This window comes from Dactylosporangium cerinum (genome assembly GCF_042653625.1).
Lineage (GTDB): Bacteria > Actinomycetota > Actinomycetes > Mycobacteriales > Micromonosporaceae > Dactylosporangium > Dactylosporangium cerinum.
Genome location: NZ_JBHSIU010000019.1, coordinates 1 through 114,931 on the forward strand (window position 1 = coordinate 1; position 114,931 = coordinate 114,931).

Annotated in this window: 106 protein-coding genes, 1 pseudogene and 1 riboswitch (1 of these 108 cut by a window edge); of the genes and pseudogenes, 18 read left to right on the forward strand and 89 right to left on the reverse strand. The window is 71.9% G+C overall.

Annotation, left to right across the window (positions count from 1 at the left end; translation table 11 throughout):
* The 12 genes and pseudogenes from ACFPIJ_RS17720 to ACFPIJ_RS17775 all read right to left on the reverse strand — a co-directional run.
* Positions 1-428, reverse strand: a pseudogene (locus ACFPIJ_RS17720) (nucleotide sugar dehydrogenase); the annotation flags it as partial.
* 335 nt (positions 429-763) lie between these two features.
* A complete protein-coding gene (pheT, locus tag ACFPIJ_RS17725; protein WP_380116207.1) occupies positions 764-3,277 on the reverse strand; it encodes a phenylalanine--tRNA ligase subunit beta in 2,514 nt (837 codons plus the stop codon).
* A 1-nt stretch (position 3,278) separates the two neighbouring features.
* Positions 3,279-4,364, reverse strand: a complete 1,086-nt coding sequence (pheS, locus tag ACFPIJ_RS17730; RefSeq protein ID WP_380116209.1) for a phenylalanine--tRNA ligase subunit alpha — start codon at positions 4,362-4,364, stop codon at positions 3,279-3,281.
* A 129-nt stretch (positions 4,365-4,493) separates the two neighbouring features.
* Positions 4,494-5,357, reverse strand: coding sequence for a TrmH family RNA methyltransferase (locus ACFPIJ_RS17735; RefSeq protein ID WP_380116211.1), 864 nt, complete (start codon positions 5,355-5,357; stop codon positions 4,494-4,496).
* Position 5,358: 1 nt separating this feature from the next.
* On the reverse strand, positions 5,359-5,721 hold the full coding sequence (gene rplT, locus ACFPIJ_RS17740) for a 50S ribosomal protein L20 (RefSeq protein WP_033356865.1): 363 nt from the start codon (positions 5,719-5,721) through the stop codon (positions 5,359-5,361).
* 87 nt (positions 5,722-5,808) lie between these two features.
* Complete coding sequence (rpmI, locus tag ACFPIJ_RS17745) at positions 5,809-6,003, reverse strand: 50S ribosomal protein L35 (protein WP_327009555.1); 195 nt, start codon at positions 6,001-6,003, stop codon at positions 5,809-5,811.
* A gap of 168 nt (positions 6,004-6,171) precedes the next feature.
* The gene (gene infC, locus ACFPIJ_RS17750; RefSeq protein WP_380116213.1) at positions 6,172-6,894 is read right to left on the reverse strand and encodes a translation initiation factor IF-3; all 723 of its coding nucleotides are present in this window, start codon (positions 6,892-6,894) and stop codon (positions 6,172-6,174) included.
* A 127-nt stretch (positions 6,895-7,021) separates the two neighbouring features.
* A complete protein-coding gene (locus ACFPIJ_RS17755) occupies positions 7,022-7,483 on the reverse strand; it encodes a PH domain-containing protein (RefSeq protein WP_380116810.1) in 462 nt (153 codons plus the stop codon).
* A 4-nt stretch (positions 7,484-7,487) separates the two neighbouring features.
* Positions 7,488-8,342, reverse strand: a complete 855-nt coding sequence (gene hisG / locus ACFPIJ_RS17760; protein WP_380116215.1) for an ATP phosphoribosyltransferase — start codon at positions 8,340-8,342, stop codon at positions 7,488-7,490.
* A 49-nt stretch (positions 8,343-8,391) separates the two neighbouring features.
* Positions 8,392-8,655 carry a phosphoribosyl-ATP diphosphatase gene (locus ACFPIJ_RS17765; RefSeq protein WP_203850014.1) on the reverse strand — a complete coding sequence of 88 codons (264 nt, stop codon included), beginning with the start codon at positions 8,653-8,655 and terminating at the stop codon, positions 8,392-8,394.
* A gap of 87 nt (positions 8,656-8,742) precedes the next feature.
* On the reverse strand, positions 8,743-9,777 hold the full coding sequence (locus ACFPIJ_RS17770) for a GerMN domain-containing protein (RefSeq protein ID WP_380116217.1): 1,035 nt from the start codon (positions 9,775-9,777) through the stop codon (positions 8,743-8,745).
* Positions 9,774-10,325 (reverse strand): SigE family RNA polymerase sigma factor, encoded by a 552-nt coding sequence (locus ACFPIJ_RS17775; RefSeq protein WP_380116219.1) that lies wholly within the window; start codon positions 10,323-10,325, stop codon positions 9,774-9,776. The genes ACFPIJ_RS17770 and ACFPIJ_RS17775 overlap by 4 nt, the downstream gene beginning before the upstream one ends.
* A gap of 126 nt (positions 10,326-10,451) precedes the next feature.
* Between ACFPIJ_RS17775 and ACFPIJ_RS17780 the strand changes: the two genes are divergently transcribed.
* Positions 10,452-10,952 carry a hypothetical protein gene (locus tag ACFPIJ_RS17780; RefSeq protein WP_380116220.1) on the forward strand — a complete coding sequence of 167 codons (501 nt, stop codon included), beginning with the start codon at positions 10,452-10,454 and terminating at the stop codon, positions 10,950-10,952.
* 71 nt (positions 10,953-11,023) lie between these two features.
* On the opposite strand, the gene ribH is transcribed toward ACFPIJ_RS17780, so the two are convergent.
* The 6 genes from ribH to rpe form a co-directional block, all read right to left on the reverse strand.
* A complete protein-coding gene (gene ribH, locus ACFPIJ_RS17785; protein WP_203850010.1) occupies positions 11,024-11,500 on the reverse strand; it encodes a 6,7-dimethyl-8-ribityllumazine synthase in 477 nt (158 codons plus the stop codon).
* Complete coding sequence (locus ACFPIJ_RS17790) at positions 11,500-12,744, reverse strand: bifunctional 3,4-dihydroxy-2-butanone-4-phosphate synthase/GTP cyclohydrolase II (protein WP_380116222.1); 1,245 nt, start codon at positions 12,742-12,744, stop codon at positions 11,500-11,502. The genes ribH and ACFPIJ_RS17790 overlap by 1 nt, the downstream gene beginning before the upstream one ends.
* Complete coding sequence (locus ACFPIJ_RS17795; RefSeq protein ID WP_203850038.1) at positions 12,741-13,334, reverse strand: riboflavin synthase; 594 nt, start codon at positions 13,332-13,334, stop codon at positions 12,741-12,743. Before ACFPIJ_RS17795 ends, ACFPIJ_RS17790 begins: the two co-directional genes overlap by 4 nt.
* Positions 13,335-13,338: 4 nt before the next feature.
* Entirely contained in the window at positions 13,339-14,373 is a 1,035-nt protein-coding gene (gene ribD, locus ACFPIJ_RS17800) for a bifunctional diaminohydroxyphosphoribosylaminopyrimidine deaminase/5-amino-6-(5-phosphoribosylamino)uracil reductase RibD (RefSeq protein WP_380116224.1), read from the reverse strand.
* A gap of 121 nt (positions 14,374-14,494) precedes the next feature.
* Positions 14,495-14,637, reverse strand: a riboswitch (FMN riboswitch).
* Between the two features lie 150 nt (positions 14,638-14,787).
* Positions 14,788-15,738 (reverse strand): GGDEF domain-containing response regulator, encoded by a 951-nt coding sequence (locus ACFPIJ_RS17805; protein WP_380116226.1) that lies wholly within the window; start codon positions 15,736-15,738, stop codon positions 14,788-14,790.
* A gap of 96 nt (positions 15,739-15,834) precedes the next feature.
* On the reverse strand, positions 15,835-16,494 hold the full coding sequence (rpe, locus tag ACFPIJ_RS17810) for a ribulose-phosphate 3-epimerase (RefSeq protein ID WP_380116228.1): 660 nt from the start codon (positions 16,492-16,494) through the stop codon (positions 15,835-15,837).
* 55 nt (positions 16,495-16,549) lie between these two features.
* Here rpe and ACFPIJ_RS17815 point away from each other — a divergent pair, with 55 nt between their 5' ends.
* The gene (locus ACFPIJ_RS17815) at positions 16,550-17,041 is read left to right on the forward strand and encodes a hemerythrin domain-containing protein (RefSeq protein WP_380116230.1); all 492 of its coding nucleotides are present in this window, start codon (positions 16,550-16,552) and stop codon (positions 17,039-17,041) included.
* A gap of 505 nt (positions 17,042-17,546) precedes the next feature.
* Here ACFPIJ_RS17815 and ACFPIJ_RS17820 read toward each other — a convergent pair.
* Genes ACFPIJ_RS17820 through def form a run of 3 tightly spaced genes read right to left on the reverse strand, consistent with a single transcriptional unit; the run spans position 17,547 to position 20,514 of the window.
* Complete coding sequence (locus ACFPIJ_RS17820) at positions 17,547-19,073, reverse strand: RsmB/NOP family class I SAM-dependent RNA methyltransferase (protein ID WP_380116811.1); 1,527 nt, start codon at positions 19,071-19,073, stop codon at positions 17,547-17,549.
* Positions 18,998-19,972 carry a methionyl-tRNA formyltransferase gene (gene fmt / locus ACFPIJ_RS17825; protein ID WP_380116231.1) on the reverse strand — a complete coding sequence of 325 codons (975 nt, stop codon included), beginning with the start codon at positions 19,970-19,972 and terminating at the stop codon, positions 18,998-19,000. The genes ACFPIJ_RS17820 and fmt overlap by 76 nt, the downstream gene beginning before the upstream one ends.
* On the reverse strand, positions 19,969-20,514 hold the full coding sequence (def, locus tag ACFPIJ_RS17830) for a peptide deformylase (protein WP_380116232.1): 546 nt from the start codon (positions 20,512-20,514) through the stop codon (positions 19,969-19,971). Before def ends, fmt begins: the two co-directional genes overlap by 4 nt.
* Before the next feature lie 49 nt (positions 20,515-20,563).
* Between def and ACFPIJ_RS17835 the strand changes: the two genes are divergently transcribed.
* From ACFPIJ_RS17835 to ACFPIJ_RS17845, 3 genes are all read left to right on the forward strand, one after another.
* The gene (locus tag ACFPIJ_RS17835) at positions 20,564-21,619 is read left to right on the forward strand and encodes an amidohydrolase family protein (protein WP_380116233.1); all 1,056 of its coding nucleotides are present in this window, start codon (positions 20,564-20,566) and stop codon (positions 21,617-21,619) included.
* 10 nt (positions 21,620-21,629) lie between these two features.
* The gene (locus ACFPIJ_RS17840; protein ID WP_380116234.1) at positions 21,630-23,360 is read left to right on the forward strand and encodes an ABC transporter ATP-binding protein; all 1,731 of its coding nucleotides are present in this window, start codon (positions 21,630-21,632) and stop codon (positions 23,358-23,360) included.
* Between the two features lie 114 nt (positions 23,361-23,474).
* Complete coding sequence (locus tag ACFPIJ_RS17845; RefSeq protein WP_380116236.1) at positions 23,475-24,020, forward strand: P-loop nucleotide/nucleoside kinase family protein; 546 nt, start codon at positions 23,475-23,477, stop codon at positions 24,018-24,020.
* Positions 24,021-24,341: 321 nt separating this feature from the next.
* On the opposite strand, the gene ACFPIJ_RS17850 is transcribed toward ACFPIJ_RS17845, so the two are convergent.
* The 13 genes from ACFPIJ_RS17850 to pyrR all read right to left on the reverse strand — a co-directional run bounded on the left by ACFPIJ_RS17850 (position 24,342) and on the right by pyrR (position 39,932).
* The gene (locus tag ACFPIJ_RS17850) at positions 24,342-25,106 is read right to left on the reverse strand and encodes an aminoglycoside adenylyltransferase domain-containing protein (protein WP_380116237.1); all 765 of its coding nucleotides are present in this window, start codon (positions 25,104-25,106) and stop codon (positions 24,342-24,344) included.
* Entirely contained in the window at positions 25,103-27,256 is a 2,154-nt protein-coding gene (locus tag ACFPIJ_RS17855; RefSeq protein WP_417323602.1) for a primosomal protein N' family DNA-binding protein, read from the reverse strand. Before ACFPIJ_RS17855 ends, ACFPIJ_RS17850 begins: the two co-directional genes overlap by 4 nt.
* A gap of 290 nt (positions 27,257-27,546) precedes the next feature.
* Entirely contained in the window at positions 27,547-28,740 is a 1,194-nt protein-coding gene (gene metK, locus ACFPIJ_RS17860) for a methionine adenosyltransferase (RefSeq protein ID WP_380116238.1), read from the reverse strand.
* 122 nt (positions 28,741-28,862) lie between these two features.
* Positions 28,863-30,092 (reverse strand): bifunctional phosphopantothenoylcysteine decarboxylase/phosphopantothenate--cysteine ligase CoaBC, encoded by a 1,230-nt coding sequence (gene coaBC / locus ACFPIJ_RS17865; RefSeq protein ID WP_380116239.1) that lies wholly within the window; start codon positions 30,090-30,092, stop codon positions 28,863-28,865.
* Positions 30,093-30,098: 6 nt separating this feature from the next.
* Positions 30,099-30,365: a DNA-directed RNA polymerase subunit omega gene (rpoZ, locus tag ACFPIJ_RS17870; protein WP_033356843.1), complete on the reverse strand. Its 267-nt coding sequence runs from the start codon at positions 30,363-30,365 to the stop codon at positions 30,099-30,101.
* 202 nt (positions 30,366-30,567) lie between these two features.
* Positions 30,568-30,888 carry an integration host factor, actinobacterial type gene (gene mihF / locus ACFPIJ_RS17875; RefSeq protein WP_033356842.1) on the reverse strand — a complete coding sequence of 107 codons (321 nt, stop codon included), beginning with the start codon at positions 30,886-30,888 and terminating at the stop codon, positions 30,568-30,570.
* A 120-nt stretch (positions 30,889-31,008) separates the two neighbouring features.
* The gene (gene pyrF / locus ACFPIJ_RS17880) at positions 31,009-31,857 is read right to left on the reverse strand and encodes an orotidine-5'-phosphate decarboxylase (RefSeq protein ID WP_380116240.1); all 849 of its coding nucleotides are present in this window, start codon (positions 31,855-31,857) and stop codon (positions 31,009-31,011) included.
* On the reverse strand, positions 31,854-32,837 hold the full coding sequence (locus tag ACFPIJ_RS17885; RefSeq protein ID WP_380116241.1) for a quinone-dependent dihydroorotate dehydrogenase: 984 nt from the start codon (positions 32,835-32,837) through the stop codon (positions 31,854-31,856). Before ACFPIJ_RS17885 ends, pyrF begins: the two co-directional genes overlap by 4 nt.
* Positions 32,834-36,136, reverse strand: a complete 3,303-nt coding sequence (gene carB / locus ACFPIJ_RS17890) for a carbamoyl-phosphate synthase large subunit (protein WP_380116242.1) — start codon at positions 36,134-36,136, stop codon at positions 32,834-32,836. The genes ACFPIJ_RS17885 and carB overlap by 4 nt, the downstream gene beginning before the upstream one ends.
* Entirely contained in the window at positions 36,129-37,241 is a 1,113-nt protein-coding gene (gene carA / locus ACFPIJ_RS17895) for a glutamine-hydrolyzing carbamoyl-phosphate synthase small subunit (RefSeq protein ID WP_380116243.1), read from the reverse strand. Before carA ends, carB begins: the two co-directional genes overlap by 8 nt.
* Entirely contained in the window at positions 37,238-38,434 is a 1,197-nt protein-coding gene (locus ACFPIJ_RS17900; RefSeq protein ID WP_380116813.1) for a dihydroorotase, read from the reverse strand. Before ACFPIJ_RS17900 ends, carA begins: the two co-directional genes overlap by 4 nt.
* Before the next feature lie 17 nt (positions 38,435-38,451).
* On the reverse strand, positions 38,452-39,366 hold the full coding sequence (locus tag ACFPIJ_RS17905) for an aspartate carbamoyltransferase catalytic subunit (protein WP_380116244.1): 915 nt from the start codon (positions 39,364-39,366) through the stop codon (positions 38,452-38,454).
* Positions 39,363-39,932 carry a bifunctional pyr operon transcriptional regulator/uracil phosphoribosyltransferase PyrR gene (pyrR, locus tag ACFPIJ_RS17910; RefSeq protein WP_380116814.1) on the reverse strand — a complete coding sequence of 190 codons (570 nt, stop codon included), beginning with the start codon at positions 39,930-39,932 and terminating at the stop codon, positions 39,363-39,365. The genes ACFPIJ_RS17905 and pyrR overlap by 4 nt, the downstream gene beginning before the upstream one ends.
* A gap of 190 nt (positions 39,933-40,122) precedes the next feature.
* Between pyrR and bldD the strand changes: the two genes are divergently transcribed.
* Entirely contained in the window at positions 40,123-40,611 is a 489-nt protein-coding gene (gene bldD / locus ACFPIJ_RS17915) for a transcriptional regulator BldD (RefSeq protein WP_033356835.1), read from the forward strand.
* Between the two features lie 96 nt (positions 40,612-40,707).
* On the opposite strand, the gene ACFPIJ_RS17920 is transcribed toward bldD, so the two are convergent.
* Genes ACFPIJ_RS17920 through efp form a run of 3 tightly spaced genes read right to left on the reverse strand, consistent with a single transcriptional unit; the run spans position 40,708 to position 42,671 of the window.
* On the reverse strand, positions 40,708-41,652 hold the full coding sequence (locus tag ACFPIJ_RS17920) for a hypothetical protein (protein ID WP_380116245.1): 945 nt from the start codon (positions 41,650-41,652) through the stop codon (positions 40,708-40,710).
* A gap of 9 nt (positions 41,653-41,661) precedes the next feature.
* Positions 41,662-42,069, reverse strand: a complete 408-nt coding sequence (gene nusB, locus ACFPIJ_RS17925; RefSeq protein WP_380116246.1) for a transcription antitermination factor NusB — start codon at positions 42,067-42,069, stop codon at positions 41,662-41,664.
* Between the two features lie 44 nt (positions 42,070-42,113).
* The gene (gene efp, locus ACFPIJ_RS17930; protein ID WP_327009531.1) at positions 42,114-42,671 is read right to left on the reverse strand and encodes an elongation factor P; all 558 of its coding nucleotides are present in this window, start codon (positions 42,669-42,671) and stop codon (positions 42,114-42,116) included.
* Between efp and mptB the strand changes: the two genes are divergently transcribed.
* A complete protein-coding gene (mptB, locus tag ACFPIJ_RS17935; protein WP_380116247.1) occupies positions 42,670-44,136 on the forward strand; it encodes a polyprenol phosphomannose-dependent alpha 1,6 mannosyltransferase MptB in 1,467 nt (488 codons plus the stop codon). The two genes, efp and mptB, sit on opposite strands and share 2 nt — an antisense overlap.
* A gap of 721 nt (positions 44,137-44,857) precedes the next feature.
* On the opposite strand, the gene aroB is transcribed toward mptB, so the two are convergent.
* From aroB to ACFPIJ_RS18010, 15 genes are all read right to left on the reverse strand, one after another.
* On the reverse strand, positions 44,858-45,970 hold the full coding sequence (gene aroB / locus ACFPIJ_RS17940; RefSeq protein WP_380116248.1) for a 3-dehydroquinate synthase: 1,113 nt from the start codon (positions 45,968-45,970) through the stop codon (positions 44,858-44,860).
* On the reverse strand, positions 45,967-46,464 hold the full coding sequence (locus ACFPIJ_RS17945; protein ID WP_380116249.1) for a shikimate kinase: 498 nt from the start codon (positions 46,462-46,464) through the stop codon (positions 45,967-45,969). Before ACFPIJ_RS17945 ends, aroB begins: the two co-directional genes overlap by 4 nt.
* A complete protein-coding gene (gene aroC, locus ACFPIJ_RS17950) occupies positions 46,461-47,639 on the reverse strand; it encodes a chorismate synthase (protein WP_380116250.1) in 1,179 nt (392 codons plus the stop codon). The genes ACFPIJ_RS17945 and aroC overlap by 4 nt, the downstream gene beginning before the upstream one ends.
* A 57-nt stretch (positions 47,640-47,696) precedes the next feature.
* Positions 47,697-48,491 (reverse strand): shikimate dehydrogenase, encoded by a 795-nt coding sequence (locus tag ACFPIJ_RS17955; protein WP_380116251.1) that lies wholly within the window; start codon positions 48,489-48,491, stop codon positions 47,697-47,699.
* Positions 48,492-49,679, reverse strand: coding sequence for an endolytic transglycosylase MltG (gene mltG, locus ACFPIJ_RS17960; RefSeq protein ID WP_380116252.1), 1,188 nt, complete (start codon positions 49,677-49,679; stop codon positions 48,492-48,494). It lies immediately after the preceding gene.
* A gap of 21 nt (positions 49,680-49,700) precedes the next feature.
* Complete coding sequence (gene ruvX / locus ACFPIJ_RS17965; RefSeq protein WP_380116253.1) at positions 49,701-50,168, reverse strand: Holliday junction resolvase RuvX; 468 nt, start codon at positions 50,166-50,168, stop codon at positions 49,701-49,703.
* An 88-nt stretch (positions 50,169-50,256) separates the two neighbouring features.
* The gene (gene alaS, locus ACFPIJ_RS17970; protein ID WP_380116254.1) at positions 50,257-52,917 is read right to left on the reverse strand and encodes an alanine--tRNA ligase; all 2,661 of its coding nucleotides are present in this window, start codon (positions 52,915-52,917) and stop codon (positions 50,257-50,259) included.
* Positions 52,914-53,180 (reverse strand): hypothetical protein, encoded by a 267-nt coding sequence (locus ACFPIJ_RS17975; protein WP_380116255.1) that lies wholly within the window; start codon positions 53,178-53,180, stop codon positions 52,914-52,916. The genes alaS and ACFPIJ_RS17975 overlap by 4 nt, the downstream gene beginning before the upstream one ends.
* Positions 53,181-53,234: 54 nt before the next feature.
* Complete coding sequence (locus ACFPIJ_RS17980; protein ID WP_203849994.1) at positions 53,235-53,684, reverse strand: DUF948 domain-containing protein; 450 nt, start codon at positions 53,682-53,684, stop codon at positions 53,235-53,237.
* 101 nt (positions 53,685-53,785) lie between these two features.
* Positions 53,786-56,815 (reverse strand): hypothetical protein, encoded by a 3,030-nt coding sequence (locus ACFPIJ_RS17985; RefSeq protein ID WP_380116256.1) that lies wholly within the window; start codon positions 56,813-56,815, stop codon positions 53,786-53,788.
* Positions 56,812-58,230, reverse strand: a complete 1,419-nt coding sequence (locus ACFPIJ_RS17990) for a replication-associated recombination protein A (protein ID WP_380116257.1) — start codon at positions 58,228-58,230, stop codon at positions 56,812-56,814. The genes ACFPIJ_RS17985 and ACFPIJ_RS17990 overlap by 4 nt, the downstream gene beginning before the upstream one ends.
* 40 nt (positions 58,231-58,270) lie before the next feature.
* Entirely contained in the window at positions 58,271-59,047 is a 777-nt protein-coding gene (locus tag ACFPIJ_RS17995; RefSeq protein ID WP_380116815.1) for a sugar nucleotide-binding protein, read from the reverse strand.
* A gap of 2 nt (positions 59,048-59,049) precedes the next feature.
* The gene (gene aspS, locus ACFPIJ_RS18000) at positions 59,050-60,855 is read right to left on the reverse strand and encodes an aspartate--tRNA ligase (protein ID WP_380116258.1); all 1,806 of its coding nucleotides are present in this window, start codon (positions 60,853-60,855) and stop codon (positions 59,050-59,052) included.
* Between the two features lie 57 nt (positions 60,856-60,912).
* Positions 60,913-62,226, reverse strand: coding sequence for a histidine--tRNA ligase (gene hisS, locus ACFPIJ_RS18005; RefSeq protein ID WP_380116259.1), 1,314 nt, complete (start codon positions 62,224-62,226; stop codon positions 60,913-60,915).
* Positions 62,227-62,232: 6 nt separating this feature from the next.
* On the reverse strand, positions 62,233-62,907 hold the full coding sequence (locus ACFPIJ_RS18010; RefSeq protein ID WP_380116260.1) for an MBL fold metallo-hydrolase: 675 nt from the start codon (positions 62,905-62,907) through the stop codon (positions 62,233-62,235).
* A gap of 178 nt (positions 62,908-63,085) precedes the next feature.
* Here ACFPIJ_RS18010 and ACFPIJ_RS18015 point away from each other — a divergent pair, with 178 nt between their 5' ends.
* Positions 63,086-64,009 carry a peptidylprolyl isomerase gene (locus ACFPIJ_RS18015; RefSeq protein ID WP_380116261.1) on the forward strand — a complete coding sequence of 308 codons (924 nt, stop codon included), beginning with the start codon at positions 63,086-63,088 and terminating at the stop codon, positions 64,007-64,009.
* A 38-nt stretch (positions 64,010-64,047) separates the two neighbouring features.
* Positions 64,048-64,914 carry a peptidylprolyl isomerase gene (locus ACFPIJ_RS18020; RefSeq protein ID WP_380116262.1) on the forward strand — a complete coding sequence of 289 codons (867 nt, stop codon included), beginning with the start codon at positions 64,048-64,050 and terminating at the stop codon, positions 64,912-64,914.
* A gap of 768 nt (positions 64,915-65,682) precedes the next feature.
* On the opposite strand, the gene ACFPIJ_RS18025 is transcribed toward ACFPIJ_RS18020, so the two are convergent.
* The 8 genes from ACFPIJ_RS18025 to ruvC form a co-directional block, all read right to left on the reverse strand.
* Complete coding sequence (locus tag ACFPIJ_RS18025; protein ID WP_380116263.1) at positions 65,683-68,244, reverse strand: RelA/SpoT family protein; 2,562 nt, start codon at positions 68,242-68,244, stop codon at positions 65,683-65,685.
* A 133-nt stretch (positions 68,245-68,377) separates the two neighbouring features.
* A complete protein-coding gene (locus tag ACFPIJ_RS18030) occupies positions 68,378-68,905 on the reverse strand; it encodes an adenine phosphoribosyltransferase (RefSeq protein ID WP_380116264.1) in 528 nt (175 codons plus the stop codon).
* An 83-nt stretch (positions 68,906-68,988) separates the two neighbouring features.
* Complete coding sequence (gene secF / locus ACFPIJ_RS18035; protein WP_380116265.1) at positions 68,989-70,140, reverse strand: protein translocase subunit SecF; 1,152 nt, start codon at positions 70,138-70,140, stop codon at positions 68,989-68,991.
* Positions 70,141-70,142: 2 nt separating this feature from the next.
* Positions 70,143-72,005 (reverse strand): protein translocase subunit SecD, encoded by a 1,863-nt coding sequence (gene secD, locus ACFPIJ_RS18040; RefSeq protein ID WP_380116266.1) that lies wholly within the window; start codon positions 72,003-72,005, stop codon positions 70,143-70,145.
* Positions 72,006-72,082: 77 nt separating this feature from the next.
* Positions 72,083-72,463: a preprotein translocase subunit YajC gene (gene yajC, locus ACFPIJ_RS18045; RefSeq protein WP_380116816.1), complete on the reverse strand. Its 381-nt coding sequence runs from the start codon at positions 72,461-72,463 to the stop codon at positions 72,083-72,085.
* Positions 72,464-72,616: 153 nt separating this feature from the next.
* Positions 72,617-73,684: a Holliday junction branch migration DNA helicase RuvB gene (ruvB, locus tag ACFPIJ_RS18050; protein WP_380116267.1), complete on the reverse strand. Its 1,068-nt coding sequence runs from the start codon at positions 73,682-73,684 to the stop codon at positions 72,617-72,619.
* Positions 73,681-74,289, reverse strand: coding sequence for a Holliday junction branch migration protein RuvA (gene ruvA, locus ACFPIJ_RS18055; RefSeq protein ID WP_380116268.1), 609 nt, complete (start codon positions 74,287-74,289; stop codon positions 73,681-73,683). The genes ruvB and ruvA overlap by 4 nt, the downstream gene beginning before the upstream one ends.
* A complete protein-coding gene (gene ruvC / locus ACFPIJ_RS18060) occupies positions 74,286-74,798 on the reverse strand; it encodes a crossover junction endodeoxyribonuclease RuvC (RefSeq protein ID WP_380116270.1) in 513 nt (170 codons plus the stop codon). The genes ruvA and ruvC overlap by 4 nt, the downstream gene beginning before the upstream one ends.
* A gap of 140 nt (positions 74,799-74,938) precedes the next feature.
* Between ruvC and ACFPIJ_RS18065 the strand changes: the two genes are divergently transcribed.
* The gene (locus tag ACFPIJ_RS18065; protein ID WP_380116272.1) at positions 74,939-75,733 is read left to right on the forward strand and encodes a 3-hydroxybutyrate dehydrogenase; all 795 of its coding nucleotides are present in this window, start codon (positions 74,939-74,941) and stop codon (positions 75,731-75,733) included.
* Between the two features lie 42 nt (positions 75,734-75,775).
* Entirely contained in the window at positions 75,776-77,665 is a 1,890-nt protein-coding gene (locus tag ACFPIJ_RS18070; RefSeq protein ID WP_380116817.1) for a helix-turn-helix domain-containing protein, read from the forward strand.
* A gap of 144 nt (positions 77,666-77,809) precedes the next feature.
* Here ACFPIJ_RS18070 and ACFPIJ_RS18075 read toward each other — a convergent pair whose 3' ends face one another.
* The 20 genes from ACFPIJ_RS18075 to ACFPIJ_RS18170 all read right to left on the reverse strand — a co-directional run bounded on the left by ACFPIJ_RS18075 (position 77,810) and on the right by ACFPIJ_RS18170 (position 98,596).
* Positions 77,810-78,424, reverse strand: coding sequence for a TetR/AcrR family transcriptional regulator (locus ACFPIJ_RS18075; RefSeq protein WP_380116274.1), 615 nt, complete (start codon positions 78,422-78,424; stop codon positions 77,810-77,812).
* 58 nt (positions 78,425-78,482) lie between these two features.
* Positions 78,483-80,078, reverse strand: coding sequence for an MFS transporter (locus tag ACFPIJ_RS18080; protein ID WP_380116275.1), 1,596 nt, complete (start codon positions 80,076-80,078; stop codon positions 78,483-78,485).
* Positions 80,079-80,194: 116 nt separating this feature from the next.
* Complete coding sequence (locus ACFPIJ_RS18085) at positions 80,195-81,157, reverse strand: branched-chain amino acid ABC transporter permease (protein ID WP_380116276.1); 963 nt, start codon at positions 81,155-81,157, stop codon at positions 80,195-80,197.
* The gene (locus ACFPIJ_RS18090; protein ID WP_380116278.1) at positions 81,154-82,026 is read right to left on the reverse strand and encodes a branched-chain amino acid ABC transporter permease; all 873 of its coding nucleotides are present in this window, start codon (positions 82,024-82,026) and stop codon (positions 81,154-81,156) included. The genes ACFPIJ_RS18085 and ACFPIJ_RS18090 overlap by 4 nt, the downstream gene beginning before the upstream one ends.
* 4 nt (positions 82,027-82,030) lie before the next feature.
* A complete protein-coding gene (locus tag ACFPIJ_RS18095; RefSeq protein WP_380116279.1) occupies positions 82,031-83,272 on the reverse strand; it encodes an ABC transporter substrate-binding protein in 1,242 nt (413 codons plus the stop codon).
* A gap of 10 nt (positions 83,273-83,282) precedes the next feature.
* Entirely contained in the window at positions 83,283-83,975 is a 693-nt protein-coding gene (locus ACFPIJ_RS18100; protein WP_380116280.1) for an ABC transporter ATP-binding protein, read from the reverse strand.
* Positions 83,962-84,723: an ABC transporter ATP-binding protein gene (locus tag ACFPIJ_RS18105; protein ID WP_380116818.1), complete on the reverse strand. Its 762-nt coding sequence runs from the start codon at positions 84,721-84,723 to the stop codon at positions 83,962-83,964. Before ACFPIJ_RS18105 ends, ACFPIJ_RS18100 begins: the two co-directional genes overlap by 14 nt.
* A 231-nt stretch (positions 84,724-84,954) precedes the next feature.
* Entirely contained in the window at positions 84,955-86,049 is a 1,095-nt protein-coding gene (locus tag ACFPIJ_RS18110; protein ID WP_380116282.1) for a branched-chain amino acid ABC transporter permease, read from the reverse strand.
* Positions 86,046-86,933 (reverse strand): branched-chain amino acid ABC transporter permease, encoded by an 888-nt coding sequence (locus ACFPIJ_RS18115; RefSeq protein ID WP_380116283.1) that lies wholly within the window; start codon positions 86,931-86,933, stop codon positions 86,046-86,048. Before ACFPIJ_RS18115 ends, ACFPIJ_RS18110 begins: the two co-directional genes overlap by 4 nt.
* Positions 86,933-87,652, reverse strand: a complete 720-nt coding sequence (locus ACFPIJ_RS18120; protein ID WP_380116284.1) for an ABC transporter ATP-binding protein — start codon at positions 87,650-87,652, stop codon at positions 86,933-86,935. The genes ACFPIJ_RS18115 and ACFPIJ_RS18120 overlap by 1 nt, the downstream gene beginning before the upstream one ends.
* Positions 87,649-88,392 carry an ABC transporter ATP-binding protein gene (locus tag ACFPIJ_RS18125; protein WP_380116819.1) on the reverse strand — a complete coding sequence of 248 codons (744 nt, stop codon included), beginning with the start codon at positions 88,390-88,392 and terminating at the stop codon, positions 87,649-87,651. The genes ACFPIJ_RS18120 and ACFPIJ_RS18125 overlap by 4 nt, the downstream gene beginning before the upstream one ends.
* A gap of 60 nt (positions 88,393-88,452) precedes the next feature.
* Positions 88,453-89,667, reverse strand: coding sequence for a substrate-binding domain-containing protein (locus ACFPIJ_RS18130; RefSeq protein WP_380116820.1), 1,215 nt, complete (start codon positions 89,665-89,667; stop codon positions 88,453-88,455).
* Between the two features lie 127 nt (positions 89,668-89,794).
* A complete protein-coding gene (locus ACFPIJ_RS18135; RefSeq protein ID WP_380116285.1) occupies positions 89,795-90,703 on the reverse strand; it encodes an alpha/beta hydrolase family protein in 909 nt (302 codons plus the stop codon).
* A 53-nt stretch (positions 90,704-90,756) separates the two neighbouring features.
* Positions 90,757-91,956, reverse strand: a complete 1,200-nt coding sequence (locus ACFPIJ_RS18140; RefSeq protein ID WP_380116286.1) for a glycoside hydrolase family 5 protein — start codon at positions 91,954-91,956, stop codon at positions 90,757-90,759.
* 90 nt (positions 91,957-92,046) lie between these two features.
* The gene (locus ACFPIJ_RS18145) at positions 92,047-92,706 is read right to left on the reverse strand and encodes a response regulator (RefSeq protein WP_380116288.1); all 660 of its coding nucleotides are present in this window, start codon (positions 92,704-92,706) and stop codon (positions 92,047-92,049) included.
* Positions 92,706-93,770, reverse strand: a complete 1,065-nt coding sequence (locus ACFPIJ_RS18150) for a PAS domain-containing sensor histidine kinase (protein WP_380116289.1) — start codon at positions 93,768-93,770, stop codon at positions 92,706-92,708. The genes ACFPIJ_RS18145 and ACFPIJ_RS18150 overlap by 1 nt, the downstream gene beginning before the upstream one ends.
* Before the next feature lie 5 nt (positions 93,771-93,775).
* The gene (locus ACFPIJ_RS18155) at positions 93,776-95,293 is read right to left on the reverse strand and encodes a hypothetical protein (RefSeq protein ID WP_380116291.1); all 1,518 of its coding nucleotides are present in this window, start codon (positions 95,291-95,293) and stop codon (positions 93,776-93,778) included.
* A 16-nt stretch (positions 95,294-95,309) separates the two neighbouring features.
* Positions 95,310-96,917, reverse strand: coding sequence for an ArnT family glycosyltransferase (locus ACFPIJ_RS18160; protein ID WP_380116292.1), 1,608 nt, complete (start codon positions 96,915-96,917; stop codon positions 95,310-95,312).
* Positions 96,907-98,079, reverse strand: coding sequence for a glycosyltransferase (locus ACFPIJ_RS18165; protein WP_380116294.1), 1,173 nt, complete (start codon positions 98,077-98,079; stop codon positions 96,907-96,909). Before ACFPIJ_RS18165 ends, ACFPIJ_RS18160 begins: the two co-directional genes overlap by 11 nt.
* Positions 97,973-98,596, reverse strand: a complete 624-nt coding sequence (locus ACFPIJ_RS18170; protein WP_380116296.1) for a GtrA family protein — start codon at positions 98,594-98,596, stop codon at positions 97,973-97,975. The genes ACFPIJ_RS18165 and ACFPIJ_RS18170 overlap by 107 nt, the downstream gene beginning before the upstream one ends.
* A gap of 146 nt (positions 98,597-98,742) precedes the next feature.
* Here ACFPIJ_RS18170 and ACFPIJ_RS18175 point away from each other — a divergent pair, with 146 nt between their 5' ends.
* From ACFPIJ_RS18175 to ACFPIJ_RS18190, 4 genes are read left to right on the forward strand one after another with little or no spacing between them, the layout of a single operon-like run.
* Positions 98,743-99,390 (forward strand): response regulator, encoded by a 648-nt coding sequence (locus ACFPIJ_RS18175; RefSeq protein WP_380116297.1) that lies wholly within the window; start codon positions 98,743-98,745, stop codon positions 99,388-99,390.
* Positions 99,387-100,457, forward strand: coding sequence for a sensor histidine kinase (locus tag ACFPIJ_RS18180; RefSeq protein WP_380116298.1), 1,071 nt, complete (start codon positions 99,387-99,389; stop codon positions 100,455-100,457). Before ACFPIJ_RS18175 ends, ACFPIJ_RS18180 begins: the two co-directional genes overlap by 4 nt.
* Before the next feature lie 34 nt (positions 100,458-100,491).
* On the forward strand, positions 100,492-102,150 hold the full coding sequence (locus ACFPIJ_RS18185; protein WP_380116300.1) for an FAD-dependent oxidoreductase: 1,659 nt from the start codon (positions 100,492-100,494) through the stop codon (positions 102,148-102,150).
* Entirely contained in the window at positions 102,147-103,313 is a 1,167-nt protein-coding gene (locus ACFPIJ_RS18190) for a cytochrome P450 (RefSeq protein WP_380116301.1), read from the forward strand. The genes ACFPIJ_RS18185 and ACFPIJ_RS18190 overlap by 4 nt, the downstream gene beginning before the upstream one ends.
* 16 nt (positions 103,314-103,329) lie before the next feature.
* Here ACFPIJ_RS18190 and ACFPIJ_RS18195 read toward each other — a convergent pair whose 3' ends face one another.
* The gene (locus ACFPIJ_RS18195) at positions 103,330-104,586 is read right to left on the reverse strand and encodes a hypothetical protein (RefSeq protein WP_380116303.1); all 1,257 of its coding nucleotides are present in this window, start codon (positions 104,584-104,586) and stop codon (positions 103,330-103,332) included.
* Positions 104,587-104,748: 162 nt separating this feature from the next.
* Here ACFPIJ_RS18195 and ACFPIJ_RS18200 point away from each other — a divergent pair, with 162 nt between their 5' ends.
* Both ACFPIJ_RS18200 and ACFPIJ_RS18205 read left to right on the forward strand, forming a co-directional pair.
* Positions 104,749-105,879 (forward strand): sensor histidine kinase, encoded by a 1,131-nt coding sequence (locus ACFPIJ_RS18200; RefSeq protein WP_380116821.1) that lies wholly within the window; start codon positions 104,749-104,751, stop codon positions 105,877-105,879.
* Entirely contained in the window at positions 105,876-106,574 is a 699-nt protein-coding gene (locus tag ACFPIJ_RS18205) for a response regulator (protein WP_380116305.1), read from the forward strand. The genes ACFPIJ_RS18200 and ACFPIJ_RS18205 overlap by 4 nt, the downstream gene beginning before the upstream one ends.
* Here the strand turns inward: ACFPIJ_RS18205 and ACFPIJ_RS18210 are convergent.
* The 8 genes from ACFPIJ_RS18210 to pgsA all read right to left on the reverse strand — a co-directional run bounded on the left by ACFPIJ_RS18210 (position 106,548) and on the right by pgsA (position 112,935).
* Positions 106,548-107,120, reverse strand: coding sequence for a hypothetical protein (locus ACFPIJ_RS18210; protein WP_380116306.1), 573 nt, complete (start codon positions 107,118-107,120; stop codon positions 106,548-106,550). The genes ACFPIJ_RS18205 and ACFPIJ_RS18210 overlap by 27 nt on opposite strands.
* 66 nt (positions 107,121-107,186) lie before the next feature.
* Positions 107,187-107,942: a YebC/PmpR family DNA-binding transcriptional regulator gene (locus tag ACFPIJ_RS18215; protein WP_380116308.1), complete on the reverse strand. Its 756-nt coding sequence runs from the start codon at positions 107,940-107,942 to the stop codon at positions 107,187-107,189.
* Positions 107,943-107,945: 3 nt separating this feature from the next.
* The gene (gene pdxT, locus ACFPIJ_RS18220) at positions 107,946-108,557 is read right to left on the reverse strand and encodes a pyridoxal 5'-phosphate synthase glutaminase subunit PdxT (protein ID WP_380116310.1); all 612 of its coding nucleotides are present in this window, start codon (positions 108,555-108,557) and stop codon (positions 107,946-107,948) included.
* Positions 108,558-108,565: 8 nt separating this feature from the next.
* A complete protein-coding gene (pdxS, locus tag ACFPIJ_RS18225; protein WP_380116312.1) occupies positions 108,566-109,474 on the reverse strand; it encodes a pyridoxal 5'-phosphate synthase lyase subunit PdxS in 909 nt (302 codons plus the stop codon).
* Positions 109,475-109,664: 190 nt separating this feature from the next.
* Complete coding sequence (locus ACFPIJ_RS18230) at positions 109,665-110,141, reverse strand: hypothetical protein (protein WP_380116314.1); 477 nt, start codon at positions 110,139-110,141, stop codon at positions 109,665-109,667.
* 66 nt (positions 110,142-110,207) lie between these two features.
* Complete coding sequence (locus ACFPIJ_RS18235; protein ID WP_380116316.1) at positions 110,208-111,347, reverse strand: glycosyltransferase family 4 protein; 1,140 nt, start codon at positions 111,345-111,347, stop codon at positions 110,208-110,210.
* Between the two features lie 8 nt (positions 111,348-111,355).
* Entirely contained in the window at positions 111,356-112,276 is a 921-nt protein-coding gene (locus ACFPIJ_RS18240; RefSeq protein ID WP_380116318.1) for a phosphatidylinositol mannoside acyltransferase, read from the reverse strand.
* A complete protein-coding gene (gene pgsA, locus ACFPIJ_RS18245; protein WP_380116319.1) occupies positions 112,273-112,935 on the reverse strand; it encodes a phosphatidylinositol phosphate synthase in 663 nt (220 codons plus the stop codon). The genes ACFPIJ_RS18240 and pgsA overlap by 4 nt, the downstream gene beginning before the upstream one ends.
* Positions 112,936-113,123: 188 nt before the next feature.
* Here pgsA and ACFPIJ_RS18250 point away from each other — a divergent pair, with 188 nt between their 5' ends.
* Positions 113,124-114,931, forward strand: partial view of an elongation factor G-like protein EF-G2 gene (locus ACFPIJ_RS18250; protein WP_380116321.1) — the 5' portion only. Its footprint extends 355 nt past the window's final position; the window shows 1,808 of its 2,163 coding nt (coding positions 1-1,808); its start codon is at positions 113,124-113,126; the stop codon falls past the right edge of the window.

The following is a 114,931-nucleotide window of genomic DNA, read 5'->3' on the forward strand; positions in this document are numbered from 1 at the left end:
TTCTCCGTCAACGCCGTGACACCCGGATGCACCGTGCTGCGCAACACGATCAACTGCCCGTCACGCAGGTACTCCGCGCACCGCTCGATCGCCGCCGGCACCGCACCGATGTTCGGGTTCAGGTGCTCATCGACGGGCGTACCCACGATCACGACAAGATGCTCAGCCGACGCGACACTCGCCGGGTCGGTGCTGGCAACGAGCCTGCCGTCCTTGACCGCGGTCGCGAGGGGCTCGGCCGCGCCGTCCTCGTCGAACGGCAGACGACCTTCGTTCACTACCGCGACCGCAGCCGCGTTGATGTCGTACAGGGTCACCTGCAGACCGCGGGAGGCCATGGCGATGCCGAGCGGTAGTCCGACCCGGCCGCACCCCCCGATCACCACGACGTCGGTCGTGAAGCCTGCCGATGCACTATCGTCTGACACGCGCTGCCCCTCCAGGAGAGCCGAGATCGAAGCCGGCGCTTGGCGCGGGCCGAGCCCTCGGGATGACCTCACGCCACATGACCCTGCGGAGGATGGCTCGGCGCCGTGACGGTACCACCCCTGCGGGTCTGGTTTCGGACCCACTGAGGGTGAAGCGTCCCCTCCCACACGATCTCGGCCTGCGGAAACGGCACTCGGTCCGATATCTGACGGTGATGGCAACAGCGGGCACCGGGGACGTGACTGTCCGTTCGGGCGGCCGCCGTTGTCCGATGCGGCCGCCCTGATTCGGCTGACCGGTCACGCGCCGCCGGGCGCGTGACCGGTGCACGGGCCTACGCGCCGCGCAGGGTCGCGCCGAACCGGTCGGCGGCGACGGCGACCGCGGCGTCACGGGCGGCGAGGGCCTCCTCGCCGGTGAGCGTCCGGTCGGCGGCGCGGAACGTCAGCTTGTAGGCCAGGGACTTGCGTCCCGCGCCGAGCTGCGCGCCCTCGTAGACGTCGAAGAGCCGCACCGACTCCAGCAGCGCACCCGCGCCCTCGGTGAGCGCCGAGGCGACGTCGCCGGCCGGGGTGGCCGCGTCGACGACGAGCGCCACGTCGAGCAGCGCCGTCGGGAAGCCCGACAGCCGCGGCGCGGTCGAGACGCCGGGGATCGGCACCGCGTCGAGGTCGAACTCCATCGCCACGGTGCGGCGGGGCAGGTCGAGGTCGGCGCAGACGGCCGGGTGCAGCTCGCCGGCGTAGCCGACGACGGTGTCGCCGACGAGCAGCGCCGCGCAGCGGCCCGGGTGCCACGGCGCGACCGCTTCGGCGACGCCTGGGACGTCGGTGGCGGCGCGGACGGTGAGCGTCACCCCGGCCGCCTCGACGGCGACCCGGGCGGCGTCGACCGCGTCGGCCCAGTCGGCCGGGCGGCCAGCGCCCCACCAGCCGGCCGGGTCGGCGTCGCCGGCGATGACGGCGGCGACGTGCCACGGCTGGTGCGGCAGCAGCGCCTCCGCGGCCCGCAGCTCCTCGGCCGGCGGCGGCCCGTCGACGCCGGCGGTCGGCGCGACCCGGACCGGCCCGCCGGGCAGGAAGACCGTGCCGAGCTCGAACAGCGCCAGGTCCCGCAGGCCACGGCCGAGGTTGCGGCGCAGCGCGCCGAGCAGCGGCGGCAGCAGCGTCGTGCGCATCCCGGGTTCCTCGTCGGACAGCGGGTTGCGCAGCAGCACCATGTCGCGGCGCGGGTCGCCGGCCGGGATCCGCAGCGCGTCGAGGGTGGCCACGCCGACGAACGGGTAGCAGAGCGTCTCGGTGAACCCGGCGTCGGCGAGGGCCCGGCCCACGGTCCGCCGGCGGCGCTGGGTGACGGACAGCCCGGCTCCGGGCGGCGCGATCGGCAGGACGCTGGGGATCCGGTCGTACCCGTCGAGGCGCAGCACCTCCTCGACCAGGTCGGCCGGGTCGGTGAGGTCGGGCCGCCAGCTCGGCGGGGTCACCACGGCGCGGCCACCGTCGACCTCGACCGAGGCGCCGATCATCGTCAGCACCTCGACGACCCGCTCCTGGGTGTAGTCGATGCCGGCCAGCTCCGACGGCCGGGTGACGGCCATGGTGACCGGCGCGGGCGGCACGACCGCGTAGACGTCGGTGACCCGCCGGTCGACGGTGCCGCCGCCGTACTCGGCGAGCAGCGCCGCGGCCCGCGCGGCGGCGGCCGCGGTGATCTGCGGGTCGACGCCACGCTCGTAGCGCTTGCCGGCCTCGCTGGGCAGCTTGTGCCGGCGGATCGTGCGGGCCACCGACAGCGGCTCCCAGTGCGCGGCCTCGAGGAGCACGTCGACGGTGCTCGCCGACACCTCGGTGGTGCTGCCGCCCATGACGGCGGCCAGGGACACCACGCCGGTGTCGTCGGCGATGACGATGTCCTGCGGGTCGAGGGCCCGCTTGACCCCGTCGAGCGTGGTCAGCTTCTCCCCCGCCGTGGCACGGCGCACGACGAGGGGGCCGGTGAGCCGCTCCAGGTCCCAGGCGTGCATCGGCTGGCCGGTCTCGATCATCAGGTAGTTGGTGATGTCGACCGGCAGGGAGATCGAGCGGATCCCGGCGACGGCGAGGCGCGCCTTCATCCACTGCGGGGTCAGTGCGGCCGGGTCGACGCCGCGGACCGCGACGGCGGTGAACCGGTCGCAGGCGACGCTGTCGCGCACGTCGATGCGGTACGCGTCGGTGCCGTCACCCTCGATCGGCACGACCGCCGCGACCGGGTCGCGGTACGCGCCGCCGAGCGAGTGCGACAGCTCCCGGGCGATGCCCCGCACCGAGAAGCAGTAGCCCCGGTCCGGGGTGACGTTGACCTCGACCACGATGTCGTCGAGCCCGACGACCGGCCGCGCCTCGGCGCCGGGCTCAGCTGCGTCACTTCCATCGGGCCCAGGCGCCAGGACGATGATGCCGTCGTGCTCGTCGGAGACGCCCAGCTCCCGCGCGGAGCAGATCATGCCGTTGGAGATGTGCCCGTAGGTCTTGCGGGCGGCGATCGCGAACCCGCCCGGCAGGACCGCGCCGGGCAGCGCGACCACGACGAGGTCACCCTCGGCGAAGTTGCGGGCGCCGCAGATGATGCCCTGCGGTTCGGCGTTGCCGACGTCGACGAGGCAGTAGCGGATGGGCTTCTTCAGCCCCTGCAGCTCCTCGATCGACTCGACCCGCCCGACGACGAGGGGACCTTCGACGGTCGCGCCGGCGTCGGTCATCTCCTCGACCTCGAGGCCGACCTTCACGAGGGCCTTCTCCAGGCCGTCGGCGGTCAGGTCCGGCGGCAGGTCGACGTGCTCACGCAGCCATGACAGCGGTACCCGCATCTCAGGCCTCCCATCCGAACGCCCGCGCGTAGCGCACGTCACCCTCAACCATGTCCCGCATGTCCCCGGCCGCGTTGCGGAACATCAGCGCCCGCTCGATGCCCATGCCGAACGCGAACCCGGAGTACTCGTCCGGGTCGATCCCGCAGGCGCGCAGCACCCGCGGGTTGACCATGCCGCAGCCGCCCCATTCGACCCATCGGGCCCCGTCGCGGTGGTGCGGGAACCACATGTCGATCTCGGCGCCGGGCTCGACGAACGGGAAGTACGACGGCCGCAGCCGGGTCTCCGTGCCGGGGCCGAACAGGCCTTTGACGAAGTGGTCGAGGGTGCCCTTGAGGTGCGCCATCGTGATGCCCTTGTCGATCACGAGGCCTTCGACCTGGTGGAACACCGGGGTGTGGGTCGCGTCGAGCTCGTCGGTGCGGTACACCCGGCCGGGGCAGACGATGTAGATCGGCGGCCGGCGGGTGAGCATCGTGCGGGCCTGCACCGGCGAGGTGTGGGTCCGCAGCACGATCCGCGAGTCGGTGTCCCTGTCCGCGCCGGAGGCGGCGACGAAGAACGTGTCCATCATCGAGCGCGCCGGGTGGTCCGGGTGCATGTTGAGGGCGTCGAAGTTGTACCACTCCCACTCGGCCTCGGGGCCTTCGGCGACCTCGTAGCCCATGCCGACGAACAGGTCGCCGACCCGCTCCATGATCGTGGTCAGCGGGTGCTGGGCGCCGCGCGGCCGGCGGCCGGTGGGGAGGGTGACGTCGACCGTCTCCTCGACCAGGACCCGCTCCTCGCGTTCCGCGGTCAGCGCCGCGAGCCGCGCGTCGAAGGCGGCCTGCACGGCGACGCGGGCCTCGTTGACGCGCTTGCCGGCGTCGGACTTCGCGGCCGGCGGCAGCGAGCCGATCTCGCGCCGGGCGAGGGAGATGGGGGCGCGGTCGCCGAGGTGCTGCGACTTCAGCGCCGCGAGGGCGTCGAGGTCGCTCGCCCCGGCGAACGCCTTGTCAGCGCCGGCGACGGCGTCGTCCAGGGCGTCCTGGGCCAGCAGCATGGCCTGCTTCGGGTCGTACGGATCATTGCGGTAGGTCATTGGACTCTTCCCACGCGGAATCGGGCCTCGGACAGTGTAGAGAGGGGCGCCCGCCGGCCGTGGGAAGGTGTCAGGAGGTGGTGCGTCCTGTCCGCCCACCGCTACCGGCGGGCCGCATAAACAGTGCGCTCACATCGACTCCTTCAACGCATTCTTCGCTTGCATAGCTTTCGCAGAAGCGTACAAGCACACGGCGGCGGCCGCAGCCAGGTTCAGGCTCTCCGCGCCGCCGAGGATCGGCACCCGCACCCGGGCGTCGGCGGCGTGCTTCAGGTCGTCCGGCAGGCCGTGCGCCTCGGATCCGAACAGCCATGCGGTCGGCTCGGACAGGTCGGAGCGTTCGAACAGATCCGATTCGCCGTATCCGTCCGCGGCGAGCACCCGGAGGCCGGCGTCCTGCAGCGCGGCGACCGCGGCGGTGCTGGACCGGGACCTGACCACGTCGACGTGGAACAGGCTGCCGGCGGACGCGCGGACGGCCTTGCCGTTGTACGGGTCGACGCTGTCGCCGGCGAAGATCACCGCGGTGGCGCCCGCGGCGTCGGCGGTGCGCAGGACCGTGCCGGCGTTACCGGGGTCGCGGATGTCGGCGCAGACGGCGATCAATTGCGGCGCCTTGCGCAGCGCGTCGGCGAGGGGGACGTCCCGCTGGGTGCAGACCGCCACCAGGCCCTGCGGCTGGACGGTCTCGGTGAGCGCGGCGAGGGCCTCGTCGTCGACCTCGCTGACCCTTGCCGTCGGGCGGCTTGCCGTGGCACCGCTTGCCGTGGCGCCGCCTGTCGTGGCGCTGAACAGCGCCGCGTGGCGGGTGAGGGCGTCGGCGGTGCCGAACACCTCGACGACCACGCCGGCGGCGAGCGCCTCGCGGACGGCCTGGGGGCCTTCGGCGAGGAAGCGGCCGGTCTCGTCCCGGTCCCGGCGACGCTGGAGGCGCCGGGCAGCGACAACCCGGGGGGTCCGCGTGGTGAAGACCGCCCCGGGTTGCGCAAACACGTCAGGCTGCGGCAACGGCCGTCTTCGCCACCTGGACCAGGCCGCTGAACGCCTTCGCGTCGCTGACCGCCAGCTCGGCGAGGATCTTGCGGTCGACCTCGACACCGGCCAGGCGCAGGCCCTGGATCAGCCGGTTGTAGGTCAGGCCGTTCGCGCGGGCGGCGGCGTTGATGCGGGTGATCCACAGCTGGCGGAAGTCACCCTTGCGGTCGCGCCGGTCGCGGTAGGCGTACTGCATCGAGTGCAGCACCTGCTCCTTGGCCTTGCGGTACAGCCGCGAGCGCTGCCCGCGGTAGCCGCTGGCGGTCTCCAGGACGGTGCGGCGCTTCTTCTGGGCATTCACTGCCCGCTTCACGCGTGCCACGGTTCGTTACTCCTCATGCGAGACCGGCCCAAAGCCAATGGGGCCGGTCGGAAAAGTCCAGGAAAGGGGGGCTTGTGACGCCGCGTGTTACAGGCCGAGCATCTTCTTGACGCGCCTGGTCTCGGTCTTGGCGAGCTCAACAGTGCCGCTGAGCCGGCGGGTCCGCTTGCTGGGCTTGACCTCGAGCAGGTGGCGCTTGCCGGCCGGCTCGGCGAGGATCTTGCCGCGACCGGTGATCTTGACGCGCTTCTTCATCCCCGAGTGCGGTTTGAACTTCGGCATGGCTGATGTTGCCCTTCCATGTGCGGCACGCCAGAGCCGGCACCCTCCCCGACGGATCGGCTGGAGGGTGCCGTGGCGCACCGGCGCACAGGCCAGGACGCCGCTGTGCGGGTCCCGCCCGCACGACGCGGTCGTTGTGGTTGGTGCCGGTTGGTGCAGGTGGTGCGGTTATCCCTGGTCGGCGGTGACGACCTCGGGCAGGACGGCGACTGTTTCGCCCTCCGGCGCGGTGGTGTCCTCGGCGCCCTCGGTGCGCCCCTCGCGGGACGCGGTGGCCGCGGCCTTCACGTTGCGGTGCGGCGCGAGAACCATGATCATGTTGCGGCCGTCCTGCTTCGCGGAGGCCTCGACGAAGCCCAGCTCCGAGATCTCCTCCGAGAGCTTGCGCAGCAGCCTGAACCCCAGCTCCGGGCGGCTCTGCTCGCGGCCTCGGAACATGATCGTTACCTTGACCTTGTCGCCCGCCTTCAGGAACCGCATGACGTGACCCTTTTTGGTCTCGTAGTCGTGCGGATCGATCTTCGGACGGAGCTTCATCTCCTTGATGACGGTCTGCTGCTGGTTACGCCGGGCTTCCCTTGCCTTGAGCGCGCTCTCGTACTTGAACTTGCCGAAGTCCATGAGCTTGCAGACGGGCGGGCGTGCCATGGGCGCAACTTCGACCAGGTCCAGGTCCACGTCGGCGGCCAGCTGGAGTGCGCGCTCGAGCGGGACGATGCCCACCTGCTCACCCTCCGGGCCGACCAGCCGGACCTCACGTGCCCGGATCTGTTCGTTGACGCGTGGCTCGACGCTGATGTGGCCTCCTCGATCGGTGCTGTCTGTTGTGCCGACCGAAGCGGAAAAGCCCCCGGATGCGCAGCGCGCATGCGAGGGCCCACTTGACCACATCGTCCCTGGCGAGGAACCGTGCGGCCAGACCGGACCCGGCTGCCCTGAGCTGCACGGGTGGGAGTGCTGAACTCCGCTTCGAACACGAAACGATCCTGTTGGGGACGCGACGTGCGGTCGACTCCGGCTACTCTACCACGCTGCTCGTCAACGACGCGGCGTGCAGGGCCCGCAGCCGGCGCGCGGCCTTGACGGCGTGGTCCTTGTCCGTCATCTGCACCGCCATCACCGCGACCCGCTCGTCGTCGTGCAGGTCCAGGGTGAGCCACGGGCTGCCGCGGCCGAACGTGACGGCGCGCACCACGTCCCACGGCAGGTCGTAGGACCCGATGATGTTCTGGACCCGCACGCCGGTCTCGTCGGCCTCGACCTTGGGCCGGGCCATCAGCAGGATGGCGAGCGCGGCGCAGATGCCCAGCCCGATCATCGCGGCCTGGTCACCGCGCTGGAAGTAGCCGGGGCCGTCGCCGGTCTTGCCGTGCAGCCCCAGCGCGATGAGCGTGAAAACCACCACGACCACGGCGGCGAGGACGAATGCGATGATCCTGGCACGCCGCGGACGGGCGACAACGGTGCTGCTCACGCTCAGGAGCCTACAGGCGGCAGGCGTGGATGCCGGTCACCAGGATGGCCCGGGCGCCCACCTCGTACAGCTCGTCCATGATCCGGTGCACCTCGTCCCGCAGCACCATCGCCTGGACGGCCACCCAACCCTCCCGGTGCAGCGGCGACACCGTCGGCGACTCGATGCCCGGGGTCAGCGCCACCGCCGCGTCGAGCGCGTCGGCCCGCACGTCGTAGGCGAGCATCACGTAGCGGCGGGCCACCAGGACACCCTGCAGGCGGCGCAGCAGCTGCGTCGCCGCGGGCGCCAGGTCGCCGGTGCCGCTGCGGCGGACCAGCACCGACGACGACTTGAGAATCGGCTCACCGAAGATCGACAGGCCGGCCTGGCGCAGGGTCGCGCCGGTCTCCACGACGTCGGCGATGACGTCGGCGACGCCGAGCCGGATCGCGTTCTCCACGGCGCCGTCGAGCCGGATCACCTCGGCGTCCACCGCGTGCTCGGCGAAGTAGCGCTGCATGACCCCCGGGTAGGCGGTCGCGACCCGCAGCCCGGCCAGGTCGGCGGGCTGGTCACCCTTGGTCGAGCCGGGCACCGCAGCGAACCGGAACGTGGCCCGGCCGAACCCCAGATCGAGGAGTTCCTCGGCGCCGCTGTCGGCGTCGATGAGCAGGTCCCGGCCGGTGATGCCGAGGTCCAGGTCGCCGGAGCCGACGTAGGTGGCGATGTCACGGGGTCGCAGGTAGAAGAACTCGACGTCGTTGGCCTCGTCGCGGCAGAGCAGGTCCTTGGGGTCGGACCGCTGCCGGTAACCGGCCTCCTGCAGCATCTGGGCGGCGGGGCCGGACAGGGTGCCCTTGTTGGGCACGGCGATTCTGAGCATGGGAAGGAGGACCTTTCAGCGGGTGGCGGGAACGGACGCGGGCACCGGCCTACAGATGTCGGTACACGTCCTCCAGCGACAGCCCTGTCGCCAGCATCAGGCACTGCACCTGGTACAGCAGCTGCGAGAGCTCCTCGGCGGTGCGCTCCCGCCCCTCGTGCTCGGCGGCCATCCAGCTCTCGGCGGCCTCCTCGACGACCTTCTTGCCGATGAAGTGGACGCCCTTCTCCAGCGCGGCGACCGTGCCGGAGCCCGGGGTGCCCGCGGCGGCCTTGGCGGTCAGCTCGGCGAACAACTCGTCAAAGGTCTTCACGGGCACGAATTCTCGCAGGCCCGGATGCGAAAGGGGAATCGAGATCACGACAGGCGTGTCCTGCCTCACCGTCATCTCGTCCGGTGTTCACCCGACGATGAACTCGTGGTCGTCGACCCCCTGGACGCTGCTGTCGGCCTGGGAGATGTAGTACGCCTCCACGAGGTACCGGCCGGGCGGCAGCGTCACCGGCACCCGCGCCTCACCGACCGCCGGCGCCCCCACGGACAGCTGCACGACCTGCTCCACGACGACCTCGCCGCCGGCCCCCCGCACCCTGAGGTTCACGGTGCCCTCCCACACGATCCCGGCCAGGTGCACGGTGAACGACCGGCCGACCGACTGCCCCTGCTGCGGGTCGATGACCCACACCGGCGCGTAGATCTCCGACGGGTGCAGCTGCTTGACCGGCTTGCTGGTGTCGACCGTGTTCCAGAGCTTCGCGACGGGGGCGCCGTCGATCGTGATCCGCACCCCGTCGATCCGCTTGACCGAGGTGTACGAGGCCGCGGCCGCGACCGTGGACACCAGCTGCTGCACGGCGAGGGCGGGGGTGCCGGCGCGCGGCACGGTGCCGACGTCGGAGAGGTCGACGACGACCACCTTGCCCTGGACGGTGACGCCCCGCACGGTCACCGAGTCCGGCCACAGCGTCTCGTAGTCCGGGTCGGCGGCGCTGCCGGCCCGCAACGCCTCCGTGACCGAGGCCTCGATGCGGTGCGCGTCGTCGTCGACCGGCAGCGGCAGCTCGTGGAACTCGCGGACGAGGCGGTCGTTGCGGGCGTAGTACACCGGCAGCTGCATCTTCACGGGCTCCCCCGGGACCACCGGCCCGGCCGTGGTCGCCGGCGCCGACGGCTCGACCGGCTCCTGCGTCACCGACGTGACCGGCGGCCGATCCGTCACCCCGTGCGGCGGCACCCGGTCCGGCACGAACACCACGACGGCCAGGGCGATGACGGCCGCGACCGCCGCGCCGGCGGCGATGACCGCCCACCCGCCGCCGCGGCGCCGCTCCTGGATGCGTCCCCGGATCCGCGGCAGCGCGTCGGGCGTCACCTCGACCTCGTCGACCTGGGCGCGCAGCGCCGCCCGCAGCCGGTCCTCCGGCGACATCCTCATGGCGCCAGCTCCAGACTCTCCCGCAGGGCGGCCATGCCCCGCGAGGCGTGACTCTTGACGGAGCCCTTGCTGACCCCCATCGCGTCGGCGATCTCGGCCTCGGACAGCTCCCCGTAATACCGCAGCACGATCGCCTCCCGCTGCCGGGCCGGCAGGCGGCGGACCGCCTCGAGGACCTCCCGGTGCCGCAGCAACGCCAGCGCGCCGCTCTCCGCGCTGGCCACCGTCGGCTCGTCCACGACCCGCCGGGCCGCGACGTACCGGTCGGCGACCCCCCGGTGCCGCAGCGCCGACCTGGCGCCGTTGACGACGCTGATCCGCAGGTACGCCAGTGCCTTGTCCGCGTCCCGCAGCCGCCACCAGCGCCGGTGCAGCGCCACGTAGGCGTCCTGCACCACGTCCTCGGCGGCCGTCTCGTCGTGCAGCAGCAGCACCGCGAGCCTGACCAGGCCCCGGTAGTGCGCCGAGAACAGCGCCGTGACCGCGTCGTCGGCGCTCCAGGATCTGCTCAGGGCGCGCGCGTCGTCACGGGCGGGCTCGGCTGACACCGTCCTACCGTCCCATGGCGTGGTCCCCACGTCGGCCGTCACACACCTACGACGCGCCAAGTGGCTGTCCGGTTTACCGCTGTCACCCGAAAGGCGAAGTCCACCCGGTCTGGATATCGTGGGCCGGTGGAAACCGTGCCGAAGTACACCGACGAAGAGTGGGGGCTCCTCGTGGGCCTGCCGCAGTCCGTGCTGATCGCCGCCTCCCAGGCCGAGCAGGACGGCAGCCGCCGCACCCGCGACGAGTGGACGGCCGGCATGACCGCCATCGCCGACGGCCGCGACTCCGCCAGCGACCTGGTCCGCACGATCGCCACCGACGTGGTCGCGCGGCAGGGCGACATCGAGGAGGGCCTCGTGAGCGGCCAGGAGCCGCCGATCATCGAGTTCCCGGACCGCGAGGCGGGCATCGCCGACGTCATCGACCGCGCGCGGGCCGCCCACGAGCTCCTCGCCGCGAAGGCCACCGACGCCGACGCCGAGTCCTACCGCTTCTGGCTCATCACCCTCGCCGACCAGGTCGTGAGCGCCGCGAAGTCCGGCAGCGTCCTCGGCTTCGGCGGCGAACTGGTCACCCCCGCCGAACGCGCCTTCCGGGACGAACTGGCAGCCGTCCTCGAGGTCTGAGCGGTTCCCGTGATCCGGAAGACTTCGGGTACCCAGGGGTGCACAGGGTCTTCCGGATCACGGACATTGCACTACGACTTGGCTACCTGGCGGAGGGCGTGGGCGGCGTCGAGCGCGGCCAGGGTGGCCGAGTAGCCCTTGTCCTCCGGGGAGCCGGGCAGGCCGGCCCGGGCCCGGGCCTGGTCGAGGTTGTCGACCGTGAGGACGCCGTGCGCGACCGGGGTCGACTCGTCCAGGGCGACCCGGGTCAGCCCGTCGGTCACGGACTGGCAGACGTACTCGAAGTGGGCCGTGTCGCCGCGGACCACGACCCCGAGGGCGACCACGGCGTCGAAGCGGTGCGCCAGGGCCTGCGCGAGGACCGGCAGCTCCACGGCGCCGTCGACGCGGGCGACGGTGATGTGGTCGACGTTCGACGCCTCGCCGGCCTCGATCGCCCGGTTGAGCATGTGGTCGACGAGCTCGGCGTGCCACCGGGTGGCGACGATGCCGAGGGTCAACCCGGTGCCGTCCACGCGCTGCAGGACGGGCGCCCCACTACCAGCCATTACGCAAGTCCTTCCGCGACCTCGTCGAGTTCGTCCAGCAGATGCCCCATGCGGTCCCGCTTGGTGCGCAGGTAGCGCACGTTCTCGGGGTGCGGCCGGGTCGGCAGGGAAACCCGAGCGAGCACGGACAGACCGTACCCCTCCAGGCCCGCCCGTTTGGCCGGGTTGTTCGTCAACAGTCGCATCGTCTTGATGCCGAGGTCGACGAGGATCTGCGCGCCGGTGCCGTAGTCGCGGGCGTCGGCGGGCAGGCCGAGGTCGAGGTTGGCGTCGACGGTGTCCCGGCCGAGGTCCTGCAGCTGATACGCCTGCAGCTTGTGGATCAGCCCGATGCCGCGGCCCTCGTGCCCGCGCATGTAGAGCACGACGCCACGCCCCTCGGCGGCGACCATCTTCATGGACGCGTGCAGCTGGGGGCCGCAGTCGCAGCGGACCGAGGCGAACACGTCGCCGGTGAGGCACTCCGAGTGGACCCGGACCAGGACGTCCTCGCCGTCGCCGAGGTCGCCGTAGACGAGGGCGATGTGCTCACCGTCGTCGAACTCGGTGGTGTAGCCGACGGCCCGGAACACGCCGTGTTCGGTCGGCAGCCGGGTCTCGGCGACCCGCTCGACCTGCTTCTCGGTGTGCCGCCGATACGCGATGAGGTCCGCGATGCTGATCAGCGCCAGGTCGTGCTGCTCGGCGAAGGCACGCAGGTCGGGCAGGCGCATCATGGTGCCGTCGTCGTTGACCATCTCGCACAGCACACCGGCGGGGCTCAGCCCGGCCATGGTGGCGAGGTCGACGGCGGCCTCGGTGTGCCCGGCGCGGCGCAGGACCCCGCCGTCCTTGGCCCGCAGCGGCACGATGTGCCCGGGGCGCGACAGGTCGGTCGGCTTGGTCTCCGCCGACGACAGCAGCTTGATCGTGCGGGCCCGGTCGGCGGCGGAGATGCCCGTCGTCCCGCCGAACCTGGCGTCGACGGTCACCGTGTAGGCGGTGCCCCGGCGGTCCTGGTTCGTGCGGTACATGGGCGGCAGGTCGAGCCGGTCGGCCTCGGCCTCGGTGATCGGCACGCAGATGTAGCCCGACGTGTAGCGGACCATGAAGGCGACGAGCTCGGGCGTGGCGTGCTCCGCCGCGAAGATCAGGTCACCCTCGTTCTCGCGGTCCTCGTCGTCCACGACGATGACGGCCTTGCCGGCGGCGATGTCCTTGACGGCCCGCTCGATCGGGTCGAGGTCCGTGATGGGCGCGCTCATGCCTTCGCGCCAAGGAGCTTCTCGACGTACTTGGCCATGATGTCGACCTCCAGGTTGACCTGCTCGCCGACGCCCTTGGCGCCGAGCGTCGTGAGTTTGAGCGTGGTCGGGATGAGCCCGACCGAGAACGTGTCGTCGGTGATCGCCATGACGGTCAGCGAGATCCCGTCGACGGTGATGGATCCCTTCTCCACGACGTAGCGGGCGAGCTGCGGCGGGAGGCTGAACGTGACGGTCTCCCACTGGTCGCCGGCCTCCCGGGACAGCACCGCGCCGACCCCGTCGACGTGGCCCTGCACGATGTGGCCGCCGAGGCGGGTGGCCATGGTCGCGGCGCGTTCGAGGTTGACCGCGGAACCGGCGGCGAGCGAGCCGAGGGTGGAGCGGTCCAGGGACTCGCCCATCACGTCGGCGGTGAAGACGCCGTCGGCGTTGTCCACGACGGTCAGACAGACGCCGTTGACGCTGATGGAGTCGCCGTGCGCGGCGTCGGAGGTGACGGTCGCACCGCGGATCGTCAGCCGTGCCGAGTCGCCGAGCGGGTCGATCGCGACGACCGTCCCGAGCTCTTCGATGATGCCGGTGAACACTGGGTCACGCACCTTTCACTGTTGCCGTCAGGCGCACATCGGGCCCGATCGTGGCAAGGTCGACAACGTCGAGCGTCAAGGCTTCGGAGATGGTGGAAATTCCCGCGGCGGCGAGCGCGGCCGGGCCGGCGCCGAGCAGCTTCGGGGCCAGGTAGGCCACGACCCGGTCGACGAGCCCCTCGGCGAGGAACGCACCGGCGAGGGTCGGCCCGCCCTCGAGCAGCGCCGTGCGGACGCCCCGGTCGTACAACTCGCGCAACATGCCACGCAGGTCGACCTTGCCGCCGCCGGGTGCGGTGACGATCCAGGTCGCGGCAGCACCGTCGCGCACCTTCGCGGTGGGAGGTGTCCGGCCGGCGCTGTCGACGACGACCCGCAACGGCTGACGGGCGGCGGGGCCGGTGGCGGTGCGGACGGTGAGCTGGGGGTCGTCGGCCAGGACGGTGCCGACGCCGGCGATGATCGCGTCGACGCCGGCCCGGATGCGGTGCACGTCGGCCCGCGCCTCCGGCGACGTGATCCATTTGCTGGTGCCGTCGGCGGCGGCGGAACGCCCGTCGAGGGTCGCGGCGAACTTCCAGATCACGTACGGCGTGCCCCGCCCGACCGCGGTCAACCAGCCGATCATGGCGTCCCGGGCGGCGTCGTCCTCGACGAGATCGACCCGGATCCCGGCGGCTCTCAGGGTCTCGGCGCCGCCGGCAGCGAGGGGGTTCGGGTCGCGGACGGCTATGACGACGCGGGCCACGCCGGCCGCGATCAGCGCAGCAGTGCAGGGGCCGGTGCGACCCGTGTGGTCGCACGGTTCGAGGGTGACGTAAGCGGTGGCCCCCCGGGCCGCCGAACCCGCCGCGGCAAGGGCGTTGACCTCGGCGTGCGGCCCGCCGGCGGGTGCGGTGCGCCCCTCGCCGACGACCGTGCCGGCCGGGCTCACGAGGACACAGCCGACGTTGGGGTTGGGGCTGGTCCCGCCCAGGCTGAGCAGGGACAGCTCGACGGCACGCCGCAGGTGCGTCTCGTCGGTGGCGTCTGCGTCCATGGCCCTCTCCGCGTGGTCTGCTCACACGCGGAGGGCTGACGGGACGGCGGCGGGCGGTGCCGGTCCTTCGCATACGCGCAGGCCAGCCCCGAGGCGACCGCCGAAACGGACACCGGATCCCGCGCGCTGAACTCCCATCCGGACTGTGACCGTCGGCCCTGGACTCACACCAGATCCACCGGTCGACGGCTTCGACCGGGTCGCGGGCTCGCGGCTTCGCCGCTTACCGCCGGTTCGGAATTTCACCGAGCCCCGCCAGCGCGTGGTGGGTACGTAACCCGAGTCTTGCACATTTCTGCGGCGAGCGGCCCGGTCCTTACCGAGGGACATACGTCACAGCGGCCGTCACCGGCCTTTTTGGGCTGTACAAGTGCTTTCACAGCTGCAGTGCGCTGCTGTTTTTAGCTGCTGCTTTTACAGGTGCAGTGCGCTGCGGCGATCGACCGCCACGTAGTTGCCGTTGTGCTTCTTGGCCACGGACTTCATGTCGGTGGCGATCGCGATGACCTCACGCGGGTCGGTCAGTTGCCCGTTGGCGATCTGCCCGATCGCGACCCCGATCGACAGGGTGACCAGGTTCGCCTGCTGGACCTCGCCGTTGCGCTGGACGACCTCGACGTAGCCGCGTTCGGCGTCGACCGGGTCGTAGAGCGCGTCCGACGCGGTCTGGAACTCCAGGATCGCCTTGGACGCCATCGGCTTGAGCTGGTCGGGACTGCACACGACGAGGAAGTCGTCACCGCCGATGTGGCCGAGGAACGCCGGCGGCAGCCCCACCTCGACGACGGCACGGTGCAGCGCCCGGGCGAGCGCGGTGATGAACTCGTCGCCGCGGGCGAACCCGTACACGTCGTTGACGGCCTTGAACCGGTCGATGTCGACGTGCGAGACGGCGAAGTCGGCGCCGGCCCGGGCCCGGTCGGTGATCTCGCGCAGGATCCGGCTGTTGCCCGGCAGCCCGGTGAGCGGCGACACCTCCCGGTTCTCCTGGTTGCGCCGCAGCGTCGAGCGGACCCGCGCGACGAGCTCCAGGGTGTCGAACGGCTTCACCAGGTAGTCGTCGGCGCCTGCCTGCAACCCGATGACCTTGTCCGCGGTCTGCCCGCGAGCGGTCAGCAGGATCACCGGGATCGGCGCGGTCATCGGGTCGGCCCGCAACCGCCGGGTCAGCTCGATCCCGTCGAGCTGCGGCATCATCCAGTCGACCACGGCGAGGGCGGGCATGTGCTCCTCGACGAGGCGCAGCGCCGTCGCGCCGTCGTGGGCGAGCAGCACCCGGTAGCCCTCCAGGCGCAGATTGACCTCGATGAACCGGGCGATGTCGACGTCGTCGTCGACGACGAGGATGGTGTCGGGCTCGCCCATGCGATTCCTCTTGGTTTGCTTTTGGTTCACTCTTGGTTCTTTGGTGCTTTTGGTTCTTTGGTTCTTTGGTTCGCTTTTGGTTCGCTTTTGGTTCGCTCAGCCGTTCGCCAGGGCGCGGAGCCGGCGCACCGCGGCGGCCGGGTCCTCGGCGCCGAAGACGGCGGTGCCCGCCACGAACGTGTCGGCACCCGCTTCGGCGCAGGCCGCGATCGTATCCTCGGCCACCCCGCCGTCAACTTCAATGCGCAGCTCCAGATGACCGGTGTCGATGTGCCGCCGGGCCGCGCGGACCTTGTCGAGCAGCTCCGGGATGAACGCCTGCCCGCCGAACCCCGCCTTGATCGTCATGATGAGCAGCAGGTCGAAGTGCGGCAGGAGGTCCAGGTAGCCCTCGACCGGCGTGTCCCGGTCGATGGCGAGTCCCGCCCGGCTGCCCGCGGCCCGCAGGTCCTTCGCGATCGCGGCCGGGTCCGTCGCCGCCTCCGCGTGGAACGTGACGTTGTACGCCCCGGCCTCCGCGTACTGCGCCGCCCACCGGGCCGGGTCCGCGATCATCAGGTGGCAGTCGAACGGCAGCGTCGTCGCCTTGCGCAGGCTCTGCACCACCGGCAGCCCGATCGTCAGGTTGGGCACGAAGTGGTAGTCCATGACGTCCACGTGCAACCAGTCGGCGCTGCCCTCCACCGCCGCGGCGGAGTCGGCGAGCCGGGCGAAGTCCGCGGCGAGGATGGACGGGGCGATCACCGTGTTGCTCACATCAGCACTCTAGGCGACGGCGCGGGTTCGGTCCGGTATGGGGGACAATCACTGGATGGCTGATGTCGTCGATGTGATCATCACCGATCATCTCAGGTTCGAGACGCTGCTCCGGGCACTGCGGGACCGTTCCCGACCCGATCTCGCGGCACACCGGCGGCACACCCTCGGCGAGCTCGCGGACCTCCTCGTCGCGCACGCGTCCGCCGAAGAGTCCGAGGTGTACCCGAAGCTGCGCGAGCTGACCGGCGCCGACGACCACGTCGAGCACGGCGAGAACGAGCACCTGGACGGCCACCGCCGGCTCCTCGCGCTGCTGGACGTGCCGGATGTCGAGTCCGTGGCCTTCGACAAGGCACTGGGGAAGCTGGCGAACTCGCTGTACCACCACCTCGACGAGGAGGAGCGCACCCTGCTCAACGACGCGCTGCGCCTGGACCCCGCGATCCGGCAGTCCCTCGGCGACGCCTGGATCGCCGAGCGGGACCGGCTGATCGCCCTGTCGTGCGGCTCCCGCGCCGCCGTGGCCGCCCTCCTGCCCGACTGACCCGCGACCCCCCGGCCGTTGGCGTCGGTCGTCGGGCGTTGGCGATCAATCCTGTGGACTGCTTAGACTACGGTCGGTAGCCGAGCTGGAGATCAATTTGCAGCAATGGGTTAGCGTGCAGATGAAGCAGCCGGCGCGGCACCCACACACGTTCCGACCAGACCTGAGGCGTCCGATGCTCAGCTGACACCGATGCTGCGCATTCCCGTGGTCAGCCGGCGCCTGCGTGCACAGTCCCGAGGTTGGTCGTTGTCCCTGCCTGCGCAGCAGGACACAGCCGATCGGCGCGCCAGAGCCCCGGCCAATGCCCCTGCGGCGCAGCAGGGGTCCAGCCGGTGCCCCGCGGCGCCGCAGGGTCCAGCAGGTGCCCCCTGCGGCGCGGTGAAGCTCAGCCGATGCCCCTGCGGCGCAGCACGGTCCAGCCGGTGCCGCGCGGCGCAGCAGGTCCAGCAGGTGCCCCTGCGGCGCAGCACGGTCCAGCCGGTGCCGCGCGGCGCAGCAGAGCTCAGCCGGCGCGGCGGAGCAGGGCGAGGAACATCGCGTCGGTGCCGTGCCGGTGCGGCCAGAGCTGCACCGTCGGCCCCGTGCCCAGGTCGGGCAGCGACGCCGGCAGGAACGGCCGGGCGTCGAGCAGGTCCACGTCCACCGGTGAGCGGCGGGCCGCCTCCGTGACCGACACCTCGGTCTCGGCCTGGTGCGGCGAGCAGGTGACGTAGGCGACGACCCCGCCGGGCCGGACCGCCCGGAACGCCGCCTGCAGCAGCTCCCGCTGCAGCCGGGTCAGCGGTGGCAGGTCCGACGGCTGGCGTCGCCAGCGGGCCTCGGGGCGGCGGCGCAGCGCGCCCAGGCCGGTGCAGGGCGCGTCGACCAGGACCCGGTCGAAGCCGCCCTCGGGCAGGTCCGTGTCCTTGCCGACGTCGCGACCGTCGGCGTGGATCGTGTAGACCGGCAGGCCCTCGGTGGCCTTGGCGACCAGCTCCGCCCGGTGGTGGGCGACCTCGACGGCGGTGACGTGCGCGTCGCGGGTGCGGGCGAGCGCGCCCAGCAGCCCGGCCTTGCCACCGGGGCCGGCGCACAGGTCGAGCCACCGCTCGTCGCGGCCGCCACCGCTGCCGCCGTCGAGGGGTGCCGCGGCGAGGGCGGCGGCGACGAGCTGGCTGCCTTCGTCCTGCACGTGGGCGCGACCGTCGCGGATGGCGGGGATGCCGCCGGGGTCGCCGCCGCCGGTCAGCACGACCGTGAACGGCGAGTAGCGCCCGACGGTCGCGCCGCGCAGCGTCGCCGCGAACGCGGCCGGGTCGAGCAGGCCGGGCCGCGCGCACAGGTGCACGGGCGGGGCCAGGTTGTCGGCGTCGAGGGCGAGTTCGGCCTCGTCGAGGGAGCCGAGCGCGTCGGTGAACGCCCGCACGATCCACTGCGGGTGCGCGTGGTTGAGCGCGGCCCGCTCGAACGGGTCGGCGGGGGCCAGCCGGGACAGCCACTCGTTGCGGTCGGACTCGGCGACGCGGCGCAGGACGGCGTTGGCGAACCCGGCGGCGCCGGGGGCCAGGGAACGGACCAGGTCGACCGTGGTCGCGACCGCGGCGTGCGCGCCGACGCGCATGTTGAGCAGCTGATACGCCCCGATGCGCAGGGCGTCGCGGACGGGCGGGTCGATGCGCTCCACGGCCCGGTCCGCGGCGACGGCGACGATCGCGTCGAGGGTGCCGGTCTGGCGCAGCGTGCCGTAGGTCAGTTCGGTCGCGAACGCGGCGTCCCGTCCGGTGACCCCGGTGTCCCGCAGCAGTTTCGGCAGCACGAGGTTGGCGTACGCGTCGTCGCGGTGCACGGCGGCCACGGCCTCGTACGCGGCCTCGCGGGCCGGGTCGATCGCCGGGCGTCCACCGCGCGGCGGCCTGACCAGCCGGTCGTCGCGGGCGCCCGCGGGGCGCGGCCCGGGTCCACGCCGGGGCGACCTCAAGAGGTGACTCCCGGGGCGACGGATGACGTGCCGAGGACGGTGCCGGACTCGATGCGGGCGCCGCGCGCCCAGGCGTCGGCCGGCATGGCCTTCTTCCCGGGGGCGGTGACGGTGCCGAGGACGACCGGGACGGTGCCGGTGCCGACGAGGACCCGGTTGCGTTCGACGGCGACGACGCCGGGCTCGAGGGCCGTGCCGCCGCCGATGACGGACGCGGCGGTGACGGGCGTGACCGGGCCGAGTTTCAGCCGGTCGCCGTGCAGCGTCGTCCACCCGCCCGGCGCGGGGGTGCAGGCCCTGACCCGCCGGTCGACCGCGAACGCCGGGTCGTCCCAGCGGACGCGGGCGTCCTCGACGGTGAGTTTCGGGGCGGCCGAGATGCCCTCGTGCGGTTGCGGCACGGCGGTGACCGCGTGGGCCTCGATGCCGTCGAGGACCTGCACGAGCAGGCCGGCACCGGACCCGGCGAGCCGGTCGAGCACGTCGCCGGACGTGTCGCGGGCGCCGACGGGCTCGGTGAGCGTGCCGAACACGGGCCCGGTGTCCAGGCCCTCCTCGAGCAGGAACACGCTGGCACCGGTCATGTCGTCGCCGTGCAGGACGGCCTGCTGGACCGGCGCCGCGCCCCGCCACGCGGGCAGGAGCGAGAAGTGCAGGTTGATCCACCCATACCGGGGGATGTCGAGCGCGGCCCGCGGCACCAGCGCGCCGTAGGCGACGACGGGGCAGCAGTCTGGCTCGAGGGCGGCCAGCTGCTCCAGAAAGGCAGGCTCGCGCGGCCGCGCGGGGGTGAGCACAGGAATCCCGCGCGCCGCGGCCCACGCGCTGACCGGGGACGGCACCAGCTGGCGGCCACGGCCGGACGGTGCGTCGGGGCGTGACACGACGGCGACGAGCTCGTGCGAGGAGGCGGCGATCGCGTCGAGGGCGGGCAGCGCCACCGCGGGTGTGCCCGCGAAGACGAGCCTCACCGGCCGAACAGACCGTGTGGGCTGGCCTTGACGACCGGCGGTGCGTCGGGGTTGTACCACTCGGCGGCGCGGATCTCCTTCATCGCCTGCTTGCGCCGGTCGGCGTCGAGCCGGTCGACGAACAGGACCCCGTCGAGGTGGTCGGTCTCGTGCTGGGCGCAGCGCGCCATCAGCCCGGTGCCGACGATCTGGATCGGGTCGCCGTGCTCGTTGAAGCCCTTGGCGATCACGTTCTGGCGGCGTTTGGTGTCCACGTACACACCGGGGATCGACAGGCAGCCCTCGGGGCCGTCCTGCTCCTCCTCGTCGGGGAACTCGAGCACCGGGTTGACCAGGTGCCCGACGACGTCGTCGACGTCGAAGGTGAACACGCGCAGCCCGACGCCGATCTGCGGGGCGGCGAGGCCGGTGCCGTTCTGCTGGCCCATGGTGTCGAGCAGGTCCTTGACCAGCTTGCGCAGCTCACGGTCGAAGTCCACGACGCTGTCGGCGGGTGTGCGCAGCACCGGGTCGCCGAAGATGCGGACGGACTGGACGGTCAAACGAGGCACCCCAAATCTGATTCGAGTCACGCAAGTCTAGTGTGGCCCGATGAGCAGCCTGCACCTGCGTGGCACCGTGCTGCCCGACGGTGACGTCCGCGACATCTGGGTGCTCGGTGACCGGCTCACGTTCACCCGCCCGAGCCAGTTTTCCACCACGGTGCACGACGGCGGGTTCATCCTGCCGGGCCTCGTCGACGCGCACGCCCACCTGGGGCACGACCCGGCGACGATGACGTTCGACCCGGCCCTGTTCACCGCCGCCGGTCTGGGGTACGCCGGCGACGGCACCACCCTGCTGCGCGTCCCGGGTCACCGGGTGCCGATCCCGCCGGACCTGCGCGACCGCCCGGACCTGCCGCGCCTGGTCACGGCCGGCCCGTGGCTGGCGTGGGACGGCCTGCAGGAGCTCGACGACCTGCAGACGGTGCCCGCGGACCTGCCCGCCGCCGGCGTCGCGGAGGCCCTCGCCAACGACGGCTGGTGCAAGACCTACGGCGACTGGGAGTTCGACCGCCCGAAGACGCCGGAGCCTGTGCTGCGGGCGCTCTGCGACGCGGTGCACGCCGTCGGCGGGCGGGTGGCCGCGCACTGCCAGACGGCCGAGGGCACCCGCAACGCCGTCCTCGCCGGCGTCGACTCGATCGAGCACGCCTGGTTCCTCACCCCGGATCTCCTGACGGTGCTCGCCGCGCGGGGCGGCGCGGTCACCCCGACGTGGACGGGGTTCGTGCCGCACGTCGACGTGGTGCGCACGAAGCCGGAGGGGCCGCGCAAGGACTGGTTCCTCGACGGTGTCGCGAGCCTGCGCGCCGCGACCGTCGACGCGTGGGAGGCCGGGGTGACCGTCCTCGCGGGCACCGACTCCCTCGGCCACGGCGACGTCGCCGGCGAGGTCGGGCACCTGGTCGCCGCGGGGCTCCCACCGGCCGCCGCGGTCGGCGCCGCCTGCTGGGACGCCCGCCGCTACCTGGGGTTCGCCGGCATCGAGGAGGGTGCCCCGGCGGACCTGGTCGCGGTCGCCGCCGACCCGAGGGTGACGCCCGAGGTACTGCGACACCCGTCACTGATCCTTCTCAGGGGACGCTCAGTGAAACAGGGCTAGCCTCGACGGGGTGGCCACCAAGAAGGACACCGTCTCGCTGCGCTCGCTGCTGCCCTATCTGCGTGACCACCGCCCGACGCTCGCCGTCGTGGCCGTGCTGTCGCTGCTCGGGTCCGTCACGACCCTCGCCCAGCCGCTGCTGACCCGCGAGGTCCTCGACGGGCTCCAGGCGTCGCGGGCAATCGGGTGGACCGTCGCGCTGCTGGTCGCGGTCCTCGCCGCGGTGGCGCTGCTCAACGCGCTGCGCGACTACCTGCTGCAGCGCACCGCCGAGGGTCTGGTCCTGACCGCCCGGCGGCGGCTGACCCGGCACCTGCTGCGGCTGCCGATCGCCGAGTACGACCAGCGCCGCACCGGCGACCTGCTGTCCCGCGTCGGCGCGGACACGACGCTGCTGCGGGCCGTCGTCACGTCCGGGTTGTTCGAGACCGTCACCGGCGCCGTCATGGTGGTCGGCGCCGCGACCGCGATGCTGCTGCTCGACCCGATCCTGTTCCTCACCGCGGGCGGTGGCCTGGCGCTCGGCCTGTCGATCGCGGTGATCTTCTCCCGCCGGGTCCGGCCGGCGTCGCAGGAGGCGCAGGCCCGCATCGGGGACATGACCAGCGCCGTGGAGCGGGCCCTCACCGCGGCCCGCACGATCCGGGCGAGCAACGCCGAGCAGCGCGAGGCCGGCACCGTCGAGTCCGGCGCCGAGGAGGCGTACCGCGCGGGCGTGCGGATCGCGAAGCTGCAGGCGCTCGTCGGCCCGGCCAGTGTCGCCGCGATCCAGGGCGCGTTCCTGCTGCTGCTCGGCGTCGGTGGCGCCCGCGTGGCCGACGGCAGCATCTCCGTCGGTGATCTCGTCGCGTTCGTGCTGTACCTGTTCTTCCTGGTCATGCCGCTCGGTCAGGCGCTGCACGCGTACACCCAGCTGCAGACGGGGCTCGGCGCGCTGCAACGCATGCACGACATCCTCGTGGTGCCGCTCGAGGTGGACGCAGGCACGGCGGCGGTTGCCGACACCCCGGTCGCGGTCGCGTTCGACGGGGTGACGTTCGGCTACGCGGGCGCCCTGGAGCCGGTTGTCCGTGACGTGTCGTTCTCCGTCGCGTACGGCACCCGCACCGCCCTCGTCGGCCCCTCCGGCGCGGGCAAGTCGACGCTGCTGCAGCTCGTCGAACGGTTCTACGACACGACCGCCGGCGCCGTGCGGGTCGCCGGGGTCGACGTGCGGGACCTGCCGCGGCGGGTGCTGCGCGCCCAGCTCGGCTACGTCGAGCAGGAGGCCCCGGTCCTGGCCGGCACGCTGCGGGAGAACCTGCGCCTGGCCGCGCCGGAGGCGTCGGACGCGCAGATGTTCGAGGTGCTCGACGCCGTCAACCTCGCCGACATCGTGGCGCGGACCCCGCTCGGGCTCGACGCGCAGGTCGGTGAGGGCGGCGTGCTGCTGTCCGGCGGGGAGCGGCAGCGTCTCGCGATCGCCCGGACGCTCCTGGCCGCGCCGCCGATCCTGCTGCTGGACGAGCCGACGTCCAACCTCGACGCGCGCAACGAGGTGGCATTGCGCCAGGCGATCGACACCGTGGCGCACAATCGGACGATGATCGTCGTCGCGCACCGCCTGTCGACCGTCGTCGACGCGGACCAGATCGTGGTCATGGAGGGCGGCCGCATCGCCGCCGTCGGCCGGCACGCCGACCTCCTGGAGACCAGCGACCTGTACCGGGAACTCGCCACCAACCAGTTGCTGGTCACGTGAGGGGCCGGAGCGCAGCGGAGGCCGCTCACGTGACGAACGTGTCTGAGGTTGCTGCGTGAGGGGCCGGAGCGCAGCGGAGGCCGCCGCGTGAGAGAACCGGGCACGGTCTGGGTGGTGGCGGGTCCACCGGGGGCGGGCAAGTCCACCGTTGCGGACCTGTTGATCGGGCTGCTCGACCCTCCCCCGGCGCTGCTGGACAAGGACACCCTCTACGGCGGGTTCGTCGCCGCCACTCTTGCCGCCGCCGGCCGGCCGCCGGGTGAGCGTGAGGGTGTCTGGTACGACGCCAACATCAAGCTGCACGAGTACGCCGGGCTGGCCGCGACGGCCCGGGAGATCCGCGCCCGTGGCTGCCCGGTCGTGCTGTCCGCGCCGTTCACGGGCCAGATCTCGGACCCCGGCCGGTGGGCGGGGTTCGTGTCCGCGCTCGGCGGCGACCCGGTCCGCCTGGTGTGGGTGCGGTCCGACCCGGCGACGCTGCGGGCCCGGCTGCTCGCCCGCGGCTCGCACCGCGACGGGCAGAAACTCGACCGCTGGGACGACTTCCTCGCCGCGATCCCGCCGGACCGCCCGCCGGCCGTCGCGCACCTCGAGGTCGACAACCGCGACGGCGCCCCGCCGCTCCCGGCGACCCTGCAAGCGCTGATCGGCGCGGCCTGACCACACGGACCAGCCCGACCAAGTCCGCACGGACCAGCCCGCACGGACCGGCCCGGCAGGGCCGCACGGACCGGCCCGGCAGGGCCGCACGGACCGGCCCGGCAGGGCCGCACGGACCGGCCCGGCAGGGCCGCACGGACCAGCCCGACCAGGTCCACACGGACCAGCCCGCACGGACCGGCAGGGCAGGGCCGCACGGACCGGCCCGGCAGCGCCGCACGGACCAGCCCGACCAGGACCGCACGGACCAGCCCGCACGGACCGGCAGGGCAGGGCCGCACGGACCGGCCCGGCCAGGGCGCCGCGCCGCAGCGGCACGGGCTAGCCGGCGCGCTGGGCGGCCAGGAGTTCCTCCCGGACGGTGGCGACGAACGCCCTGGCGTCGCGGACCACGCCGACCAGGCCGGTGCGGGTGAACGGCGCGTGCCTGCCGTGTCGTTGGGCGGTCAGCGCCGCGCCGACGACCGGGTTCGGCCCGTGCCGGCGCAGGAACCACTCGCCGCCCTCGAGCTTCGAACCCAGCCGGCCTTCCGCCGCGAAGCGGGTGGCCCGGCAGGCGTTCAGCACGGCGTACACCGCGGCCTGCTGCAACGACGGCGACGCCAGTTCGTCGATCATCGCCGTGAGGATCCGGCCGCGGTCGACGGCGCCGAACACCTCCGCGGGCGGCGGGCCGGTGACCGCGACGCCGTGTTCCCGGCAGACCGCGCTGTGCAGGATCAGGTCGGGGTCGCCGGCGTGCCCGGCGCCGGGCACGACGGTGGGGGTGCCGGCGGTGGTGTTGACGTGCACCTCGAACGGGCAGTCGCCGAGGTCGGCGGCGGTCGCGGCGGTGACGGCGCTGAGTTCGATCCCGCTGCCGGGGCAGCCGGGGACCGCGGCGAGCCGTTCGCCGAGCGCCCGCTGGGCGGCTTCGGGGCGGGTCGCGCGGACGACGACGAGGACGTCGACGTCGCTGGTCGGCGCCCGGAACCCGCCGAGGACCGCGGACCCGTGCAGGTACACCCCGACGACGTCGTCGCGCTCCCCCACCAGAGCCCCCGCCAGGGCCGTGGCGTGGGCGAGGACGTCCGGTGGGGGTGTCACAGCAGGTCCAGGGGGTCGACCTGGACGCGGACGGGGTCGCCGGTCTTGCGGGCGGAGCGGAGCCCGGCGGCGGTGCGCAGCGCGAGGGCCAGGGCCCGGCCGCCGGCCCGGCCGGTGCGCACCAGCATCCGTTCCTGCCCTTCGTCGGCGGGGACGGGGCCGAGGACCTCGGCGCCGGGTGGGAGTTTCGCCAGGGCGAGGAGGTCGGCGACGGCGGTCGGGGTACCGGTGAGCGACGCCATCCGCACCACCGGCGGGAAGCCGAGCTCGCGCCGGTCGGCGAGTTCGCGGGCGGCGAGCCAGCCCGGGTCGAACCGGACGAGCGCCTGCACGACGGCGAGGGACGCGTCGGCGACGACGACGACCTGGCCGGTGCGGCGGGCCAGGGACGCGGCGGTCAGCCACCGGCGCAGCGCCTCCTCGGTGCCGCGCAGGTCGGCCCGGGTCAGCAGGGCCCAGCTGTCGAGGAGGAGCACGGCGCCGTACCCGCCGGCGGCGACGGGTTCCGCGCCCGGGGTCGACACGACGATCGACGCGTCGCCGGGGACGGTGGCGAGGACGCCGTCGCGGCCGGACGTGCGCACCGGGGTGTCCGGGAACGCCCGGGCGAGTTCCTCCGCGGTGCGTCGCGCGCCGACGACGGACGCGCGCAGGCGCCTGCTGCCGCATTCGGGGCACGAGTACGCCGCGGCGACCCGGCCGCACCACCGGCACGACGGCGGCGCGGTCGCCGACGGCAGCGCGAGGGGTCCGGAGCAGTTGGGGCAGCGCGACGCGGTGTAGCACTCGGCGCAGGCGACCGACGGGATGTACCCGCGCCGCGGCACCTGGATGAGCACCGGGGTGTCCCGCAGCAGGGCGTCGCGGGCGGCCCGCCAGGCGGCGCTGGGCAGCCGCGCCGACACCGCGCCCGGGTCGCGGGCCATCTGGTCGTCCTCGCCGACGGTCACCACCTGTGGCATGTGCCGCCGCACGACGGTCCGGTCGGCGGTGACGTCGATCGCCCAGCCGGCCTCGACGAGTTGCTGGGCCTCGGCGGTGCGCGCGAACCCGCCGACGATGATCCCGCAGCCGGCCTGTTCGGCGCGGGAGAGGAGGACCTGCCGGGCGTGTGGGTACGGCGCCCTGGGTTCGGCGTGCAGGTCGTCGCCGTCGTCCCAGATGGCGACGAGGCCGAGGCCGGCGACGGGGGCGAAGCAGGCGGCGCGGGTGCCGATGACGACGCGGGCTGCGCCCCGGGCGGCGGCGAGGAAGCGTCGGTACCGTTCCGCGGGGCCGAGCGCGGCGGACAGCGCGACGTGCGACCCGGCGCCGCCGAGGGCGGTGGTCATCGCGGTGTCGAGGCGGTCCAGGTCGCGGGCGTCGGCGACGACGATCAGCGCGCCCCGCCCGCCGGTGAGCGCGGTCGCGGCGGCCTCGGCGAGCCGGGCGGGCCAGTCCTCGCCGGGCAGCGCGGTCCATACGGCGTGCGGGTTGCGCCCGTCGCCGAGGGCCCGTAGCAGCGCGGCCCCGGCGGTGTACCGTCCCCAGCCGGCGCCCGGGACGGCCGGCACGACCGGCGCCTGGGCGCGGTCCGGGATCGGCGTCTGGACCGGTGCCTGGGCGCGGTCCTGGCCGCGGTCCGGGGCCGGCGTCTGGACCGGTGCGTGGGCCGGCGCATGGGCCGATGTTTGGGCCTGGCGGGCGGGTTCCGGGGTTGACGCCGGGTCAGCCGGTTCCTGGCCGGCGGGTTCCGGGGCTGCTGCCGGGTCGACCGGCTCCTGGCCGGTGGGTTCCGGGACTGCTGGATCGGCGGGTTCCCGGGCCGCTGCCGGATCGGCGGGTTCCGTGGGTGGGGCGGACTGCTCGGCGCGGGCGTGGCGGGGCGGGATCGCCAGGCGCAGGACGTCGGACATGGTGCCCGCGTAGCGGTCGGCGATCTCCCTGGCGAGGGCCGCGATCTCCGGGCGCAGCACCGGCTCCGGCGAGACGACCTTGTCCAGGAACGCGAGCCGCCCCTCGTGCCCGGACTCGGCGACCCGCTCGAGGAGGTACCCGTCGACGAGTTGGCCGGCGAAGCGCACCTTCACCCGTACCCCGGGCCGGGCGGTGGCGTCGGCGGCGGCCGGGACGAGGTAGTCGAACGGCCGGTCGAGGTGCGGCAGGGGCACGTCGACGCAGATCCGCGCGACCGGCAGGTCCGCGGCGGCCTCGCGGGGTGGGGCCGACTTCGCGGTGCGGGCCTTCCCGGTGGCCTTCGCGCGTCCCGCGACGCGTTCCGCGGCGGCCTTTCCCGCGGGCTTTGCGGCATCGTGCCCGGCGGCTTTCTTCCCGATCGGATCCAGCGATGGGAAGAGACCGTCCTGTGATACGCCGGAGGCGTCGTCACCGACCGGCCCAGAAATAGACGTTGGCCGATCACCCTGAGGATCAGACTGATCGGCCAACGTCGAAGTGTTGATCAGGCGCCGGCAGCGGACTTCAGCTCGGCGGTGCGGCTCGTCTGCTCCCACGTGAAGCCGGGCAGCTCGCGGCCGAAGTGACCGTAGGCCGCGGTCTGCTGGTAGACCGGCTTGAGCAGGTCGAGGTCGCGGATGATCGCGGCCGGGCGCAGGTCGAAGACCTCGTTGATGGCCTTCTCGATCCGGTCGACCGGCACGACCTCGGTGCCGAAGGTCTCCACGAACAGCGAGACCGGGTGCGCCTTGCCGATCGCGTAGGCGACCTGGACCTCGCAGCGCTCGGCCAGGCCGGCCGCGACGACGTTCTTGGCGACCCAGCGGGTGGCGTACGCAGCGGACCGGTCGACCTTCGACGGGTCCTTGCCGGAGAACGCGCCGCCGCCGTGGCGGGCGTAGCCGCCGTAGGTGTCGACGATGATCTTGCGACCGGTGAGGCCGGCGTCGCCCATCGGGCCGCCGATCTCGAAGCGGCCGGTCGGGTTGACCAGCAGCCGGTAGCCGTCAGTCTCCAGCCCCAGGCCCTCGAGCTCGGGGGCGATGACGTGCTCGCGCACGTCGGGGGTCAGCAGCGACTCGAGCGAGATGTCGGGCGCGTGCTGGCTGGACACGACGACCGTGTGCAGCCGGACCGGGCGCAGCCCGTCGTATTCGATGGTGACCTGGGTCTTGCCGTCGGGCCGCAGGTAGGGGATCGTGCCGTCCTTGCGGACCGCGGACAGGCGGCGGGCGAGCCGGTGCGCGAGCGCGATCGGCAGCGGCATCAGCTCCGGCGTCTCGCTGCACGCGAAGCCGAACATCATGCCCTGGTCGCCGGCGCCCTGCAGGTCGAGGTTGTCGCTGCCGGAACCCTCGCGGACCTCGATGGCCGAGTCGACGCCCTGGGCGATGTCCGGCGACTGCGCGCCGATCGACACGCTCACGCCGCACGAGGCGCCGTCGAAGCCCTTCTTGGACGAGTCGTATCCGATGCCGAGGATCGTCTCGCGGACGATCTTGGCGATGTCGGCGTAGGCCGTCGTGGTCACCTCGCCGGCGACGTGGACCTGGCCGGTGGTGATCAGCGTCTCAACGGCGACCCGACTGCGGGCGTCCTGCGTGAGGAGCGCGTCGAGAATGCCGTCGCTGATCTGATCGGCGATCTTGTCGGGGTGACCTTCGGTGACCGACTCTGACGTGAACAGGCGGCGGGCCAATGGTGCTCCTCAGGGGTACGGCGTCGGTTACTTGGTTTCGCAGCAGTGTACGACCTGGCGCTCGCCAACCGGCAAAGGCATGGTGGCCTCCCAACCATCTCACCCTCGCAGAACCGGCACGATCAGGGCAAACGGGCGAGCACAGTGTCCAAAATCCTATCGGCTAAGTCGTCTTTGGACAGTTCGGGCAGGGCGTCGCGGGTGCCGTCGGCGCCGAGGATGACCGCCTGGTTGTGCTCGGCGCCGAAGGTCTTGTCGATGCCGACCTCGTTCACCACGATGAGGTCGGCCCGCTTGCGGAGCAGCTTTTCGTGACCGTTGGCGACGGCCTGCTCGATCGCGGCGGTCTCCGCGGCGAACGCCACGAGCACCTGCCCCTCGCGCTTCGCGGCGCCGAGCTCGGCGGCGATGTCGGGGTTGGTCACGAGCTCGAGGGTCGGCGCCGAGCCGTCCACCTTCTTGATCTTGCCGGTGGCGAACACCGCGGGCCGGAAGTCGGCGGGAGCGGCCGCCATGATGACGACGTCCGCGCCGGCCGCGGCGGCGAGGGTCGCGACCCGCAGCTGCTCGGTGGTCTCGACCCTGACCAGGTCGGCGCCGGCGGGGTCGCCCAGCGCGACGTTGGCCGCGATGAGCGTGACCTTGGCGCCCCGGGCGACGGCGGCCCGGGCGATCGCGTAGCCCTGCTTGCCCGACGAGCGGTTGCCGATGAACCGGACCGGGTCGATCGGCTCCCGGGTGCCGCCGGCGGTGACGACCACGTGCCGCCCGACCAGGTCGGGCGTCAGGTCACCGCGGCGCAGCAGCCGCTGCGCGACGGCGAAGATCGCGGCCGGCGCGGGCAGCCGCCCCTTGCCGGTGTCGGCGCCGGTGAGCCGCCCGACGTCGGGCTCCAGGACCACGACCCCGCGGGCCCGCAGCAGGGCGACGTTGGCCCTGGTGGCCGGGTGCTCCCACATCTCGGTGTGCATGGCGGGCGCGAAGAGCACCGGGCACCGGGCGGTGAGCAGCGTGTTGGTGAGCAGGTCGTCGGCGAGCCCGTGGGCGGCCTTCGCGAGGAGGTCCGCGGTGGCGGGCGCGACCACGACGAGGTCGGCCTGACGCCCGAGCCGCACGTGCGGCACCTCGTGCGCGCCGGTCCACACGTCGGTGCTGACCGGCTGGCCGGACAGGGCGGCCCAGGTGGCCTCGCCGACGAACGTGAGCGCCGCCGCGGTCGGCACGACCCGCACCCGGTGACCCGACTCGGTCAGCAGCCGCAGCAGCTCACAGGCCTTGTAGGCGGCGATGCCGCCGGCGACGCCGAGAACGACCCGCGGCCGGTCGCCGGCGCCGTCGTCCTCGGCGTGCATGTCGGACTAGACCTCTTCGATGCGCTCGGCGGTCAGCAGGCCGCTGTTGATCTCGCGGAGCGCGATGGACAGCGGCTTCTCCTGCGGCGTGGTCTCCACCAAGGGGCCCACGTATTCGAGAAGACCCTCACCCAGCTGGCTGTAGTAGGCGTTGACCTGACGGGCCCGCTTCGCCGCGAAGATCACCAGCGCGTACTTCGAGGTGGTCTTCTCCAGCAGCTCGTCGATCGGCGGGTTGGTGATGCCCTGGGGGTCTGCCACGGTTCCGGCCACGAAACAACCTCACGACTTTCCAATTGACAGCGCGCGAACTGGTAAACCCTACCAGGTTGCCCCAGCCGGTTGTGCTGACTGCCGGGCTGTGCTAGCTGCGCTCGGGGGTTTCGGTCTCGACGGCAACGCGCCCGGGCCCCTGTGCGGGGTCCGGGCGCGTCGAGGTCTTCACACTGGTCCGGGGGGACCTACCTGGCGGCAGTCACTTGCCGCCGGCGAACTCCCCGAGCAGTGCCTTGCGCTGCTGGTCGCCGAGGCCGCGGAGGCGGCGGCTGTCAGCGATCTTCAGCTTCTCCATGATCTGCGTTGCGCGGATCTTGCCGATGCCGGGCATTGCCTGCAGCACGGCCGAAACCCGAAGCTTGCCGACGACGTCGTCGGACTCCGCACGATCGAGCACGGCAGCGAGGGTGGTCTTCCCCTGCTTCAGTTGCTCCTTCAGCTCAGCGCGAGCCTTACGAATCTCAGCCGCTTTTTCCAAAGCGGCCGCGCGCTGTTCCGGGCTCAGTGACGGGAGCGGCACCAGGTCTCCTCAGGTCCCTTGAAAAGAATGTTGATGGTCTAGCGCCGGGAAAACTAGCGGTCACGAGCCATTTCGGCAACGTGGGAATCCCATGATCGACGGCCGGTGGCGGCCCGATGATCAGGCGGTGACCGCCAGAGCGGCGGCGCATTCGTCACGCGCCCGCTCCGCGGCGGCACGCAGCGTGGCGATGTCGGGGCCCGCGCCGAGGACCTCCCGGGAGTACGACGGCAGCACGTCAGGGGCTTGATCACCGAACGCGGCGCGCAGCCCGTCGGCCCTTCCGCCCTGCGCGCCGAGGCCCGGCGCCAGGATCGGGCCATTGAGGTTCGTCAGGTCGTGTCCGTGCTGCCCGAGCGTGGCGCCAATCACCACGCCGACGTCGCCGAGCGGCGTCACACCCGCGTTGACCTGCGAAATCTCGTCGATGACGGTCTGCGCGACGGTCCGGCCGGAGGCGCCGACGGCCCGCTGGACCGCGGCGCCCTCGGGATTGGACGTGAGCGCGAGGACGAACGCGCCGAGCCCGTTGGCGGTCGCCTTGTCGATGATCGGGCGCAGCGACCCGACGCCGAGATAGGGGCTGACGGTGATCGCGTCGGCGCACAGCGGCGACGCCGGATCGAGGTACGCATCGGCGTACGCCGCGGCCGTGGAGCCGATGTCACCCCGCTTGACGTCGAGAACTACAAGAGTTCGGGTCCCGCTGAACTGTCGGATAGTTGACTCCAGGACCGCTATGCCCCTGGAGCCGAAACGCTCAAAAAAGGCGGACTGCGGCTTGATCACTGCGACCCGGTCGGCCAGTGCCTCCCCCACCGTCCGGCTGAACGCTTCCAGGCCCTTGACATCGTCGGAGAGCCCCCAGGCGGCCAGGAGGGAGGGGTGAGGGTCGATCCCGACGCACAACGGCCCCAGCGTGTCCATGGCGGCCCTCAGCCGGGCCCCGAAGTGCTCCTGTGCAGTCACGTCCGCTCCCTCGTCGCTTGCACGGCCCGCTTCACGAGGCGGGGACCGTGGTAGATCAGTCCGGTGTAGAGCTGCACCAGCGACGCCCCGGCGTCCAGCATCCGGGTCACGTCGTCGGGCGTGGTGATCCCGCCGACGCCGATCACCGGCAGCCCGCTCTCCTTGGCCACGAACCGCACGACCTCCAGGGCGCGCGGCGCCAGGGGCCGGCCGCTGAGCCCGCCCGCCTCGGCCGTGTCGACGCCGGGGCGGCCGATCGTGGTGTTGGTGGCGATCAGCCCGGCGACGCCGTGGCTGAGGCACACGTCGAGCAGCTCACCGAGCGCGGTGTCGGTCAGGTCGGGGGCGACCTTCACCAGCACCGGCCGGCCCGCCGGGTTCTCCGCGCGCAGCGCCCCGAGCAGCGCCGACAGGTGCGCCTTGTCCTGCAGGTCGCGCAGGCCCGGCGTGTTCGGCGAGCTGACGTTCACGGCGAAGTACGCGCCCTGGTCGTACAGCTGCCGGAAGCTGCTGACGTAGTCCTCGACGGCGCCGGTCAGCGGCGTCACCTTGGACTTGCCGAGGCTGATCCCCAGGGGCACCGGCAGCGGCCCCAGTGCCGCCAGGCGCGCCGAAAGGGCCCGGGCGCCGGCGTTGTTGAAGCCCATCCGGTTGACGATCGCCTCGTCGGCGGGGAAACGGAACAGGCGGGGCCGGTCGTTGCCGGGCTGCGGGTGCCACGTGACGGTGCCGACCTCGACGAAGCCGAACCCGAGCCGCGGCCAGGCCCGCAGCGCCCGGCCGTCCTTGTCCATGCCGGCGGCGAGCCCGACCGCGTTCGGGAAGTCGATCCCGAACACGGTCCGGCGGGCGCCGGGCGGACTCGGCGCCCGGCCCGCGGGAACCCGCGACAGCCAGCGCAGGGTCCGCTCGTGCACCGCCTCGGCGTCGCCGCCGCCGAGGCGGAACAGCACCGGACGGACCAGCTTCTCGTAGGTCATCGTTCCCCGCGCAGGGCGGCGTGCAGCTCCTGCAGCGGCCGGACCGTCATCTCGCCGCGCAGCAGCGCCTCGATGCCCATGACGGCGGCCGCCGCGCCGGGCAGCGTGGTGATGCACGGGATGTCGGCGACGACCGCGGCGCTGCGGATCTCGTAGCCGTCCTGCCGGCCGCTGGAGCCCTGCGGCGTGTTCATGATCAACGAGACCTCTCCCCCGGCGATCATCGACACCGCGTTGCGGCCGTTGCCCTCCTCGAAGTGCTTCGGCACGATCTCGCAGGCGACCCCGTACCGGCGCAGCACCTGACCGGTGCCGGCGGTGGCCACGATCGAGAAGCCGAGGTCGGCGAGGCGCTTCACCGGGAACACGATGCCGCGCTTGTCCCGGTTGGCGACGGTGACCAGGACGGTGCCGGTGGTCGGCAGCGAGCCGTACGCGGCGGCCTGGGACTTCGCGAACGCGTGGCCGAAGGACGTGTCGATGCCCATGACCTCACCCGTCGACTTCATCTCCGGGCCGAGCAGGTTGTCCACGCCCTTGCCCTCGACGGTGCGGAACCGCTTGAACGGCAGCACCGCCTCCTTGACCGCGATCGGTGCGTGATCGGGCGGCGTACCGCCGTCGCCGGTGTCGGGCAGCAGCCCTTCGGCGCGCAGCTCGGCGATCGTGGCGCCGAGCGCGATGCGGGCCGCGGCCTTCGCCAGGGGCACCGCGGTCGCCTTCGACACGAACGGCACGGTGCGCGACGCGCGCGGGTTGGCCTCCAGGACGTACAGGACGTCGTCCTTCAGCGCGTACTGGACGTTGAGCAGCCCCTGCACGCCGATGCCGCGGGCGAGGGCGACCGTGTAGCGGCGGACCTCGTCCAGGTGCATCCCGGCGAGGGTGATCGGCGGCAGGACGCAGGACGAGTCGCCGGAGTGGATGCCGGCCTCCTCGATGTGCTCCATGATCCCGCCGACGTAGACCTCGCCGTCCTTGTCGCACAGCGCGTCGACGTCGATCTCGATCGCGTCGTCGAGGAACCGGTCGACCAGCACCGGGTGCGCCGGGGAGATCTCCGTCGCGCGGCCGATGTAGCCGCGCAGGGTCTCCTCGTCGTAGACGATCTCCATGCCGCGGCCGCCCAGCACGTACGACGGCCGCACCAGCACCGGGTAGCCGATCTCGTCGGCGATGAGCTTCGCCTCGGCGAAGCTGGTCGCGGTGCCGTGCGCCGGGGTGGTCAGGCCGGCCTCGGCGAGCAGCTTGCCGAACGCGCCGCGGTGCTCGGCCAGGTCGATCGCCTCGGGTGACGTGCCGACGATCGGCACGCCCGCGTCGGCGAGCTGCTGGGCGAGGCCGAGCGGGGTCTGCCCGCCGAGCTGCACGACGACGCCGATGACGCCGGGGCCGCCGGCGGCGCGGCCGGACTCGTCCTCGGCGTGCACGACCTCCAGGACGTCCTCGAACGTGAGCGGCTCGAAGTACAGCCGGTCGGCGGTGTCGTAGTCGGTGGAGACCGTCTCCGGGTTGCAGTTGACCATGACGGTCTCGTAGCCCTTGGCCCGCAGTGCCATGACGGCGTGCACGCACGAGTAGTCGAACTCGATGCCCTGGCCGATGCGGTTCGGGCCGGAGCCGAGGATCAGCACCTTCGGCCGGTCCGACGGGGCGACCTCGGTCTCCTCCTCGTAGGTGCTGTAGTGGTACGGCGTCGTCGCACCGAACTCCGCGGCGCACGTGTCCACGGTCTTGTACACGGGCCGCAGGCCGAGGCGCTGGCGCAGGCTGCGCACCCCGTCCTCGCCGGCGAACTCGGGGCGCAGTGCGGCGATCTGCCGGTCGGACAGGCCGGCCCGCTTGGCGGTGCGCAGCAGCGGCTCGTCCAGCACCGCGGCGCTGAGGATCTCGGCGCGCAGGTCGACGAGCGCCGCGATCTGGTCGACGAACCACGGGTCGAAGCCACTCGCTTCGGAGACCGCCTGCACGCTGTGTCCTTCGCGGATGGCGCGTTCGGCGGTGTACAGGCGGCCGTCGTGCGGCGTGCGCAGCGCTTCGAGCGCGTCGACCCCGGACTTGTCCGGAGACGTCCAGAAACCGGCGGCCTTGGTCTCCATCGACCGCATCGCCTTGCCGAGGGCCTCCTGGAACGTGCGCCCCATCGACATGGCCTCGCCGACCGACTTCATCGTGGTCGTCAGCTCCGCGTCGGCCCCGGGGAACTTCTCGAACGCGAACCGCGGGATCTTCACCACGACGTAGTCGAGGGACGGCTCGAACGCCGCCGGGGTCTTCAGGGTGATGTCGTTGGGGATCTCGTCCAGGGTGTACCCGATGGCGAGCTTCGCGGCGATCTTCGCGATCGGGAAGCCGGTCGCCTTGCTCGCCAGGGCGCTGGAGCGCGACACCCGCGGGTTCATCTCGATGACGACGAGCCGGCCGGTCTGCGGGTGCACCGCGAACTGGATGTTGCAGCCGCCGGTGTCGACGCCGACCTCGCGCAGCACGGCGATGCCGAGGTCGCGCAGCCGCTGGTACTCCACGTCGGTGAGCGTCATCGCCGGGGCGACCGTCACCGAGTCGCCGGTGTGCACGCCCATCGCGTCGACGTTCTCGATCGAGCAGACGACGACGACGTTGTCGTGCTTGTCGCGCATCAGCTCCAGCTCGAACTCCTTCCAGCCGAGCACGCTCTCCTCGATGAGGACCTCGTGCACCGGGGAGGCGACGAGCCCGCCGCCGGCGAGCCGCTCCAGGTCGGCGTCGTTGTGCGCCATGCCGGAGCCGAGCCCGCCCATGGTGAACGACGGCCGGATGACGACCGGCAGGCCGAGGTCGGCGACGGTCTCCCGGACCTCGTCCATGGAGTGGCAGACCCGGCTGCGCGGGGTCTCCCCGCCGGCCTTGGCCACGATGTCCTTGAACAGCTGCCGGTCCTCGCCGCGGCGGATCGCGTCGATGTTGGCGCCGATCAGCTCGACGCCGTACTTGTCCAGGACGCCGGCCTCGTGCAGGGCGACGGCGGTGTTCAGCGCGGTCTGCCCGCCGAGGGTCGCCAGGAGCGCGTCGGGGCGCTCCTTGGCGATCACCTGCTCGACGAACTCGGGGGTGATCGGCTCGACGTAGGTGGCGTCGGCGAACTCGGGGTCGGTCATGATGGTCGCCGGGTTGGAGTTGACGAGGCTGACCCGCAACCCCTCCGCGCGCAGCACCCGGCACGCCTGGGTGCCGGAGTAGTCGAACTCGCACGCCTGGCCGATGACGATCGGGCCGGAGCCGATGACGAGGACGTGCCGGAGATCGGTCCGCTTAGGCATTGGTGTTCATCAACTCCGCGAATCTGTCGAACAGGTAGTCCGCGTCGTGCGGCCCCGCTGCCGCCTCCGGGTGGTACTGGACGGTGAAGGCCGGCGTGTCCAGGCAGCGCAGGCCCTCCACGACGTTGTCGTTGAGGCAGACGTGGCTGACCTCGACCTCGCCGAACTCGGTGCTGGTGCGCCCGTCGAGCGGCGCGTCGACGGCGAAGCCGTGGTTGTGGCTGGTCACCTCGACCTTGCCGGTGGTCCGGTCGAGGACGGGCTGGTTGATGCCGCGGTGCCCGTACCCGAGCTTGTAGGTGCCGAACCCGAGCGCGCGGCCCAGGATCTGGCTGCCGAAGCAGATCCCGAAGAGGGGGATTTTCGCGGCCATGACGGCTTTCGCCAGCTCGACCGGTCCGTCCGCGGTGGCCGGGTCACCCGGGCCGGGCGAGAAGAACACCGCGTCGGCGCCGAGCTCCCTGATCTCCGCGAGGGTGGTGCCGGCGGGCAGCACGTGCGTGGTCACCCCGCGGGCGGCGAGGCGGCGCGGCACGTTGCGCTTGATGCCCAGGTCGATCGCGGCGACCGTGAACCGGTGCTCGCCCTCGGCCGGCACCGTGTAGCGCTGCGGCGTGCTCACCTCCGCGGACAGGTCGGCGCCGAGCATCTGCGGCTGCTGCCGGACCCGCTGCAGCAGGCCGTCGCGGTCGTCGTCGACGCTGGACACGCCGACCCGCATCGCGCCGCGCTCCCGCAGATGCCGGGTGAGCGCCCGGGTGTCGACGCCGCTGATGCCGACGATCCCCTCGACCGCGAGACGGTCCTGGAGGCTGCCGGTGGCGCGCCAGTTCGAGTACGTCCGCGACGGGTCCCGGACCACGTAGCCGGCGACCCAGACCCGGTCGGACTCGTCGTCCTCGCCGTTGATCCCGGTGTTGCCGATCTGCGGCGCGGTCTGCACGACGACCTGCCGGTGATACGACGGGTCGGTCAGCGTCTCCTGGTAGCCGGTCATGCCGGTGTTGAACACCGCCTCGCCGAAGGTCTCCCCGATGCTGCCGAAGGCCTCGCCGTGGAAGGTGCGGCCGTCCTCCAGTACCAACAATGCTGCTCTGCGCTTCACCGAGTCGCCTTTCCGTTCAACACCGTCGGCTCGCCGCGCAGGTAGGTCGCCTCGACGCGACCACGCAGCTCCATTCCGGCGTAAGGGGTGTTGCGCGACCTGCTGGCCAGGGCGGTCGGGTCGACCGTCCACCTGACGTCCGGGTCGAAGATTGCGATGTTCGCGACCTGTCCGACTTCCAGGGCGTGGCCGTGACCGGCCAGACCGGCGATCTTCGCGGGCGCGACGGACATCCAGTCCGCGATCCTGTCCCACTGCGGCCCCATCGTCTGTACGACGATCGCGAGAGCGGTCTCCAGGCCGAGCATCCCCGGTCTGGCGTACGCCCACTCGCACTCCTTGTCCTCGACGCTGTGCGGGGCGTGGTCGGTCGCGACACAGTCGATCGTGCCGTCCTGCAGCCCCTTGCGCAGCGCGAGGACGTCGGTCTCGGTGCGCAGCGGCGGGTTCACCTTGTACACCGGGTCGTAGTCGACGGCGAGGTCCTCAGTGAGCAGCAGGTGGTGCGGCGTCACCTCGGCGGTCACCCGCCAGCCCTTCGACTTCGCCCAGCGGATCAGCTCGACGCTGCCGGCGGTCGACACGTGGCAGATGTGCAGGCGGGCGCCGACGTGCCCGGCGAGCAGCACGTCCCGGGCGATGATCGCCTCCTCGGCGACCGCGGGCCAGCCGACCAGGCCGAGCCGGGCGGCGACCTCGCCCTCGTTCATCTGCGCGCCGGTGGTCAGCCGCGGCTCCTCGGCGTGCTGGGCGATGACGCCGTCGAACGCCTTCACGTACTCCAGGGCGCGGCGCATCAGGCGCGGGTCGCTGACGCAGTGCCCGTCGTCGGAGAAGACCCGGACCCGGGCGGCGGAGTCGGCCATCGCGCCCAGCTCGGCGAGCTGCTCGCCGCCGAGGCCGACGGTGACCGCCCCGATCGGCTGCACGTCGACCAGGCCCGCCTCGCGGCCGAGCCGCCACACCTGCTCCACGACCCCGGCGGTGTCGGCGACGGGGGAGGTGTTGGCCATCGCGCAGACCGCGGTGTACCCGCCGAGCGCCGCCGCCCGTGAGCCGGACTCGACCGTCTCGGCGTCCTCGCGGCCGGGCTCGCGCAGGTGGGTGTGCAGGTCGACGAGCCCGGGAAGCGCGATCTTGGGACCTTTTTTGTCCGGATTTATGCTGACAATGATCCCGTCCTCGACGGTGATCTCTCCCAGGTTCGTGATCACGCTTTGCCTCCGAGCAGCAGGTAGAGGACGGCCATCCGCACGGAGACCCCGTTGGCGACCTGTTCGACGATCGTGGAGCGCGGCGAGTCGGCGACCTCCGGCGCGATCTCCATGCCCCGGTTCATCGGGCCGGGGTGCATGACGATCGCGTGCTCGGGCAGCCGGCGCATCCGCGGCACGTCGAAGCCGTAGCGCCGCGCGTACTCCCGCTCCGAGGGGAAGTACGCCTGGTTCATTCTTTCCCGCTGGACCCGCAACATCATGACGACGTCGGAATCCGGCACCACCGCGTCCAGGTCGTAGGAGGTCGCCGCCGGCCACGCGCCCACGCCGACCGGCAGCAGCGTCGGCGGTGCGACGAGCGTCACCTTCGCGCCGAGGGTGTGCAGCAGCTGCACGTTGGACCTGGCGACCCGTGAGTGCAGCACATCTCCGACGATGGCCACGTTCAGCCCGGCGAGCCGGTTGAGGCGGCTGCGCATGGTGTACGCGTCGAGCAGGGCCTGCGTCGGATGCTCGTGCGTGCCGTCACCGGCGTTGACGACGCTGCCCTCGACCCAGTTCGCGAGCCGGTGCGGCGCGCCGCTGGCCGGGTGCCGGATGACGACCGCGTCTGCGCCCATCGCCTGCAGCGTCAGGGCGGTGTCCTTGAGACTCTCACCCTTCGAGACGCTGGAGCCCTTGGCGGAGAAGTTGATGACGTCGGCCGAGAGCCGCTTCGCCGCCGCCTCGAACGAGATCCGCGTCCTGGTCGAGTCCTCGTAGAACAGGTTCACCACGGTGCGCCCCCGCAACGCGGGCAGCTTCTTCACCTCGCGCCCCGCGAGGCTCGCCATCTCCGCCGCGGTGTCCAGCACCAGCGTGGCGGCGGCCGCGTCCAGGTCGGCGGCGCTGAGCAGATGCTTGATCATGTCTGGGCACCCTTGTTTTTGATCACCACGGCGTCGGTGCCGTCGTGCTCGGCGATCGACACCCGGACGCTCTCCTCGATCGAGGTCGGGATGTTCTTGCCGACGTAGTCGGCGCGGATCGGCAGCTCCCGGTGCCCCCGGTCGACGAGGACCGCCAGCTGGACCGTCCGCGGCCGGCCGAGATCCTTCAGCGCGTCGAGCGCCGCGCGGACCGTGCGCCCGGAGAACAGGACGTCGTCGACGAGGATCACCCGCCGCCCGTCGAGACCGCCCGGCGGCACCTCGGTGTGACCCAGCGCACGGGTCGCCTGCAGGCGAAGATCGTCCCGATAGAGGGTGATGTCCAACACACCCACGGGGATCTCGGTGCCCTCGAACGTGGCGATCCTCGCGGCCAGCCTGCGGGCCAGGGGAACACCCCGGGTAGGTATGCCCAGCAGCACCGTTTCGGTCGCGCCGGACGTCTTTTCCAGAATCTGATGGGCAATCCGGTCCACCACCCGGGCGACATCTGCCGCCGTTAGGATGGTTTTGCCCAGCTCAGCGCCGGTTGTCGGAGACGACAAACCAGACCCCCTTCCCCGCCTCACCGGACGGGTCGTTAAAGGACGTCGAACGGCAACCACCCTAACAACCGCCCTGACCTGGGCAACGGATGGGTCTCGACCACTTGACCCCGCGACTTCTGCCAGTTACGGTCACGCTCCGTAGCGATCGCTGGGGAAACCCCTCAGGCCAGTGACTGGGAGTGTCCGTATGCCGTCTGAGTACGCCAAGTCTCTTGGTGCTCGCCTGCGCTCCATCCGACAGCAGCAGGGGCTGTCTCTGCAGGGTGTCGAGGAGAAGTCGGCAGGGCGTTGGAAGGCCGTCGTCGTCGGTTCGTATGAGCGGGGCGACCGCGCCGTCACCGTGTCCCGCCTGGCTGAGCTGGCCGAGTTCTACCGCGTCCCCGTCGCCGAGTTGCTGCCCGAGGGCAGCGGCGTGCGGCACGAGCCCACCAACAAGATCGTCCTGGACCTGGAGCGGCTCTACGACGCCGGCGCCGAGGACCTTGCCTACGTGGCCCGCTACGCGCGTGCCATCCAGCAGCAGCGCGGCGACTACAACGGTCGCGTGCTGTCCATCCGCGCGGACGACCTGCGCGCCCTGGCGATCGTCTACGACGCGTCGCCGTCGGGCCTGGTCGAGCGGCTCAACGAGCACGGCGTGCTCGTCACCGACCCGCGCAGCCTGTTCCAGTCCTAGCCCGTCGAAGGGGGCCGCTGACGCGGCCCCCTTCTTCCGGCGTCCGAGTTGACCTTGGACAATCCGACTGGTCATAGGCAGTCAGATTGTCCAAGGTCAACTCGGTCTCCACCCCGCCGCGACCAGAGCCGCGCGCAGCTGGCGGACGACCGTCGCCGGATCACGGCGGAGCTGCCAGGCGGTGAACCTGAGCAGCCGCTCGCCCGAGATCGCGATCTCATTGTGCTGGGCCATGTCGGCGGACCAGGCCCGCACCTCCATGTGCTGGGCGCCGTCGATCTCGACGTGAACCCCCCACTCCTCGAACAGCGCGTCACGGTAGCGCTTGCGCCCTCGGGAGTCCCTGCGCACCACCTGCCGGCTCGGGTCAGGCAGCCCGTTGCGCCGGCAGAGCTGCAGGAACTGCACCTCGGAGATCGAATGCGACCCGCCACGGGCGTCCTCGACGGCCTGCCGGATCAACGCCTCGCGCCGCACCCCCTGCAGCCGGGCCAGCACCGCCAGCACCTCGTCACCGACGACCAGCCGTTGCTGGAACGCGGCCGCGACCACCGCAGTCGCCTCCGCATCGTCACGGGCCCACTGCGCGGCGTCCACCAGCGACCGCGCCGCGACCATCACGGGCGGCAGACCGTCCACCAGCACATCCGTCACGGGCAGCGACGCGGTTCGCCTGATCACCGTCTCAGGTGGCGCGGGGCGCACCCTCCGGTTCGCTGTGATCAACACCTCGGTGTAAGGCTTCCCATAGCCCTTCAGGCCGAGCACCTCCAGCGCGCTGAACGCGGCAAGAGGCCCACGGCTGGCCAGCACGCCGATCCAGCGCCGCTGCGGCAGCGCGATCGGGCCGGTCATCGCCACGTACACCGACCGCATCGGCTGCTGCCAGCGACCCGAGGTCACCCTGTGCCGCAGCGCGTTGTGACTCATGACCCGCAGGGCCTGGCGGCGGGAGATGACGTGGTGCTGGCGGAACAGCAGATGGTCGAGCGGATCCGCGTCGTGCGACGGCGGATCACGCTCGACGCTCGTCCAGCCCACCGCACGGTCCTACGTGGCGTAGTCGGCGATCCGGCCGAGGATGCCGTTGAGGAACCGCGGCGAGTCGTCGGTCGACAGCGTCTCCGCCAGCTCGACCGCCTCCGTGATCGCGACCGGGTTGTCGATCTCGTCGTTGTACAGCAGCTCGTACACCGCGATCCGCGCGAGATTGCGGTCCACCACCGGCATCCGCTCCAGGGTCCAGCCCTCGGCGTAACTGGACAGCAGCTCGTCGATCCGCACCGAATGACTCTCGACACCCTCGACCAGCTGGACGGTATACGGCAGATATGCGGGTTTCGGCTCTTCGAGATTCGCCACGTATGCGCTCAGCGTCGACGCGCGCGACTCCCCTCGGAGGTCAGCCGAGTAGAGCACGTCGAGGGCCCGTTTCCGGGCCTTGCGACGCGCCGTCATCTGGGCGGTGACATCCCCGCCCAGGAACGAACCACCGGAAAATGTCACGCCCGGCCCAGGTAACGGCTGTCGCGGGTGTCGACCTTGATCTTCTCGCCGGTCGAGATGAACAGCGGCACGTTGACCGTGGCGCCCGTCTCGACCGTCGCCGGCTTGGTGCCGCCCGTGGAGCGGTCGCCCTGCAGACCCGGCTCCGTGTACGTGACCTCCAGGATCACCGACGTCGGCAGCTCGACGTACAGCGGCACACCCTCGTGCGTGGCCACCGTCACCTCGGCCTCGGGCAGCAGGAACTTGGTGCCCTCGCCGACCGTGCCCGACGGGACGGAGATCTGCTCATACGACTGGAGATCCATGAACACGTAATCTTCGCCGTCGATGTACAGGTACTGCATCGTGCGCTTGTCGACGGTGGCGGTCTCGACCTTCGTGCCCGCGTTGAACGTGCGGTCGACCACCTTGCCGGACAGCACGTTCTTCAGGGTGGTCCGCACGAACGCGCCGCCCTTGCCCGGCTTGACATGCTGGAACTCCACAACGGCCCACAGATCGCCGTCGAGGTTGAGCACCAGGCCGTTCTTCAGGTCGTTCGTGGTTGCCATGTGGATAGACGTCACTTTCGTCAGTTGGTCCGTGCGGCATGATGCCGGCGGAAAGGCCCGAAGCAGTGTACCGGCCCGTTCATGTCTGCGTCGCCACGAGGTCACGCGGCTGCGCGAGTGTGCCGGGATGGGAGTCAACCGTACCCTGGGTTTCGCGGGTTCCGTCGCCATCGCGCTCGGTGGTGTCTCCGCGGGCGCGTTGCCGCAACACGACCCGTTCGGGCACTGGCCCCTGATCCGCGAGCTGCGCACCTTCCCCCTCGCCGGCGTCGCCTGCACGTACTTCGGGCTGGCCCTGCTGTGCGGCGCGTGGCTGCGGATGCGCCCGACCGTCGACGGACAACGCCCAGCCGACCTGGTCAGAACCATGCTGTGCTGGGCCGCCCCGCTCGCGCTGACCGCCCCCATGTTCAGCCGCGACGTGTACAGCTACCTCGCCCAGGGTGAAATGGTCCGTCGCGGGCTGGACGCGTACCGATGGGGCCCTTCCTCCCTCGGCGGTCCCCTCGCCCTGAACGTGCCGGCGATCTGGCAGGACACCCCGGCGCCCTACGGCCCGGTGTTCCTGCGCTGCGCCTCGGCGATCCTCGCGGTCACCGGCGAACACACCATCGCCGGGGTGTGGGCGATGCGGCTCGTCGCCCTCACCGGGGTAGCCCTCGTCGTGGCCTGCCTCCCCGGCCTCGCCGCCCGCTTCGGCGTCCCCGCCCAGCGGGCCCTGTGGTTCGGCGCGCTCAACCCGCTGCTCCTGCTGCACCTCGTCGCCGGCGCCCACAACGACGCCCTCATGGTGGGGCTGCTCGCCGCCGGCCTCCTCGCCGCCGTCCGCGACCGGCCCCTGCTCGCCGCCGCCCTCATCGTCGCCGCCGCCCTCGTCAAGGCCCCCGCGATCCTCGCGCTCATCACGGTCGTCGCGCTGTCCCGCGGCCGTACGCTCGCGCTCATCCGCACCGCCGTCGGCGCCGCCCTCGCCTTCGTCGCCCTGCAGGCCGCGTCCGGTCTCGGCCTGGGCTGGATCGCCGCCCTGCACACCCCGACCACCGTCCGCAACGGCCTGTCCCTCAGCACCGACATCGGCATGCTGCTCGCCGAGGCGGGCCATCCGTCCGCGATGGCGGTCATCCGGCTCGCTGCGGCGGCCCTCGGCTGCGCGCTGGCCGGCTGGGCCCTGCTGCGCGCCCCGAACCCCGCCGCCGGCCTGGGCCTCGCGCTCGGCGCGATCGTCCTGTGCGGCCCGGTGGTGCATCCCTGGTACCTGCTGTGGCCGATCGTCCCGATCGCCGCCGGCATGCAGCACCCCCCGCCGGCCGCGATCCGCCTGACGGTGGGTGTCGCGATGTTCCTGCTGCCCTTCGGCGCCCCCGGCTATCCGGAGGCGGTGGTCGCGGCCATCTTCGGCACCGTCGCGGGCGTACTCTATCTACGCCTGCGTCCCCCGGTCCCGGCCCTCGTCCCCGCCACCTGACCTTCAGGTTGATATGTGGGCTGAGCAGCCTAGACTCTGGATAGTGACGATGCGGTTACGGCATCGGAGATCGATTAGATGGGGTGCTGTAGGGTGCTGTAGAAAGCGGTCGGCACCACCCACCTGGTCCCGCATCACTGCCAACGCGACGAACCCTGACACCGGCCCAGCGCTCGCCGCCCGGCCCTCCCCCGCCACGCGCGGGAGCGCAGGTCGGGGACCCGCAGGTTGGGTTCTCGTTCCCGCAGCCCATCCGGGCGCGCTGGTGAAGGCGAAGGACGGGGTCGCGCGGGCCAGGGACCTGCGCAGGTCGGGAGGCGACGGCCGCGTAAGCTCGCCGGCCGGCCCTCGACCGCCGCGCGGGTGCGTGGGTCAGAAAGCTGCGTGGGTCGAGGACTTGCGGGTGCGTGGGTCAGAGAGCTGCGCAGGTCAAAGACTTGCAGGGCAGTAGCCCTCACCGCGCAGGTGCGCCGGCCTGCGGTTCGGGGGCCTGCGGTTCGGGGATCTGCGCAAAGTCAGGGACCGGGCACGGGGTCAGGAGGCGACGGCCGCGTAGGCTCACCGCCCGGCCTCCACCGCTGCGGGGGTGCGTGAGCCAGTGTGCCCTGCAGGTCAGGGACCTGCAGGGCAGTAGCCCTCACCGCGCGCAGGTGCGCCGGCGCGCGGTTTCGGGGACCTGCGGTTCAGGGACCTGGGCAAAGTCCGGGACCCGGGCGCGGGGTCAGGAGGCGACGGCCGCGTAAGCCTGGAAGAGCAGCTCGTCCGGCGGGCCGGCCAGGGTGCCCGGGGCCGCCAGGCCGTCGAGGACGACGAAGCGCAGCGTCGCGCCTCGGGCCTTCTTGTCGACCCGCATCGCGGCGTGCAGGTCGGGCCAGGCGGCGGCCGCGTACGTGACCGGCAGGCCGAGCAGCGTCAGCACGTGCAGGTGCCGGTCGGCGACGTCGGCCGGGAGGCGGCCGGTGAGCCGGCCCAGTTCGGCGGCGTAGACCAGGCCGACGCTGACCGCGTGGCCGTGCTTCCAGCGGTACTGTTCGCGGCGTTCGATGGCGTGGCCGAGGGTGTGGCCGTAGTTGAGGATCTCGCGGAGGCCCGACTCGCGCAGGTCGGCGGTGACGACCCTGGCCTTGACGGCGACGGCCCGCTCGACCAGCTCCGGGAGCACGACGCCGCGCGGGTCGAGCGCCGCGGCCGGGTCGGCCTCGACGAGGTCGAGGATGGCGGGGTCGGCGATGAAGCCGCACTTGACCACCTCGGCCATGCCGGCGCGCAGGTCGTCGGCCGGCAGGGTGTCCAGGGTCGACAGGTCGCAGACGACGCCGACCGGCGGGTAGAACGCGCCGACGAGGTTCTTGCCGGCGGCGGTGTTGATGCCGGTCTTGCCACCGACGGCGGCGTCGACCATGCCAAGGAGGCTGGTCGGGACCTGGACGAGGCGGACGCCGCGCAGCCAGCTCGCGGCGACGAACCCGGCGAGGTCGGTGACGGCACCGCCGCCGACGCCCACGACGGCGTCGCTGCGGGTGAACGCGGCCTCGCCGAGCGCGTCCCAGCAGCCGGCGGCGACGGCGATGTCCTTGCCCGCCTCGGCGTCGGGGACTTCGAGGGGCAGGACGCCGTGGCCGGCGGTGCGCAGCGCGGCCATGACCTGCTCGGCGTGCCCGCGGACCGGGCCGGCGAACAGCACCGCGACCTGCGCGGCACCACCGACGAGCTCGGGCACCCGGTCCAGCAGCCCCCGCCCGATCAGCACCGAGTAGCCACCGACGTCAACCACGGAAACCGCAGAAACCGCAGAACCTGGAGAGCCCGAAGAACCCGAAGAACCCGCGGTCACAGCTTGCCCGCCAACTCGGCGACGATGTCCTCGGGTGTCCGGCCGTCGGTGACCACGGTGACCGTGGCGGCCTGCTCGTACAGCGGCCGGCGCTGGTCGAGCAGGAACTTCAGGGTGGCCCGGGGGTTGAGGGCCAGCAGCGGCCGGCCCGCGCCGAGCCCGACCCGGGACACCGCGTCGGACAGCTCGACCGACAGGTACACCACGGTATGCCCGGTGAGCAGGTCGCGGGTCTCCGCGGCCAGGATCGCGCCGCCGCCGAGGGCCAGGATCCCGTCGAACTCCGACAGCGCGGCGGCGACCGCGGCCCGCTCGAGGGCCCGGAAGTGGTCCTCGCCGAAGTCGATGAAGATCTCCGGGATCGGCTTCCCGGCGGTGGTCTCGATGTCGGCGTCGACGTCGCGGAACGGCACGCCCAGGGTCGCGGCGAGCAGCGTGCCGACGGTCGTCTTGCCGGCGCCCGGGGGCCCCACCAGGACGGCGCGGGGGCTCATCGGATCACCAGATGTGAGAGGTAGCCGGAGACGTTGCGCTGGATCTCGGCGACCGAGTCGCCGCCGAACTTCTCCAGGGCGGCCTCGGCGAGGACGAGGGCGACCATCGCCTCGGCGACGACGGCGGCGGCCGGGACCGCGCACACGTCGGAGCGCTGGTTGATGGCGGTGGCGGGCTCGCCGGTGGTGACGTCGATGGTCTGCAGGGCGCGGTTGAGCGACGAGATCGGTTTCATCGCGGCGCGGACGCGCAGCGGCTCGCCGGTGGTGATGCCGCCTTCGAGGCCGCCGGCCCGGTCGGTGACGCGGCGGACGCCGTCGGCGGTGGGGATGATCTCGTCGTGGGCCTGGGAGCCGCGGGAGCGGGCCTGGGTGAACGCGTCGCCGATCTCGACGCCCTTGATCGCCTGGATGGACATGAGGGCGGTGGCGAGGCGGGCGTCGAGTTTGCGGTCCCATTGGACGTGGCTGCCGAGGCCCGGTGGCACGCCGTAGGCGAGGACCTCGACGATGCCGCCGAGGGTGTCGGCGTCCTTCTTCGCGGCGTCGACCTCTTCGACCATGCGGGCGCTGGCGTCGGGGTCGAGGCAGCGCAGCGGGTCGGCGTCGATGCGGTCGAAGTCCTCGGGGCGGGGCAGCAGGCCGGGTTTGGCGGCGACGGAGCCGAGCTCGATGACGTGGGAGACGATGTCGATGCCGAGGGCCTGGCGCAGCAGGGCCTTGGCGACGGTGCCGACGGCGACCCGGGCGGCGGTCTCGCGGGCGCTGGCGCGTTCGAGGATCGGCCGGGCGTCGGTGTGCCCGTACTTCTGCATGCCGGCGAGGTCGGCGTGGCCGGGCCGGGGGCGGGTCAGCGGCGCGTTGCGGGCCTGCGCGGCGAGCAGCTCGGGGTCGACGGGGTCGGCCGCCATGACGGTCTCCCACTTCGGCCATTCGCTGTTGCCGACGCGGATCGCGACGGGGCTGCCGAGGGTGAGGCCGTGGCGCAGGCCGCCGACGAACTCGACCACGTCCTGCTCGAACGCCATCCGCGCGCCGCGGCCGTAGCCGAGACGTCGACGGGACAACTCTGCCGCCACTGACGCGCTCGTCAACTCGATGCCGGCGGGAACACCCTCCAGGATCGCGACGAGTGCCGGGCCATGCGACTCACCTGCGGTCAACCAGCGCAACACGTCGGCAAGTCTGTCACGCGCCCACGACACTTCCCACAGTGAGGTACGCCGCGACCATCAATTGGAACGCAGCGCGGCCCGCATTGCCGCGACCGGCGCCGCGGCGGATGTGAACAGCTCGAACTGGTCGACCGCCTGCCACAGCAGCAGGTCCAGCCCGGACACGATCGCGCACCCGGCTGACGAGGCCGCAGCGGCGAGGGGCGTCGGCCACGGCTCGTAGATGGCGTCGAAGACGACCGGCCGCCCGGACCAGTCGGCGAGCGCCAGGGAGTCCGCCGCGCCCTTCGGCACCGTGGAGATCACCACCGGGAACGCCGTGCATTCCGCGACCGACGACCAGTCCCCCCAGACCAGATCGACGTCCAGCGCCGAGGCGACCGGCAGCAGCTCTTCAAACGCGGCAAAGCGGCGGGTGTACAGGGTGACGTCGGCCGACAGCGACGCGGCGGCCGCGAGGGCCGCCCGGGCGGTCCCGCCGCCGCCGAGCACGGCCAGCCGTGGTGTCCGGGTCACCCCGGCCTCCAGCAGGGCACGCACCATGCCGGGGGCGTCGGTGTTGTACGCGTGCCACCCGTACGCCCGCCGCACCAGCGTGTTCGCGGCGCCGATCGCGGCGGCGAACGGGTCGACCATCGCCGCGACCGTCAGCGCCACCTCTTTGAGCGGCATGGTGAGCGACAGCCCGGCCCAGTCGGCGGTGAGCCCGGCGACGAACCCGGGCAGGTCGGCGGCGCCGCATTCGATCGCGGTGTAGGTCCAGTCGCGCAGGCCCGCGGCCGCGTAGCCGGCGTTGTGGATCGCCGGTGAGCGCGAGTGGCTCACCGGCTGGCCGAGGACTGCGGCACGCACCTACTTGACGCCGTTCTTCTTCGCCTGTTCCCACATCTTCTGGAACTCCGAGTACGTCTTCGCGTAGCCGGTGTTGCCGGCGGTGTCGATGGCGCAGAAGTAGTAGAAGTCGTGCTTCGGCGGGTTGATCGCCGCCTTCAGCGCGCTGGTGCCGGGGTTGCTGATCGGCCCGATCGGCAGGCCCGGGACGTCGTGGGCGTTGTACGGGTTGTTCTTGTTGTGCAGTTCGGAGTTGAGCAGCTCGGTCGAGGGCTTGGCGCCCTTGCCGGTGATGCGCAGGTAGTAGTTGACGGTGCTGTCGACCTGCAGGCAGTTGCACGGGAACTTGCCGGAGTAGACCCGGTTGTAGAGCACCCGCACGATGCCCTCCTGGTCCTTGTCGAGGCCTTCGACCTGGGCGATCGACGCGGCGATCAGCGCCTCGTAGGGCGAGATGTGCAGCGAGTTCTGCACGCCGTCGATGAACCCGGTCGCGTCGATCTCCTGGTTGAACCGGTTGATGATGACCTTCAGGATGCCGGTGGCGTCGACGTTCGGCGGGAAGTCGTAGGTCGCCGGGAACAGGAAGCCCTCGATGCTCCTGGCGACCTGCTTCTTGTCCTGCCGGGTGAACCACACGTCGCCGAGGCCGAGCGCCTTGGTGTCGGCGGCGGCCTTCTCGAACTCCTCGTAGGGGATCTTGGTGACCTCGGAGAGCTTCTTGAACGTTTCGACGTAGGTGAGGCCCTCGGGGAGGGTGACCTTGTTGACCAGGCGGCTCTTCGGGTCGAGCATCAGCGACAGGGCCTGCTCCGCGGCCATCTGCTTGCGCAGCTTGTAGAAGCCGGGCTGCAGCTTCTTGCTGCGCTCGTCCTTCTTCGCGGCCTCGATGAACGCCTTCGCACTCTTCACGACATCCTTTTCCGCCAGCGTGGCGGCGATGTCCGCGGCATACTGGTCTGGAAGGACCTCGACCGTCACTTCACCGGTGCCGCCGCCGTTGTAGTCGGCAGCGGTGAACATGTCCTTGATCCGGTCCACGCCGATGAAGGCCCCATATGCGAGCCCGCCGAAGACCAGCAGGCTGAGGAAGAGCGCGACGAAGGTCCTTCCGCCGCGGCCCTTGCGCTTGCCGCGCGGGGACACGGCGCGGCGCCGATGTCTGCTGGGCCGTTCCTCGTCGTCCCAGCCCAGGTCGAGCTCGCCCATCTGTCCTTCGCCTCCTGGCACTCAGCCGCGAACGGCCCGTCGCGCGTCGAGCCATCGTTGCAGGATCTCCACCGCGGCCACCTGGTCGATGACCGCGCGTTGCCGCCTGCCCCGGACGCCACGCTCCGACAGCCTACGTGTTGCCGCCGCGGTGGACATCCTCTCGTCCGTCAGCAGCACCGGCACGGGGTCCGCCAGCTCGGCCAGCCGGTCGGCGTATTGCCTGATCAGGACCGCTGCGGGCCCTTCCTTGCCGGCCAGGTTGATTGGCAGGCCGACAACGATCTCGACCGCTTCGTGCTCCGCGAGCAGTCGCAAGATTTCCGACATGTCCGAAGGAATACGATCACCCTCGGTGACCAGATCGCGCGGCAGGGTGGCGACGGGAGTCGCGAGGATCCCGTCGGGATCGCACAGCGCCACCCCGACGCGGACGCTGCCGACGTCGATGCCGAGACGTCGACCACGGACCCACGGCTGCGCTCTCACGCCCGTCACCCTATGCGGCCCGCGCATCCCGTGAACGCCCGCGGGTAGGTGAATCGATGAATTCACCTACCCGCATACGCGACAACGACTACAGCGCGCGCTCGACCGCCGCGAGCAGGTTCGCGGCCTCCGCGGCCGGCACGCCGCCGCCCTGGGCGAGGTCGGCGTTGCCGCCGCCACGGCCGGACAGGGCGCCCTTGACCAGGTCACCGGCGGACAGGCCGCGGCTCTTCGCGGCCGCGTTGAGGCCGACGACGAGCGACGCCTTGCCGCCGGCGCGGGCGGTGACGGCGACGACCGCGGGCCGGTCCGCCGGGATCCGGCCGCGGATCTCCTGCACCAGGGTCCGGACCTCGTTGGCGGAGGTGCCCTCGGGCGCCTCGGTGCCGACGTACGCGACGCCCCGGATGTCCTTGGCCGCGTCGGCGAGCCCGCCGGCGCCGGCGAGGACGAGCTGGGTGCGCAGCTTCTCCAGCTCACGCTCGGCGTCGCGCAGCTGCGCGACGGTCTGCTCGACCCGGTCCGCGACCTGGTCGCCGGGGACCCGGAACAACTCGGCCAAGCGGGACACGAGGACGTGCTCACGGGCCAGGTGACCGAAGGCGTCCAGACCGACGAGCGCCTCGACCCGGCGTACCCCGGAACCGATCGACGACTCGGACAGGATCTTCACCAGGCCCAGCTGGCTGGAGCGTTCGACGTGGGTGCCGCCGCACAGCTCGCGGGCGTAGTCGCCGACCTCGACGACGCGGACCTCGTCGCCGTACTTCTCGCCGAACAGCGCCATCGCGCCGAGCTTGCGGGCCTCCTCCTGCGAGGTGATGAACGCGTTGACCAGCAGGTCACGCAGGAGCACCTCGTTGACCTGCTGCTCGACGTCGTGCAGGACGCTCTGCGGGACGGCGCCGGGGGTGTTGAAGTCGAACCGGAGCCGGCCGGGCGCGTTGAGCGAACCCGCCTGCGTCGCGGACTCGCCGAGGAAGTTGCGCATCGTCTGGTGGATGAGGTGGGTCGCGGTGTGCGCCCGGGACACGGCCCGCCGGCGGGCGGTGTCGATCTCGGCGAACGCCGACTCGCCGGGCCGGATCTCGCCCTCGAGGACCTTGACCCGGTGCACGATCAGGCCGGGCAGCGGCGTCTGCACGTCGAGGACCTCGACCTTGCCGCCGCCGGTGGTGATGACGCCCAGGTCGGGCATCTGGCCGCCGCCCTCGGCGTAGAACGGGGTCGCGTCCAGCACCAGCGACACCTCGTCACCGACGGTCGCGGCGGCGACGCCGAGCAGCGAGCGCACCGACGACTCGCGGGCGACCTCGCGGTACCCGGTGAACTCGACCGGCCCGCCCTGCTCGAGCGCGGCGCGGAACTGCGACAGGTCGGCGTGGCCGGTCTTGCGGGCCTTGGCGTCGGCCTTGGCGCGGGTCCGCTGCTCCGCCATGAGCCGGCGGAAGCCGTCCTCGTCGACGGTGAGGCCCTGCTCGGCGGCGATCTCCAGGGTCAGGTCGATCGGGAAGCCGTACGTGTCGTGCAGCTGGAACGCCTTGTCGCCGGCGAGCACAGCGCCACCCGCGGCGCGCGTGTCCGTGACCGCCTGGTCCAGGATCGTCGTCCCCGCCCGCAGCGTGGACAGGAACGCCTCCTCCTCGCCGTACGCGTAGGAGGAGATCCGGTCGAAGTCCGCGGCCACCTCCGGATACGACGGGGCCATGCAGTCCCGCGCGATCGGCAGCAGGATCGGCAGCGCCGGCCCCTCGTGCCAGCCCAGCAGGCGGATCGAGCGGATCGCGCGGCGCAGGATGCGGCGCAGCACATACCCGCGGCCCTCGTTCGACGGCGTGACCCCGTCGGAGATCACCATCAGCGCGGTCCGGACGTGGTCGGCGATCACGCGCAACCTGACGTCGTCCGGGTGCGACTCGCCGGCGACCTTCGACGTCGCCTGCCCGTAGCGCTTCCCGGTCATCTCCGCGGCCTTGGCGAGGATCGGGTTGACCTCGTCGATCTCGTACAGGTTGTCCACACCCTGCAGGATCGACGCGATGCGCTCCAGGCCCATGCCGGTGTCGATGTTCTTGTTCGGCAGCTCACCGACGATGTCGAAGTCCTCCTTCGACCGCACGTTGGTGATCTCGTACTGCATGAAGACCAGGTTCCAGAACTCCAGGTACCGGTCCTCGTCGACCTCCGGGCCGCCCTCCTTGCCGTAGGCGGGGCCGCGGTCGTAGTACAGCTCCGAGCACGGGCCGGCCGGGCCGGGGATGCCCATCGACCAGAAGTTGTCCTTCTTGCCGCGGCGCACGATCCGCTCCGCCGGCAGGCCGGTCTTCTTCCACAGCTCGATCGCCTCGTCGTCGTCGAGGTAGACCGTCGCCCAGATCCGCTCCGGGTCCAGGCCGAAGCCGCCCTGGTCGACCGGGTTCGTCGACAGCTCCCAGGCGAGCTTGATCGCGCCTTCCTTGAAGTAGTCGCCGAAGGAGAAGTTGCCGTTCATCTGGAAGAACGTGCCGTGCCGGCTGGTCTTGCCGACCTCGTCGATGTCGGGGGTGCGGATGCACTTCTGCACCGACGCCGCCCGCGGGTAGGCCGGGGTGCGCTGGCCGAGGAAGAACGGCACGAACTGGACCATGCCGGCGTTGATGAACAACAGGTTCGGGTCGGCGATCGCCGGCAGTGGCGCGCTCGGCACGACCGTGTGCCCCGCCGCCTCGAAATGGGCGAGGAAACGACGCTTGATCTCCGCGGTCTTCATCGGTGCTGCCGGCCTTCCGGGTAAAGGTCTTCGTCGAGGGTCGAACCATCGGTGAACGCTGCGTGGATCTCGGCCTCACGCTCGGCCATGCCGTCGCGGACGTCGTCGACGAACCCGCGGATCGATCCGGCGAACCCGGCAGCCGAGTCACGCGCCTGCGCGGCGATGCCCTGCGGCGTGAACGCCTGCGCCTTCTTCGTCACCGCACGGACCACCAGCGCTCCGACGGCAAGTCCGATCCCGAGCCACAGCAACCGCCGCATGGCTCAACCTCTCTGTTCTCGTTTTGGATGGTGTACAGGCAGCGCCCGGCCGGACTAGGCCCGCTTACGCCGCGACTGCTTGATCTGTTCCCGCACCTCGGCCTCGTCGGCGGCGGCGCGGCGGTTCGCGGCGGCCTTGCGCACGCCGTAGCCGAACGCGGCGACCTTCACGAGAGGGTTCGCCGCGGCCGCGCTGACCACTGTGGACAGGTTGGCCACGTTGGCGCTCACGTGCGACACGTTCTCGGTGATCGTGTCGATGCGGGCGAGCTGCATGTTGACCCCGTCAAGCGTGGTGTGCACCTGGTTCAGGGCGACGTTGACGTTGTCGATCGTCATGTTGACCCGCTCCAGCATCGGGGTCGTCTGGTCCGCGACGTCGCGCAACGCGCCGGTGGCCGCGTCGATCGTGTGCCGGACCCGGAGGATCGGCACGGCGAGCACGAGCACGAGCACGAAAAACCCACCCGACGCCACCAGCGCCGCGATACCGCCCACGGACACGGACACGCCCGACCTCCTTCACCCGCGTGGATGCGCTCATCCAACGGAGGAACCCTACCCTCCGTGATGTAGCAGCGCTTCTCGACCGGCCGGTATCGCCGTCAGCCGCCGCCCTGCGTCCCGCCCGGGCCGTAACTGATCCGGTTGAAGACTTTGATGGTGGCCACTGCCAGTGGGCAGATCGCGGTCGGTGCCGGGCCGGGGCTGTCCAGCTCGGACGGCTGCGGACCCGGATCCTGCGTCATGGCGGTGCTCGCCGGTGAGCTGGCCGGCGCTTTCGCCGTCGGCTTCCCGGGTGATGCCGGCGGCTGGGACGGGTTCACCGTCGGCCGGGCGTTCTTCACGTCGCAGACGGCGGCACGTACCCACAGGTCGAGGACGTACTCGTCGCGCTGCCAGCACGTCTCGATCCCGTCGACGCCCTCCGCCTGGCAGTCGGGGATGTCCCACTCGACCCAGCCGGCGTCCTTGAGCTTGCCGACGAACGCCCGGTTGGTCTCCTCCGGCCCGCGCGCCGACTCCCAGGTCCGCTGCCGGGACCGGCACTCGCGGATGCACCACCGGCTGCCCAGCGCCCCGTCGGTCGGGTTGCGCGCCGCCCACTCCGGCAGGTTCAGGTTGTCCAGCTCCACGAACACCGGGTCCCTGGTGAACTCGCGGATCACGAAGAACGCCGCGGGCGCGCTGACGACCGCGAGGACCACGAAGATGATCGTCGCGAGCCGCAGCTGCCGGACCCGCTTGGCCTGCGCCAGCTGCAGCAGCCCGAACGGCGCGATCTGCGTCGTGGACTCCCAGTCGAACGCGCCCGGGGTGGTGGCCGTCCCCCGGTACGTGGTCGCCGGGTTCGGGTCGAATCGGGCCAGGTCCACGAACGGTTTCGGGGGCGCCTCGCCGGGCTGCCTGGCCACACCGTACGGCGACGGCCGCCCACCGGGACCGCCGGGACCTTGCGGCCCACCGTGGGGTCCGCGCTGCTGCGGCCCGCCGCGGGACGCGCCCTGCGGGCCGTTGCCCCGCTGGAACCCCGGCGAGCCGGGCTCCTGCGGACCGCCACCCGGATGCGACCGCCCCTGCGGCCCGGCACCCTGCGGCCCGACACCGTGCGGACCCGCGCCCTGCGGACCCGCGCCCTGCGGCCCGGCACCGCGCGAGCCCGCGCCTTGCTGGTCCGCACCGTGCGGCCCGGAACCGTGGGCTGCGGCGTTGTGCGGGCCGCCACCCTGCCCGCGGGCGCGGAGGTCACCGCTCGGACCGCGGCCGTGGGCGTCACCACTCGGACCGCGGCCGTGGGCGTCACCGCCCTGACTACGGCCGTGGGGGTCACCGTGCTGCGGGGCGGCGCCGGCGGGCGTGGCCTGGAACGGGGCGCCGGCCTGCGCGCGCCCGCCACGGCCCGGCGCCCCGGCGGGGCCCGCGTCGGCGGCGAACCGACTGGTCAGCTCGGCACCGGACCCGCCGCGACGCTGGGCCGGCGGGGCCGATTCGTTGGCAAACCGGCCGGGACCGTCGCCGGCGGCCGCCTCGAACGCGCGGCGCCCGCCGCTCTGCTCCAGGTCGGGCTCGCCCCGACGCGGCTCGGGCACGGCCCGACGACCACGGGACGGCGACTCGTCATCGACGCGCGACTCCGGCACGGCCCGACGGCCACGCGACGGCGACTCATCGTCAACGCCTGGCCCGGGCACCGCCCGACGACCACGCGACGGCGACTCATCGTCAACGCCTGGCCCGGGCACCGCCCGACGACCACGCGGCGGCGACTCGTCGTCGGCGCGCCGTTCGTCGATGGGCGCGCGGTGCCCACCGGCCGGGGCTTCCCGGGCCGGGGAGTCCCACGCCGACGGCGCACCGCCTGGCCCCGCGACCGGCCCGGTGTGCGGAACGGCACCGGATCCGGCAGCAGGCCCCGCACCGGGCAACGACGTGCGGCCGGTGCCGGACACCGGCGGACGACCGGCGGGGGCGGCACCCGCGCCTCTCGCCCCGGGGTCTCCCCCGGGCGTGGACGGGCGGCCGGTGCCGGACGCGGCTCCGGGCACGGCGGTGCGGCCCGTGGCCGGCGCGGCACCGGGAGCGGCGGCACCGGGAACGGCGGCACCGGGAACGGACGAACGACCGGTGCCCGCGCCACGGCCCATGGGCTCGCCGCCCGGGACGGACGCGCGCCCTCCGGACGGTGCGCCACCGGGGGCGGCGGCGCGCGGTGCGGACCCGGACGGCGATCCGGTGCCCGCGGCGGGACCCGGGCCGGTCGCCGGCTCGCGGCGGCCCACGGGGTCGGCCTGCGGCTGCCAGGGGCTGGTGTCGGGCGCACCGCGGCGCCCGGTCGTCGGGGGCGTCTCGGGGGCCGCGCGGCGCCCGGTGGACTGGGACGTCTCCGGCTGCCACGGCGGCTCCGGCACGCTGCCCCGGCCGCGGGCGGGCACACCACCGGACGGCGACTCGCGCTCCGCCTCACCGCGACCAGCGGCCCGCCCGTCGCGCCAGCCGGGGGCCGGTTCGGCGGCCGCGCGACGCCCACCGGCGGGAATGCCACCCGACGGCGACTCACGGTCCGCCGCGCGACGCCCACCGGCGGGAATGCCGCCGGACGGCGACTCGCGCTCCGTCTCGCCACGGCCCGCGGCCCGGCCTCCGGACCAGGCGGTGGTCGGCTCGGCGCCGCGACGACCGGCCGCGGGCACACCACCGGACGGCGACTCGCGGTCCGGTTCGCTCCTGCCGGCGGCGGGCCGCCCGGCCTGCCACGCACCGGTCGCCGGCGCCTCCCGCTCGGCGGGACCGCGGCGGCCGGCCGCAGGGATACCACCCGACGGCGACTCGGCCGGACCGCGGCGGCCGGGGCCGGCTGCGGGGATGCCGCCCGACGGGGACTCGCGCGGGGCGTGCCAGGCCTGGGTCGGCTCGGCCGGGCGCGGCGGGTCGGCGCGGCGGCGCGGGTCCGCCGGCGGCTGGTCCAGCACGTCGCGGTCGCCGGGGCGCGCGGCGGCCGGGGGCTGCTGGAGGACGTCCTCGTCGCCTCGGGCGTTGCGGAGTTCGGCGAGCCAGCCGAGGTCCTCGTCGCTCGGGCCTTCTTCGGCCTTGCCGCGGCCACGCCGCTTCTTGGCCTCGTCTCGACCCGATGTCACCGGTGCCGCTCCTCCACCATGCTGGTCGCGCCGTCGTCCGCCGGTCCTGCTGCTGGCTCTGTGGTCCCCCGCACGATACGCCGCAGCTTCGGCAATCGTTCCGCCACAGCGCGCTCCGCGCCATGGCCCGTAGGGCGGTAGTACTCCCGGTCGTCGAGCCCTTCCGGGGCGTACCGTTGCTGGACAACGCCTCGGACGTCGTCGTGGGGGTATTTGTACCCTTTGCCGTGGCCGAGCTTGGATGCACCGCTGTAGTGCGAATCGCGTAAATGCGCGGGAACTGCACCACCGTGTCCGGCGTGGACGTCGGACATCGCGGCGCCGATCGCGGCGACGACCGCGTTGGACTTCGGGGCGAGCGCCAGGTGGATCACCGCCTGGGCGAGGACGATCTGGACCTCGGGCAGCCCGACGAACTGCACCGCGTGCGCGGCGGCCGTCGCGGTCTGCAGCGCGGTCGGGTCGGCCATGCCGATGTCCTCGCTGGCGTGCACGATGAGGCGCCGCGCGATGAACCGGGCGTCCTCCCCCGCGACCAGCATCCGCGCCAGGTAGTGCAGGGCCGCGTCGACGTCCGAGCCGCGGATGCTCTTGATGAACGCGCTGGTGACGTCGTAGTGCTCGTCGCCGTCCCGGTCGTAGCGCAGCGCGGCCACGTCGATGGCCTGCTCGGCGGTGGCCAGGTCGACCTGGGTGGCCCCCTGCGCGAGCGCCGCGCCCGCGGCCGCCTCCAGGGCCGTGAGGGCCTTCCTGACGTCGCCGTCGGCGAGGCGCACCAGATGCGCCTCCGCGTCGGGCGCGAGCGTCACCCGGCCGTCGAGCCCGCGGGCGTCCGCCACGGCGCGGCGCACGAGGGCGCGCACGTCGTCGTCGGTCAGCGGTTTCAGCGTCAGGTGCACGCAGCGCGACAGCAGCGGCTTGATGACGGAGAAGAACGGGTTCTCGGTGGTGGCGGCGAGCAGCGTGATGGTGCGGTCCTCGACGGCGGCGAGCAGCGAGTCCTGCTGGGTCTTGCTGAAGCGGTGCACCTCGTCGATGAACAGCACGGTCGGCGGCCCGCCCCGGCGCCGTTCCTTGCGGGCGACGTCGATGACCGTGCGCACGTCCTTGACCCCGGCGCTGAGCGCGGACAGGGCCACGAACTTGCGGTCGCCGGCTCCGGCGACCAGGTGGGCGACGGTCGTCTTGCCGCAGCCGGGCGGCCCGGAGAGGATCACCGACATCGGTGAGTCACCGGTGACCAGTTGCCGCAGCGGCGACCCGGCGACGAGCAGGCGTTCCTGCCCGACCAGCTCGTCCAGGGTCCGCGGGCGCATCCGCACCGCCAGGGGCGCGTCGGAGGCGACGTCGTCGAAACCGCCGGGGAGCGCGGGGTCTGCGCCGCCCGGTGGGTGCACCTCAAACAAGCCGTCCACGGCCCCAGACCCTACATGTTTGCGCTGCGAAAGAGCTTGATCAGACGGTACGGAGAGTAAGCCCCAGCAGTTTCCCGGCGACGGACGAGTCGAGGACGACCTTGCCGGGTCGGTGCAGTCCGCTCGCCACAAGGGTGGACGCGGGCACCGCGGACGGGTCGATCCCGTGCCGCTCGGCGACCCGGACGCCCAGTTCGTGGCGGGACAGTGCCTCGGGACCGGCGACGTTCAGCACGCCCGCGTAGTCGGTCGCGGCCAGGGCCACCAGGGCCGCGGCCAGGTCGTCGACGGCTATGGGGCAACGGATCTCGTCGGTGAACAGCGCCCCGTCGGCGGCGCCGGAAGCCAGGTCGAGGCAGGTGCGCTCGTGCCGGGACAGTTCGCCGCGGCCGCCGGAGACGATCAGCGACGTGCGGACCAGGGCGGCGCCCGGGTCGACGGCGGCGACGGCCTCCTCGGCGGCGGCCTTCGCGGCGCCGTAGTCGAACACCGGCGACGGCACGTCCGCCTCCGTGTACGGTGCGTCACGACCCGCGAAGATCGCGTCGGACGAGACGTGGACGAGCCGCGCGCCGACGGAGCTGGCGGCAACGGCGACGTTCGCGGCGCCGGCCGCCACCACCGGCCACAGGTCCTCGGGTGCGCCACCCTTGTTGCCGAGGGTGGTGGCGGTGTGAATGACCGTCGCGGGCCGTAGCACCGCGAACAACGCTGTCAGCGCGCCCAGGTCCCTGATGTCCACCCTGGGCGCCGGCACCGCCGCGCACCGGGCGGCGACGGCGCCTCCGAGATATCCGGAGGCGCCGGTCACGAGCACCGTCAAGCCTTGGCCCCTGATTCCGTGGCCGGCTTGGGTTTGCCGTCGACGCCCGCCTCGGCGCGCTGCTGCGCGGTGATCGGGGTCGGGGCGCCGGTCAGCGGGTCGAAGCCGCCGCCGGTCTTCGGGAACGCGATCACCTCGCGGATCGAGTCGGCGCCGGACAGCAGCATGCAGATGCGGTCCCAGCCGAAGGCGATGCCGGCGTGCGGCGGCGGGCCGTACTTGAACGCCTCGAGCAGGAAGCCGAACTTGTCCGCGGCGTCCTCGGCGCCGATGCCGAGGATGTCGAACACCCGCCGCTGCACGTCACCGCGGTGGATACGGACCGAGCCGCCGCCGATCTCGTTGCCGTTGCAGACGATGTCGTACGCGTAGGCGAGGGCCTCGCCCGGCGACTCCTCGAACCGGTCGATCCACTCGCGGTTCGGCGAGGTGAACGGGTGGTGCACGGCCGTCCAGCCCTTGGCGCCGCCGCCGGTGCCGCCGGCGTCGGGGTCGGTCGGCTCGAACATGGGCGCGTCGACGACCCAGCAGAACGACCACGCCGACTCGTCGACGAGCTTGGCCCGCTTCGCGATCTCGATGCGGGCCGCGCCGAGCAGCTCCTGCGCCTCGCGGCGTTCGGTGGACGCGGCGAAGAAGACCGCGTCGCCGGGCTTCGCGCCGACCGCGTCGGCCAGGCCGCCGAGGTGCTCGGCGGTGAGGTTCTTCGCGACCGGGCCCTTCGGCTCGCCGGTCTCGGCGTCCAGGACCACATACGCAAGGCCACGCGCGCCGCGCGCCTTCGCCCAGTCCTGCCAGCCGTCGAGCTCCTTGCGGGTCTGCGCGGCGCCGCCGGGCATGACGACCGCACCGACGTAGCCACCGGCGTCGATCGCGCCGGCGAAGACGCGGAACTCGGTGCCGCGCAGGTAGTCCGTCAGCTCGGTGAGCTCGACGGAGTAGCGCAGGTCAGGCTTGTCGGAGCCGTACCGGGCCAGGGCGTCGTGCCAGGTCAGCTTCGGGATGTCGGCGGTGATCTCGTGGCCGGCGAGGTCGGACCACAGGGCCCGCACGATCGCCTCGCCGAGCTCGATGATGTCGTCCTGGGTCACGAACGACATCTCGATGTCCAGTTGCGTGAACTCCGGCTGCCGGTCGGCGCGGAAGCCTTCGTCGCGGTAGCAGCGGGCGATCTGGTAATACCGCTCCAGGCCGCCGACCATGAGCAGCTGCTTGAACAGCTGCGGCGACTGCGGCAGCGCATACCAGGTGCCGGGCTGCAGCCGGACCGGGACCAGGAAGTCGCGGGCGCCCTCGGGCGTGGACCGGGTCAGGGTCGGCGTCTCGACCTCGACGAAGTCACGGTCCGCGAGGAGGTTGCGGGCGATCTGGTTGGCCCGGGAGCGCAGCTTCATCGCCTTGTGCGGGCCGGAGCGGCGCAGGTCGAGGTAGCGGTACCGGTAGCGCACGTCGTCGCTGGCGGCGTCGCCGTCGTCGACGGGCAGCGGCAGCGGCGCGGCCTCCGACAGCACCTCGAGGGCGGTGGCGACGACCTCGACCGCGCCGGTCGGCAGGTCGGGGTTCTCGTTGCCGGCCGGCCGGGCGCGCACCTCGCCGGTGACGAGCACGCAGTACTCGTTGCGCAGCGCGTGCGCGACCTGCATGTCCTCGCGGAAGACGACCTGGACCACGCCGGAGGCGTCCCGGAGATCCACGAAGATCACGCCGCCGTGGTCGCGCCGGCGGGCCACCCAGCCGGCGAGCGTCACGGTCGTGCCGGCGTCGCCGGCCCGCAGGGCGCCGGACTGATGGGATCGGATCACGGGAGGTCTCTCTCCTTCGGGTGTGGGCAGGTCCTGGCACTAGCTCTGGTCATTCTGTCACCGCAGGGTCGGGGCGATGTCCTCGGCCGGGGGCGCCCACCCTTCGGCGTCGACCTGCTCCCCGCTGCGGATGTCCTTCACCTGATCCGGGTTCTCCCCGTTGGCGGGGAACCAGACGAACGGGATGCCCCGTCGTTCCGCGTGCCGGATCTGCTTGCCGAGCTTCGCGGGCACGGGTGCCACCTCCGTCGCGATGCCCCGGGCGCGCAGCGAGGCGGCGATCCGGTTGCTGACGGCGCGCTCCTCCTCGCTCCACAGCGCGACGAGGACGGCGGTCGGCACGGGCCGGGAGACGCTCAGCGCGTCGGCCTTGAACAGCAGCCCGAGCAGCCGGGACACGCCGATGGAGATGCCGACGCCGGGGAAGACGTCCTTGCCGGCGCTGGCGAGGTTGTCGTAGCGCCCGCCGGAGCAGATCGAGCCGAACTGCTCGAAGCCGGCGAGCTCGGTCTCGTAGACGGTGCCGGTGTAGTAGTCGAGGCCACGGGCGATCTTCAGGGTCGCCTGGACCAGGCCGGGGCTGTGCTCGCGGGCCGTCTCGACCACCGCGGCGAGCTCGGCGATGCCCTCGTCGAGCAGCGGGTGCTCGACGCCGAGCTTGCGGACCTCGTCGACGAAGGACGCGTCCTTGGCCGAGATCCCGGCGAGCGCAAGGCAGGCGTCGGCCCGCGCCGCACCGTGCTTCTGGGCTATTTCGTCTTTTACGACACTCGGACCCACTTTGTCCAATTTGTCGACTATTCTCAGAATCTCTTCCGGGTCGTCGATCCCGAGGCCCCGGTAGAACCCCTCACACAACTTCCGGTTGTTCACCAGGATCGTGACCGGCGGGATCGGCAGCGCCCTGAGCGCGTCGCCGATGACCAGCGGGATCTCGGCCTCGTAGTGGGAGGGCAGGGTGTCACGGTCGACGATGTCGATGTCCGCCTGCAGGAACTCGCGATAACGGCCCGCCGCCGGCCGCTCCCCCCGCCACACCTTCTGGATCTGGTACCGGCGGAACGGGAACTGCAGCTTGCCGGCGTGCTCCAGTACATAACGGGCGAAAGGGACAGTCAGGTCGAAGTGCAGGCCGAGGCTCAGCTCGTCGACGTCGTCGTCGGTCGCCTGCAGGCGGCGCAGCGTGTAGACCTCCTTGGAGGTCTCCCCCTTGCGCAGCAGCTGGTCGAGGGGCTCGACCGCGCGCGTCTCCAGGGGCGAGAAGCCGTACAGCTCGAACGTGCGGCGCAGCCTGTCCAGGACCTGCTGCTCGGCCAGGCGCTGCTCGGGGAGCCACTCCGGGAACCCGGACAGCGGCGTGGGACGGGTCATCTGCTTCTACCAGCCTCGGTTTTGTGGCTTTTCGGACGCTTCGCGGAGGTACGGGTTGTAGGTGCGCTCGCGGCCGATGGTGGTCCCCGGTCCGTGGCCGGGCAGCACGACGAGCTCGTCGGGGAGCGTGAGCACCTTGTCGCGCAGGCTGGTCCACATCTGCGTCATGCTGCCGCCGGGCAGATCGGTGCGGCCGATCGAGTCCTTGAACAGCACGTCGCCGGTGAAGACCTCCTCGGCGCTGCGGAACATCACGGACCCGCGCGTATGGCCCGGCGCGTGGTCGACGATCAGCTCCAGCCCGGCTATCTTCAGGACCAGGCCGTCCTCGAGGGGCGCGACGTCCTCGGGCTCCGTCCAGGTCAGCCTGCCGCCGAACAACGACGTAAGGTCGGTGCCGAGCCCCTTGGTCGGGTCGGCGAGCATCTCGCCGTCGTCCGGGTGGATGTAGGCCGTGATGCCGCGCGCGCCGCAGACGGGCGTGACGGAGAACGTGTGGTCCAGGTGGCCGTGCGTCAGCAGCACCGCGGCCGGCTGGAGCCGGTGCTCGGCGAGGAGCGCGTCGAGCCGGTCGACGACCCCGATCCCGGGGTCGATGACAACGCACTGCTCACCGGGCGCGGGAGCGACGACATAGCAGTTGGTCCCGAACGCTTCGGCGGGAAAGCCGGCGACGAGCAAGACGGCGCTCCTCCCTGTCTATTTCCGCACAGAGATCCCTGTCAGACCCCTCAGACCCTATCCGGAGGTCAGGCACAGCGAACCGTGACCGGGCGGCGACCACCATTCCGGTTTCTACCCGTACACTCTGGCGGGCGTGTGACATGGCACCCAAACGTATTCCTGGAGGGGAGCACCGGTGGCTTCCAGTAAGAGCCGGCAACGCGCCTTGGCGCGGGCGAAGACCGAGCGGCAGATCGCCCGTCGGGCGGCAGCGGCGAGGCGTCGTCGGCAATGGCAGGCCGGCATCGGCGGGGCGGTGGCACTGACCCTGCTGGTCCTGGCCGTGATCTGGAAGACCGGCGGCTTCGACCCCGAGAAGATTCCGGTGGCGCAGTGTTCGTGGACGCCGGTCGATGCCGGTGACGGTGTCAAGGACGTCGGCAAGCCGCGGACCAATGACGTCGTCACCAACGGCGTGAAGACCATGAGCGTCGCGCTCACCCAGGGCACCGTGACCGTCAAGCTCGACCCGAGCAAGGCGAAGTGCGCGGTGGAGAGTTTCACGTACCTGGCCGGCAAGAAGTTCTACGACAACACTCCGTGCCACCGGCTGTATCTCGGCTCGCTCCTGCAGTGCGGCGACCCGTCCGGCAAGGGCACCGGCGGCCCCTCGTACCGCTTCCCGGACGAGAACCTCCCGCTGGCCGACGCGCCGTCTGCCGACCCCTCGGCCGACCCGAGCGCCGCCGCCGACAACACCGTGCTCTACCCGGCCGGGACCGTCGCCATGGCCAACTCCGGCGTCGACACCAACGGCAGCCAGTTCTTCCTGGTCTTCAAGGACGTCAAGCTGCCGCCGAACTACAGCGTCGTCGGCACGATCGTCGGCGGCATGGACCTCCTCACCCAGATCGGCGCCGCCGGCACGCAGCCTGGGGCCGACGGCGCGGTGACCAACGACGGCAAGCCGAAGACCGAGGTGAACATCACCTCACTGACGGTGACCGACGTCGCTCCGCAGGAGGAGCCGGCGCCCGCCCCGTCGGCGTCCACCTCGGCACCCGCGGCGTCGTCGTCCGCCTCGCCGGCCCCTTCGGCGAGCGCCTCAAGCAAGTCGTAACTCCACCCCTAATCCCTGCTGAGCAAGGAGTACCAACCGTGACCTCCAACCGGGACCGCCAGCGCGCCGCAGCGCGTGCGCGGCTGGAGCGGGAGATGGCCGACCGCGCCGAGCGCTCAGCCAGCCGACGGCGCAGGAACACGACGATCGCCGCGACGGCCGGTGGGTTGGTGGTCCTGCTCGGTGTGGCATGGCTGGTGGTCGTGATGACCAAGGGTGACGACAAGACGGAGCCCTCCGCCGCATCATCGGCCTCCGCGGCCCCGACCAGCTGCACCTGGCTGCCGCTGGTCGACCCGTCGGCGTCGCCCGCGCCGGAGATCCCCAAGGAGGTCAAGGACGTCGGCACCCCGCCGACGTCCGGCGAGCCCCGCACCGGGTCTCAGACCATGACCATGGACACCAGCGTCGGCACCATCAAGATCAAGGTGGACACCGCCAACGCCCCGTGCGCGGCGGCCAGCTTCACGTACCTGGCCAGCAAGAAGTTCTTCGACGGCTCGAAGTGCCACCGCCTGGTGACCCAGAGCATCTACGTCCTGCAGTGCGGCGACCCGTCCGGCACCAGCCTCGGCGGCCCGACGTACCGCTACGCCGAGGAGAACCTGCCGACCGGCCGCCGCCCCGCGTACACCGAGGGCATGGTCGCGATCGCCAAGACGCAGAACCCGGCCAGCAGCGGCAGCCAGTTCTTCATCGTCTACAAGGACATCGAGTCCCTGTCGGCCGACTACACCGTTCTCGGCCGCGTCACCGAGGGCCTCGACCTGGTCAAGAAGGTCGCCGAGGCCGGCACGGTCCCGGACCCCGCCGCCTCCGGCGACCCAGCCGCAGCCGCCTCCGGCGACGGCGCCCCGAAGACCGAGGTGAAGATCAACTCGCTGACCATGAGCGCCGCCAGCTGACGCTCCGCTCCACCCGTACCACCCGTTCCATCCGGAAGGGCCGCGGCACTCGCTCGTCGAGCCGCGGCCCTTCTGCTGTGCCGCCCCCGGATGGCCCCCAGGGTCTGCAGTGTGGCGGGCTCACAGCGGTGCCATCGTGCCGCAGCGATCGAAGTCGCGGATCGGCCGCGCCGGCGACCACGGGACGACTTCGATCTGGCCGTAAGCGAGCCATCACGACCGACTACGCGGAGCACAGGACGGGGAAACGGCCTCTCCGAAGCGCGCTCTCCAGGAACCGCCACCCCCGGCGGCGGTCCTCTCCGAAGTGGGCTCCAGGAAGCACTGGTCAGCCACCACACCCGCCCGCGATCGCGGGTCGCCCGAAGCGGGATGGCCAGCGGCCGTGCACCACGGCAGCCGAACCCCCTGAACTCGCCGGACTCGGCTCGACACAACCCGGCCCAGCCCAGCGTCATGGCCCAGCGTCATGGCCCAGCGTCATGGCCCAGCGTCATGGCCCAGCGTCACACGGTCCGACGTCACACGGCGTGGCGTCACACGGCGTGGCGCAGCGTCGCACCATACGGCGGGGCACAGCTTTCCTGGCCCCGGCGCAACGACCTGGACCATCTCCGCATCCCCAGGCCCGGCGCAACACGGCCAAACGCAACGCACGGCCAAACGCGACGCACGGCGCGACGGCGTACGGTCCGGCACGGCCCAGCGTGGCGCTGACCGGGCGGGGACCGGTCGGCGGGCGGACGAGCGCCGACCGACCGGTGGTGGTCAGGCGCCGGAGGTGACCCGGTAGGCGTCGTACACGCCGTCGATGCGGCGGACCGCGGCGAGCAGGTGGTTGAGGTGCTTCGGGTCGGCCATCTCGAAGCTGAACCTGCTGATCGCCACCCGGTCGCGGGTCGTCGTGACGGTCGCGGAGAGGATGTTGACCTTCTCCTCGGACAGGACGCGGGTGACGTCGGCGAGGAGCTTGTGGCGGTCGAGGGCCTCGACCTGGATGGCGACCAGGAAGGTGGAGGCGCTGGTGGGCTTCCAGTTGACCTCGAGGACCCGCTCCGGCTGCTCCTTGAGGTCGCCGGCGTTGGCGCAGTCGTCGCGGTGGACGCTGACCCCGCCGGAGCGGGTGACGAAGCCGAAGACGGCGTCGCCGGGGACCGGGGTGCAGCAGCGGGCGAGCTTGATCCAGACGTCGTCGACGCCGAGGACCTCGACGCCGGGGTCGGAGGCGGCGGTGCGGGTGCGGGACGGCCGGGTCGGGATGGCGGTCTCGGCGATGTCCTCGACGGCGCCCTCCTCACCGCCGTAGCCGGCGACGAGGCGCTGCACGATCGACTGGGCGGAGGCCTGGCCGTCGCCGACGGCCGCGTAGAGGGCCGCGACGTCGGCGAGGTGCAGCTCGCGGGCGATCGTCATGAGGGACTCGGAGGTCAGCAGGCGCTGCAGCGGCAGGCCCTGCTTGCGCATGGCCTTGACGATCGCCTCCTTGCCGGCCTCGATCGCCTCCTCGCGGCGCTCCTTGTTGAAGTACTGCCGGATCTTGGTGCGGGCCCGGGGGCTCTTGACGAAGCCGAGCCAGTCCTGGGTGGGGCCGGCGGTCTCCGACTTCGACGTGAAGATCTCGATGACGTCGCCGTTGGACAGCGTGCTCTCAAGGGGGACGAGCTTGCCGTTGACCCGGGCGCCGATGCACTTGTGGCCGACCTCGGTGTGCACGGCGTAGGCGAAGTCGACCGGGGTCGAGCCGGTGGTCAGCGCGATCACGTCGCCCTTGGGCGTGAAGACGTAGACCTCCTGGCTGGAGAGGTCGAAGCGCAGGGCGTCCAGGAACTCCGAGGGGTCGCTGGCCTCCCGCTGCCAGTCCAGCAGCTGCCGCAGCCACGTCATCTCGTCGATGTGGGCGGGCGGGCCGGCGATCGTGGCGTTCTTGGACTCCTTGTAGCGCCAGTGCGCGGCGATGCCGTACTCAGCGGTGCGGTGCATCGCGTAGCTGCGGATCTGCAGCTCGACCGGCTTGCCGGTGGGGCCGATCACGGTGGTGTGCAGCGACTGGTACATGTTGAACTTCGGCATCGCGATGTAGTCCTTGAACCGGCCCGGGACGGGCTGCCAGTTCGCGTGGATGACACCGAGTGCGGCGTAGCAGTCGCGGACCGTGTCGACCAGGATGCGCACGCCGACCAGGTCGTAGATGTCGCCGAAGTCGCGGCCGCGGACGATCATCTTCTGGTAGACGGAATACAGGTGCTTCGGCCGCCCGGTGACCTCGGACTTGATCTTCGCCGATTTGAGGTCGGTGGCGACCTTCTGGGTCACGGTGCGCAGCAGCGAGTCGCGCTGCGGGGTGTGCTCGGCGATGAGCCGGCTGATCTCGTCGAACCGCTTCGGGAACAGGGTCCGGAACGCGAGGTCCTCGAGCTCCCACTTGATCGTGTTCATGCCGAGCCGGTGCGCGAGGGGCGCCAGGATCTCCAGGGTCTCCTTGGCCTTCTGCTCCTGCTTGGGGCGGGGCAGGAAGGTCAGGGTCCGCATGTTGTGCAGCCGGTCGGCGAGCTTGATGACGAGGACCCGCGGGTCCTTGGCCATCGCGACGACCATCTTGCGGATCGTCTCGGCCTTCGCGGCGTCGCCGAGTTTGACCTTGTCGAGCTTGGTGACGCCGTCGACGAGGAGCGTGACCTCGCCGCCGAAGTCGACCTGGATCCGCTCGATGGTGTATTCGGTGTCCTCGATCGTGTCGTGCAGCAGCGCCGCGACCAGGGTCGTGGTGTCCATGCCCAGGTCGGCGAGGATCGTGGCGACGGCCAGGGGGTGCGTGATGTAGGGGTCGCCGGACTTGCGGTACTGCCCCTTGTGGAAGTGCTCGGCCATGTCATACGCCCGCTGCAGCAGCCGCACGTCGGCCTTGGGGTGGCTGGCCTTGTGCTGCGCGATGAGCGGCTCGAGGACCTCGCTGACCGACGGGCTCTGCCACGGCGCGTTGAACCGGGCCAGCCGGGCGCGGACCCGCCGGCCGGTCGGCGCGGCGCCGACCAGGCCCAGGGCGGCGCCGGTCATCGAGCCGGCCGCCTCGGTCAGGTCCTCGGTGTCCTCACCGAGATCGTCCACGACCCGCCGCGCCGGCTTGGCGGGGGCGGGGGCCGGGGCCGGCGTCGGAGTGACCCCGGCAAAGCCGGGGTCGGTGGAGCGGCGGTTGTGCTGCACGCCACCGTCGGGGGTCGGGAACTGCAGCACCACACCGCCTGCTTCGGCCGTCTCCGGCTCGGTGCCCTGCGGTGCCTGTTGCTGGTCGTCCTGCACGTGGACCGCCTCCGGTGTCGACGCAGCGCCCATCCGCTTGACCGTACCCCCCATCGGGGATGCGATGTCGCCGGTCACCGGCCACTCCTCATCGCCGTCAACGTATGAACCGCAAGCGTACCCGCCCCCACCGACATTCCCAGGCTCCAAAAGGCCTGAAGCCGGGTCAGGACACGGTCAGCAGGGCATGAACCGGACGAGGTGCGATCCTGGACCGGCCGCCGAGGAACCCGAGTTCCAGGATCACGCTGAAGCCGCTGACCCGGCCGCCGGCGCGTTCGACGAGTCCGAGGGTGGCAGCGGCGGTGCCCCCGGTCGCGAGCACGTCGTCGACCACGAGGACGCGCTCCCCCGCGACGAACGCGTCGTCGTGGACCTCGATGACCGCTTCGCCGTATTCGAGGGCGTAGCTCGCGGAGACGGTCGTGCGGGGCAGCTTGCCGGCCTTGCGCACCGGAACGACGCCCTTGCCGGTGGCGTACGCGACGGCGGCGGCGATCACGAACCCGCGGGCCTCGATCCCGGCGACGACGTCGAAGCTGTCCGCGCCGTGCTCGGCGATGATCGCGTCGATCACGGCCCGGAAGGCCGGGCCGTCGGCGAACAGCGGCATCAGGTCCTTGAACAGGATGCCGGGTTTGGGAAAGTCGGGCACGTCGACGACCTTGCCGGCGACCAGCTCCGAGATCTCCACGGGGTTACCTCCAAGGGCGGAACGCGGCACGGGCGCCGCTGCGAAGCGACGCCCGTGCCGGGTGAACGATGGGTGATGGAAGGTCAGCGCCGGCCGGAGCCCGGCCTGCCGCCGGCCCGGGGACGTTTCGCCTGGCCGGGACGGGCACCCGGGCGGGCGCCCGGCCGTGGTGCCGCACCCGCGAGCTCGGACCGCTCCGCCGACCCCGACCGGCCGATCGGCACGCCGTCGCTGTCGACGGGCGGCGCCTGGGTGGCCTGCTTCGCCAGGGCGACGCGGCGGTTCGCGACGCGGGACTCGTGCGCCTGCAGGCGCGGCTCGCGGACCTTGAACTCGGCGAGGACCGGCGTGGCGAAGAAGATCGAGGAGTACACCGCGACGCCCATACCGATGAACAGCACCAGACCGAGGTCCTTCAGCGTGCCCGCGCCGAGGAGGCCGGCACCGATGAAGAGCAGACCGCCGACGGGCAGCAGGGCGACCAGACCGGTGTTGATGGAGCGCATCAGGGTCTGGTTGACCGCGAGGTTGGCGGCCTCGGTGTAGGTGCTGTTGTTGTTGCCGGTGATGCCCCGGGTGTTCTCCTGCACCTTGTCGAACACCACGACGACGTCGTACAGCGCGAAACCGAGGATCGTGAGGAAGCCGATGACCGTCGACGGGGTGACCTCGAACCCGACGAGCGAGTAGACGCCGCCGGTGAGGACCAGGTTCAGCAGCAGCGACGCGAGCGCCGCGACGGCCATCCGCCACTCGAAACGGAACGCCAGGTACGCCGTCACCAGCGCCAGGAAGATCACCAGACTCTGCAGGGCCTTGGTGGTGACCTGGCCGCCCCAGGAGGTGCTGACGGCGCTGTCGCTGATCTGGGCCGGGTCGATGTTGAAGGTGTCGGCCACCTTCTCCTTGATCTCGGTCTGCCGGGCCGCGTCGGTGATCAGTTCGGTCTTGATGACGTACTGCTTGTCACCGACCGTCTGGCCCGTCTTGACCTCGACGCCGGCGTCGCCGAACGCCTTCTCGACCGAATCGAGCGAGCCGACGCTGACCGGCACGTTGTACTGGTTGCCGCCCTCGAACTCGATGCCGAGCGTGAAGCCCTTGAACACCATGCTGCCGATCGCGATCAGCAGGGCGATCCCGGCGACGGTGAACCAGAGCCGCCGGCGGCCGACGACGTTGACGTTGGCTTCACCACGGTAGAGCCGGGCTGCGATGCCACCTGTGCCGCTCATCGTCAGACCTCCTTCGGGCGGTTACGACGGGGGGCGGAGGGCGCCACACCGGTGCTCTGACGCTGCTCGACGATCCGGCCGAGGCCGGAAACCCTCGGTGACAAGAACGCTTTACTGCGCGCGAACAACGTCATGATCGGATGACGGAAGAGGAACACCACGACGAGGTCGAGGATGGTCGCGACGCCCAGGGCGAACGCGAAGCCCTTGACCGAGCCGATGGAGAAGAAGTACAGCACCGCGGCCGCGAGCAGGGTGATCGCGTTGGCGGAGATGATCGTGCGGCGGGCCCGGACCCAGGCGCGCGGGACCGCGCTGCGGGGGCTGCGCCCCTCCCGGATCTCGTCCTTGAGCCGTTCGAAGTAGATGACGAACGAGTCGGCGGCGACGCCCAGCGACACGATGAAGCCGGCGAACCCGGCGAGCGTCAGGGTGAAGCCCATGGTCCGGCCGAGCACGATCAGGGCCATGTAGACCATCGCGCCGGACAGCACCAGGCTGAGCGTGATGACCAGGCCGAGGAGCCGGTAGTAGAAGAACGAGTAGAGCACCACCAGCAGCAGGCCGATGCCGGCGGCGAGCACGCCCGCCTCCAGGTGCGAGCTGCCCAGCGTGGCGGAGATGCTCTGCGCGTCCTGCGGGACGAAGGACAGCGGGAGCGCGCCGTACTGCAGCTGGTTGGCGAGCAGCTCGGTGTCACGCTTGGTGAACGAGCCGGTGATCCGCGCGTCGCCGGGGATGACGCTCTCGATGACCGGTGCGGACACCACGGTGTTGTCGAGCACGACCGCGACCTGCGCGCTGTCGGTGCCGTTGTTCCACGCCTCGCGGGTCAGGTTGGTCCACTTGTCCTGGCCCTTGCTGCTGAACGACATCGTGACGATCCACTTGCCGTTCGTCGAGTCGATCGACGAGTCGGCCTTGGAGACGTCGGTGCCGAGCACCTTGGCGACGTCGAGCATGTACTTGGTGCCGGGCTCGCACGCGACGGCCTGCACCTTGTCGTCCCGGATCGAGCCGACCGGCCGGTTGTTGAGCTTGTCGCAGGTGATGTACGGGATGTTGTACTGGATGCCGGCCGGCAGGACGGCGACCTCTTCCGGGGTCAGCGTCTTGAACGGCGCGTAGAGCTGGGCCTTCGACGGGTCCGCGGACAGGTCGACCGGCGCGGTCTCCTGCGCCGCGGCGCCGAGGGCGGCCGCGCCGACCTTCTTCTCGACCTCGGCCCGCAGCTGCGCCACGTCGGGCGCCACGGGCGCCGCGGAGGTGGACGCCGAGGCGGAGGCGGACGCGGACGGCGCGGCGGAGGACGCCGGCGCCGAGGACGCGGGGGCGGACGCCGACGCGGACGGCTTGGCGCTGGCGGACGCCGAGGCCGACGCGGACGCGGGCGCGGACGCGGGCGCGGACGCGGGCGCGGACGCCGACGGCGAGGCCGACGCGGACGCCGACGGGTCGGTGCCGCCGGTGTCGCCGGTCGAGCCCAGCACCTTGCGGAAGCGCAGCTCGGCGGTCTGGCCGATCTGCTTCAACCGGTCGTCGCTCTTGCCCGGCAGGGAGACGACGATGTTGCTGTCGCCCTCGATGACGACCTCGGCCTCGGAGACACCGAGGCCGTTGACCCGGCTGTCGATGATGTCCTTGGCCGTGTTCATCTGTTCTTTCGAGGGCGGCTTGCCGGTGTCGGTCTTCGCCTGCAGCGTGACCGTGGTCCCGCCGATGAGGTCGAGGCCGAGGTTCGGCTCAAGCCGGTTTCGCCAGCCGCCGTCACCGCCGAACCACACCCAGATGGCGAGCAGAACGAAGATGGTGCCGAGCACACCGAGCTGACGGCCCGGGTGCATCGGTGCCTGAGGTTGTGCCACGGCTGTCGGGTCTCCCTGCACTAACGCCGGCGGGGTGCGCGGCGTGCTTGTTCGTCGTGGTGTCGGTCAGCCTGCGCTCAGTCCAGGGACTTGGGCGTGGTCCCGGGCGCCGGCGTCTCGTCGTCCTCCGTCTCGGTGGCGTCGTCGTCGACGGCGTCGTCGCTGACGGCCTTCTGGTTCACCTTGCCGATCGCGGCCTTGGCGTATCTGGCGGTGACGCCGGGCGCGATCTCCAGCAGGACGCTGTCTTCGTCGATGCTGCGAATGGTGCCATACAACCCACCGACGGTGATGATCTCGTCACCGATCCCCATGGCGGACTGCATGTTCTGGACTTCTCGGCGGCGGCGCTGCTGCGGGCGGATCATCATGAAGTAGATGAGGGCGAAGATCCCCACGATGAACAGCAGGGAGGTGTACCCACCGCCACCTGAACCCTGTGCCTCGGCGAACAGCACGATCATGGCCTTCCGGTCGGCTCGGGACCCAGGGGCCTGGGCGGACCGAGCGAAGTATGAAGTCCGCGCGGCGGACCGCGGCGAGTCTAGTCGGTGTGTCGGAAGACACGCAGACCGGCGTCTATCACGGTCCGATCACGACAGCTTGGGACGCTACGGCTCCAAGCTGAAAAGATCGGGCATTTGCGGCGATGTTCCCCCTGCGTGGCTCCCGCCACCGACGGTACCAGCGGGAACCGGCAGTCCAAGATGACGCCATGCACTCGGCGTGGCCACTCGCCCACGCGGAGTACGCGCGAGCAGTCCGGTGCGCAGCAGGAACGGTTCACAGACCTCTTCGACGGTGTCGGGTTGCTCACCGACGGCCACCGCGAGGGTGGACAGCCCGACCGGTCCCCCGCCCTGCCGGATCAGTGCCCGCAGCACCGCCCGGTCGAGGCGGTCCAGGCCGAGTTCGTCGACGTCGTACACGGCCAGGGCGGCCTTCGCCGCGGCCAGGTCGACCACCCCGGTGCCGCGCACCTCGGCGTAGTCCCGGACCCGGCGCAGCAGCCGGTTGGCGATCCGCGGGGTGCCGCGGGAGCGCCGCCCGATCTCGGTGGACCCCTCGTCGGTGATCGGCACGTCCAGGATCCGCGCCGAGCGGGCGATGATCAGCTCCAGCTCGTCGGGGTCGTAGAACTCGAGCTGGCCGACGAACCCGAAGCGGTCCCGCATCGGGCCGGTCAGCAACCCGCTCCGGGTCGTCGCGCCGACCAGCGTGAACGGCTCCACGTCGAGGGGGATCGCGGTCGCGCCCGGGCCCTTGCCGACCACGACGTCGACCCGGAAGTCCTCCATCGCGCTGTACAGCAGCTCCTCGGCCGGCTTCGCGATGCGGTGGATCTCGTCGATGAACAGCACGTCGCCATGGGACAGGCTGGTCAGCACCGCGGCCAGGTCCCCGGCCCGCTCGATCGCGGGACCGCTGGTCATCCGCAGCCCGGCGGACAACTCCGCGGCGACGATCATGGCGAGGGTCGTCTTGCCGAGGCCCGGCGGGCCGGACAGCAGGATGTGGTCCGGCGGGCTGCCGCGGCGCAGCGCGCTCTGCAGCAGCAGGTCCAGCTGCTCCCGGACCCGGTGCTGCCCGATCAGCTCGGCGAGCCGCTTCGGGCGCACGCTCTGCTCGGCGGCCTGGTCCTCCGCCGCCGCATACGCACTGACGAGAGGGTCGGTCACCGCAGCGTGCCCAGCATGCGGATCGCCTGCTTCAGCAGCACCGGCACCGGCGGGACGGTGCCGCCGTCGAGCTGCTCGGCGACGGCCGCGACGGCCTGGTCGGCCTGACCGGCGGTCCAGCCGAGCCCGGTGAGCGCCTGGCGGACCTGCTCGGCCCAGACCGCGCCGACGCCGACCCCGACGAGGGCCGCGCCGTCGCCGGGCAGCGCGCCGATCTTGTCGCGCAGCTCCAGGACCAACCGCTCGGCGCCCTTCTTGCCGATGCCCGGCACCCGGGTCAGCGTGGACGTGTCGTTGCTGGCGATCGCGCGGCGCACCACCTCCGGGGTGTGCACCGCGAGGACCGCCTGGGCCAGCCGCGGGCCGACGCCGGTCGCGGTCTGCAGCAGCTCGAACAGCTGCTTCGCCTCGTCGTCGGCGAACCCGTACAGCGTCAGCGAGTCCTCCCGCACGACCAGCGACGTGGCGAGCCGCGTCTCGTGCCCGACCCGCAGGTCGGCGAGGGTCTGCGGCGAGCACTGCACGGCAAGGCCGACCCCGCCGACCTCGATCACGGCCCCGTCCGGCGACACGGCGGCGACCCGCCCCCGCACACTCGCGATCATCGTGCTCTCCTCAGCGCCGCCTGGATGCGGTCCCGGGTGCCGCCCCTCCAGACATGACAGATTGCCAGAGCGAGGGCGTCGGCGGCATCGGCGGGCCGGGGCGCGACCGACAACCGCAGCAGCCGGGTCACCATCGCCGTGACCTGTGCCTTGTCCGCGGACCCGTTGCCGCTGACGGCGGCCTTGACCTCGCTGGGGGTGTAGGTCTGCACCGGCAGGCCGGCCCGGGCGGCGACCAGGATCGCGACCGCGCCCGCCTGCGCCGTGCCCATGACGGTGCGCACGTTGTGCTGGCTGAACACCCGCTCCACCGCGACGGACTCCGGGCGGTGCTCCTCGACGAGGGCGGTGAGCCGCTGGTCGAGATTGAGCAGCCGGTGCGCCAGGTCCAGGTCCGGGTCGCTGGTGACGACCTCGTAGTGCACGAGCTTGCACGGCCGGCCGGGCACGCCCTCGACCACGCCCACACCGCAGCGGGTCAGCCCCGGGTCGACCCCCAGCACGCGCACCCCAACCCCCTCATACGTGTGTTCGACACGATAGCGGACGCGTCGCACGGACCTAGAACACGACACACACACCGACTCCACCGAAGGTATGTGGGCGGGCCCCATGGGACGCGCGCACGAAGGCTCGTACGTTTCCCGCCATGACGACGCCACATCCCGTTCCGCCGCACCAAGTGGTCGCCTTGGACCTGCGTGGCCGGACCGCACTGGTGACCGGTGCGGGCAGCGGCATCGGCCGGGGTGTCGCCGTGCGCCTGGCCGCGGCCGGTGCCACGGTGGTGGCCGTCGACCGCGACGCCGAATCGCTGAAGCTGCTTGCCGACGATTTCGGTGTGGTACCGGTGGTCGCCGACCTTTCCGAACCCGACGACGCCGAGGAACGGCTCGCGGGCCACTGGCAGGCCGACATCCTGGTCAACAACGCCGGGCTGCAGCACGTCGCGCCGGTCGAGGACTTCCCGCCGGAGCGCTTCGCCTACATCCAGACCGTCATGGTCGAGGCGCCGTTCCGCCTGACCCGCCGGGTCCTGCCGCACATGTACGCCAGGGGCTGGGGCCGCGTCGTCAACATCTCCTCCGTGCACGGCCTGCGCGCCTCGCCGTTCAAGTCCGCGTACGTCACGGCGAAACACGCCCTCGAGGGCCTGTCCAAGACCGTGGCCCTGGAGGGCGCGCCGCACGGCGTCACCAGCAACTGCATCAACCCCTCCTACGTGCGCACGCCCCTCGTCGAGGGGCAGATCGCGGCGCAGGCGGCCGCCCACGGCATCGACGAGGCCGAGGTCGTGGAGAAGATCATGCTCACCAGCGCGGCGATCAAGCGGCTGATCGAGCCCTCGGAGGTGGCCGAGCTCGTCGCGTACCTGTGCAGCGACGCCGCCGGGTTCATCACCGGCACGTCGGTCGCGATCGACGGCGGTTGGACTGCGCACTGACCGTGCCCGCCCCTGGGCACCTAGCACAATGGGGGTGTGACGATGCTGGAGTACCTGGAGCTGCTCGCGCGGGAGGCCGCCGCGGTCGAGTTCGAGGGCCCGCTCGTCGCCGCCCGCAACGCCGGCCTGCCGCCGGACCGCCTCGCCGAGCTCGAACAGGCGAAGATCGTCGCCCTGCGCGTCCGGGCCCTGCTCGAACGCCGCCGGCGCCGCGAGGAGGAGCTCTCCGGGCTGTTCGACACCGCCAGCGACCTCGCCGGCCTGCGCGACGTCGACGCCGTCCTCGCCGCCATCGTGCACCGCGCCCGGACCCTGCTCGGCGCCGACGTGGCATACATGACGCTCAACGACGAACACCACGGCGACACGTACATGCGGGTCACCGACGGCTCGATCTCCGCCAAGTTCCAGGCCCTGCGCCTGCCCATGGGCGCCGGGCTCGGCGGCCTGGTCGCGCAGACCGGCAGCCCGTACGTGACGGCGAACTACCCCGAGGACGCCCGCTTCCGGCACACCGGCGACATCGACGCGGGCGTCGGCGAGGAAGGCCTCGTCGCGATCCTCGGCGTGCCGCTGCGGCTCGGCTCGCGCATCATCGGCGTCCTGTACGCCGCGAACCGCTCCGCCCGCCCCTTCGCCCGCGAAGAGGTGTCCCTGCTGGTGTCCCTGGCCGCGAACGCCGCCGTCGCGATCGACACCGCCCGCCTGCTCGGCGAGACCCAGGCGGCCCTGGAGGAGCTGTCCGCGGCCAACGGCATGGTCCGCGCCCACAGCGACTCCGTCGAACGTGCCGCCGCCGCCCACGACCGCATGACCGCCCTCGTGCTGCGCGGCGCCGGCGTCGAGGACATCGCCGAGGTCGTCACCGAGGTCCTCGGCGGGGCCCTGCTGGTCCTGGACGCCGACGGCCGCCGCCAGGCCAGCGTCGGCGCCCTGGAGCCCCCCGACGCGAGCGCCATCGCCGAGGCCCTCGCCGCGTCCCGGACGGAGGGCCGCAGCGTGCGCCGCGGCCCGCTGTGGCTCGCCGCGGTCGTCGCCGGCGCCGAGAACCTGGGCGCGCTCGTGCTGCGCCCAGACCGTCCCCTCGTCGACGCCGACCAGCGCATCCTGGAGCGGGCCGCGGTCGTCACCGCCCTGCTGCAGCTCTTCCGCCGCACGGTCGCCGAGGCCGAGGGCCGGGTCCGCGGCGAACTGCTCGACGACGTCATCACCCGCCCCGTCCGCGACGCCGACTCCCTGCGCACCCGCGCGAAACGCCTCGGCGTCGACCTGGACGCCCCGAGCGTCGTCGTGGCCGTCGGCGAGGACGCGGTCGCGGGCGGCTCCGCGCGGCAGCGTGCGGTGTCCTGGGCGCAGACGTACGCACAGGCCCGCGGTGGCCTCGCCGCCGCCCGGGACGGGCACGTGGTGCTGCTGCTGCCCGGTGACGCGGCCGGCCCGCTGGCCCGCACCGTCGCCCGCGACCTCGGCAAGCTCCTCGGCCGCCCGGTCACCGCCGGCGCCGGCGGTCCCGCGACGGGTCCGGCGGGCATCGCGGCCGCCTACCGCGACGCGGACCGGTGCGTCATCGCCCTGGCCGCGCTCGGCCGCGGAGGCGCCGGGGCCAGCACCGCCGAGCTGGGCTTCGTCGGGCTGCTGCTGGGCTCGGCCCCGGACGGCCGGGACCGCGACGTCGAGCAGTTCCTGGGCTCCACCATCGGGCCGGTCGTGGACTACGACGTGCGGCGCGGGACCGCGCTGGTGAAGACCCTCGAGGCGTACTTCGGGGTCGGCGGCAGCCTGGCCCGGGCCGCGGAGCTGCTGCATGTGCACGTCAACACGGTGACGCAGCGGCTGGAACGGATCGGGCAGCTGCTCGGCGCCGACTGGCAGAAGCCGGAGCGTGCGCTGGAGGTTCAGCTGGCGCTGCGCCTGCACCGGCTTCGCGCCTGAGCCGCGAACCGCAACCGCTGGATCACCACGGCCCCAGCTATATGTTGAAATTTCGGATGTGTCGGTCGGCGCCAGCCGGCCGACACATCCGAGGAAAGACGCCCGAGGAACGAGCCGCGCCCTTCGGGAAACGCCGGAACAACCTCAGGCGCGCGCCCCGCGGAGCACCGCGTCGACCAGGCGCTCCGCGAACTGCTCGTCGGACACGTTCGGGTTCCAGCGCAGGATGTTCTGCGCCAGCGTCGGCCCCGACAGCATGAGCAGCGTCAGCTCGATGTCGAGGTCCGCCCGCAGCTCCCCGCTCGCGATCCCCCGCCGCAGCACGCCCCGCATCACGTCCCGCCGAGGCTCGATGACCCCCTGATACACCCGGTGCATCTCCTCGCCCTTGGCGAGTTGCGGCAGCAGGCAGGCGGTGACCTTGCCGTAGTGGTCCATGCGCTTGGTCCGCATCCCGGCGATCAGGGTGACCAGGTCGTCGCGGACGGACTCGCCGGCCAGCTCCGGTGACGGGCCCTTCATGACGGCGACGGCGTCGATGAGCAGCGCCTCCTTGTTGGGCCAGCGGCGGTAGATCGTCGCCTTGCCCACGCCCGCCTTCGCCGCGACCGCCTCGATCGAGATCGCGTCGGCGCTCTGACCGCTGCTGAGCAGGTCCATGACCGCTTCGATGATGGCCTCGTCCGCGCGGGCGCTGCGGGGCCGGCCGGGACCCTTACGGTCCTGGTCGGCCACCGCATCCACGCTCGCCGTCGTCATGGCTTCCATTGTTGCCGAGTTCTCACCCGGAAGCCACACGCGGCTGGCTGGCAGGTCATCACACGTCTACCAGCTCGACACCCTGCTCCTCCGCGAGGCTCTCCGCGGTGGTGGGTGCGGGGGCGGTCGCCGGGCGCTTGCCCGGCAGCCAGACGAACGCGACGGCGGCACCGAGGACCGCGAAGACCGCGGAGCCGATCGCCGAGTAGTGCATCGCGGTGATGAAGGCGTCGTTGGCGTGCTGGATCAGCGCCTGCCCGGCGGGCCCGACGTTCGCCGCGACGCCGTACGCACCGGAGATCGACTCGTCGGCGACCGCCTTCGCGGCGGCCGGCAGGCCGGTCGTGGAGTCTTCGACGCCACTGCGGTAGTAGGAGCTGATGACGGCGCCGAGCGCGGCCACGCCGAGGGCGCCGCCGACCTGACGGATGGTGTTGCTGACGGCCGATCCGACGCCGGCCTTCTCGCGGGGCAGCGCGGCCATGATCGCCTCCGTGGCCGGCGGCATCACGTTGGCCATGCCGACGCCCATGACGAAGAACAGCGCGCCGACGACCCAGATCGGGGTGGTCGTGCCGATGAAGATCCAGCCGGTGAGGCCGAGCGCGACCAGGAGCAGGCCGGTGGTGCTGACCGCCTTGGGGCCGTAGCGCTTCACCATCGCGGCGCTGCGCGGGGCGAAGACCAGCTGGCCGAGCGCGAACGGCACGAACAGCGCGCCGGAGGCCAGGGGGCCGTAGCCGCGGACCAGCTGCAGGTAGAAGGCGCTGGTGAACATGGCGCCCATGGCGGCGAAGAAGACCAGGCCGATCATCGCGGTGGAGGCCGAGAACTGGCGGTTGGCGAAGAGCCGCACGTCCAGCGACGGGAACTCGATGCGGCGCTCGTAGATCACGAACGCGGCGAGCACGACGACCGCGGCGACCAGGGTGCCCCACGACTTGAGCTCGCCGAAGCCGGACTCGCCGCCCTCGATGACGCCGTACGTGAGCAGGGTCAGGCCGATGATCGACAGCAGGACGCCGACGAAGTCGATGCGGCCGGGCCGCGGGTCCTTCGACTCGGGGATGAGCACGCTGACCAGGATCACGCCGACGACCACGATCGGGACGTTGATCAGGAAGACCGAGCCCCACCAGAAGTGCTCCAGGAGCAGGCCGCCGACGATCGGGCCGATCGCGACGCCGAGACCGACGGCGCCGGCCCAGACGCCGATCGCCTTGCCGCGCTCGCGCGGGTCGAAGACGTTGGCGATGATCGACAGGGTCGACGGCATGACCGCCGCGGCGCCGAGGCCCATCAGGGCGCGGGCCCAGATCAGCTGGCCGGGCGTGTCGGAGTAGGCCGAGACCAGCGACGCGATGCCGAACAGCACGAGCCCGACGGTCAGCGAGATCCGCCGGCCGAGGCGGTCGGCGAGGATGCCGGCGGTGAAGAGCAGGCCGGCGAAGACCAGGGTGTAGGAGTTGATCGCCCATTCGAGCTCGCTCTGGGTGGCCCCCAGGCCGTGCTTCGGGTCGGCGATGGTGCGCATCGCGACGTTGAGCACGGTGTTGTCGAGCACGACGACGAGCAGGCTGATGACGAGCACGCCGAGGATGGCCCAGCGTCGAGGATGTCCGGTGTTGGCTGGTGCGGTTGTGGCTGCGTCCATGTGTGCATGCCCCCAGTGAGCGAACGCCTTACGATACGGAACAGTTCCGTATCCTCGACCAACCTAAGGGCTGGCGAAGCGATACGGAACCGTCTCGTATCAGAATGTGCGTACGGTCACAGCCGGGAATAGCGCCGTAACAGGGCCACCGCCGATCCCCACAGGCCGCGGCGGAAGAGCAGCACGACGAGCACGAAGATACCGCCGGTGACCAGGCCGATCAGCGTGAAGCCGGCCTGCGACAGCTGGTCCTCCAGGTTGACCACGAGCGCCGCGCCGACCACCCCGCCCCACAGCGTGCCGATGCCGCCGAGCACGACCAGGACCACGCCCTTGCCCGACGTCGTCCAGTGCACGACGTCCAGGGACACGAACCCGTGCGCGACCGCGAACAGCCCGCCGCCCAGCCCGGCGACGAACGCCGACAGGACGAACGCGAGGAGCTTGTACCGGTGGGCCGGATACCCAAGCGCCCGGGCCCGCGCGGGGTTGTCCCGGATCGCGACGAGGACCCGCCCGAAGGGCGAGTGCACGATCCGCCACGCGAGCAGCATCCCGAGCACCGCGATGGGCAGCGCCGCGTAGTAGAAGTAGTACGGGTCGGAGAGGTCCAGCCCGAACAGCTCCCGCGGCACGCTCTGCAGGCCGTTCTCGCCGCCGGTCACCGACGACCACCCATTGGCCACGAAGTACACCAGCTGCGCGAAGGCCAGGGTCACCATCGCGAAGTAGATCCCGGAGCGCTTGACCGCGAGGTAGCCGATCGGCGCCGCGAGGGCCGCCGCCGCCAGGGCCCCGCCGAGCACCGCGACCGGGAACGGCACGCCGAGGTGTGCCGCGATGAGCCCGGCGGTGTACGCCGAGGTGCCCCAGAAGGCCGCGTGTCCGAAGGACAGCAGCCCGCCGTACCCCAGCAGCAGATCGATGGCGACGGCGAACAGGGCCCAGCACAGCATGTCGACGGCGACCGCGGGGTAGAGCCCGTTCGGCAGCCACAGCGCCAGCAGCGCACCGGCGGTCAGCAGCAGCCAGCCGGCCCATCGGGGGGTGCGGACCCGTTGCAGCAGGAGCGAGGTCATGTCGGCAGTTCCTCCCGCCCGAACAACCCGGCCGGGCGGAACAGCAGCACCAGGGCCATGACCAGGAAGATGAGGGTCTGCGCGAGCAGGCCCGGGCCGTAGGCCTCGCTCCATGCCTGCAGCAGCCCGATCCCGAAGCCGGCGGCCACGGAGCCGAAGACCGACCCGAGACCGCCGATGACGACGACGGCGAAGACGCCGATGATGAGGTCGGCGCCCATGAGCGGGTTCACCGCCCGCATCGGCGCGGCGAGCACCCCGGCGAGCGCGGCCAGGGCCACCCCGAAGCCGAACACGGGCGCGATCCACCGCCCGACGTCGATGCCGAGGGCCCGGGTGAGTTCGGGCCGTTCGGTGGCGGCCCGCACGACGGTGCCGACCCGGGTCCGGGTCAGCAGCCACCACACGACCACGCACAGCAGCACGGCGACGCCGAAGACGAACACCCGGTACGCCGGGAAGTCGAACAGCCCGAAGTCGACGGTGCCGCGCAGCCCCGCCGGCGCGCCGTAGGGGTTGGACTGCGAGCCGTAGCGGGACTTCACCACGTCCTGCAGCATCAGGGTCAGCCCGAAGGTGAGCAGGAAGTTGTACAGCGGGTCCAGGGTGGACAGCCGGCGGATCAGCGTGCGCTCGAGCAGGATCCCGAGCAGGCCGAGCACCACCGGCACCGCGAGCAGCGCCCACCAGAAGGAGATCCCGGCCTCGGCGAGCAGCACGTAGGCGCCGAACGCGCCGAGCATGTAGAACGCGCCGTGGGCGAAGTTGACCACCCGGAGCATGCCGAAGATGACGGCCAGGCCGAGGGCGAGCAACGCGTAGAAGCTGCCCCCGACCAGTCCGTTGAACGTCTGGGTGAGGAAACCCATCGGACTACAGCTTGCAGTCGGCCGACGGGGCGCGGAACGCCTCCTGGGCGGGGATCGTCTTCACGATCTGCTCGTAGTCCCAGGGCTCCTTGACCTCGCTGCCGGGCTTGACCTTGGCCAGGTAGGCGTCGTGCAGGACCCGGTGGTCGGCGGCCCGGAACTCACCGTTGCGGAGGAAGAAGTCGTTGACCTTCTTGCCCTCCAGCTGCTTGACGACCGCGTCGGCGTCGTCGGTGCCGGCGGCCTGCACGGCCTCCAGGTACTGCATGGCGGCGGAGTAGTTGGCCGCGTGCGCGAACGTCGGGCGCTGCCCACCGGTGCGGGCGGAGAACTTGTCGGCCCACGCGCGGTTCTCGGCGTCGAAGTTCCAGTACCACGCGTCGGTGAACGTGGTGCCGGCCAGGGCGTCCGGGGTCAGGGAGTGGATGTCGGTGAGGAACATCAGGCCGACGGCGAGCCCGACGCCCTTGTCCCGCAGCTTGAACTCGTTGTACTGCTTGACCACGTTGACCAGGTCGGCGCCGGCCTGCATGGTGCCGAGCACGTCGGGCTTCGGGTTGAGCGTCGGCGCCTTGAGCAGGAACGTGGAGAAGTTGTCGTTGGGGAACGGGGTCGGGTCGCTGGCCACCACGGTGCCGCCGCCCTTGGTGATGGCCGCCTTGAAGGACTTCTCCATGTCCTGGCCGAAGGCGTAGTCCGGGTAGACGATGTACCAGTTCTTCGCCCCCGCCTGGGTCGCCGCGGTGCCGGTGCCGTTGGCGAGCATCGCGGTGTCGTAGGCGTAGTGGAACGTGTACTTGTTGCAGGACTTGCCGGTCAGGTCGGTGGTGGCGCCGGAGATGTTGAAGTAGAGCTTCTTCTGCGCCTTCGCGACGTCGGCGACCTTCAGCGCGGCCGACGAGGTGGGCACGTCGAGGATCGCGTCGACGCCGAGCCGGTCGTACATCTCCGACGCGCGGGTGTTCGCCACGTCGGGCTTGTTCTGGTGGTCGGCGCTCTCCACGGTGATGTTCTTCGTGATCGCCTTGTCGCCGTACTTGGCCTTGAAGTCCTCGATCGCCATCTTCACGGCCTCAACGGAGTTCTTGCCCGACAGCTGGGCGTAGGTGGCGGACTGGTCGTTGAGCACGCCGAGCACGATCTTGTCGCCGGTGAGCTTCGAGTCGCCGCCGCCGCGGGGGCCACCGCCGCCGCAACCGGACAGGGCGACGCAGAGCGCGGCACCGGCCGCGAGAGTCTTTTTCACGAAATATCCCCTAGATCCCGAGGTGTGCGAGGAGTTCGGCCTCGCGGGAGTGGATGTCGGTGTTGTCGAACTGGCCGACGATCCGCCCCTCGGCGAGGAGGTAGTGGCGGTCGGCGACGGTGGTGGCGAAGTGGATGTTCTGCTCGACGAGCAGGACGGTGACGCCGAGCTCCTTGGCCCGCCGCAGGATCTCGCCGACCTGCTGGACCAGTAGCGGGGAGAGCCCCTCGGTGGGTTCGTCGCAGAGCAGGACCGTCGCGCCCATCCGCAGCACCCGGGCCAGGGCGAGCATCTGCTGCTCGCCGCCGGAGAGCTTCGTGGCGGGGCTGGCCCGGCGGGTGTACAGCGCCGGGAACGCCTCGTGGACCTGCTCCAGGCTCCACGGGGCGGGGCCGACGACCGGGGGCAGGGTGAGGTGTTCGGCGACGGTCAGGGTGGCGTAGGCGCCGCGGTCGTCGGGCACCCAGCCGAGCCCCCGGCGGGCCCGCTGATGCACCTTGCGGGCCGTGATGTCCGCGCCGTCGAGGTGCACGGCACCCGTCTGGTGACCGTGCAGCCCCATGACGCAGCGCAGCAGCGTGGTCTTGCCGGCGCCGTTGCGCCCGCAGAGCGTCACCACCTCGCCGCGCTCGACGCGCAGATCGACGTCGCGCAGCACCTGCGCCTCGCCGTGCCACGCGGACAGTCCCTCAATGTGCAGCATCTGCGCTCCCGAGATACGCCTCGATGACCCGCGGGTCCGCGCGGACCTGCTCGTAGGGGCCCTCGACCAGCACCCGACCGGCCTGCAGCACGGTCACGGTGTCGGCGAGCCGCCCGACGACGCTCATGTTGTGCTCGACCAGCACGACGGTGCGGCCGTCCCGCACGGCGGCGATGAGTTCGACGGTCCGGTCGACGTCCTCCAGGCCCATCCCGGCGGTCGGCTCGTCCAGCAGCAGCACCTTCGGGTCCAGCGCCAGGGCGATGGCCAGTTCCAGGGCCCGTTTGCGCCCGTACGCGAGGCTGCCGGCCAGGGTGTCCCCGGCGTCGCCGAGCCCGACCAGGTCGAGCAGCTCACCGGCGCGGGCCGAGAACCGGGTGAGGAGCCGGTGGCTGCGCCAGAACCGCCAGCCGAGCCCGGTCCCGCTCTGCAGGGCCAGCTCGACGTGGGTCCGCGCGGTCTGCTGCGGGAAGAGGCTGGTGATCTGGAACGACCGGGCCACGCCGAGACGGGCGACCCGCTCCGGCGGCAGCCCGGTGATGTCGTGGCCGGCCAGCTCGATCCGCCCGGCGGTCGGCGCGAGAAAGCCGGTGAGCAGGTTGAACAGCGTCGTCTTCCCGGCGCCGTTGGGCCCGACCAGCGCGTGCACGCTGCCGGCGGCGACGGTCAGGTCGACCTGGTCGACGGCGCGGAAGCCGCGGAAGTCACGGATGAGACCGCGTGCGGTCAGTGCGGCGGGACCGTCCAATGGGGACACACCTCCTCCTGCGATTGGGCAATGACATGGGCGCTGGGTGGCGGGCGGTCACATGCGGCCCGCCTGTTGCGGCGAACGCTATGACCGGCGCCACACCCAGGCCATGGAGGCGATCCATACATTTACCGGCGTACACGTGTGCCCCTCCGCCACATACAAAAGACGCCGATCGATTCGAATGAGATCGAATCGATCGGCGCCCTTACGAGCAGGCGGATCCACCTAGCGGCGGTCGGGGATCCACCTGGCCAGTGGGCCCAGCCGGGTGCGGAGCCCGGCCAGGCCGCCGGGGAAGAAGTACACCGCGAGGATGAACACCGTCCCCAGCACGAACAGCGGCTGCGACAGCGGGCCGCTCAACACGCCCGGCAGGCTGTCGACGGCGTCGGAGCGGCCGAAGGACACCAGGCGGTAGTCGAGGTACGTGAACAGCATCCCGCCGATGAGCGGCCCCCAGCGGGTGCCGGGGCCGCCGAGGACCACCATGACCAGCAGCGTCAGCGTCTGGTCCGAGACGGCCACGTGCGGGGTGGCGCCGCCGATCAGCAGCGCGTACATGGCCCCGGCCAGGCCGGCCAGTCCACCCGCGACGGTGAACGCGAACAGCTTGTACCGGTACGGGTCCAGGCCGAGGACCCCGACGCGGCGTTCGTCGTCGCGGATCGCCGCGAGGACCCGGCCGGCGGGCGCGTCCGCGATCGCGTGCACGACCAGGACGGTGATGACGGCGACGCCGACGGCCAGCCAGTACAGGTTGACGGTGTTGGTGACGCCGACGAGCGCGTCCGGCACCTTGGCGGTGTCCATCGGCAGCCCCTCCTCGCCGCCGGTGACGCCGCCCGGGTCGCGGCCGATGGTGATCGCGCCGACCTGGGCGAAGGCGAGGGTGACCATCGCGAAGGCGATCCCGTTGGTGCGCAACGCGACCGCGCCGAGCGCCGCCGCGATCGTGGCGGTGCCGACGACGGCGAAGAGCACGGCCTGCCACAGCGGGTAGCCGGCCTTGGTGACGAGGACGTCGGTGCCGTAGACGCCGGCGGCGAAGTAGAGCGCGTGGCCGAAGGACAGCAGGCCGGTGCGCCCGAACAGCAGGTCGTAGCCGGTGGCGAGGGCGCCGAACACCAGGCAGAGCGCGAGCAGCTGCAGGGTGCCGGGCTTGTTGATGGCCGCGTCGAAGACCCCGGGGATCTCGATCGACCAGTACGGCAGCGCGATGAGCACGACCAGGACGACGAGGGGGCCGAAGCGGGCCGGATGCCAGCGTCGCTTCGCGGGCGTGGAAGTGCCGCCGGGGGTCACCGCGGTGTCCGTCATCATGAGGTGGCGACCTTTCCGGTGATCCCCTGCGGGCGGACGAGCAGCACGATCGCGAGCAGCGCGACCACGCAGATGTCGCCGAGGCCCGGGGAGGTGTAGTTGACGAACTGCTGGAGCAGCCCGACGGCGACGGCGGCGTAGGCGGCCCCGACGACGGAGCCCATGCCGCCGATGACGACGACGATGAACCCGAAGATGAGCAGCGAGCTGCCGCCGGTCGGGGAGATCGAGCCGGCGTAGACCCCGCCGAGCGCCCCGGCGAGCGCGGCCGCGGCGCCACCGATCGCGAAGACGAGCGTGAACGCCCGCCGCACGTCGATGCCGAGCGCGGTGACCATGGACCGGTCCTCGACGCCGGCCCGGATGATCAGGCCGATCCGGGTGTACTTGAGGAAGGCCAGGAGGCCGCCGAGCACGAGCACCGCGGCGCCGATGAGCAGGAACCGGTCGTTGGGGACGCGGGCGCCGGCGACCTCGGTCAGCTGCTGGGTCCACTGCGGCCGCGGGAAGGTGCGCGGGTCGGCGCCCCACGACGCCTGCAGCAGCGCCACCCCGGCCAGGGACAGCCCGACCGTGACGAGGACCTGTTCGATGGTCCGCGAGTACAGCGGCCGGATGAGCACCAGCTCGACCAGCGCCGCGACGGCCGTGCCGCAGACGACGCCGAACACGACGGCGAGGACGAACCCGAAGCCGGACGACCCGGCGCCGGGCAGGTTCCCCGACGCCCACCAGGTGCCGTACGCGCCGACGGACAGGAACAGCCCGTGCGCGAAGTTCAGCACGTCGGCGAGGCCGAAGACCAGCGCGAGGCCGGACGCGACGAGGAAGTACAGCGCCGCGAGCCCGAGCCCCGTCAGCGTCAGCAGCACAAAGGTGCTCATCAGTGCTCCCCCTTGCCGACGCCGAGCAGCGCCTTGGTCTTCTCGGTGTAGTCGAGCAGGTCCGACGCGCCGCCGGTGTACGCGACCCGGCCGTTGGCGATGACCACGGCGTGGCGGGCCATCCGGCGCACGACGGCCAGGTTCTGCTCGACGAGCAGCATCGGCACGACGGCGGCGACGGCCTGCAGGGCGGCGGCGACCTCGGTGACGACCTTCGGGGCGAGGCCCTTCGTCGGCTCGTCGATGAGCAGCAGCCGGTTCGGGTTGAGCAGCACCCGGCCGATCGCCAGCATCTGCTGCTGGCCGCCGGACAGGGTGCCGGCCCGCTGCCGGGCCCGCTTGCGCAGCTCCGGGAACAGCCCGTGCACGGTGTCGTAGTCGGGGGCGGTGCCGGCGCGCTCGGCGAGCCGGAGGTTCTCCGCGACGGTGAGCCCGGCGAAGACGCCACGGTCCTCGGGCACGTAGCCGAGGCCCTGCCGGACGAGGCGGAACGTGGGCTGCCGGGTGATGCTGGCGCCGTCGTAGCCGACCCGGCCGGTGATCTCCGCGGTGCGCGGCATGAGGCCGAGCACGGCCTTGAGGGTGGTGGTCTTGCCGACGCCGTTGCGGCCGAGCAGCGCCGTGACCCCCTGCGGCTGCACGCTGAACGTGACGCCCTGCAGGATGTGCGACCCGCCGACCTTGACCGACAAATCGGAAATATCGAGAATCGGGCTCACAACTTCTCCCCCAGGTACGCCTCCTGGACGGTCCGGTCGGCCATGACGACCTCCGGGGTGTCGCAGATGAGCAGGGCGCCGTGGTGCATGACCGCCACCCGGTCCGCCAGGTCCAGGACCACGTCCATGTGGTGCTCCACCATGAGCACGCTGCGCCGCTCGTCGCGGGTCAGCGTCTTGATCAGCGCCACCAGGCCGGGCACGTCCTCGGCGCTGACGCCGGCCATCGGCTCGTCCAGCAGCAGCACCTTCGGCTCGCCGGCGAGCAGCAGCGCGATCTCCAGCTTCCGCTTCTCGCCGTGGGCGAGGGTGCCGGCCAGGGTGCCGGCGCGGTGGTCGAGCCCGACCCGCCACAGCACCCGGTCGGCGCGCGCGGCGATGTCCTTGTCCGAGCCCGGCAGCGGGAACGGCCGGATCGAGCCGCCGCGGCGGGCCTGCACGGCCAGGCGCACGTTCTGCGCCACGGTCAGCGACCCGAACACCGACGAGGACTGGAAGGTGCGCCCGAGACCGCGGCGGGCCCGGCGGTGCGGCGCGAGCCGGGTGACGTCGTGCCCGGCGAGGGTCACCGAGCCGTCCGTCGGCCGGCGCAGCCCGGAGATCAGGTTGAACAGTGACGTCTTGCCGGCGCCGTTGGGGCCGATCACGGCGAGGAACTCGCCCTCGGCCAGGTCGATCGAGACGTGGTCGACGATCGCGACCTCGCCGATCTTCCAGGTCAGCCGCCTGGTGGAGAGCAGGCCGGTGGCCGGGGCGTCAACCACCCCGGCCGCCGGTGCATTGCTTCGGGGGAACAACCCTCAGCCCTTCATCTGGACGACCGGCGGGGTCGCGTCGGCCGGGTCGATCGCCTTGACGAGCTCCGGCTTCAGGTCGGCGCCGGAACCGGAGAACTTCCCCTGGAACATCGGCTGGAGCAGGGCGTGGTCCTCCTTGCGGACGGTCAGCTTGCCCTTGACGCCGTCGAAGCTCCAGCCCTCGAGCGCGGTGACCATCTTGTCGACGTCGTCGCCGCCCTCACCGGCCGCCCGCACGATCATCTGCGCGGCGGTGAAGCCGTCCGGGTGGAACAGGTCGACCTTGCCGCCCTCGACGCCCTTGCGCAGCGCGGTGGTGGCCTCGTTGTCGCTGGCGCCGTCGAAGTAGTGCGCGAGCAGCGACAGCTTGCTGCCGGCCGCGCCGAACGTCGCCCAGGACGCCCGCTGGTCGATGCCGGTGACGACCATGGTCGAGCCGAGCACGCCCTGCTGGTCGAGGGCCTGCCACATGGCGGGGGCGGTGGTGCCGGCCCACGCCACGAAGATCATGTCGGCCTTGGCGTTCTTGGCCTGCGCCGCGAAGCCGGTGAACTCGGTCGCGCTGGCGGGCACGAACAGGTTGTCGACCGTGGCGCCGGCGCTGCCGATGACGGCCTTCACCGCGTCGGCGTTGGACTTGCCGAAGGTGCCCTCCTGGGCGAACACGAGGACCTTCTTGCCCGTGGGCGAGGGCAGGTAGGACTTGGCCGCGAGGACGTCCTGGTAGGACTGGCGGCCGGAGCGGAAGGTGTACTTGTTGACGCCGGTGACCGCGTCGGACGCCGCCGGGCCGGAGACGAACAGCACCTTGTTCTGCGCGGCGAGGGGCGCGACCTGGCCGGCGACGGCCGAGCCGGTGCTGCCCGCGATGATCTTGTAGCCCTGGCCGATGAGGTCCTTGGCGGCGGAGACGGCCTTGGCCGGGTCGCCCGCGTCGTCGACCTCCTTGACCTCGACGGGCCGGCTGCCGACCTTGCCGGTGCCCTTCGTGGCGAACGCGAGGCCCGCCTTCCAGCCCTCGATGTACTGCTTGCCGTAGCCGGCGAGGGCGCCCGTCTGGGAGTACACCAGGCCGACCTTGATCGGGGTGGTGTCCCCGGCCGGCTCGTTCGCCGCTTCCTGGGGACTGCTGCAGGCGGACGTGAACGCCGCCGCCATGCTCAAGCCGACCGCCGCGAACAGTAGCCGCCGCGGCGCACTCGTCTGCCGAATCACGATTCCTCCGTGTGAACGCCTGGTTAAGGCCAGCGCCTGCTGGCGGTGTTCGCACACGCTAGGAGTGGCGTAGGGCACCGAGCTATGTGGGCACGCCACACAAGTCCGGCGGGTTGCCCGGTTCGCTGCCCTACGACAGCGTCACGAGGTCGAGGAACGTCCCCAACATCGGCCGAAACGCGGGTGAGTGCTCACCCTTAGCGACGAACAGCATGTGGTCGGCACCCGGCAGGACGGCGACGGCGTTGCGCCCGCGGTGCAGCCCGGGCAGCCGCTCGGCGAGCACCGCGACGCTGCGCTCCACGGGGACGAGCTCGTCGGCGGCGCCGTAGAGCGCGAGGATCGGGCAGCGCAGGTGCGGGATCAGGGCCGCCGGGTCGAAGCTCAGCGCCCGGGTGATGAACCCGAGGATCTCCACGGTGTCGTACGGGTCGGCGCTGACCGTCTTGTACCAGACCCGTCCGGCGTAGGTGGCCTGTGCCGCAAGCACGTCCGCAGGTGGGTCACCGACGGCGAGCCGGGCGGCGCGTTCGTCGACCCAGCGCATCGCCTCGTCGACGACCGCGGGCGGGTGACCCTGCGACCGCAGCAGCCGCTCGGTCCGCACCCGCTCCTGCTCGGCGAGGCCGACGGCGGGGCCGGACACGGTGATCACGAAGTCGACCGCCCGGGGCTGGCTGGTGGCCGCCAGGAGGGCGATCCAGCCGCCCTGGCTGTAGCCGATGAGGCCGACCCGCTCGACGCCGGTCTCGGCGCGCAGGGTGGCGACGGCCGCGAGGGATTCCGCGGCCCGGTCCGCGAAGGACTGGTCCCGCCAGTCGCCGGGCGACCCGCCGCAGCCGGGCTTGTCATGCCGCAGCGTGACGACGCCGAGCCCGGCGAGGAAGTCCGGGACCCCGCCCCACTCGTGCCGGGTCGCGGGGCCGGAGCCGTCGACGAGCACGAGCCCGGCGCGCGCGGGCCCGTCCGGCACCGCGATGATCGCGTGCAGGTCGCCGGCGGTGGTCTCGACCGTGGTGTCCCGTTCCCGAACAGGCATGAGGCCCTCCCCACGCTGAACATAACAGCGTGGGGAGGGCCATCGACATGCGCCTACGGCTTCTTGGCCGCCGGCACCGACTGGTAGGACTTGAGCAGGTCCATCTTGGCCTGGTCGATGGTCTTCCAGTCGTCCTTCAGGACCCCGCCGGTGTCGCCGGAGTTCGGGTTCCAGGACCAGTACGTGTAGCTGAGCCCGTTGTCCTTCAGGTACGCGATCAGGTGCCGCTGCCAGATGCCCTCGAGGTCCTTGTTGCCCTGGGCGTCCTTCTCGGCGACGGAACGGCCGCCGAACTCACCCATCAGCACCGGCGCGACGTTGTTCTTCACGAGGTAGCCGAACTGCTTGTCCCACAGCGCCGGCATGTTGTTGGGGAAGTTCTTGTCGGTGAACCACTGCTGCGACCACACCTTGGGGCTGTAGTCGTGCGCGGAGTAGACCAGCTTCTTCGGGTCGGAGAGCCGGACCGGGTCCTTGGCCGCACCCTGCAGGTTGCCGCCCCACCAGTACCCGTCGCCGTTGTAGGACTCGATGCCCTCCACGACGATGAGCCAGTTCGGGTTCTCCTTGAGGATGGCGTTGCCGGCCCGCTCGGCGGCGGCCCGCCAGTCGGTCTTCTCGCCACCGGTGCCCCAGGTGGCCTCGCCGTGCGGCTCGTTGTGCAGGTCGGCGCCGACGACCAGGGGGTTGTCGCGGTACTGCTTCGCGAGCTTGGTCCAGTCGCTGATCCAGCGCTCCTCGCTGACCTTGTCGGTGTACCAGAGGTTGCTCTGGCCCTGCGAGGTCGGGCGGTGCCGGTCGAGGATCACCATCATGCCGCGCTTGGTGATGCCCTCGACGACCTTGTCCATGATCTGCGGCCCGGTGAGGCCCTGCAGGTTGGGGTTGAGCTTGTAGTCGACGCCGTTGGGCTTGGCGGTGGCGTCGAACAGCTCGTTGCTGAAGGGCAGCCGCACCGAGTTGAACCCCTGCGCGGCCATCTGGTCGAGCATCTCGTCCAGGGAACGGGACCACAGCCCGTGCGGGGCGAACGTGTTGGTCTCCAGGCCGAACCAGTTGACGCCGGTGAATGTGACCGTCTTTCCGGCGGCGTCGACGATCCGGTTTCCGTCGGTGTGCAACGGCAGCTTCAGCTGCCGGCCGGCGGCCTGGGGTTCGGTTTTGTCAGCGGAGTTCATGGCGGTACAACCGGCGGTGAAGGCGGCGGCAAGCGCCAGGGTGGCACTGAGCCACACGAGACGGGAACGCTTCAACTTGACCTGTCCTCACGTACGACGACGTCGGGCAGGTCAAAACATTACGGATTCGGAAATTTCAGGTCAGCGTACGAATGTCCGAAATGCTCATGGTGCAACTGTAGGAGCGTCCCAGTCGGCCGCGCGCACCACCGCCTCCAGTTTTGACCGGGCACCCATCTTCGACAACAGGTGCCGCACGTGGCTTCGGACCGTGGTGTAGCTGATGCTCAGCTCCCGGGCGATGTCACGGTTGTCCATCCCGGACGTCATCAGGCTCAGGATCTGCCGTTCCCGCGGAGTGAGGCTGTCCAGCCGCCGGGCGTGCTCCGCGGAGCGGTGCGAGCGCTCCCGCCGCCGCGCCAGGAGCTTCGCCAGCTGGCGGGCCGGCACCAGGATCTCCCCGTCGACGGCCCGGCGGACCGCGTCGGCGACATCGGCCCCGGCCGAGCTCTTCACCAGGTAGCCGGCGGCACCGGCCTCCAGCGCGGCGAGGACCACCTCGTCGCTGCTGTCGGCGCTGAGGAACACGATCGCCACGTCCGGCAGGTGCAGCCGCAGCGCGGCGACCGCCTCCGGGCCGGTCCCGTCGGGCAGCCAGTAGTCGCACAGCACCACGTCGATCCGCTCGACGTCGGCGAGGTGCTCGACCTCCCCGACGCCGCCGGCGATCGCCACGACCCGCAGCTCGGGGTGTTCGTTGAGCAGGGCTGCAAGCCCTTCGGCGACCACCTGGTGGTCCTCGACGATCAGCACGCGGTAGCGCATCAGGCGGCTCCTTTGGATTGCAGGTCGGCGCCGCGCGGCACCCAGAACGTGACGGTGGTGCCGCTGCCGGCGACGCTGCTGATCCGGATCCAGCCGCCGGCGAGCGCCGCCCGCTCCCGCATGAGGATCAGGCCGAGGTGCCCGGCGGGGGTCTCGAAGTCGGCCTCGACGTGCTCGGTGCCGATCCCGTCGTCGACGACCCGGACCAGGTAGCCGTCGTCCTGCTCGCCGAGGACCACCGTGCACTCGTCGGCGTCGGCGTGCTTGGCGACGTTGGCGACGGCCTCCTGCAGCATCCGGAACAGCAGCAGCCGGGTGGGCAGCGCCGGCTCGTCACGCAGCCGGTTCTCCAGGTGCACGACCAGCGAATGGTCCTCGGCGAGCCCGTCCAGGAGATCGCGGGTCGCCGCGGCGAGCCCCTCGCTGGACAGTTTCGGCGGCCGGAAGTCGAAGATCAGCCGGCGCAGCCGGTCGGCCGCGAGAGCCAGGCTGTCCTCCAGCTTGCCGAGCAGCTCCAGGTCCCGCGGCTCGCGCAGCCGGCGGCGCAGGTGCTGCAGCCGCAGCATCGCCGCGGTGATCACCTGCAGGCTGTCGTCGTGCACACCGGCCGCGATGCGGGCCCGTTCCCGTTCCTGGTTGAGGATGACGTCGCCGAGCGCCTGTTCCTGCGCGACGCCCGCCTGTTGCAGGCGGGCGACGCGGTGTTCGAGGCTGGCCCGGGACAGTCCGCCGGACCCCTGGTCGTCGACGGCGAGCACGACCAGGCCGCTGGGGTCACCCGGCAGGGTCCGCAGCCGCACGTCCACCGGCAGTTCCGCCCCGTCCGGCCGGCGGATCGCGGACGTGGTGTACACCGGCTCCCCGTCGGACTCCGGGCTCCCGGACAGTTCGGGGAGGGCACCGCGCGGATCGCTGATGAGCAGCTCGTCGACCCGGCGGCCGACGAGGTCGGCGGTCACCCGGTCGAAGAGCCCCTCCGCGGCGCTGCTGGCGAGCCGGACCACCCCGGCGGCGTCGAGCACGATCAACGCCTCCGGAGCGGCCCGAAAAGCCTGCCAGTACACCGGGGTTACTTCTCCAGATCCTTCGGCAGGACGTACGGCTTCGGCGTCGGGATGTCGACCGGCCCGCCGGAGCCGTCGACCTTGAAGTTGACCGTCGCGGTGGAGCCGCTGAGCTGCCCCCGCAGCTCGAAGATGACGCTGTTCTCGGTGTTGCCCGGGATCGTGTACTGGCCGACCGCGCGGGCCGTGCCCTTCTTGTCGACCCGGAACGCCGACACCAGGTCACCCTTGGCGCCCTTGGACGTCTTGGCATAGACGTGCACGGCCTCGTTCGGCGCGAACTGGGTCGCGTAGAAGTTGACCACCGTGCCGGGCAGGCCGCCGTAGGCGTTGGTGCGGGCCTGCGGCGTGTAGGGCAGGATCGTGAACCCGGTCGAGGTCGCGGCCCGGCTCTGCTCGCCGACGAACACCAGCGACTGGGCGCCCTTGAGCTGGTAGGGCATCGTCAGCCCGGCGCCCTTGAAGCCGCCGGCGCCGTCGGTCGCCACCGCCATGACCGGCTGCCCGCCGGCCGAGTTCAGCCGCACCAGGACCCGCTCGCCCGGCGCGAAGCCGGCGCCGGAGAAGGTGATCGACTGGGTCGCCTTCACCGCATACGGCGCGAGCTTGATCGACGGGTACAGCCGCAGCACCTGGAACGGGGCACTCGCCGCCGCGCCACTCGTCTTGCCCACGACCACCAGACTGGTCGTCCCGACGGCCGTGACCCCGACTTTGATCGGGGTCTTACCCACCGAGCCATCCTCGTCGGCCTTCAGGGTGAGGGCAGGGTCACCATTGATGCGGCCCCAGAAGACCTGCAGCTCCTCGCCCGGGGAGAAGCCCTTCACGGTCAGGTTGATGACGTCGCCGGGCTTGCCGACCACGGCGGACAGCGCCGCCTGCCCGGCGCCCTGCGCGACCGCCGCGTCGGCCTTGGCGACCTTGTCGCTACCGCGCGCCTGGGCGGTCACCTCCAGGACCGGCGTGGTCATCTTGGTGGGGAACGGGAAGTTGAGCGTGAAGATGCCGTACTTGCCGGCCTTCGCGGTGCCCACCTGGACCGGCTTCCCGGCGGCGGCCTTGGACGGCTTGGACTTGCCCGACGGCTGGGCTGCGGCGGCGGACGGGCCCAGGTACACCTCGACGACGGATCCCTGGTCGAAGCCGGAGCCGTTGACCGTGACCGAGCCGCCGAGCCGGACCAGGCCCGGGTTCAGCGTGATCATCGGCTCGCCGCCGCCGTGCACCATGACCCCGTTCAGGTCGACGGTCGGCGCCTTCGGCGCCTTGGTCGTCGGCGCGTCGGTCGGCGTGTCCCCGCCCCCGCCGAACGACGGCAGCCCCGGCGTCTCGATACCGAGCGCCGGCAGCACCGACCGGCCGACGCTGAACAGCAGGAACACGGCGACCGCGGCCACCAGGATCCGGCGGCCGGAGATCTTCGGACGGGACAGCCGCTTCCGGGAGCGGCGTTTACCCGCCGTTCCCGCGGATGCCGGACGGCGTTTCGCCGGGGCCAGGCGGCGCTTCAGGGTCTGCATGGTCACTCCCGCTCGCTCACGAGGTTTCACCGATCTTGATGATCTGCAGTGAGACGTCGCCGCGGGTCGCCTCCCACACGGGTGTCCCGTGCTGGTCGATCGCCTCGATGATCCAGGTCTCGCCGCCGCGTTCGAGGGCGTCGCGCATCTTGTTCGACATCACGACGTAGTCGACGTTCTCCCAGCTGGAGGCGAACACCTTGTCCCGCACGTCCGGGTCCGACGTGGCCTTGTAGTGCGGGTGCGCGTACTTGTACGGCGGGTCGTTGTCGTGCAGGGCGACCCAGATGTCGTCGTCGATGATGAGCTTCGCGTCCGTCGGCACGTTCGCCTTGATCCAGGCGACCTGCTGCTCCTGCAGGCGGGTCAGCGGCAGCCGGTACGCGTCGCTGAACTCCAGCTCACCCTTGGTGTTGTACTTGACCATGAAGCCGCCCGGCATGACCACCACCGGCACCAGCAGGCAGGCGACGAGCACGGCTGCGCCGGCGGGCTTGGTGCGCCGGGTGAGCCAGCCGAAGAACATCCCGAGGTTCAGCGCGAACAGCGGGACCATCGGCGCGATGTAGAAGTCGAGCAGGGCGCTGCGGGTCAGGTAGAAGCCGTACCCCACGCCCATCAGCGCGCAGGCCAGCATCGGGCCGCGCAGCCGCTTGTTGCGCCGCCCCGCGAACAGTCCGAGCACGGTCGCGGCGGTGCCGGCGATGAGCAGGTAGCGGTCCTTGAACAGCCAGCTGTTCTGCAGCAGCGTGGTGAACGACAGGCCGTTGCTGCTGTTGGAGTTGCGGTGCAGCTGCCACCACACGGTGTAGAGCAGCGACACGTGGTCGCCGGGGGTGGCCGCGGCGAGGTTGAAGTTGAAGTTCTGCGGGAACAGCTCGTTCTTGATCTGGGCGAAGAGCAGGTAGCCGACGACCGGGGCGAGGGCGGCGAACCACCAGAACGACACCCCGAAACGCCGGTTCGGCTGCGACTTGATCGCGCGGTGCAGCAGGTACGCGCAGCCGGGCAGGATGAACAGCGCGTTCTCCTTGGTCACCAGGGCCAGGCCGAAGCACAGCCCGGCGCCCATGACGGTGACGATCCGGCCGTCCTTGCGGGCCAGCAGGTACAGGCCCAGCAGGATCCACAGCATCATCAGGTTGTCCAGCAGGACCTGGCGCTGGTAGTACACGCCGAGCGGCGACACGTTGAACACGAACACCGCCAGAAACGCGCCCGCCTTGCTGCCGGTGAAGCGCCGGATGATCTCGTACAGCAGGAACACCGACACCAGGTGCACGATGAGCATCAACACCCGCCCGGTGTTGATCGCGTTGCCGAAGGCGTTGAAGCCGCCGGGCAGGACCGCCACCCAACCGGCGATCGTGAGCCAGCCCATCGGCGCGTGGTCGTAGAAGTACGTGTACGGCGACAGCTTGCCCTCACGGAGCACGGACCAGGCCTGCTCCATGTAGATGCCCTCGTCGGTGAGGTACAGCGGGTAGCGGAACATGTTCCAGCCGTGCGTCGCCAGGCCGATGGCGAGGCTGACCACGATGAGCGGCCACCCGCGGGTCTGCGGGGGCTTCTGGGTGCCGGTCGGCTTGTTGGTCCCCGGCCGGTTCAGAACATCAGCCGACATTGGTCAGCTCCGCTGTCTCCGCCGCGGTGCGGTGCGCACCGACGTGAGCCGTCTTCTCCCAGTTGCGTTCGCCCCTGACCTGCCGCCACAGGGCGCGGGCCGCCGCGTAGGACAGCACCATCTGGTACGGGAACCAGGTGATCGCCATCTTCACGACCGTGGCGGGGGTGGCCTTCAGCCCGTGCGCGCCGGTGAACTCGTACAGCCCGACGACGCTCATCACGAAGTGGGCGCCGAGCATGAGCACCGGCAGCCACGACAGCATCGCGATCGGCACCGGCACGGTCAGCACGAACGCGCTGAGCAGCGCCACCGGCAGGTACACCCCGAGCATCGCCTGCACGTGCGGGAACGCCAGGGTGTACCAGGCGAGGAACCGCTGGCGGCGGGTCGGCATCAGCTTCCAGGTGCCTTTGCCGAGGGTCTGCATGAAGCCTTGACACCACCGGGTCCGCTGCTTGATGAAGCTCTGCAGCGTCGGTGGCGTCTCCTCCTTCGTGACGTAGCGGTCGTCGTAGACCACCCGGACCTTCTCCCCCATGCTGGACAGGCGCAGGCCGATGTCGGCGTCCTCGGTCAGGTTCGACTCGTCCCAGCCGCCGAGGCGCTCGATCAGCTGCCGTTTGAAGAAGACGGTGTTGCCGCCGAGCGGGATCGCGCCGTTCTTCGCGTGGTAGTGCAGCCGGCTGCGGAACCAGAAGAAGTACTCCAGGACGTTGAACGTCGAGTACCAGTTGGACTGGAAGTTCATCAGCTGCACGCCGGCCTGCACGCAGCCGACGTCCTCCTCCGACATGATCGTGTTGACGATGTCGAACAGCTGCGGCTGGACCTCGTCCTCGGCGTCGAAGATGGCAACGACGTCGTTCGTGGCATACCGCAGCGCGGTGTTGAGCCCGTGCGGCTTGTTGATCGGCCCGTCGTCGAAGACGACCACCTCGACGTTGGTGCGGCCCATCGCGCGCAGCCGGTTCACCTGCGCCTGGGCCTGCTCGATCGTGCCGACGTCGTCGGCCGAGCAGACCACGAGGATCTGCACCAGGTGCGGCGGGTAGTCAGCGGACGCGGCGCGGGCGATGGTGTGTTGGATGACCTCCTCCTCGTGCCGTGCCGGGAGGATGGCGGTGAAGGAGAGTGCCGGCGTAGCACGTCGATCGGGCACCCGCGCCCTGTCGCCGGCCTCCGGCCGGTCCCACGTGTAGATCATGAGGTACAACGCATGCGCCGCCTGCACTGTCAGCACCAGCGAGATCAGGGTGAGGATGGTCAACACCAGCTGTTCCATCGGTGCGTTCACTCCAAATCCACTTCGAGCTGACGGCGAAGTTGACGGCGAACCCGGCGACGATGCCGATCAGGTTCGCTGGCAGGTAGTGCATGCCGAGGGCGACCAGCAGCTGGACCGCGACGACGTTGACGGGCAACGCGGCGAGACCGGCCAGACTGAAGTAGGCGAACCGCTGCAGCGACAGCCGGTTCTTCGTGCGGCGGTGCCGGAACGTCCACAGTTCGTGCAGCACGTAGTTGGTGACCATCGCCAGCTCGACCGAGGCGACGGTGGCGGGCAGCAGCGCCAGTCCGAACCCCCCGTGCAGCACGAGCAACGCACCGTTGTTGACCACCACACCGCCGGCTCCCACCAGCGAAAACCGGCCCAGCCGGCGCAAGTTGGGCGTCACGGTGCAACGGTGCCCGCCTTCTCGGTGCCTTACATCACGCCACGGTCGGTCGGTGGCGGCGACCTTGGTCCTCCCCCATTTGGCGTACGCCGAACGGCACCTGGGACGTGGTGATTCGCCGCCGCACCGGGGTATAGCGCGCGGCGATGAGTATCAAGATCTTGATCGCCGACGACCACGCCATGGTCCGCGAGGGCCTGCGCGGCTTCCTGTCCCTCAGCGGCGACCTGGAGACCGTCGGCCTCGCCGGCGACGGGCGCGAGGCCGTGCGCCTGGCCCACGAACTGCGACCCGACCTCGTCCTGATGGACCTGCTCATGCCGGTCCTCGACGGTATCTCCGCGACCGCCGTGATCCGCCGCGAGCTGCCCGGGGTCGAGGTCGTCGCCCTCAGCGGCTACCTCGAGCCGCAGCTCATCGCCGACGCCCTGCACGCCGGCGCGGTCGGGTACCTGCTGAAGGACACGTCCTCCGAGGAGCTGCACCGGGCGGTCCGGGCCGCGGCGGCCGGCCAGGTGCAGCTGTCGCCGGCGGTCGCCGCCCGCCTCGTCCGCGACGTGCACGTGCCAGCCGCGCAGCCGCAGCTCACCCGCCGCGAGGAGGAGGTCCTGGTGCTGCTGGCCCGGGGCCGCGCCAACGGGCAGATCGCCCGGGAGCTGCACATCGCGCCGCAGACGGTGAAGACGCACGTGAGCAACATCCTGCAGAAGCTCAACGCGGAGAGCCGCACGCAGGCCGCCCTGTATGCGATGCGGGTCGGGCTCGTGCCGGTCCACGCGGCGGCACCCAGTTGAGGCACCTCGCGGCGCTGCACGCGGCTCTGCGGGCCGGCACGCCGGCGGAGGAGGTCCTGCGATCGGTGTGCGACCGCGCCGCCCTCACCCTGCCGGCGGCGACGGTCCTGGTCCTCGACGCGACCGGCCACGTCCGGGCCGCCTCCCTCACCCGCCCGGGCCGGCCCGAGATGGACGGGACCCTGAACGGGACCCTGGACAGGACCCTGGACGGGATCGTGGCCACGGTCGCCGGCGCGGCGGTGCGGACCGGGCGGCCGGTGCGGCGCGGCCCGGTCTGCTGCGTGCCGCTGCCCGGCCAGGCCGGCGTCCCCGGCGCGCTCGTCGCCGCCGGGCACCGCCGCCCGCCGCACCCACGCCGGCTGGAGGCGTTCGCGGCGGTGGCCGCCCTCGCCCTCGGCACCGACGCCCCCCGGGCGACCCGCGAGCGTGAGCAGCTCGCCCGGGAGCTGCACGACTCGGTGGTGCAGACCTTGTACGGCATCAGCCTCGGCGCCGGCACCGCGGCGGAGCTGCTGCACGGGGATCCGGCCAACGCGCAGGCGTCCCTCGCCTGGATCCAGGAGACGGCCAGCGCCGGGCTGAGCGACCTGCGTGGCATCATCGTCCGGCTCCGCCCGGAGACCCTGGTCGGCGCCGGCCTCGCCGCGGCGCTGCGGCGGATCGTCGACGCGCTGCACTTCGCGCCCGGCACCGGCGCCGTCCCGCCCGGCTGGGGCCTGCAACTGGACGCCGAACCGGCGGTCAGCCCGCAGGTGGAGGAGACGCTGTACCGCATCGCCCTGGAGGCCCTCGGCAACGCCGCCCGGCACGCCGGCGCCTCACAGGTGACGTTGCGGCTCGCCGGCGACGACACCCGGGTGGTCCTCGAGGTCGTCGACGACGGCGTCGGGTTCCGGCCGGGCCTGCCGGGCGGTGCGGCGGGGCGGCCCGGCCGGCTCGGGCTGCGCTCCATGCGGGAGCGGGCCGAGCTGGTCGGCGGCACCCTGGACGTGATGAGCGCGCCGGGCGTCGGCACCGTCGTCCGCGCGATCCTGCCCAGTTCCGCCGCCGTCCTCGTGGGGTGAGGCGACCGCCGCGCCCGGGGGTGACCGTTGGCTCATGCGCGTGGTAGTTGATCTCACCAAGTGTCAGGGCTACGCCCAGTGCGCGTTCCTTGCGCCGTCGTCGTTCCAGATGCAGGGCGACGAGGCCCTCATGTACGACCCGGCGCCCGCCGAGGACCAGCGCGAGCGGGTCCACCGGGCCGCGGCTGCCTGCCCCGTGCAGGCGATCCAGATCGACCGGCTGGCGGTGCAGGACATGCCGCCGGTGCACGTCGAGGACCGCCCGAACCGCATCGTGATCGTCGGCGCGTCGCTCGCCGGGCTGCGCGCCGCCGAGGCGCTGCGGGAGGAGGGGTTCACCGGGTCGCTGACCCTCGTCGACTGCGAGGACTGCGAACCGTACGACCGCCCGCCCCTGTCGAAGCAGGCACTCAGCGGCCGGGTCACGCCGCACGGGACCGCGCTGCCGCACCGCAGTGACCTCGACGCCACCTGGCGGCTCGGCGTCACCGCCGTCGGCCTGGACCTCGCCGAACGCCGGGTCCGCCTCGACGACAACACGTCCGTGCCGTTCGACCGGCTGCTGATCACCACCGGCGTCCGGGCCCGGCCGTGGCCCGACCCGGTCGAGGCGGCGCTGGACGGCATGTTCGTGCTGCGCACCCGCGACGACGCCATGCACCTGCACGAACGCCTCGCGGCCCTCGCCCCGTACGGCGCCGCCGCCCACCTCAACACCATGCCGCCGCCGGCCGGCGACCCCGACCAGCCCTCCGGCCCGGCGCCCCGGGTGCTGGTCATCGGGGCCGGGTTCGCCGGCTCCGAGGTCGCCTCCACCTGCCGGTCGATGGGCCTGGACGTCATCGTCGCAGAGGCCGCCGCGACGCCCCTCGCCGGCGCGCTCGGCGGGGTCATCGGTGCCGTCGCCGCCGACCTGCAGCGGGAGCACGGCGTCGACCTGCGCTGCGGGGTCACCGTCGAGGCGATCGAGGGCGACCCCGACGGGCGGGTCCGCCGGGCCCGCTTCTCCGACGGCACCCAGGCCGACGTCGCCGTCGTCGTCGCCGCGCTCGGCGGGGTCCGCAACGTCGAGTGGCTCCGCGACTCGGGTCTCGCGGTCGGCCCGTGGGGGCTCGCCTGCGACGCCGGCTGCCGCGCCTTCGACGTCAACGGGCTCGTCCTCGACGACGTGTTCGTCGCCGGTGACGTGGCCCGGGCACCGAACGCGATGTTCGGCTACCAGTTCCTGGCCCTGGAGCACTGGGCCAACGCCGTCGCCCAGGCCGAGATCGCCGCGCACAACATGGTCAGCGACGAGTCGGACCGCTGGCCGCACCTGCACATGCCGTCGTTCTGGTCGCTGCAGTTCGGCACCAACATCAAGGCCGTCGGCGTGCCCACGTTCGCCGACGAGGTCGTCGTCACCCAGGGCTCGGTGGAGCAACGCCGCTTCGCCGCCGCGTACGGGTACAAGGGCCGGCTGACGGGCGCGGTCACCTTCAACCACGGCAAGTGGCTGCCGTTCTACGAGCGGCTGATCGAGCAGGCCGCGCCGTTCCCGCCCCGGTTCACCACCGTCGACCAGCCCGAGACGATGGTGCCGGTGCCGGCCGACGTGCCGGACCCGAAGTTCCTGGCCCGCGACGCGACGGTCGTGGTCACCGGGCACGATCCCAGCTCCCGGTCCGCGGCGTTCGTCGGGGGGACCCGATGACGATCTCCGTCGGCTCCGTCTTCGGCGCGGTCCTGGACCCCGTGAACCGGCATGACCCGTATCCGCTGTACACGTCGCTGCGCCGGACTCCGGTCGGCCGCGAACCCGACGGCACCTGGCTGGTGACCACGTTCCAGGAGATCTCCGCGCTGCTGCACGACCCGCGGATCAGCTCCGCGTACGACCCGTCCGGCGAGCCGATCGGGCTGGCGCCGAGCTTCCTGCGGACCGACCCGCCCGAGCACGACCGGCTGCGCCGCCTCGCCACCCGGCAGTTCGGCCCGCCGCACCGCCCGACGCTCGTCGCCGACCTGCAGCAGTCCTTCGAGGGCATCGTCGACCGGCTCGTCGCCGACCTGCCGGCCTCGACCGCCGACCTCGTCGACCAGTTCGCCTACCCGCTGCCGGTCCTCGTCATCTGCGAGCTGCTGGGGGTACCCCTGGCCGACGAGCCCCGCTTCAGGGCGTGGATCGACACGGCGCTGGCCTCGACCGCGACCCGGACCGGGAGCCCCCGGCAGACCGAGGCGTTCCGCGAGCTCGCCGACTACCTCGGCGACCTGGTCGACGCCGACCCCGAGCCGGGGCTGCTGCGCTCCCTGGCCAACGACGACGGCCCCGACGGCCGGCTCACCCGCGACGAGCTGGTCAGCACCGCGCTGCTGCTGCTCGTCGCCGGCCACGAGACGACCGTCAACCTGATCGCCAACGCCTCCCTGCTCCTGCTGCGCCAGCCGCGCTGGCTGGACCGGCTCCTCGACGACCCGGCGTTCGTGGTCCCCTTCGTCGAGGAGGTGCTGCGCTGGGACCCGCCGGTGCAGTTCCTGCCGTGGCGCACCGCGCTCGACGACATCCCGATCGGCGGCACCACCATCCCGGCGGGCGCCTCGATCACCCTGGTCCTCGCCGCCGGCAACCGCGACCCGGGCCACGTCAGCGACCCGGACCGTTTCGACCCGGACCGCCGCCCCGTGCCGCACCTCGGCTTCGGCGACGGCATCCACTACTGCTTCGGCGCGCCCATGGCCCGCCTGGAGGCGCAGGTGGCGCTGCGGGCCCTGGCCCCGGTGCTGGCCCGGGCCCGCCTCCTGGAGGACCCGCCGGAGTACCGCCCGAGCCCGGTCCTGCGCGGCCCCCGCCACCTGCGCGTAGCCCTGGACTGACGGGTCCGGTGGCCGCTCAGGCGGCCACCGGCTCCGGCTCGATCACAGGGGCCGCCCGGCGCGGGGGCAGCGCCCGGGCCAGGAGGCCGTACCCGGCCAGCAGCAGCAGCGGGCTGAGCACCGACAGCGGACCGACCCCGACGGCGAGGAACGCCACCACCCCGAGCCCGGTCAGCACCGGCACCCACCACCGGACCAGGCCGTCGGCCGCCGCACCGATCGGCACCGCGATCAGCCCGAGCAGGCTCAGCACCATCGCCGGGACCGCCCAGCCGAACGTGAACAGCGCGTACCCACCGAACGCGTCGGTGACCTTCCCGGCGGCGTCCGCCGGCACCGTGAGCCGCACCGCCAGGTCGCTGTAGTCGCCGACCATCAACCCGCTGAAGTGCATCAGCGCGAACGCCGTGACCGCCGCCGCGACAGTCGTGAAGCGCCGGCCGCGCCGCATCAGCAGCAGCATCCCCGGCACGAACAGCAACCACGCCAGATGCAGCAGGAACGCGCTCGCCTGCGCCAGCCCCGGGTGCCGCACCGCCGCCGCAACGTCCGGCGACAGGCCCGGCACGGTCAGCAGGCCCGCCCCGAAGACGACCGGCGCCGCGACCAGGCAGACCCGCCCGACCGCGTCCTGGAACGCGCCGGACACCGGCGGCTCGGCCGGCGCCTGGAACCTGCCGACCTCCCAGCCCGCGATCGTGTACGCGACGACCAGCACCACCGGACCGGCGAGGTTGACCGGCAGCGGGGAGATCGCGAACAGCAGGTACAGCACCGAACCGAGCAGCGCCGCGCCCGCCGTCCACCACGAGATGACCTTCGCGTACGCGGCCGTGACCGGCGTCAGCAGCAGCGCGACCGCCCAGCCGGCCAGGCCCGGCACCTGCCAGCCCCACTCCGCCCAGCCCATCCCCTGGAACGCCTCGTCGGCCCTGGTGACGTCGGCGTCGGGCAGCGCCTGCTCCATCGCGAGCAGGGCCAGGTCGTACGCCATCAACGCCGAGAACGTGACCAGCCCGAACACGATCGCGCACCAGGTGATCCGGGCCAGCACCGCACCCCGGCGGCGGATCGGCGCGATCAGCCCGAGGAACGCCGGCGCGAACAGCACCCATGACCAGTGCAGCAGCACCGAGTGCCACTGGATGGCGTCCGGATGCGCCCGGTAGACGCCGGTGCCCTGCGCGTCGCCGAGCGCCGGGTCGACCGCGGTGGCGACGGCGAGGACGGCCGGCGCCAGGAAGAGCAGGAATCGCAACAAGAAGAGCCGCATCTGATACCCCTGATTCGAAGTCGGACCGGCACCGTACGGACCTGCGGGCGCACCGGTCGCCCGCACCGCGACGGAACCTCCATCCACCGCGAGGGGGACGCCCCGTCATCCGCCGGACGGGCTCACCCAACCCGGATCAGCCTTTACGGTCAGCAGGTGAACATGAGCCGGACGGATCTCGGGCTGGCGGGCGCGTTCGTGGCGTTCGCGCTGACCGAGGAGGTGGTCGCGCACCAGCCGGGCAGCTGGTGGCCGTTCGTCCTCGCGGCGTTCGTCCCGCTCGTCGCCCTGCGCCGGGCCGCCCCGCTCACCGTGCTGCTCGCCAACTGCGTCGCCGGCCTCAAGTACTGGTATCCGGACCAGATCGTCAACTACCGCCTCTGGCAGCTCGCCGCGATGATCATCGCGGCGTACACGGTCGGCCGGCACGTGCCGCTCCTCGGCGCCGGCGGCTGGCCGGCCCGCACCCGCGGCGTCGCCGGCCTGGTCCTCGCCGTTGCGACCGGTGCGGTCTTCTGGCAGGTCGACCCGGTCGACCCGATGGGCGCGTTCTTCTTCCCCGTCGCCCCGTGGATCCTCGGCGCCGCCTTCGCCGTCCAGCACCGGCAGAGCAGCGACGCCGCCGCGGCCCGCGCCGCGATCCGCGAGCAACGGGTCCGCGAGGCGGTCATGGAGGAACGCGTCCGCATCGCCCGCGAGCTGCACGACATGGTCGCGCACAGCGTCACCGTCATGGTGATCCAGGCCGGCGTGGTCCGCCGCCGCCTCGACGCCGGCCTGACCGTCGAGACGGACCTGCTGCGCAGCGTCGAGTCCTCGGGCCGCGACGCCGTCGGCGAGCTGCGCCGCACCCTGGGCCTGCTGCGCGGCGACACCGGCACCGCGGCCGGCATCGCAGCCGTCCCGGTCGGCCTGGACCGCCTCGACGAGCTGCTCGCCCAGGTCCGCGAGGCCGGCCTGACCGTCGCGTTCCGGCGCGAGGGCACCCCGGTCACGCTGCTGCCGGCGGCGGACCTGTCGGCGTACCGCATCCTCCAGGAGGCCCTCACCAACGTCCTCAAGCACGCCGGCCCCGCCCACGTCACCGTCGAACTGCGCTACGCCGGCGACGGCGTGCACCTGTCGGTCGTCGACTCCGGCGGCCGCTCCGGCGTCCCCGTGCCCGGCACCGGCCAGGGCCTGATCGGCATGCGCGAGCGCGCCACCCTGTTCGGCGGCGACCTCGACGCCGGCCCCCGCCCCGGCGGCGGCTTCGCCGTGCACGCCCGCCTCCCCCTGCTGGTGGCGTCGTGACCTCTGTGGATTCCCCGTCGGATTCCCCGTCGAATTCCAGGTCGCGGATCAGCGTCGTCATCGCCGACGATCAGCGCATGGTCCGGGCCGGCCTGCGCATGGTGATCGAGACTGAGCCGGACATGCAGGTCATCGGCGAGGCCGGCGACGGCGTCGACGCGGTCGCCCTCACCCGCCGGCTCCGCCCCGACGTGGTCCTCATGGACATCGCGATGCCCCGCCAGGACGGCCTCACCGCGACCCGCGCCCTCCTCGCCGCCCCGAGCCCGCCGCGCGTCATCGTGCTCACCACGTTCGACACCGACGACAACCTGTACGAGGCGCTCCGCGCCGGCGCCAGCGGCTTCCTGCTGAAGGTCTCCTCGCCGGAGCACCTCATCACCGCGATCCGCGTGGTCGCCGCCGGTGAGGCCCTGCTCGACCCGGCGGTCACGACCCGGGTCATCGCCTCCTACGCCGGCACCCCGGGCCCGCAGCCACCCCCGGAGCTCGCCGAGCTCACCCCGCGCGAGACCGACGTCCTGCGCCTCATGGCCCGCGGCCGGTCCAACGGCGAGATCGCGGCCGCCCTCACCGTCGGCGAGGCCACGGTGAAGACCCACGTGGCCCGCGTCCTGATGAAACTCGCCCTCCGCGACCGCGTCCAGGCCGTCGTCTACGCCTACGAATCAGGCCTGATCCGCCCCGGCCAGTGATCCTGTGACAGGGGTGGGGGTGGCGTCCCGGAGAGCGGACACGGGACGAGAGGCGGGAGAGCCATCGACATCGACACCGTCGCCGGGGAGGGCGGAGACGGCGATCGGCACCGCGAAGACCGGGAACGGCGGCGGTTCCGGAGCGGGTTCGGCGGCGGCCGGGGAGAGCTCGTCCCACAGCACGACGCCGGGGTGCTCGTCGTCGGCGATCAGGGCGACCACCGCGTCCGGCCGCTCGACCACCACGTGCCGCCCACCGAACGGCAACTCGTCCGGCGGCACGGAGCGCAGCGCGCAGCGGAGCTGGCCGGCCTGCTCGTCGTGCCAGGCGTAGAAGGTGACCGGTCCCGGTTCGGCGCCGAAGCGGACCCGCAGCCGCCGGCCGACCTCCTCCAGCGCCGCGGCCACCGCTGCCGGATCGACCGGCTCGTCGGGGATCCCGAACCACCTGGTGTTGGCGTCCCACTCCGCGCCGGGGTCACCCGGGATCAGGCGCAGAGGCTCGTCCGGGAACGACCGCACCAGCGCGGCAAGAGCCTCTGACACGGAGCTCCTCACAGACCGCGAAGGGGCGGGAGCCGCCGGCTCCCGCCCCCGTGCGGCACGGATCGGTCAGGCCTCGACGAGGGCCATGACCTCGTCGGAGACGTCGAAGTTCGCGTACACGTTCTGCACGTCGTCGCAGTCGTCCAGGGCGTCGATCAGCTTGAAGACCTTGCGGGCGCCCTCTTCGTCCAGGGGGACGGTCACGCTGGGGACGAAGGAGGAGTCGGCGGACTCGTAGTCGATGCCGGCGTCCTGCAGGGCGGTGCGGACGGGCACGAGGTCGGTGGCCTCGCTGATGACCTCGAAGGCCTCGCCGAGGTCGTTGACCTCTTCGGCGCCCGCGTCCAGGACGGCCAGGAGCAGGTCGTCCTCGGTCAGCTCGCCGGCCTTGGGCACGATGATGACACCCTTGCGGGTGAACATGTACGAGACGCTGCCGGCATCGGCGAGGTTGCCGCCGTTGCGGGTGAGCGCGACGCGGACCTCGGTCGCCGCGCGGTTGCGGTTGTCGGTGAGGCACTCGATGAGGATCGCCACGCCGTTGGGGCCGTAGCCCTCATACATGGCGGTCTGCCAGTCGGCGCCGCCGCCGATCTGGCCCGAGCCGCGCTTGACCGCGTTGTTGATGTTGTCGTTGGGCACGGAGTTCTTCTTCGCCTTCTGGATGGCGTCGAAGAGCGTGGGGTTGCCGTTGACGTCGCCGCCGCCGGTGCGGGCGGCGACCTCGACGTTCTTGATCAGGCGGGCGAAGAGCTTGCCGCGCTTGGCGTCGATGACCGCCTTCTTGTGCTTGGTCGTCGCCCATTTTGAGTGCCCGGACATGGCCTAACCCTCCGTCGTCTGGCCCGCCTCACGCGCCATCTCCACGAAGTACCGATGAACTCGGAGGTCGCCGGTGAGCTCGGGATGGAAGGCGGTCGCGAGCAGGTGCTGCTGCCGAACCGCGACAATCCTACCGGCGGCCGGTCCGGCGTTCACACGACCCAGCACCCGCACGTCGGGTCCGACCTCTTCGACCCAGGGGGCGCGGATGAAGACGGCGGAGAACGGACCGCCCTCGATGTCCGAAATGTCGACGGTGCCCTCGAACGAATCGACCTGCCGGCCGAAGGCGTTGCGCCGGACGGTCATGTCGATGCCACCGAAGGGCACCTGGTCGGCGCGGCCGTCCAGGATCGTGCCGGCCAGCATGATCATGCCGGCGCAGGAGCCGTAGGTGGGCATGCCGCCGGCGATCCGCTTGCGCAGCGGCTCGGTCATGCCGAACTCGATCGCCAGCTTGCTCATCGCCGTCGACTCGCCGCCGGGGATGACCAGTGCGTCGACGGAGTCGAGCTCGTCGGGGCGGCGCACCGGCCGGGCGATGACGTCCAGCTCGGCCAGGGCGTGCAGGTGTTCGCGGGTATCGCCCTGCAGGGCGAGCACACCGATGATCATGCCGGCGGTCACCAGCCGCGCTCGGCGAGACGGTGCGGCTGCGGGATCTCCTCGACGTTGATGCCGACCATGGCCTCGCCGAGGCCGCGGGAGACCTTGGCGATGACGTCGGGGTCGTCGTGGAAGGTGACGGCCTTGACGATGGCGGCGGCGCGCTGCTCCGGGTTGCCGGACTTGAAGATGCCGGAGCCGACGAAGACGCCCTCGGCGCCGAGCTGCATCATCATCGCGGCGTCGGCCGGGGTGGCGATGCCGCCGGCGGTGAACAGCACGACCGGCAGCTTGCCCGTCTCGGCGACCTCCTTCACGAGGTCGAACGGCGCCTGGAGCTCCTTGGCGGCGACGAACAGCTCGTCCTCGGGCAGGGAGGTCAGCCGGCGGATCTCGCCACGGATCTTGCGCATGTGGGTGGTGGCGTTGGAGACGTCGCCGGTGCCGGCCTCACCCTTGGAGCGGATCATGGCGGCGCCCTCGGTGATGCGGCGCAGGGCCTCGCCGAGGTTGGTGGCGCCGCAGACGAACGGCACGGTGAAGGCCCACTTGTCGATGTGGTTGCTGTAGTCGGCCGGGGTGAGGACCTCGGACTCGTCGACGTAGTCGACGCCGAGCGCCTGCAGGACCTGGGCCTCGACGAAGTGGCCGATGCGGGCCTTGGCCATGACGGGGATCGAGACGGCGGCGATGATGCCGTCGATCATGTCGGGGTCGCTCATGCGGGAGACCCCGCCCTGCGCGCGGATGTCGGCGGGGACGCGCTCCAGGGCCATGACGGCGACGGCGCCGGCGTCCTCGGCGATCTTGGCCTGCTCGGGGGTGACGACGTCCATGATGACGCCACCCTTGAGCATCTCTGCCATGCCCCGCTTGACGCGCGCGGTGCCGGTGACTGACGTGCTGGTGGTGGGCGACTCGGACACGACGAAGCACTCCTAACAGGGGAAGGGAATCACCTGCGAGTTTACGCCCGCGGGTGGACCACGTCCGACGTCCAATGGCAACCCCGCGGCCCACAAACCCAGATGATGATATTTCCGGTCTAGCGGGCGCGGAGCGCCTGATAAACCGGAAAAGCCCGAAAAACGGCAGAGCCTACGAAACGGCCACGAATCAGGACAGTGACGGGTCGTCGACGTCGAAGTACGCCGGCCGCGGGTGTTTGCGCGCCAGCCGGAACAGCCTGACCAGCAGCCGCCGCCGCACGGCCAGGGCGTCGCGGACCACGTCGTTGTGCACCTGCCGGGCGAGCGCCACCCGGCGGCTGACCTGCACGAGCCCGCTGAGCGCCTCCTCCGGCGCCGCCGCGTCCTCGTGCGCGTCGCGCAGGTGCCGGGTCAGGTCGTTCTCGGCGACCTCACGGTCCTCGGGCTGGGCGTCCACGGCGATCCGGGCCGCGTAGACGAGGGTGGGCAGCTGCGCGGCCTCGGCGAGGGCGACCGCGGCGACCGCGCGCCGCAGCAGGTGGGCGTCGAGGGTGGCGTAGGCCGCGACCGCCCGCGCGTGCAGCCGGTCGACGCGGGCCGCGAGCCAGGTGAGGTAGGTGGCCACCAGGACCACCACCGACACCACCGTGATCACCCACCACACAGGGCGGAGCCTACGGTACGCACAGCGGTCTCCTGGACCGGCCAGCGGCCTACGGTACCGGCGGACCTATGGAACGGGCTGCTCCACCACCGCGCCGGCGACCTCGATCACCGTGGAGTAGACCTCGAGGACACGTTCGGCGACGACGGGCCAGTCGTACGCGGCGACGACCTCGGTCGCCCTGGTGGCGAGGGCGGCCCGCCGGGCGGGGTCGTCGAGCAGGCCGCCGATCGTCGAGGCCAGGGCCGCGCTGTCGCCGACGGGGAAGAGCGCGCCGGCCCGGCCGCCGTCCAGGACCCGCCGGAAGGCGTCGAGGTCGCTGGCCACGACGGTGGTGCCGGCCGACATCGCCTCGGTGAGGATCATCCCGAAGGACTCCCCGCCGGTGTTGGGCGCGATGTACAGGTCGACGCTGCGCAGCATCCGCGCCTTGTCCTCCTCGGACACCTTCCCGAGAAACACGATCCGATCCCGGTGCGGCGAAATGTCCGGAAAATCAGACATCACCTCGTCGACGTCCCCCGGCCCCGCCACCAGCAGCCGCAGGTCGGGCCGCGAACGTGCCAGGGTCGCAAACGCCTGCAGCAGGAACGGGAACCCCTTCCTCGGCTCGGTGAACCGCCCCAGGAACCCGAGCGTCCCACCGGAACCCGGCCAGCCCGGCAGCGGTGTGGCGGTCCGGTACCGCGACACCTGCACACCGTTCGGGATCTCCCACGCGCTGCCGCCGAGGTGCTCGACCTGCACCTTGCGCGCCAGCTCGCTCACCGCGATCCGCCCGGTGATCCGCTCCAGGACCAGCTGGAGCAGCCCCTGCGCGGCGGCGAGCGCCCGGGAGCGGGTCATCGCGGTGTGGAACGTGGCGACCACCGGCCCGCGCGCCGACAGCACCGCCAGCATCGACAGGCTCGGGATGAGCGGCTCGTGCACGTGCAGCACGTCGAACCGGCCCGCCGCCATCCAGCGCCGGACCCGGGTCGCGGAGATGAGGCCGAACGACACCCGGGCGACTGAACCGTTGTAGGGCACCGGCACCGCCCGCCCGGCCGGCACGACGTAGGGCTGCTCGCCGCTCTCCTCGTCGCCGGGTGCCAGGACGCTGACGTGGTGGCCGAGCGCGATGAGCGTCTCCGCCAGGTCGCGGACGTGGTTCTGCACCCCGCCGGGCACGTCGAACGAGTACGGGCACACGATCCCGATACGCAACACGCCTCCTAGGCCGGATTCACGACAGCGGTGGGGGTGTCGATCCAGAGCCGCTGCAGCATGTGCCAGTCCTGCGGATTGCGGGCGATGCCCTCGGCGAGGACGTCCGCGATCCGCTGGGTGAGCAGCCGGACCCGCACGTCCAGGGCCCCCTCGGAGGCCGCCGGCAGCGGGATCGGCCCTTCGAGGCGGCCGGCGGCCGCGTCCGGGTCGAACCACATCGACACCACGTAGAGCGGCGCGCCGGTGCGCAGCGCGAGCAGCGCCGGACCGGCCGGCATCCTGGTCCGGCCGCCGAAGAAGTCGACCTCGACACCCCGGGCGGTCAGGTCCCGGTCGGCGAGCAGCGGCACCACGTAACCGGCTCGCAGGCGCTCCTCCAGCACGTCGAACGCGGGCCGGTCACCGCCGGTCGTCGGGAGGATCTCCATACCCAGCGCGCGCCGGAAATGCAGATACCGCCGGTAGACGCTCTCCGGCTTCAGCCGCTCGGCGACGGTCACGATCGGCCAGCCGTTGGCGGCGACCCACGCGCCGGCCGCGTCGTAGTTGCCGGCGTGCGGCAGGGCGATGACCGCACCGACCTTGTCCGCGACGTGCTGGCCGAGCAGCTCGCCGCGCTCCAGCCGGAACCCCGTCAGGTGCTGCGCCTTGGAGCGGCCCGGGAGCCGGAACGCCTCCAGGTAGTAGCGCGCGTAGGACCGCAGCCCACGCCGGACCAGGTCCGCGAGTTCCGCGTCACTCACCCCGGGACCGACCACCCGTCGCAGGTTGGACGCGAGCCGCACGGTGCCCTTGCCACCGTTTCCGCTGCGGTACCGGCGGGCGCCGTGCGCCGCGGCAGCCGCGAAGAACGGCCACACCACGGACCGCGGCAACTTCGGGATGAGCGTGAAGGCGGCTCCGTAGCCGAGTTCCGCCAGGTTCACCGGGCGACCCCATCGCTGGAGGAGGCGGCGGACGCGGCGGAGGCTGCGGCGATGTCGCGGGCCTGCCGGTACACGTGCGACATCCGCTGCCAGATGGTGATCACCGACAACAGCACCAGCAGCCACAGCGCCGCCTCCATGCCGTACTTCACGTCGAAGCCGAACAGCAGGCCGCCGATGCCGACGAGGATGAGCCGCTCGGTCCGCTCGGCCAGCCCGACGTTGGCGGTCATGCCCAGGCCCTCCGCGCGGGCCTTCACGTAGGACACGACCTGCCCCGTCAGCAGGCACAACAGCGCCGCAGTGCACTCGCGCAGCTGCCCCTGCGAGGCATACCAGAACGCCACGGAACCGAAGATGGCGCCGTCGGAGACGCGGTCCATGGTCGAGTCGAGCAGGGCGCCGAACTTGTTGCTGACGCCGAGCTGCCGGGCCATGGACCCGTCGAGCATGTCGGTAAGGCAACTCACGGTGACGATAACGAGCGCGATGACCATGTGGCCACGCGTGGCGAAGCCGACGCTGCCGATGAGCACGCCGACCGTGCCGGCGACGGTCACCGCATTAGGGGTGATCTTGGCGCGCAGTAATGCGGCCGCGACGGGGCTGACGATGCGGGCCAGTCCGGCCTTGATGTCTACGCTGAGGATCTTCGCCATGGCGCTCCCACGATAACGGCGGCGGAGCTTGCCGGATACCTGCGCGTGGGCCTGCTCACGGTGCTTGAGTAAACCGTATGGCGCCGGTGGGGTGCGCCGGGCTTGTGTCGGTGATGGTTCGGGTGTGGGATCGGTGAACAGGTCGTGACTGTGAGACTGCTCACAGCTGGCAGGACGGGAGGCGCGTGATGGCGCAGAAGGTCCAGGAGAAGGGTGTCGCCGGCCCGGTGCCGGCGGTTGATGACCCCGGCAGGGTACGCAACGTGGTCGTCGTCGGGCACTCCGGCGCCGGGAAGACAACCCTCGTGGAGGCGCTGCTCGCAGCGACCGCGACGATCGGGCGGACCGGCACGGTGGCCGACGGCACCACGGTGACCGACCACGATCCGGCGGCGGTGCGGCAGCAGCGGTCGGTGACGCTGTCGTGCGCCCCGCTCGTGCACGACGGGATCAAGGTCAACCTGCTCGACACCCCCGGCTACGCCGACTTCGTCGGGGAGCTGCGCGCCGGCCTGCGGGCCGCGGACGCGGCGCTGTTCGTCGTGTCGTCGGTGGACGGCGTGGACGCCGCCACCGCGGCGCTGTGGGAGGAGTGCGCCGCCGTCGGGATGCCCCGCGCGGTCGCCGTCACCCGCCTCGATCACCCGCGCGCCGACTTCCAGGACACCGTCGATCACTGCCAGGACGTCTTCGGCGACAACGTGCTGCCGCTGTACCTGCCGATGCTCGGCGACGACGGCGCGGCGGTGGAAGGGCTGATCGGGCTGATCACCCACCGGGTCTTCGACTACTCCGCGGGATACCCGCCGGCGGTCCGCGACCCCGAGCCGCAGCACCTGCCGGCGATCGAGGAGTCGCACAACAGCCTCCTCGAGGGCATCATCGCCGAGAGCGAGGACGAGACGCTCATGGAGCGCTACGTCAGCGGCGAGGTCATCGAGACGTCGGTGATCATCGAGGATCTGGAGAAGGCCGTCGCCCGTGGCACCTTCTACCCCGTCGTGCCCGTCTGCGCCCAGACCGGCCTCGGCATCGACGCCCTCCTCGAGGTGCTGACCAGCGGGTTCCCGTCACCCCTGGAGCACGTGGTGCCGCCCGTCACCGACGTCGACGGCAACCCGCACGCCCCGCTGCGCTGCGACCCCGCCGGTCCGCTGATCGCCGAGGTGGTGAAGACGACGATCGACCCGTACGTCGGGCGGGTCTCCCTCGTGCGGGTCTTCTCCGGCACGCTGCGCCCCGACCACCCGGTGCACATCTCCGGGCACGGCATGGCCGAGCGCGGCCACCCCGACCACGACGCCGACGAACGGTTCGCGCACCTGTTCTCGCCGCTCGGCGCGACCCTGCGCGAGGTGCCCTACGCGGTCGCCGGCGACATCGTCGCGATCACCAAGTCGACGACGGCCGAGACCGGGGACACGATCTCCGGCAAGGACGACCCGATGCTCATGGCGCCCTGGGAGATGCCGGAGCCGCTGCTGCCGATCGCGATCGTCGCCAAGACCCGCTCCGACGAGGACGCCCTCGCCAAGAACCTCGGCCGGCTCGTCGCCGGCGACCCGACGCTGCGCCTGGAACGCAACGCCGAGACCCACCAGCTGGTGCTGTGGTGCATGGGCGAGGCGCACGCCGACGTGGTGCTGGACCGGCTGCGCACCGGCGGCGTCGACCTGGACACCGAGCCGGTGAAGGTGGCGCTGCGCGAGACGTTCGCCGCGCCCAGCCAGGGCCACGGCCGGCACGTGAAACAGTCCGGCGGCCACGGTCAGTACGCGGTCTGCGACATCAAGGTCGAGCCGCTGCCGCGCGGCACCGGCTTCGAGTTCGTCGACAAGATCGTCGGCGGGGTCGTCCCGCACAACTACATCCCGTCGGTGGAGAAGGGCGTCCGCCACCAGATGGAGCGCGGCATGGTCGCCGGCTACCCCGTCGTCGACGTGCGGGTCACCCTGGTCGACGGCAAGGCCCACTCCGTCGACTCGTCCGACGCGGC

Coding starts and splice junctions, on each gene's coding strand:
- ACFPIJ_RS18155 (WP_380116291.1), bottom strand. CDS start 95,293: ATGCAGACCCTGAAGCGCCGCCTGGCCCCGGCGAAACGCCGTCCGGCA.
- ACFPIJ_RS17945 (WP_380116249.1), bottom strand. CDS start 46,464: ATGAGCCCCCGCGCCGTCCTGGTGGGGCCCCCGGGCGCCGGCAAGACG.
- ACFPIJ_RS18195 (WP_380116303.1), bottom strand. CDS start 104,586: ATGCGGCTCTTCTTGTTGCGATTCCTGCTCTTCCTGGCGCCGGCCGTC.
- ACFPIJ_RS18135 (WP_380116285.1), bottom strand. CDS start 90,703: ATGCCTGTTCGGGAACGGGACACCACGGTCGAGACCACCGCCGGCGAC.
- ACFPIJ_RS18090 (WP_380116278.1), bottom strand. CDS start 82,026: ATGGGTTTCCTCACCCAGACGTTCAACGGACTGGTCGGGGGCAGCTTC.
- mltG (WP_380116252.1), bottom strand. CDS start 49,679: ATGGGCGAGCTCGACCTGGGCTGGGACGACGAGGAACGGCCCAGCAGA.
- ACFPIJ_RS17805 (WP_380116226.1), bottom strand. CDS start 15,738: ATGGGCGAGCCCGACACCATCCTCGTCGTCGACGACGACGTCGACATC.
- pheT (WP_380116207.1), bottom strand. CDS start 3,277: ATGCGGGTACCGCTGTCATGGCTGCGTGAGCACGTCGACCTGCCGCCG.
- ACFPIJ_RS18175 (WP_380116297.1), top strand. CDS start 98,743: ATGAGTATCAAGATCTTGATCGCCGACGACCACGCCATGGTCCGCGAG.
- ACFPIJ_RS17885 (WP_380116241.1), bottom strand. CDS start 32,837: ATGACCTACGAGAAGCTGGTCCGTCCGGTGCTGTTCCGCCTCGGCGGC.
- ribD (WP_380116224.1), bottom strand. CDS start 14,373: ATGGACGCAGACGCCACCGACGAGACGCACCTGCGGCGTGCCGTCGAG.
- ACFPIJ_RS17815 (WP_380116230.1), top strand. CDS start 16,550: ATGGCTGATGTCGTCGATGTGATCATCACCGATCATCTCAGGTTCGAG.
- ACFPIJ_RS18110 (WP_380116282.1), bottom strand. CDS start 86,049: ATGATGACGGACACCGCGGTGACCCCCGGCGGCACTTCCACGCCCGCG.
- pdxT (WP_380116310.1), bottom strand. CDS start 108,557: ATGATCATCGGTGTGCTCGCCCTGCAGGGCGATACCCGCGAACACCTG.
- ACFPIJ_RS18160 (WP_380116292.1), bottom strand. CDS start 96,917: ATGTCGGCTGATGTTCTGAACCGGCCGGGGACCAACAAGCCGACCGGC.
- ACFPIJ_RS18115 (WP_380116283.1), bottom strand. CDS start 86,933: ATGAGCACCTTTGTGCTGCTGACGCTGACGGGGCTCGGGCTCGCGGCG.
- ACFPIJ_RS17975 (WP_380116255.1), bottom strand. CDS start 53,180: ATGCGGCGGTTGCTGTGGCTCGGGATCGGACTTGCCGTCGGAGCGCTG.
- ACFPIJ_RS18200 (WP_380116821.1), top strand. CDS start 104,749: ATGAGCCGGACGGATCTCGGGCTGGCGGGCGCGTTCGTGGCGTTCGCG.
- ACFPIJ_RS17790 (WP_380116222.1), bottom strand. CDS start 12,744: ATGAGCGCGCCCATCACGGACCTCGACCCGATCGAGCGGGCCGTCAAG.
- pgsA (WP_380116319.1), bottom strand. CDS start 112,935: ATGGCGAAGATCCTCAGCGTAGACATCAAGGCCGGACTGGCCCGCATC.
- ACFPIJ_RS17770 (WP_380116217.1), bottom strand. CDS start 9,777: ATGAGGATGTCGCCGGAGGACCGGCTGCGGGCGGCGCTGCGCGCCCAG.
- ACFPIJ_RS18065 (WP_380116272.1), top strand. CDS start 74,939: ATGACGACGCCACATCCCGTTCCGCCGCACCAAGTGGTCGCCTTGGAC.
- ruvA (WP_380116268.1), bottom strand. CDS start 74,289: ATGATCGCGAGTGTGCGGGGGCGGGTCGCCGCCGTGTCGCCGGACGGG.
- bldD (WP_033356835.1), top strand. CDS start 40,123: ATGCCGTCTGAGTACGCCAAGTCTCTTGGTGCTCGCCTGCGCTCCATC.
- ACFPIJ_RS18080 (WP_380116275.1), bottom strand. CDS start 80,078: ATGGACGCAGCCACAACCGCACCAGCCAACACCGGACATCCTCGACGC.
- secF (WP_380116265.1), bottom strand. CDS start 70,140: ATGAGCGGCACAGGTGGCATCGCAGCCCGGCTCTACCGTGGTGAAGCC.
- rpmI (WP_327009555.1), bottom strand. CDS start 6,003: ATGCCGAAGTTCAAACCGCACTCGGGGATGAAGAAGCGCGTCAAGATC.
- ACFPIJ_RS18185 (WP_380116300.1), top strand. CDS start 100,492: ATGCGCGTGGTAGTTGATCTCACCAAGTGTCAGGGCTACGCCCAGTGC.
- mptB (WP_380116247.1), top strand. CDS start 42,670: ATGTGGATAGACGTCACTTTCGTCAGTTGGTCCGTGCGGCATGATGCC.
- efp (WP_327009531.1), bottom strand. CDS start 42,671: ATGGCAACCACGAACGACCTGAAGAACGGCCTGGTGCTCAACCTCGAC.
- ACFPIJ_RS18190 (WP_380116301.1), top strand. CDS start 102,147: ATGACGATCTCCGTCGGCTCCGTCTTCGGCGCGGTCCTGGACCCCGTG.
- infC (WP_380116213.1), bottom strand. CDS start 6,894: ATGTGGTCAAGTGGGCCCTCGCATGCGCGCTGCGCATCCGGGGGCTTT.
- pheS (WP_380116209.1), bottom strand. CDS start 4,364: ATGACCTACCGCAATGATCCGTACGACCCGAAGCAGGCCATGCTGCTG.
- hisG (WP_380116215.1), bottom strand. CDS start 8,342: ATGCTCAGAATCGCCGTGCCCAACAAGGGCACCCTGTCCGGCCCCGCC.
- nusB (WP_380116246.1), bottom strand. CDS start 42,069: ATGACGGCGCGTCGCAAGGCCCGGAAACGGGCCCTCGACGTGCTCTAC.
- ACFPIJ_RS18085 (WP_380116276.1), bottom strand. CDS start 81,157: ATGACCTCGCTCCTGCTGCAACGGGTCCGCACCCCCCGATGGGCCGGC.
- alaS (WP_380116254.1), bottom strand. CDS start 52,917: ATGAAGACCGCGGAGATCAAGCGTCGTTTCCTCGCCCATTTCGAGGCG.
- ACFPIJ_RS18100 (WP_380116280.1), bottom strand. CDS start 83,975: ATGCTGCACATTGAGGGACTGTCCGCGTGGCACGGCGAGGCGCAGGTG.
- carB (WP_380116242.1), bottom strand. CDS start 36,136: ATGCCTAAGCGGACCGATCTCCGGCACGTCCTCGTCATCGGCTCCGGC.
- ACFPIJ_RS17905 (WP_380116244.1), bottom strand. CDS start 39,366: ATGATCAAGCATCTGCTCAGCGCCGCCGACCTGGACGCGGCCGCCGCC.
- hisS (WP_380116259.1), bottom strand. CDS start 62,226: ATGACCCGTCCCACGCCGCTGTCCGGGTTCCCGGAGTGGCTCCCCGAG.
- ACFPIJ_RS18070 (WP_380116817.1), top strand. CDS start 75,776: ATGCTGGAGTACCTGGAGCTGCTCGCGCGGGAGGCCGCCGCGGTCGAG.
- ribH (WP_203850010.1), bottom strand. CDS start 11,500: ATGGCTGGTAGTGGGGCGCCCGTCCTGCAGCGCGTGGACGGCACCGGG.
- ACFPIJ_RS18215 (WP_380116308.1), bottom strand. CDS start 107,942: ATGTCCGGGCACTCAAAATGGGCGACGACCAAGCACAAGAAGGCGGTC.
- ACFPIJ_RS18025 (WP_380116263.1), bottom strand. CDS start 68,244: ATGGGCGCTGCGTCGACACCGGAGGCGGTCCACGTGCAGGACGACCAG.
- ACFPIJ_RS17835 (WP_380116233.1), top strand. CDS start 20,564: ATGAGCAGCCTGCACCTGCGTGGCACCGTGCTGCCCGACGGTGACGTC.
- ACFPIJ_RS18075 (WP_380116274.1), bottom strand. CDS start 78,424: ATGACGACGGCGAGCGTGGATGCGGTGGCCGACCAGGACCGTAAGGGT.
- coaBC (WP_380116239.1), bottom strand. CDS start 30,092: ATGCACGCCGAGGACGACGGCGCCGGCGACCGGCCGCGGGTCGTTCTC.
- ACFPIJ_RS18145 (WP_380116288.1), bottom strand. CDS start 92,706: ATGCGCTACCGCGTGCTGATCGTCGAGGACCACCAGGTGGTCGCCGAA.